Annotated in this window: 112 protein-coding genes (2 of these 112 cut by a window edge); 66 read left to right on the forward strand and 46 right to left on the reverse strand. The window is 63.6% G+C overall.

Features of this window, described 5'->3' with window-relative positions:
* Positions 1 to 935, reverse strand: the 5' portion of a protein-coding gene (locus tag ACZ1JM_RS11735) for a Y-family DNA polymerase (RefSeq protein WP_465134979.1). Its footprint begins 589 nt before the window's first position; the window shows 935 of its 1,524 coding nt (coding positions 1-935); the start codon lies at positions 933 to 935; its stop codon lies off the left edge, out of view.
* Positions 841 to 1,512, reverse strand: coding sequence for an ImuA family protein (locus tag ACZ1JM_RS11740; RefSeq protein WP_465134980.1), 672 nt, complete (start codon positions 1,510 to 1,512; stop codon positions 841 to 843). Before ACZ1JM_RS11740 ends, ACZ1JM_RS11735 begins: the two co-directional genes overlap by 95 nt.
* Positions 1,513 to 1,772: 260 nt before the next feature.
* On the opposite strand from ACZ1JM_RS11740, the gene ACZ1JM_RS11745 reads away from it, so the two are divergent.
* Together ACZ1JM_RS11745 and asnB are read left to right on the forward strand one after the other, a co-directional pair.
* Positions 1,773 to 2,897, forward strand: a complete 1,125-nt coding sequence (locus ACZ1JM_RS11745; RefSeq protein WP_465134981.1) for a hypothetical protein — start codon at positions 1,773 to 1,775, stop codon at positions 2,895 to 2,897.
* Between the two features lie 81 nt (positions 2,898 to 2,978).
* Complete coding sequence (gene asnB / locus ACZ1JM_RS11750) at positions 2,979 to 4,871, forward strand: asparagine synthase (glutamine-hydrolyzing) (protein WP_465134982.1); 1,893 nt, start codon at positions 2,979 to 2,981, stop codon at positions 4,869 to 4,871.
* 4 nt (positions 4,872 to 4,875) lie between these two features.
* Here the strand turns inward: asnB and ACZ1JM_RS11755 are convergent, their stop codons facing one another.
* The gene (locus tag ACZ1JM_RS11755; RefSeq protein WP_465134983.1) at positions 4,876 to 7,317 is read right to left on the reverse strand and encodes a putative bifunctional diguanylate cyclase/phosphodiesterase; all 2,442 of its coding nucleotides are present in this window, start codon (positions 7,315 to 7,317) and stop codon (positions 4,876 to 4,878) included.
* 260 nt (positions 7,318 to 7,577) lie between these two features.
* Here ACZ1JM_RS11755 and ACZ1JM_RS11760 point away from each other — a divergent pair, with 260 nt between their 5' ends.
* From ACZ1JM_RS11760 to ACZ1JM_RS11780, 5 genes are all read left to right on the forward strand, one after another.
* On the forward strand, positions 7,578 to 10,124 hold the full coding sequence (locus ACZ1JM_RS11760) for an HWE histidine kinase domain-containing protein (RefSeq protein ID WP_465134984.1): 2,547 nt from the start codon (positions 7,578 to 7,580) through the stop codon (positions 10,122 to 10,124).
* A 103-nt stretch (positions 10,125 to 10,227) separates the two neighbouring features.
* Positions 10,228 to 11,715 (forward strand): helicase HerA domain-containing protein, encoded by a 1,488-nt coding sequence (locus ACZ1JM_RS11765; protein ID WP_465134985.1) that lies wholly within the window; start codon positions 10,228 to 10,230, stop codon positions 11,713 to 11,715.
* Between the two features lie 86 nt (positions 11,716 to 11,801).
* Entirely contained in the window at positions 11,802 to 11,987 is a 186-nt protein-coding gene (locus ACZ1JM_RS11770; RefSeq protein ID WP_465132591.1) for a DUF4169 family protein, read from the forward strand.
* Positions 11,987 to 12,190 carry a hypothetical protein gene (locus tag ACZ1JM_RS11775; protein ID WP_465132592.1) on the forward strand — a complete coding sequence of 68 codons (204 nt, stop codon included), beginning with the start codon at positions 11,987 to 11,989 and terminating at the stop codon, positions 12,188 to 12,190. Before ACZ1JM_RS11770 ends, ACZ1JM_RS11775 begins: the two co-directional genes overlap by 1 nt.
* 121 nt (positions 12,191 to 12,311) lie before the next feature.
* A complete protein-coding gene (locus tag ACZ1JM_RS11780; RefSeq protein ID WP_465132593.1) occupies positions 12,312 to 13,436 on the forward strand; it encodes an acyltransferase family protein in 1,125 nt (374 codons plus the stop codon).
* Between the two features lie 15 nt (positions 13,437 to 13,451).
* Here ACZ1JM_RS11780 and ACZ1JM_RS11785 read toward each other — a convergent pair whose 3' ends face one another.
* Positions 13,452 to 13,949, reverse strand: coding sequence for a hypothetical protein (locus ACZ1JM_RS11785; protein WP_465132594.1), 498 nt, complete (start codon positions 13,947 to 13,949; stop codon positions 13,452 to 13,454).
* A 108-nt stretch (positions 13,950 to 14,057) separates the two neighbouring features.
* Positions 14,058 to 15,101, reverse strand: coding sequence for a L,D-transpeptidase family protein (locus ACZ1JM_RS11790; RefSeq protein ID WP_465132595.1), 1,044 nt, complete (start codon positions 15,099 to 15,101; stop codon positions 14,058 to 14,060).
* A 172-nt stretch (positions 15,102 to 15,273) separates the two neighbouring features.
* On the opposite strand from ACZ1JM_RS11790, the gene bioF reads away from it, so the two are divergent.
* Genes bioF through ACZ1JM_RS11815 form a run of 5 tightly spaced genes read left to right on the forward strand, consistent with a single transcriptional unit; the run spans position 15,274 to position 19,728 of the window.
* Positions 15,274 to 16,449 carry an 8-amino-7-oxononanoate synthase gene (gene bioF, locus ACZ1JM_RS11795; protein WP_465132596.1) on the forward strand — a complete coding sequence of 392 codons (1,176 nt, stop codon included), beginning with the start codon at positions 15,274 to 15,276 and terminating at the stop codon, positions 16,447 to 16,449.
* Complete coding sequence (locus tag ACZ1JM_RS11800) at positions 16,446 to 17,063, forward strand: alpha/beta fold hydrolase (RefSeq protein WP_465132597.1); 618 nt, start codon at positions 16,446 to 16,448, stop codon at positions 17,061 to 17,063. The genes bioF and ACZ1JM_RS11800 overlap by 4 nt, the downstream gene beginning before the upstream one ends.
* Positions 17,060 to 17,821, forward strand: coding sequence for a methyltransferase domain-containing protein (locus tag ACZ1JM_RS11805; RefSeq protein ID WP_465132598.1), 762 nt, complete (start codon positions 17,060 to 17,062; stop codon positions 17,819 to 17,821). Before ACZ1JM_RS11800 ends, ACZ1JM_RS11805 begins: the two co-directional genes overlap by 4 nt.
* Positions 17,822 to 17,827: 6 nt before the next feature.
* Entirely contained in the window at positions 17,828 to 18,463 is a 636-nt protein-coding gene (gene bioD / locus ACZ1JM_RS11810) for a dethiobiotin synthase (RefSeq protein WP_465132599.1), read from the forward strand.
* Complete coding sequence (locus ACZ1JM_RS11815; RefSeq protein ID WP_465132600.1) at positions 18,460 to 19,728, forward strand: adenosylmethionine--8-amino-7-oxononanoate transaminase; 1,269 nt, start codon at positions 18,460 to 18,462, stop codon at positions 19,726 to 19,728. The genes bioD and ACZ1JM_RS11815 overlap by 4 nt, the downstream gene beginning before the upstream one ends.
* A 27-nt stretch (positions 19,729 to 19,755) precedes the next feature.
* On the opposite strand, the gene map is transcribed toward ACZ1JM_RS11815, so the two are convergent.
* The 3 genes from map to ACZ1JM_RS11830 all read right to left on the reverse strand — a co-directional run bounded on the left by map (position 19,756) and on the right by ACZ1JM_RS11830 (position 22,240).
* Entirely contained in the window at positions 19,756 to 20,586 is an 831-nt protein-coding gene (gene map / locus ACZ1JM_RS11820; RefSeq protein ID WP_465132601.1) for a type I methionyl aminopeptidase, read from the reverse strand.
* 115 nt (positions 20,587 to 20,701) lie between these two features.
* Positions 20,702 to 21,340, reverse strand: coding sequence for a hypothetical protein (locus ACZ1JM_RS11825; protein WP_465132602.1), 639 nt, complete (start codon positions 21,338 to 21,340; stop codon positions 20,702 to 20,704).
* Positions 21,341 to 21,412: 72 nt separating this feature from the next.
* Positions 21,413 to 22,240 carry a DUF4163 domain-containing protein gene (locus tag ACZ1JM_RS11830; protein WP_465132603.1) on the reverse strand — a complete coding sequence of 276 codons (828 nt, stop codon included), beginning with the start codon at positions 22,238 to 22,240 and terminating at the stop codon, positions 21,413 to 21,415.
* Positions 22,241 to 22,289: 49 nt separating this feature from the next.
* Here ACZ1JM_RS11830 and ACZ1JM_RS11835 point away from each other — a divergent pair, with 49 nt between their 5' ends.
* The 6 genes from ACZ1JM_RS11835 (at position 22,290) to ACZ1JM_RS11860 (ending at position 27,923) form a co-directional block, all read left to right on the forward strand.
* Positions 22,290 to 23,684, forward strand: a complete 1,395-nt coding sequence (locus ACZ1JM_RS11835; protein WP_465132604.1) for a leucyl aminopeptidase family protein — start codon at positions 22,290 to 22,292, stop codon at positions 23,682 to 23,684.
* 117 nt (positions 23,685 to 23,801) lie between these two features.
* Positions 23,802 to 24,116: an SH3 domain-containing protein gene (locus ACZ1JM_RS11840; protein ID WP_465132605.1), complete on the forward strand. Its 315-nt coding sequence runs from the start codon at positions 23,802 to 23,804 to the stop codon at positions 24,114 to 24,116.
* Positions 24,116 to 25,039 carry an N-acetyl-gamma-glutamyl-phosphate reductase gene (argC, locus tag ACZ1JM_RS11845; protein ID WP_465132606.1) on the forward strand — a complete coding sequence of 308 codons (924 nt, stop codon included), beginning with the start codon at positions 24,116 to 24,118 and terminating at the stop codon, positions 25,037 to 25,039. The genes ACZ1JM_RS11840 and argC overlap by 1 nt, the downstream gene beginning before the upstream one ends.
* A 261-nt stretch (positions 25,040 to 25,300) precedes the next feature.
* A complete protein-coding gene (locus ACZ1JM_RS11850) occupies positions 25,301 to 25,639 on the forward strand; it encodes a P-II family nitrogen regulator (RefSeq protein ID WP_007685114.1) in 339 nt (112 codons plus the stop codon).
* A 104-nt stretch (positions 25,640 to 25,743) separates the two neighbouring features.
* The gene (glnA, locus tag ACZ1JM_RS11855) at positions 25,744 to 27,153 is read left to right on the forward strand and encodes a type I glutamate--ammonia ligase (RefSeq protein WP_465132607.1); all 1,410 of its coding nucleotides are present in this window, start codon (positions 25,744 to 25,746) and stop codon (positions 27,151 to 27,153) included.
* Positions 27,154 to 27,332: 179 nt separating this feature from the next.
* Positions 27,333 to 27,923, forward strand: coding sequence for a lysozyme (locus ACZ1JM_RS11860; RefSeq protein WP_465132608.1), 591 nt, complete (start codon positions 27,333 to 27,335; stop codon positions 27,921 to 27,923).
* A 12-nt stretch (positions 27,924 to 27,935) separates the two neighbouring features.
* Here ACZ1JM_RS11860 and ACZ1JM_RS11865 read toward each other — a convergent pair whose 3' ends face one another.
* A complete protein-coding gene (locus tag ACZ1JM_RS11865) occupies positions 27,936 to 28,769 on the reverse strand; it encodes an arginyltransferase (RefSeq protein ID WP_465132609.1) in 834 nt (277 codons plus the stop codon).
* A gap of 238 nt (positions 28,770 to 29,007) precedes the next feature.
* Entirely contained in the window at positions 29,008 to 30,264 is a 1,257-nt protein-coding gene (locus tag ACZ1JM_RS11870; protein ID WP_465135050.1) for a threonine ammonia-lyase, read from the reverse strand.
* Positions 30,265 to 30,367: 103 nt separating this feature from the next.
* On the opposite strand from ACZ1JM_RS11870, the gene ACZ1JM_RS11875 reads away from it, so the two are divergent.
* Together ACZ1JM_RS11875 and ACZ1JM_RS11880 are read left to right on the forward strand one after the other, a co-directional pair.
* On the forward strand, positions 30,368 to 31,276 hold the full coding sequence (locus tag ACZ1JM_RS11875) for an NAD(P)-dependent oxidoreductase (RefSeq protein ID WP_465132610.1): 909 nt from the start codon (positions 30,368 to 30,370) through the stop codon (positions 31,274 to 31,276).
* Positions 31,273 to 32,979, forward strand: a complete 1,707-nt coding sequence (locus ACZ1JM_RS11880; protein ID WP_465132611.1) for an amidohydrolase — start codon at positions 31,273 to 31,275, stop codon at positions 32,977 to 32,979. Before ACZ1JM_RS11875 ends, ACZ1JM_RS11880 begins: the two co-directional genes overlap by 4 nt.
* A 50-nt stretch (positions 32,980 to 33,029) precedes the next feature.
* Here the strand turns inward: ACZ1JM_RS11880 and tatC are convergent, their stop codons facing one another.
* The 6 genes from tatC to nagZ form a co-directional block, all read right to left on the reverse strand.
* Positions 33,030 to 33,860 carry a twin-arginine translocase subunit TatC gene (gene tatC / locus ACZ1JM_RS11885; RefSeq protein WP_465132612.1) on the reverse strand — a complete coding sequence of 277 codons (831 nt, stop codon included), beginning with the start codon at positions 33,858 to 33,860 and terminating at the stop codon, positions 33,030 to 33,032.
* A 21-nt stretch (positions 33,861 to 33,881) separates the two neighbouring features.
* Entirely contained in the window at positions 33,882 to 34,298 is a 417-nt protein-coding gene (tatB, locus tag ACZ1JM_RS11890) for a Sec-independent protein translocase protein TatB (RefSeq protein ID WP_465132613.1), read from the reverse strand.
* A 20-nt stretch (positions 34,299 to 34,318) separates the two neighbouring features.
* Entirely contained in the window at positions 34,319 to 34,612 is a 294-nt protein-coding gene (locus ACZ1JM_RS11895) for a twin-arginine translocase TatA/TatE family subunit (protein ID WP_465132614.1), read from the reverse strand.
* A 118-nt stretch (positions 34,613 to 34,730) separates the two neighbouring features.
* A complete protein-coding gene (scpB, locus tag ACZ1JM_RS11900; protein WP_465135051.1) occupies positions 34,731 to 35,318 on the reverse strand; it encodes an SMC-Scp complex subunit ScpB in 588 nt (195 codons plus the stop codon).
* 17 nt (positions 35,319 to 35,335) lie between these two features.
* The gene (locus tag ACZ1JM_RS11905) at positions 35,336 to 36,130 is read right to left on the reverse strand and encodes a segregation and condensation protein A (RefSeq protein WP_465132615.1); all 795 of its coding nucleotides are present in this window, start codon (positions 36,128 to 36,130) and stop codon (positions 35,336 to 35,338) included.
* A 3-nt stretch (positions 36,131 to 36,133) separates the two neighbouring features.
* A complete protein-coding gene (gene nagZ, locus ACZ1JM_RS11910) occupies positions 36,134 to 37,144 on the reverse strand; it encodes a beta-N-acetylhexosaminidase (RefSeq protein WP_465132616.1) in 1,011 nt (336 codons plus the stop codon).
* Between the two features lie 102 nt (positions 37,145 to 37,246).
* Between nagZ and ACZ1JM_RS11915 the strand changes: the two genes are divergently transcribed.
* A complete protein-coding gene (locus tag ACZ1JM_RS11915) occupies positions 37,247 to 37,648 on the forward strand; it encodes a metallopeptidase family protein (RefSeq protein WP_465132617.1) in 402 nt (133 codons plus the stop codon).
* Between the two features lie 62 nt (positions 37,649 to 37,710).
* The gene (locus ACZ1JM_RS11920; RefSeq protein WP_465132618.1) at positions 37,711 to 39,492 is read left to right on the forward strand and encodes a bifunctional metallophosphatase/5'-nucleotidase; all 1,782 of its coding nucleotides are present in this window, start codon (positions 37,711 to 37,713) and stop codon (positions 39,490 to 39,492) included.
* 4 nt (positions 39,493 to 39,496) lie between these two features.
* Here ACZ1JM_RS11920 and ACZ1JM_RS11925 read toward each other — a convergent pair whose 3' ends face one another.
* The 3 genes from ACZ1JM_RS11925 to lgt are packed head-to-tail and all read right to left on the reverse strand — an operon-like array spanning position 39,497 to position 41,969.
* Positions 39,497 to 40,021 carry a DUF2306 domain-containing protein gene (locus ACZ1JM_RS11925; protein WP_465132619.1) on the reverse strand — a complete coding sequence of 175 codons (525 nt, stop codon included), beginning with the start codon at positions 40,019 to 40,021 and terminating at the stop codon, positions 39,497 to 39,499.
* A complete protein-coding gene (locus tag ACZ1JM_RS11930; protein WP_465132620.1) occupies positions 39,997 to 41,061 on the reverse strand; it encodes a class I SAM-dependent methyltransferase in 1,065 nt (354 codons plus the stop codon). The genes ACZ1JM_RS11925 and ACZ1JM_RS11930 overlap by 25 nt, the downstream gene beginning before the upstream one ends.
* Before the next feature lie 8 nt (positions 41,062 to 41,069).
* Positions 41,070 to 41,969, reverse strand: coding sequence for a prolipoprotein diacylglyceryl transferase (lgt, locus tag ACZ1JM_RS11935; RefSeq protein WP_465135052.1), 900 nt, complete (start codon positions 41,967 to 41,969; stop codon positions 41,070 to 41,072).
* Positions 41,970 to 42,168: 199 nt separating this feature from the next.
* Between lgt and ACZ1JM_RS11940 the strand changes: the two genes are divergently transcribed.
* The 3 genes from ACZ1JM_RS11940 (at position 42,169) to ACZ1JM_RS11950 (ending at position 46,923) form a co-directional block, all read left to right on the forward strand.
* A complete protein-coding gene (locus tag ACZ1JM_RS11940; protein ID WP_465132621.1) occupies positions 42,169 to 44,922 on the forward strand; it encodes a [protein-PII] uridylyltransferase in 2,754 nt (917 codons plus the stop codon).
* 70 nt (positions 44,923 to 44,992) lie between these two features.
* Positions 44,993 to 46,147 (forward strand): patatin-like phospholipase family protein, encoded by a 1,155-nt coding sequence (locus ACZ1JM_RS11945; RefSeq protein WP_465132622.1) that lies wholly within the window; start codon positions 44,993 to 44,995, stop codon positions 46,145 to 46,147.
* Positions 46,144 to 46,923, forward strand: a complete 780-nt coding sequence (locus ACZ1JM_RS11950; protein WP_465132623.1) for a 3-hydroxybutyrate dehydrogenase — start codon at positions 46,144 to 46,146, stop codon at positions 46,921 to 46,923. Before ACZ1JM_RS11945 ends, ACZ1JM_RS11950 begins: the two co-directional genes overlap by 4 nt.
* Before the next feature lie 45 nt (positions 46,924 to 46,968).
* Here the strand turns inward: ACZ1JM_RS11950 and ACZ1JM_RS11955 are convergent, their stop codons facing one another.
* Together ACZ1JM_RS11955 and gltX are read right to left on the reverse strand one after the other, a co-directional pair.
* Positions 46,969 to 47,997, reverse strand: a complete 1,029-nt coding sequence (locus ACZ1JM_RS11955; RefSeq protein ID WP_465132624.1) for an aspartate-semialdehyde dehydrogenase — start codon at positions 47,995 to 47,997, stop codon at positions 46,969 to 46,971.
* Positions 47,998 to 48,237: 240 nt separating this feature from the next.
* The gene (gene gltX, locus ACZ1JM_RS11960) at positions 48,238 to 49,569 is read right to left on the reverse strand and encodes a glutamate--tRNA ligase (protein WP_465132625.1); all 1,332 of its coding nucleotides are present in this window, start codon (positions 49,567 to 49,569) and stop codon (positions 48,238 to 48,240) included.
* Between the two features lie 236 nt (positions 49,570 to 49,805).
* Between gltX and ACZ1JM_RS11965 the strand changes: the two genes are divergently transcribed.
* Together ACZ1JM_RS11965 and ACZ1JM_RS11970 are read left to right on the forward strand one after the other, a co-directional pair.
* Positions 49,806 to 50,018: a hypothetical protein gene (locus ACZ1JM_RS11965; protein WP_465132626.1), complete on the forward strand. Its 213-nt coding sequence runs from the start codon at positions 49,806 to 49,808 to the stop codon at positions 50,016 to 50,018.
* Positions 50,019 to 50,081: 63 nt separating this feature from the next.
* Positions 50,082 to 50,216 carry a hypothetical protein gene (locus ACZ1JM_RS11970; RefSeq protein WP_465132627.1) on the forward strand — a complete coding sequence of 45 codons (135 nt, stop codon included), beginning with the start codon at positions 50,082 to 50,084 and terminating at the stop codon, positions 50,214 to 50,216.
* A 149-nt stretch (positions 50,217 to 50,365) separates the two neighbouring features.
* On the opposite strand, the gene ACZ1JM_RS11975 is transcribed toward ACZ1JM_RS11970, so the two are convergent.
* Positions 50,366 to 50,536, reverse strand: a complete 171-nt coding sequence (locus tag ACZ1JM_RS11975; RefSeq protein ID WP_465132628.1) for a hypothetical protein — start codon at positions 50,534 to 50,536, stop codon at positions 50,366 to 50,368.
* 166 nt (positions 50,537 to 50,702) lie between these two features.
* Here ACZ1JM_RS11975 and ACZ1JM_RS11980 point away from each other — a divergent pair, with 166 nt between their 5' ends.
* The 6 genes from ACZ1JM_RS11980 (at position 50,703) to recQ (ending at position 58,792) form a co-directional block, all read left to right on the forward strand.
* A complete protein-coding gene (locus ACZ1JM_RS11980; protein ID WP_465132629.1) occupies positions 50,703 to 51,689 on the forward strand; it encodes an ArsR/SmtB family transcription factor in 987 nt (328 codons plus the stop codon).
* Positions 51,686 to 52,591 carry a methylenetetrahydrofolate reductase [NAD(P)H] gene (metF, locus tag ACZ1JM_RS11985; protein ID WP_465132630.1) on the forward strand — a complete coding sequence of 302 codons (906 nt, stop codon included), beginning with the start codon at positions 51,686 to 51,688 and terminating at the stop codon, positions 52,589 to 52,591. The genes ACZ1JM_RS11980 and metF overlap by 4 nt, the downstream gene beginning before the upstream one ends.
* Entirely contained in the window at positions 52,588 to 53,634 is a 1,047-nt protein-coding gene (locus tag ACZ1JM_RS11990) for a homocysteine S-methyltransferase family protein (RefSeq protein ID WP_465132631.1), read from the forward strand. Before metF ends, ACZ1JM_RS11990 begins: the two co-directional genes overlap by 4 nt.
* Before the next feature lie 11 nt (positions 53,635 to 53,645).
* Positions 53,646 to 54,182 carry an N-acetyltransferase family protein gene (locus tag ACZ1JM_RS11995; RefSeq protein ID WP_465132632.1) on the forward strand — a complete coding sequence of 179 codons (537 nt, stop codon included), beginning with the start codon at positions 53,646 to 53,648 and terminating at the stop codon, positions 54,180 to 54,182.
* A 16-nt stretch (positions 54,183 to 54,198) separates the two neighbouring features.
* On the forward strand, positions 54,199 to 56,826 hold the full coding sequence (gene metH / locus ACZ1JM_RS12000; RefSeq protein WP_465132633.1) for a methionine synthase: 2,628 nt from the start codon (positions 54,199 to 54,201) through the stop codon (positions 56,824 to 56,826).
* Between the two features lie 85 nt (positions 56,827 to 56,911).
* A complete protein-coding gene (gene recQ / locus ACZ1JM_RS12005; protein WP_465132634.1) occupies positions 56,912 to 58,792 on the forward strand; it encodes a DNA helicase RecQ in 1,881 nt (626 codons plus the stop codon).
* A gap of 39 nt (positions 58,793 to 58,831) precedes the next feature.
* On the opposite strand, the gene ACZ1JM_RS12010 is transcribed toward recQ, so the two are convergent.
* Positions 58,832 to 60,253, reverse strand: a complete 1,422-nt coding sequence (locus ACZ1JM_RS12010; protein WP_465132635.1) for a L,D-transpeptidase family protein — start codon at positions 60,251 to 60,253, stop codon at positions 58,832 to 58,834.
* A 269-nt stretch (positions 60,254 to 60,522) separates the two neighbouring features.
* Between ACZ1JM_RS12010 and ACZ1JM_RS12015 the strand changes: the two genes are divergently transcribed.
* The 3 genes from ACZ1JM_RS12015 (at position 60,523) to ACZ1JM_RS12025 (ending at position 64,986) form a co-directional block, all read left to right on the forward strand.
* Positions 60,523 to 61,353, forward strand: a complete 831-nt coding sequence (locus tag ACZ1JM_RS12015; protein WP_465132636.1) for a DMT family transporter — start codon at positions 60,523 to 60,525, stop codon at positions 61,351 to 61,353.
* Between the two features lie 119 nt (positions 61,354 to 61,472).
* A complete protein-coding gene (gene acnA, locus ACZ1JM_RS12020) occupies positions 61,473 to 64,145 on the forward strand; it encodes an aconitate hydratase AcnA (protein WP_465132637.1) in 2,673 nt (890 codons plus the stop codon).
* Between the two features lie 271 nt (positions 64,146 to 64,416).
* Positions 64,417 to 64,986: a hypothetical protein gene (locus ACZ1JM_RS12025; RefSeq protein ID WP_465132638.1), complete on the forward strand. Its 570-nt coding sequence runs from the start codon at positions 64,417 to 64,419 to the stop codon at positions 64,984 to 64,986.
* A 537-nt stretch (positions 64,987 to 65,523) separates the two neighbouring features.
* Here ACZ1JM_RS12025 and ruvB read toward each other — a convergent pair.
* The 4 genes from ruvB to pyk all read right to left on the reverse strand — a co-directional run bounded on the left by ruvB (position 65,524) and on the right by pyk (position 69,253).
* Positions 65,524 to 66,552 carry a Holliday junction branch migration DNA helicase RuvB gene (ruvB, locus tag ACZ1JM_RS12030; protein ID WP_465132639.1) on the reverse strand — a complete coding sequence of 343 codons (1,029 nt, stop codon included), beginning with the start codon at positions 66,550 to 66,552 and terminating at the stop codon, positions 65,524 to 65,526.
* Positions 66,553 to 66,556: 4 nt separating this feature from the next.
* Positions 66,557 to 67,162: a Holliday junction branch migration protein RuvA gene (gene ruvA / locus ACZ1JM_RS12035; protein ID WP_465132640.1), complete on the reverse strand. Its 606-nt coding sequence runs from the start codon at positions 67,160 to 67,162 to the stop codon at positions 66,557 to 66,559.
* 59 nt (positions 67,163 to 67,221) lie between these two features.
* On the reverse strand, positions 67,222 to 67,716 hold the full coding sequence (locus ACZ1JM_RS12040; RefSeq protein ID WP_465132641.1) for a nucleoside deaminase: 495 nt from the start codon (positions 67,714 to 67,716) through the stop codon (positions 67,222 to 67,224).
* 64 nt (positions 67,717 to 67,780) lie between these two features.
* Positions 67,781 to 69,253 carry a pyruvate kinase gene (gene pyk, locus ACZ1JM_RS12045; RefSeq protein ID WP_465135053.1) on the reverse strand — a complete coding sequence of 491 codons (1,473 nt, stop codon included), beginning with the start codon at positions 69,251 to 69,253 and terminating at the stop codon, positions 67,781 to 67,783.
* A 104-nt stretch (positions 69,254 to 69,357) separates the two neighbouring features.
* On the opposite strand from pyk, the gene ACZ1JM_RS12050 reads away from it, so the two are divergent.
* On the forward strand, positions 69,358 to 69,669 hold the full coding sequence (locus ACZ1JM_RS12050; protein ID WP_465135054.1) for a DUF1244 domain-containing protein: 312 nt from the start codon (positions 69,358 to 69,360) through the stop codon (positions 69,667 to 69,669).
* Positions 69,670 to 69,702: 33 nt separating this feature from the next.
* On the opposite strand, the gene sugE is transcribed toward ACZ1JM_RS12050, so the two are convergent.
* Positions 69,703 to 70,020, reverse strand: coding sequence for a quaternary ammonium compound efflux SMR transporter SugE (gene sugE / locus ACZ1JM_RS12055; protein ID WP_465135055.1), 318 nt, complete (start codon positions 70,018 to 70,020; stop codon positions 69,703 to 69,705).
* A 377-nt stretch (positions 70,021 to 70,397) separates the two neighbouring features.
* Between sugE and ACZ1JM_RS12060 the strand changes: the two genes are divergently transcribed.
* Together ACZ1JM_RS12060 and ACZ1JM_RS12065 are read left to right on the forward strand one after the other, a co-directional pair.
* Positions 70,398 to 70,634, forward strand: coding sequence for a DUF2312 domain-containing protein (locus ACZ1JM_RS12060; protein WP_086492369.1), 237 nt, complete (start codon positions 70,398 to 70,400; stop codon positions 70,632 to 70,634).
* Positions 70,635 to 70,878: 244 nt separating this feature from the next.
* The gene (locus ACZ1JM_RS12065) at positions 70,879 to 71,229 is read left to right on the forward strand and encodes a hypothetical protein (protein ID WP_465132642.1); all 351 of its coding nucleotides are present in this window, start codon (positions 70,879 to 70,881) and stop codon (positions 71,227 to 71,229) included.
* 41 nt (positions 71,230 to 71,270) lie between these two features.
* Here the strand turns inward: ACZ1JM_RS12065 and ACZ1JM_RS12070 are convergent, their stop codons facing one another.
* Positions 71,271 to 72,020 carry a CPBP family intramembrane glutamate endopeptidase gene (locus ACZ1JM_RS12070; protein WP_465132643.1) on the reverse strand — a complete coding sequence of 250 codons (750 nt, stop codon included), beginning with the start codon at positions 72,018 to 72,020 and terminating at the stop codon, positions 71,271 to 71,273.
* 277 nt (positions 72,021 to 72,297) lie between these two features.
* Here ACZ1JM_RS12070 and ACZ1JM_RS12075 point away from each other — a divergent pair, with 277 nt between their 5' ends.
* The 4 genes from ACZ1JM_RS12075 (at position 72,298) to ruvC (ending at position 74,350) form a co-directional block, all read left to right on the forward strand.
* The gene (locus tag ACZ1JM_RS12075) at positions 72,298 to 72,615 is read left to right on the forward strand and encodes a heavy metal-binding domain-containing protein (protein WP_465132644.1); all 318 of its coding nucleotides are present in this window, start codon (positions 72,298 to 72,300) and stop codon (positions 72,613 to 72,615) included.
* Positions 72,616 to 72,759: 144 nt separating this feature from the next.
* Entirely contained in the window at positions 72,760 to 73,524 is a 765-nt protein-coding gene (locus tag ACZ1JM_RS12080) for a YebC/PmpR family DNA-binding transcriptional regulator (RefSeq protein WP_465132645.1), read from the forward strand.
* Between the two features lie 2 nt (positions 73,525 to 73,526).
* Positions 73,527 to 73,877, forward strand: coding sequence for a DUF3147 family protein (locus ACZ1JM_RS12085; protein ID WP_465132646.1), 351 nt, complete (start codon positions 73,527 to 73,529; stop codon positions 73,875 to 73,877).
* Positions 73,874 to 74,350, forward strand: a complete 477-nt coding sequence (gene ruvC, locus ACZ1JM_RS12090) for a crossover junction endodeoxyribonuclease RuvC (protein WP_465132647.1) — start codon at positions 73,874 to 73,876, stop codon at positions 74,348 to 74,350. Before ACZ1JM_RS12085 ends, ruvC begins: the two co-directional genes overlap by 4 nt.
* Before the next feature lie 26 nt (positions 74,351 to 74,376).
* On the opposite strand, the gene ACZ1JM_RS12095 is transcribed toward ruvC, so the two are convergent.
* Together ACZ1JM_RS12095 and ACZ1JM_RS12100 are read right to left on the reverse strand one after the other, a co-directional pair.
* Positions 74,377 to 74,928 carry a sugar O-acetyltransferase gene (locus ACZ1JM_RS12095; protein ID WP_465132648.1) on the reverse strand — a complete coding sequence of 184 codons (552 nt, stop codon included), beginning with the start codon at positions 74,926 to 74,928 and terminating at the stop codon, positions 74,377 to 74,379.
* 4 nt (positions 74,929 to 74,932) lie between these two features.
* A complete protein-coding gene (locus ACZ1JM_RS12100) occupies positions 74,933 to 75,583 on the reverse strand; it encodes a YggS family pyridoxal phosphate-dependent enzyme (RefSeq protein ID WP_465132649.1) in 651 nt (216 codons plus the stop codon).
* Positions 75,584 to 75,605: 22 nt separating this feature from the next.
* Between ACZ1JM_RS12100 and ACZ1JM_RS12105 the strand changes: the two genes are divergently transcribed.
* The 6 genes from ACZ1JM_RS12105 (at position 75,606) to ACZ1JM_RS12130 (ending at position 82,203) form a co-directional block, all read left to right on the forward strand.
* A complete protein-coding gene (locus ACZ1JM_RS12105; RefSeq protein ID WP_465132650.1) occupies positions 75,606 to 76,157 on the forward strand; it encodes a thiamine phosphate synthase in 552 nt (183 codons plus the stop codon).
* Between the two features lie 116 nt (positions 76,158 to 76,273).
* Positions 76,274 to 78,670 carry a DNA translocase FtsK gene (locus tag ACZ1JM_RS12110; protein WP_465132651.1) on the forward strand — a complete coding sequence of 799 codons (2,397 nt, stop codon included), beginning with the start codon at positions 76,274 to 76,276 and terminating at the stop codon, positions 78,668 to 78,670.
* 2 nt (positions 78,671 to 78,672) lie between these two features.
* Positions 78,673 to 79,104 carry a hypothetical protein gene (locus ACZ1JM_RS12115; protein WP_465135056.1) on the forward strand — a complete coding sequence of 144 codons (432 nt, stop codon included), beginning with the start codon at positions 78,673 to 78,675 and terminating at the stop codon, positions 79,102 to 79,104.
* A gap of 73 nt (positions 79,105 to 79,177) precedes the next feature.
* Positions 79,178 to 79,729 (forward strand): hypothetical protein, encoded by a 552-nt coding sequence (locus ACZ1JM_RS12120; RefSeq protein ID WP_465132652.1) that lies wholly within the window; start codon positions 79,178 to 79,180, stop codon positions 79,727 to 79,729.
* On the forward strand, positions 79,729 to 80,319 hold the full coding sequence (locus tag ACZ1JM_RS12125) for an OmpA family protein (protein WP_465132653.1): 591 nt from the start codon (positions 79,729 to 79,731) through the stop codon (positions 80,317 to 80,319). The genes ACZ1JM_RS12120 and ACZ1JM_RS12125 overlap by 1 nt, the downstream gene beginning before the upstream one ends.
* Before the next feature lie 123 nt (positions 80,320 to 80,442).
* Positions 80,443 to 82,203 carry a cation:proton antiporter domain-containing protein gene (locus ACZ1JM_RS12130; RefSeq protein WP_465132654.1) on the forward strand — a complete coding sequence of 587 codons (1,761 nt, stop codon included), beginning with the start codon at positions 80,443 to 80,445 and terminating at the stop codon, positions 82,201 to 82,203.
* A gap of 7 nt (positions 82,204 to 82,210) precedes the next feature.
* Here ACZ1JM_RS12130 and ACZ1JM_RS12135 read toward each other — a convergent pair whose 3' ends face one another.
* Positions 82,211 to 82,552, reverse strand: coding sequence for an acyl-CoA thioesterase (locus ACZ1JM_RS12135; protein WP_465135057.1), 342 nt, complete (start codon positions 82,550 to 82,552; stop codon positions 82,211 to 82,213).
* 64 nt (positions 82,553 to 82,616) lie between these two features.
* Positions 82,617 to 84,719 carry a S9 family peptidase gene (locus tag ACZ1JM_RS12140; protein ID WP_465132655.1) on the reverse strand — a complete coding sequence of 701 codons (2,103 nt, stop codon included), beginning with the start codon at positions 84,717 to 84,719 and terminating at the stop codon, positions 82,617 to 82,619.
* A gap of 47 nt (positions 84,720 to 84,766) precedes the next feature.
* On the opposite strand from ACZ1JM_RS12140, the gene ACZ1JM_RS12145 reads away from it, so the two are divergent.
* The 5 genes from ACZ1JM_RS12145 (at position 84,767) to ACZ1JM_RS12165 (ending at position 90,085) form a co-directional block, all read left to right on the forward strand.
* Positions 84,767 to 86,581: an aminopeptidase P family protein gene (locus ACZ1JM_RS12145; protein WP_465135058.1), complete on the forward strand. Its 1,815-nt coding sequence runs from the start codon at positions 84,767 to 84,769 to the stop codon at positions 86,579 to 86,581.
* A 29-nt stretch (positions 86,582 to 86,610) separates the two neighbouring features.
* Positions 86,611 to 87,009: a cupin domain-containing protein gene (locus ACZ1JM_RS12150; protein ID WP_465132656.1), complete on the forward strand. Its 399-nt coding sequence runs from the start codon at positions 86,611 to 86,613 to the stop codon at positions 87,007 to 87,009.
* A gap of 196 nt (positions 87,010 to 87,205) precedes the next feature.
* Positions 87,206 to 87,811 carry an EF-hand domain-containing protein gene (locus ACZ1JM_RS12155; protein WP_465132657.1) on the forward strand — a complete coding sequence of 202 codons (606 nt, stop codon included), beginning with the start codon at positions 87,206 to 87,208 and terminating at the stop codon, positions 87,809 to 87,811.
* Positions 87,812 to 87,842: 31 nt separating this feature from the next.
* Entirely contained in the window at positions 87,843 to 88,604 is a 762-nt protein-coding gene (locus ACZ1JM_RS12160; RefSeq protein WP_465132658.1) for a response regulator, read from the forward strand.
* Positions 88,604 to 90,085, forward strand: a complete 1,482-nt coding sequence (locus tag ACZ1JM_RS12165; RefSeq protein ID WP_465132659.1) for a sensor histidine kinase — start codon at positions 88,604 to 88,606, stop codon at positions 90,083 to 90,085. Before ACZ1JM_RS12160 ends, ACZ1JM_RS12165 begins: the two co-directional genes overlap by 1 nt.
* 23 nt (positions 90,086 to 90,108) lie before the next feature.
* Here the strand turns inward: ACZ1JM_RS12165 and ACZ1JM_RS12170 are convergent, their stop codons facing one another.
* On the reverse strand, positions 90,109 to 91,707 hold the full coding sequence (locus ACZ1JM_RS12170; protein WP_465132660.1) for a helicase HerA-like domain-containing protein: 1,599 nt from the start codon (positions 91,705 to 91,707) through the stop codon (positions 90,109 to 90,111).
* A gap of 117 nt (positions 91,708 to 91,824) precedes the next feature.
* Between ACZ1JM_RS12170 and pabB the strand changes: the two genes are divergently transcribed.
* From pabB to arfB, 4 genes are all read left to right on the forward strand, one after another.
* Positions 91,825 to 93,660: an aminodeoxychorismate synthase component I gene (gene pabB / locus ACZ1JM_RS12175; protein ID WP_465132661.1), complete on the forward strand. Its 1,836-nt coding sequence runs from the start codon at positions 91,825 to 91,827 to the stop codon at positions 93,658 to 93,660.
* Positions 93,660 to 94,826, forward strand: coding sequence for a pyridoxal phosphate-dependent aminotransferase (locus tag ACZ1JM_RS12180; protein WP_465132662.1), 1,167 nt, complete (start codon positions 93,660 to 93,662; stop codon positions 94,824 to 94,826). Before pabB ends, ACZ1JM_RS12180 begins: the two co-directional genes overlap by 1 nt.
* A gap of 92 nt (positions 94,827 to 94,918) precedes the next feature.
* Complete coding sequence (locus ACZ1JM_RS12185; RefSeq protein ID WP_465132663.1) at positions 94,919 to 95,641, forward strand: RluA family pseudouridine synthase; 723 nt, start codon at positions 94,919 to 94,921, stop codon at positions 95,639 to 95,641.
* Positions 95,634 to 96,041, forward strand: coding sequence for an alternative ribosome rescue aminoacyl-tRNA hydrolase ArfB (gene arfB / locus ACZ1JM_RS12190; RefSeq protein ID WP_465132664.1), 408 nt, complete (start codon positions 95,634 to 95,636; stop codon positions 96,039 to 96,041). Before ACZ1JM_RS12185 ends, arfB begins: the two co-directional genes overlap by 8 nt.
* Here the strand turns inward: arfB and ACZ1JM_RS12195 are convergent.
* The 5 genes from ACZ1JM_RS12195 to dksA form a co-directional block, all read right to left on the reverse strand.
* On the reverse strand, positions 96,028 to 96,270 hold the full coding sequence (locus tag ACZ1JM_RS12195) for a hypothetical protein (protein ID WP_465132665.1): 243 nt from the start codon (positions 96,268 to 96,270) through the stop codon (positions 96,028 to 96,030). The two genes, arfB and ACZ1JM_RS12195, sit on opposite strands and share 14 nt — an antisense overlap.
* The gene (locus ACZ1JM_RS12200; protein ID WP_465135059.1) at positions 96,270 to 96,659 is read right to left on the reverse strand and encodes a DUF4112 domain-containing protein; all 390 of its coding nucleotides are present in this window, start codon (positions 96,657 to 96,659) and stop codon (positions 96,270 to 96,272) included. The genes ACZ1JM_RS12195 and ACZ1JM_RS12200 overlap by 1 nt, the downstream gene beginning before the upstream one ends.
* A gap of 86 nt (positions 96,660 to 96,745) precedes the next feature.
* The gene (locus tag ACZ1JM_RS12205) at positions 96,746 to 98,281 is read right to left on the reverse strand and encodes an ABC transporter substrate-binding protein (protein ID WP_465132666.1); all 1,536 of its coding nucleotides are present in this window, start codon (positions 98,279 to 98,281) and stop codon (positions 96,746 to 96,748) included.
* 71 nt (positions 98,282 to 98,352) lie between these two features.
* Complete coding sequence (locus ACZ1JM_RS12210; RefSeq protein ID WP_465132667.1) at positions 98,353 to 98,739, reverse strand: PilZ domain-containing protein; 387 nt, start codon at positions 98,737 to 98,739, stop codon at positions 98,353 to 98,355.
* A 150-nt stretch (positions 98,740 to 98,889) separates the two neighbouring features.
* Positions 98,890 to 99,348 carry an RNA polymerase-binding protein DksA gene (dksA, locus tag ACZ1JM_RS12215; RefSeq protein ID WP_465132668.1) on the reverse strand — a complete coding sequence of 153 codons (459 nt, stop codon included), beginning with the start codon at positions 99,346 to 99,348 and terminating at the stop codon, positions 98,890 to 98,892.
* A gap of 300 nt (positions 99,349 to 99,648) precedes the next feature.
* Here dksA and ACZ1JM_RS12220 point away from each other — a divergent pair, with 300 nt between their 5' ends.
* On the forward strand, positions 99,649 to 99,987 hold the full coding sequence (locus ACZ1JM_RS12220) for an SEL1-like repeat protein (RefSeq protein WP_465132669.1): 339 nt from the start codon (positions 99,649 to 99,651) through the stop codon (positions 99,985 to 99,987).
* A 4-nt stretch (positions 99,988 to 99,991) separates the two neighbouring features.
* Here the strand turns inward: ACZ1JM_RS12220 and ACZ1JM_RS12225 are convergent, their stop codons facing one another.
* The 5 genes from ACZ1JM_RS12225 to ACZ1JM_RS12245 are packed head-to-tail and all read right to left on the reverse strand — an operon-like array spanning position 99,992 to position 103,273.
* Complete coding sequence (locus ACZ1JM_RS12225) at positions 99,992 to 101,134, reverse strand: GNAT family N-acetyltransferase (RefSeq protein ID WP_465132670.1); 1,143 nt, start codon at positions 101,132 to 101,134, stop codon at positions 99,992 to 99,994.
* Positions 101,131 to 101,916: a glycerophosphodiester phosphodiesterase family protein gene (locus ACZ1JM_RS12230; RefSeq protein WP_465132671.1), complete on the reverse strand. Its 786-nt coding sequence runs from the start codon at positions 101,914 to 101,916 to the stop codon at positions 101,131 to 101,133. The genes ACZ1JM_RS12225 and ACZ1JM_RS12230 overlap by 4 nt, the downstream gene beginning before the upstream one ends.
* Positions 101,888 to 102,352 (reverse strand): RidA family protein, encoded by a 465-nt coding sequence (locus ACZ1JM_RS12235; protein WP_465132672.1) that lies wholly within the window; start codon positions 102,350 to 102,352, stop codon positions 101,888 to 101,890. Before ACZ1JM_RS12235 ends, ACZ1JM_RS12230 begins: the two co-directional genes overlap by 29 nt.
* Positions 102,345 to 102,986 carry an HAD family hydrolase gene (locus tag ACZ1JM_RS12240; RefSeq protein WP_465132673.1) on the reverse strand — a complete coding sequence of 214 codons (642 nt, stop codon included), beginning with the start codon at positions 102,984 to 102,986 and terminating at the stop codon, positions 102,345 to 102,347. Before ACZ1JM_RS12240 ends, ACZ1JM_RS12235 begins: the two co-directional genes overlap by 8 nt.
* Positions 102,983 to 103,273 (reverse strand): DUF3572 domain-containing protein, encoded by a 291-nt coding sequence (locus tag ACZ1JM_RS12245; RefSeq protein WP_465132674.1) that lies wholly within the window; start codon positions 103,271 to 103,273, stop codon positions 102,983 to 102,985. The genes ACZ1JM_RS12240 and ACZ1JM_RS12245 overlap by 4 nt, the downstream gene beginning before the upstream one ends.
* A 70-nt stretch (positions 103,274 to 103,343) precedes the next feature.
* Between ACZ1JM_RS12245 and ACZ1JM_RS12250 the strand changes: the two genes are divergently transcribed.
* The 3 genes from ACZ1JM_RS12250 (at position 103,344) to spt (ending at position 105,337) form a co-directional block, all read left to right on the forward strand.
* Positions 103,344 to 103,706: a response regulator gene (locus ACZ1JM_RS12250; protein ID WP_465132675.1), complete on the forward strand. Its 363-nt coding sequence runs from the start codon at positions 103,344 to 103,346 to the stop codon at positions 103,704 to 103,706.
* Positions 103,707 to 103,839: 133 nt separating this feature from the next.
* Positions 103,840 to 104,079, forward strand: coding sequence for an acyl carrier protein (locus ACZ1JM_RS12255; RefSeq protein ID WP_465132676.1), 240 nt, complete (start codon positions 103,840 to 103,842; stop codon positions 104,077 to 104,079).
* Between the two features lie 4 nt (positions 104,080 to 104,083).
* On the forward strand, positions 104,084 to 105,337 hold the full coding sequence (gene spt, locus ACZ1JM_RS12260; protein ID WP_465132677.1) for a serine palmitoyltransferase: 1,254 nt from the start codon (positions 104,084 to 104,086) through the stop codon (positions 105,335 to 105,337).
* A gap of 61 nt (positions 105,338 to 105,398) precedes the next feature.
* Here the strand turns inward: spt and ACZ1JM_RS12265 are convergent, their stop codons facing one another.
* Positions 105,399 to 105,953, reverse strand: coding sequence for an NADPH-dependent FMN reductase (locus ACZ1JM_RS12265; protein WP_465132678.1), 555 nt, complete (start codon positions 105,951 to 105,953; stop codon positions 105,399 to 105,401).
* A gap of 71 nt (positions 105,954 to 106,024) precedes the next feature.
* Between ACZ1JM_RS12265 and ACZ1JM_RS12270 the strand changes: the two genes are divergently transcribed.
* Positions 106,025 to 106,396, forward strand: a complete 372-nt coding sequence (locus tag ACZ1JM_RS12270; RefSeq protein ID WP_465132679.1) for a hypothetical protein — start codon at positions 106,025 to 106,027, stop codon at positions 106,394 to 106,396.
* Positions 106,397 to 106,435: 39 nt separating this feature from the next.
* Here the strand turns inward: ACZ1JM_RS12270 and ACZ1JM_RS12275 are convergent, their stop codons facing one another.
* Positions 106,436 to 107,074 carry a YqaA family protein gene (locus ACZ1JM_RS12275; protein ID WP_465132680.1) on the reverse strand — a complete coding sequence of 213 codons (639 nt, stop codon included), beginning with the start codon at positions 107,072 to 107,074 and terminating at the stop codon, positions 106,436 to 106,438.
* A gap of 187 nt (positions 107,075 to 107,261) precedes the next feature.
* Between ACZ1JM_RS12275 and ACZ1JM_RS12280 the strand changes: the two genes are divergently transcribed.
* The 3 genes in view from ACZ1JM_RS12280 to ACZ1JM_RS12290 are tightly spaced (at most 36 nt apart) and all read left to right on the forward strand, a layout consistent with a single transcriptional unit that may run on beyond the window.
* Positions 107,262 to 107,771, forward strand: a complete 510-nt coding sequence (locus ACZ1JM_RS12280; protein WP_465132681.1) for a hypothetical protein — start codon at positions 107,262 to 107,264, stop codon at positions 107,769 to 107,771.
* Positions 107,764 to 109,098: a DNA-packaging protein gene (locus ACZ1JM_RS12285; protein ID WP_465132682.1), complete on the forward strand. Its 1,335-nt coding sequence runs from the start codon at positions 107,764 to 107,766 to the stop codon at positions 109,096 to 109,098. Before ACZ1JM_RS12280 ends, ACZ1JM_RS12285 begins: the two co-directional genes overlap by 8 nt.
* Positions 109,099 to 109,134: 36 nt before the next feature.
* Positions 109,135 to 109,159 carry the 5' end (the start) of a phage portal protein gene (locus ACZ1JM_RS12290; protein ID WP_465132683.1) on the forward strand. 1,139 nt of this gene lie beyond the right edge of the window, so 25 of the gene's 1,164 nt are visible here — the first part of the coding sequence; its start codon is at positions 109,135 to 109,137; its stop codon lies beyond the right edge, outside the window.

The following is a 109,159-nucleotide window of genomic DNA, read 5'->3' on the forward strand; positions in this document are numbered from 1 at the left end:
TCGATCCTCTCGCGCAGCAGGCGCATGACCGCAGCGGGATCGCGCACCGGTTGCCCGGTTTCAACGGTCAGGCGCGGACGCATAGTGTCGGTACGGTGAAGCACCACCATGAAGCGCCTCCCGCCAAGGTGCCGCTGCTCCATGATCCGGCAAGCCTGCGCCAACAGGTCTTCCACCACGTCCAGGGCATCATCCGTACGCGCAAGAGGCTCGGGAAAGCGTGTTTCCAATCGGATCGGTTCTACCGGTCGCAAAGGAGTGATGGGGCTGCCCATCTCCCCCAGAATGGCGCGAAGACGCATGACCGCTGTTTCCCCGAAGCGCGCCGCCAGCCCCGCCATGGGCCGCCTGGCAAGGTCGCCCAGGGTCTTCAACCCGGCGCGGCGCAAGCCTTCCAGTCCGCCCGCTTCAAGTTCCAGGGCTGCGACGGGAAGCGCCAGAACGTCGTTGCCTCCATAGCGAGCAAGCGCACGCGCCGCAGCGGCATTGCCTGCCAGTGCGTGCCGGGCCGTATATCTTGTGGAAGCAAGCACGCGGGCGACCAGTTCTTCCTCACCGCCCAGCAGATGAGCGCACCCCGTAATGTCCAGCACCAAACAATCCGGCGGGTCCGGCGCCACCAAAGGCGTAAACGCGATCATCGCCTGTGCCAGTCGATCCAGTTCGCGAACGTCAGCCTGCGGATCGTGCGTAAGCGTCGCAAGCTCAGGGCAACGCGCCCGCGCATCGGCAAGCGTCATGCCTGCCGACAATCCCAGGCCATGCGCGGAAACGCTGACTGCCGCCAGCCGCAGCGCCTGACCGTCGCGCCTCACCAAGGCATAGGGAACATCGCCTGCATCAGGCTGCGCGCGTTCGCATGGCAGCCAGGGAAACCACAGCGCCAGATAGCGGCGGGACACGACGCTGGTCGTTTTCGATTTCAAATGGCGCATCGTCGATGAGTCGTTCGTTGAAAGCACCATGCTCTTCGTTCCATTCCAACCGCCAGCGCAGGCCACCCGGCCCACCGCGCCTTCGGAGAAGTTCGACAAGTAATGCCGGAGGGCCCGGAGCCAGCACTTCGCGGGGAGAGGACGGGGCGCTCGACACCGCCCAGCGTGTATGCGCCGCACTAGACCGAGGCTCCGCGTCTCCGCGCAGGATAACGATCGGAATGCGCGAAGCCTCTGCCGCTAGGATAAGGCGGCGACTGGCGACCAGATCGTATTCACGCAATCGCCCCCAACTTTCCATGAGAACCGCCGCCGATCCGGGACAGCGCGCTGCATCCAGCCCCGCACGCAAAAGGCCCGCATCATCAGATGCATCGACGACAACCAGCCGCGAAGGATCAAGACCAAGCGGCGCCCAGCCTTCCCCATAAGGCTCCATCCTCATGTCACCGCTTCGATGCCGGCTCTTGCGTACCCGCAGCAGCAGAATGGGCAGTTCGGGGGCAGCCTCCGCCATGGACAGGCTGAAAACCATCCCTGCCGCCCAATCGTCTGCGGCGGCATGGACTTCGTGCAACTGCCCCCGCAACAACCTCGGGATTGAATCATTGCAAAGAGGCAGAGGAGGATCGGCGCTGGATAGCGAGTCTAACATTGTACGGAATGCCTCGAATCAGAGATATGTTCCTATTATGTTCTAATCCGTCTTGCGGTGTCCACACTGTTTGAGATGAGCCGGGGAAATGTCTTTTGATCTCAGCCAGGCTTTTCGCGCCAGCAGGACCAGATGACTAGCGCGACTATCCGCCTTGAGTGTAAGTCCCCGCCATGCAACCCTTGGCTCGTATCGTATTCCTGTTCATCGGCGGCCCTCAGCATATCTATCACCTGGCGCCGGTGGCGGCCGAGATAAGCCGCCGAAACATCGACTTTGCCGTCGAATGCCTCTGTGTCGATCCGGAATCAGAAAGTGCTCTCCAGGAAGTGGCAGCACGAATGTCTGCCCCCACGATGGCTATCACCCGGATCCGACCACCTTGGTTTGCCCGGTTTGCTGCACGCATTTCCGGTCGGCAATCAGCCATCAAGATACCGGTTCTGGCGACCATTCGATATCGAACGCGGCATGCGAGCGCCATTGTCGTGCCGGAAAGGACATCGGCCGCGTTGAGGAAAATGGGCTGGCGGCGTCCACTGATCCATTTTCGACATGGCGCCGGCGATCGGGCTCCCTCGTCCGAAAAGCGGCTTGCGGCCTTCGATCTTATCGTCGTGCCAGGCGAAAAGGACATCGCAAGGGCTGTCTCGCAGGGCATCGAGCCTTCGCGCCTGGCCATAGGCGGCTACGTGAAGCTAGACTATCTGCGATACGCCCCCCCGGCAAGCGATCGCCTGTTTAACAACGACAGGCCGACCGTGGTCTATAATCCGCATTTCGATCCTGACATATCCTCGCTTGGCATGGCCAGAGACGTGATCGTGCTTTTCCGTGAACAAGATCGCTACAACCTTGTATTCGCCCCTCATATCCGCGCTGTGGGGGCGATGTCGGCGTTGGAGAAGCACGACTTTCTTTCCCTTGCCGCGCCCGATCATGTTATCATCGACCTTGGATCGCCCAACCTTTTCAACATGCGCTACACGCAGGCGGCCGACATCTATCTCGGTGACATGTCGAGCCAGTTGTACGAGTTCATTGCCCGCCCGAGACCGGTGGCATTCATCAATGCCCACGCCGTTTCATGGGCCGATGACTCCCGTTACGCCGGGTGGCATCTTGGCGAAGTCGCAAACACTCTGGATACAATAATTCCCGCCATTGATCGGGCATACGATGTTCAGGCCAAACGAATCGCTGCTCAGGAAGAGGCTGTCGCTTTCGCGTTCGGTGCTTTTGAAGGCGCGATCGGCAGAGCCGCGGATATCCTGGTCGAGTTTCTAGGAAAACCACGCCCCGGCTGAGCTGCGCCCTTGTGACACTCGCCCGGTTGAGGCATCTGCCCCGGGTCGCCACGGTGGCGCTCCATCGCAAAGGACGTTCGAATGTGTGGCATTGTGGGATGGTATCGGCGTGACGGCGGCATCGTCCCCCCCGCCATCATCAAGGCGCAATGTGACACCATCCTGCATCGAGGCCCTGACGACGAAGGTATTCTGGTCGATGGCGATTTCGGCATGGGAATGCGCCGCCTGAGCATCATCGATGTTGCCGAGGGTCATCAGCCGATCGAAAGCCCCGATCAACGGCATGTCATCGTGTTCAATGGGGAAATCTACAATCACCTCGATCTGCGGCAATCGCTGGAAGCGCATGGCCATACTTTCAGGACCCATAGCGACACCGAAACCATCCTGGCAGCCTATCGCCAATGGGGTGACGGAGCATGGACGCGTCTTGAAGGCATGTTCGCAGTAGCCATCTGGGATCGACGCGATCGCTATCTTACCCTCGCCCGTGATCCCATCGGCATCAAGCCGCTGTATCTGACGGAACAAGGTGGTGGCATCGCCTTTGCATCCGAACTGCCCGCGCTGGAACTGCTGCCCGGGCACTCTTTCGACGTGTCTCACAGAGCCATCCATGATTTCTTCAGCTTCGGTCACATACGGACCCCGCGTTCGATCTATGATCAGGTTCACAGCCTGCGCCCAGGCCATTTTCTGAAGATCGGACCTGAAGGTACGGCAACGGAAACGGCTTTCTGGCAACCGCGTTATCATACGTCCGAAAATCGTTCCGAAGACGAGTGGATCGAACTCTTTCGACAGCGGTGGCTTAAGACCGTCGAAAGACACATGCTGAGCGACGTCGAAGTGGGCGCGTTTCTATCGGGAGGGATAGATTCAGCGGCCGTTGTTGCGGCGATGAGAAAGATAAGCGATGCACCGGTGCGAACTTTCACGATTGGTTTTCCGATAGAGCGCTTTAACGAGGCTCCTGCGGCAGAGAATGTCGCCCATCACCTTGGCTGTCAGCACACGACGCGGATCATCGATCTGAAACATGCCCGCGACATTCTTCCAGCCGTTCAGCGCTCCTATGGTGAGCCGTTTGCCGATCCCTCCGCCATTCCGACATGGTATGTTTCGCAGATCGCCCGAGAGCAGGTAAAAGTCGTGCTGTCGGGCGATGGCGGTGACGAACTATTCATGGGGTACAAGCGTCATCGCACTGAGCAGCGCATCGGCCGCATGCCGGCGTTCGCCCGCCATTTCGCGCAAACAATATCTCATTTGCCCTCAACGCCTATCAAGGCACTGAATCCTGCCCTGCATCGAGTCCAGCGCGCCTTGGGTAGCGCTGCCCTGCCTGACGGTGTCAGCCGGTTCTTCGCACGAACGCAGATCACATCCCCGGCGATGCGGGCGAGGGTCTACGACCCAGCCTTTCTTGCCGAAGTGAAGAATGCACGCCCGTTCGAACGCCTGCGGGATGAATACTTTCCGGATCCGGATCGCACCATCTCTCCCAATGCACTTGAGCAATTCGTACATGCAGATCTGGCGCTCAACTTGCCTTCTGCGATGCTCACCAAAGTTGATCGCGCCAGCATGGCGCATTCGTTGGAAGTGCGTGTGCCAATGCTCGGCGCAAGCTTCGTGGATTGGGCGCTGACTGTTCCCACCGACATGAAAATGAAAGGGAAAGTCGGAAAGTATATCGTCAAGAAGGCGGTCGAGCCATGGTTGCCGGAAGGCTACATTAACAGGCCAAAGCGAGGCTTTGCCATTCCGCTGAACGATTGGTTTGCAGGGGAATTCAGCCAGTACGCGTTGGAGTTGTGGCGCGACAGTGGATTTCGCGAGGCTGGCTTTCTGTCGCCCAGCGCTGTCGAAAACGTGTTTGACGAACACCGCACCGGTGTCCGGGATCACGGACGTTTCCTCTATGCCTTGACTATCTTCTGCCTGTGGTGGGCAGGCCGGCGGCGCTGACTATTCATGCTGCGTGAGGTGCCTGCAATCTGGTCGCCAACGTTTCGATCGCCACTGGTCTGGCGAAAAGGTATCCTTGACCTAGATGGCAGCCCATTTCGACCAGCCGCTTGCGCTGGGCCTGTGTCTCGACGCCCTCCGCCACCACCTGCTTGCGAAGACCATGCCCCAAGCCGACGATAGCGCGGATGATCTCTTCGCTCTGCCCACCGTCGTCGAAGAGGCTGAGCGTGAACGACTTGTCGATCTTGAGAATGTCGAAAGGCAGCAATTTCAGGTGGATGAGAGAGGCATAGCCGGTTCCAAAATCATCGAGAGCCACCGTCACGCCCGCATCATGCAGAACGCCGAGAGCCTTGGCTGTCACATCGATTGACCGGTCCAGCACGAAGTCTTCGGTCACCTCGATGCATAGCCGATCAGGAGAAATGCCCTCGTCGCGAATTCGATCGAGCATTCGGGCGGCCGCATGTGGACCATCAAGCTGTGCAGCGATGAGATTAACCGATATTCGGGGAAGAATTTCAGGATGATCGCGCAAGGCAGTCAATGCCAGATCCAGCACATGCTGCTGCACTGACAGACCGGTGCGGCGGTCGTTGAGCATTGCACCAAAAATGGCGGGGGTCATCGTGCCATGCACCGGATGCCGCCAACGCAGTAGCGCCTCGTATGATCCGGTGAGGCCGGTCTGGAGATCGACAATAGGTTGATAATGAAGCGAAAATTCGCCCCTCTCGATGCTGTTGGAGGCCTCCTCACCGAATACTCGCTGGCGATCGATTTGGGCGCGCAAAGGCGGCTCATACCGCAGCATGCGCCGTCTCCCGGTCTGCTTCGCTTGATAGAGCGCCAGGTCCGCATTCTTTACCAGCACGTCGGCATCCCCGGCATCTTCGGGGAAACGCGCAAGGCCGATGCTCAGGGAAAGCGACCAGGAACGGCCAGCGTGATGCAATTGCGTGCCCTGCAATGCCTCAAGTGCCTGCTCTATGGATTGCTGGGAGGCCCGTCCACCGGGCAGCAGGATGGCAAATTCATCGCCGCCGATACGGGACACATGACCGTGATCTGCCGCTTTCAGCAATCCCTTGCCAACACTGGCCAGGATGAAATCACCGCCATCATGGCCCAGCCGATCATTGACTTCCTTAAGGTAATCTACGTCGATCAGCAGAAGCGTGAAGGGTTCTGCCGCATCGCACATCTTTCGCAGCGTTGCCTGAAAATGGGCTCGGTTACCAAGGCCAGTCAGAAAGTCCGTATGGGCGGCGCGGCGGAATGTCTCGCTTTCCGCTTGCATGACCTTACGTGACTGTTCAGCCAGATCGCGCTCCTTGCCCAGTCGGCGAAAGCGGTCGGCGCTCCCCAGCGAGAATGCGACGGCCTCGAATGCCAAGGCCGCGAACGTCGCCATGTCGATGGTATCATCTTGAATTAACAGGCCAAAATTCCGGCCGAGACGTAAACTGAATACGACCAGAACAGGCGTCCATCCCGTGAGGTAAAACGCAACTACTCGGCTGCGCTTGCGGATCGCAATCACGACACCGCATCCGACGCATAGGGCGTTGGCAACGAAGATAAGGTTCAGCACTCTATCCAGTATGCCGGGGTCACCGAACCAGCGGCCAACCACAAGCCCGCCGAAAATAACGGAAATTGTCGCCAGCGCCTTGCTTGCGCGGACGAGCCAGCGCGGCAGTATGCCGTCTTCAATCAGAGCCAGAAAGAAGATGTTTGCAGCGGCAACCAGCGCCGAAATAAGCAGGTAATCCGCCGAAACCGCCAGAGGTCCGGCAAACCCCGGAATGACGAATGCCAGCGCGTTGGTCCAGGATAAACCATAGGCGAGGGCGAGGCCGGACCAGATGAGATACCAGCGCTGAAAAACCAGCCTCTGTCCGGTGTGGATCAGCAGATTGTAGGCGAAAGCAGACAGGATCGCACCGGCAAAAACGCCCATCAGCGCCAGCCATATCTGGTCCTGCCGATTGGCATCTGCTGGGGCCTGCGCCGAAATCTTGCGCATCGTTGCCAGACTGTCGAGCCGTTCGAACCCGATGTAGATCGCTTGAATTTCCTGGCCCGGTCGCGCGACGGTGAAGCGCAAAACGCCCCCCGGCGCCCAGTTTTTCCCAATGTTTTCAGGCGTCACACTGAACGACTGTACGCTGCCATCTGCCGCGACGACCTGAATGTTCAAGCGATCGAAACGCGCCTGATCAACCAGCAATTGCCAGTCATCGGGCATCGCTTTCAACGAGCCGATGTCGCGCACTTTAAGCCACACCCAGCCCTCGCTATACTCATCATATCGAGGGATCCGACTGCACTGGAATGGCAGGTTTTGGACGGCATCGGCTGGCAAGGCGGCTGGTGCAGTGGCGTGACATACGCTCGGCCGTAGAACGACGGTGGCCGCCTTCGCGGGGGCAGCCCACATGTGGGCACATAATAGCCCAAACAGCATTGAAAAGATTACACGAATAGGCATCCCAGCCCCCACAGCTGCCCTGACCCTACTACGCGACATTACTATAATTAGTTAACATTTCCGCGCAAAAACCCACCCTCCGAAGTCGGAAACTTACCCGCGAAATTAACGGCACCTATAATGACATGAGAACCACCTAAAACGGAACCAAGGCGACAGCGGGGGTTTGCACTTGATCGAGCCCCGGCTGCGCTGGCACAAGGACTTATGTGAGCGATTTCAATCTTTCGAACTGCGATCGAGAACCGATACATTTGCTCGGCTCCATCCAGCCGGTCGGCTTTCTGATTGCGGTGAGCACGGACTGGATCGTGGCGCGCACGTCTGCCAACGTATCGTCGTTCCTACCGTTCGAGCCGGACCTGATGATCGGCAATCCGCTCGCCGATTTCCTGCCGCCCAAACTGATGCACGATCTGCGCAACCGCATGGCCTACCTTGTCGCGCCCGACACGGTGGAGCGCCTGTTCGGTTGCCTGGTCAATGACCACGACGAGCCATTCGATTTCGCCATCCATATGTCGGGTGGCCAGATCGTGATCGAGGCGGAACCCGGCACGTTGGACCATGGGGACGCCAGCAACGCCGTCCGTTCGATGATGGCGCGTCTGGACAATCAGCCCGACATGGCCGCCTTCTATCGCGAAGGCGCGCGCCAGGTTCGCGCCCTGCTGGGATACGACCGGGTCATGGTCTACCAGTTCTCGCCGGGCGGAGCGGGCGAGGTCGTGGCTGAGGCCGCAAAATCCGGCATCGGATCGTTCAAGGGGCTGCACTACCCCGCTACCGACATTCCCCAGCAGGCCCGCGCGCTCTACAAGCGCAACCTCCTGCGCGTGATCCATGACGTGGATGCGCGCGCCGTCGGCATCACACCGGAACTGGACGAGCATCGCCGACCGCTCGATCTCTCGCTGTCGGTGCTGCGCTCGGTGTCACCGATCCACCTTGAGTATCTGAAGAACATGGGCGTGCGCGCCTCGCTCTCCATCTCGATCATCGTCGATGACGAGCTGTGGGGCCTGTTCGCCTGCCATCACTATTCGCCCCGCTCCCCCACGTTCGAGCGGCGATCGGTCACCGAACTGTTTGCGCAAATGTTTTCCATGCGCCTCGAAAGCCGCGAACGCCGGGCGCTGATCGAATACGAGCGCCGCGCCCGCGACATCTCCGACCAATTGCTCGGCGCCGTCGCTTCCGACGAAACACTGCTCAACGATCCCGACTGGCTGGCCGACATTCTGACCAGCACGATCCCCGCCGACGGCGTTGGCGTGTGGGTCAACGGCAACTACGCGTTTTCCGGCGTGACCCCGCCCACGGACGATTTTCGCCGCATCGTGCGCGCCCTCAACGGCACGGCGGCGGGCAAGGTCTTCGCCACCGATCACATCGGTTCCCTGATCGACCGCGCGGCCCCTTTCGCCAAAGAGGCGTCTGGGCTGCTCGCCATCCCGATTTCCCGATCCCCGCGCGATTACGTCGTCCTGTTCCGATCCGAACTGCGCGAATCGGTGCGGTGGGCGGGCGATCCGCACAAGCCGGTGGAATATGGCCCCAACGGACCCCGGCTTACCCCGCGAGAGAGTTTTGCCGAGTGGCTGGAGACGGTGGAAGGCCGGTCGCGCCCCTTCACTCCGTCGGAGATTCGCGTCGCCGAAACGCTGCGCGCGACCCTGATCGAAGTGGTCCTGCGCCTGGCCGACGAAGCCGCCGCCCAGCGGCACCAGACCAACGCCCGGCAGGAACTGCTGATTGCGGAGCTGAATCACCGGGTTCGCAACATCCTTGGCGTCATTCGCGGTCTGATCCGCCAGTCTCAGCCTGACGAGGAGGCGGTTCGCGAATTCGTGAAAGTGGTGGACGGGCGCATTCATTCGCTTGCCCGCGCGCACAACCAGATCACCGACGATCACTGGGGTCCTGCTCCTTTTCAGGCCCTGATCGAGGCGGAAACGGCGGCCTTCGCGGCGAACAAGGAAAGCGCGATTTCGTCTGAAGGGCCGCCGGTCCTGCTCAATCCGCAGGCCTATTCGACAATGGCTCTCGTCGTTCACGAACTGGTGACCAACTCCACCAAGTACGGCAGCCTTTCGGGTGAGGGAGAAGTTCATATCTCCTGGCACCGCAACAATGTCGAAGACCTTGTGATCGACTGGGAGGAAAGCGGCGGCCCCACGGTGCAGCCTCCCAGCCGCAAGGGTTTCGGCACCACGATCGTCGAACGCTCGGTGCCATACGATCTTGGCGGGTCGGCGGAGATTTACTACGAACCGGCTGGCGTGCGGGCGCAGTTCCGCATCCCGGCCCGCCACGTTTCAGAGCGGCGGAACTTCAAGGGGCCGGAAATCACCCTGCCTCACGCGAAGAACCCTCATCACGCGCCGGTCCGGCCGGACCTGCTGGACGGCCAGACCGTGCTGCTGGTGGAAGACAGCCTGATCATCGCGCTGGATGCCGAGGATATTCTCACCCGCTTCGGCGCCACGCTGAACACGGCATCGACCACCGAAGCCGCTCACGATCTGCTGGACGAAGGCGCACCGGATTTCGCGATCCTCGACATCAATCTAGGCGATCAGACCAGCTTCGGCATTGCCGATCGCCTGCGCGACATGGGCGTGCCGTTCTTCTTCGCGTCCGGGTATGGCGAGCAGGCGAAGCTGCCCGACGAGCACCGGGCGCGCGTGGTCGTGCAAAAGCCCTACACAACGCACAATCTGGCGCGAGCGGCCGAGGAACTGCTGGGCCTGTAGGCGGCCGTGCTGGCTTGGCGGGGCGTGCCACCGGTCGATGATCTCTGGATAAAGGGACCTGGGCACCTTGCGCCTTTACCCTGCGCTTTGGCAGGAGCACGCCGTGAGCGCGAACATCATCATTGGCCAGACGCCGCAGGGCCAGCCGATCGAAATCGACATCAAGGAACTCCTTGCCACCCGCCTGCTGGTGCAGGGCAATTCCGGGTCGGGAAAATCGCATCTGCTGCGCCGCATCCTTGAAGAAAGCGCCACCATCGTCCAGCAGGTGGTCATCGATCCCGAAGGCGATTTCGTGTCGCTGGCAGAGGAATTCGGCCACGTCGTGATCGACGGGTCCGCCTATGGAGAGGCGGAAATCGCCCGCCTCGCCGCGCGCATCCGCCAGCATCGCGCATCGGTGGTGCTGGCGCTGGACGAGCTGGAAATAGACCAGCAGATGAAATGCGCCGCGCAGTTCCTCAACGCCCTGTTCGATGCGCCGCGTGAACAATGGTATCCGGCGCTGGTGGTGGTCGACGAAGCGCAGATGTTCGCGCCCGCCGCCGCCGGCGAAGTATCGGAAGAGGCACGTCGAGTCAGTCTGGCGGCGATGACCAACCTGATGTGCCGGGGTCGCAAGCGCGGTCTTGCAGGGGTGATCGCCACGCAGCGGCTGGCCAAGCTGGCCAAGAACGTCGCGGCGGAAGCGAGCAACTTCCTGATGGGGCGCACGTTCCTCGACATCGATATGATTCGCGCCGCCGATCTGCTGGGCATGGAGCGGCGGCAGGCCGAGCAGATCCGCGATCTGGCGCGCGGTCAGTTTCTGGGCCTTGGCCCGGCGATCTCGCGCCGTCCGGTGCCCGTGAACGTGGGGTCGGTGCGGACGGGGGCCAAGTCGGTCACGCCCGGTCTTGCGCCCCTGCCCACCGCGACCACCGCTGAACTGCGCGAACTGCTTCACGAAAACCTGCACGTCGAGCCCGAACGCGCGGAGTTCCACCGCCCCGCCCCGAAGACCGAGGATGCGGAGACGCTCGCTCGCCGGATCGCCGCGAACGAGCTGCTGGAGCCGACGAGCGCACAAGCGCGCGAGCGGGAGCGCGAACGCCAGCGCGCCGAACCGGAGGCGGAAGAAAGCCGCGCCGCGATGATCGAGATCATGAACGCGATGGCGCAGGAAGAGGACTGCACGTTCCAGTCATCCACCACGCTGTTCCAGGATTTCACGATCCGCTGCCGGATGAAAGGCATCTCCGTTCGCGGCCTGGATGCGACGATGTTCCGCCGGGGCTTCGCCGCCGCGCTGGCGGGGATCGCTGATCCGGACGACGAGCGGTGGAGCGACCTCATCAACTTGTCCAAGCATGTGCCAGACGATGCGCTGGCCACGTTCTACGTCATCGCCCGCGCCGCGCTGGACGGGAAGCCGTGCCCGGACGACATGGATTTGGCGCGCATCTATGGCACCAGCAGTCCGCGCCGAGTGCAGCGCCTGCTCGATTACCTGGAGAAGGACGGCCTCATCGTGGTGCGCACCGATTTTTCGGGCAAGCGATCGGTCGGCCTGCCCGATCTGGGCGTCACGACCGCTCCGGTGGAAGCCTGATCGCGCTTTCGGCCCAGAAAGGTTGAAAACGGAGCTAGTTGCTCCGGCCCTTTTCCGATCCATCAAAGCGCGGTAGAACGCGGCCCATGGCAGACATCATCAACCTGCGGCAGGCGCGCAAGGCCAAGGCGCGATCGGCGGACCAGGCCACTGCCGACCAGAACCGCGCGCGCCATGGCCAAACCAAGGCGCAGCGCAACGCCACTGCCGCTGATCGTGACAGGATCGAGCGCACGCTCGACGGTGCGCGACGTGATCGGGACCAAACCTGATGCGCTCCACCTACGAAGAAGCGTCGGTCCGCCTCTACCATCTGGACGGCGGGACCGAAGGTGGAGCGGCCAATACCCTGTTCTACGGCCCGCTGTCCGAAGCGATGCGGATCGCGGATCGTCAACCCGAAGACGTGCAGGACGGCCTGTTCATCGCCACCGACAACGACGTGGTGGCCTATCTCGACCTGCTGGGCGAATAGCCCCCCCCCACAAGACTGCTCCACGCCGGACCTAAGCGTCCCCCGCCCTAGGTGAGGGCATGCTACTCGCTGCCGACGGCGATGCATTGCGATCCGCTTTGCCGTCCGCCCAGGAAGCGCCATGAAACGCGGCATCAGCCAGACCACGTCGAACACCATCGCCATAGCCCGCGTGCTCTGCATCCTTTGCGTGATGTACGTTCATGTGCCGCCTTATAATGCGGAGGTGCCGCAAGCGCTGTTCAGCACCGATGCGGCGATCCGGGTGGTCCGGGAAATGCTGGGCCGCTCCAGCGTACCGCTCCTCAGCATCGTGTCGGGCTATCTGGTGGCGCGCACCGCCTTGGGGGGACCCTTCCGCGCGACGCTGGGCAAGAAAGTGATGACGCTGCTGGTCCCGCTGGTCCTGTGGAACCTGATCGCGCTGGGAAAGGACGCAGTTCTGTCGCTGGGAGCCGACCTGCCCGATCCCGCGATGCTCCCCCGCCTGATTCTGGCCGTGGACGCCCGCCCCCGGCTGACGCCGCTCTATTTCCTGCGCGACATTTTCCTGTGCAGCCTGGCCGTGCCGATCCTTGTCGCCGGATTGCGCTCGATTCCGTATCTGCTGATGGCTGCGCTGCTGATCAACATGCTGTGGAACCTCGACGGCGAAATCGTCCTGTCGAGCAGCATACCCTTGTTCTATACGCTCGGACTGGGACTAGGTCTGGGGCGCTGGCAGGTTCCGGCGATCCTGATCCGGCGGCCCCGTCCGATGCTGGCGATAGGCGCGCTGACGCTGTTGGCCCTTGCATTGGCGCCCCTGATGTTTCCGAACCACGCATTCGTCTGGACCACCCGGCCCTTGGCCTCATCCTTGCTCATTCTGCAGCGATCAGCGGGGGCGGTTACGTTCTGGCTGATCGCCAACGCCATTGCCCGTCATCCGTGGTCATCGACGGTGTTTCGCAGGCTTGAGCAGGGGATCTTCTTCGTGTTCTGCTGCCATCCGCTGGTGATCGGCCTGCTGTGGCTGCTGTTCCGCCCGGTCACAGCGCAGGGCGGTGACGGCGCGGTGCTGGCGGCCTTCCTGATCACCCCGTTCATCGTCCTCGCCGTTGCGATCGCGGCCATCGGCGCGATGCGAAAGATCATGCCACGCGTGCTGCAAGTGCTGATGGCTGGCCGGATCATCAGCGATCGGCAGATGGAGGGACTGGCACGCCCCTTCCCTCCCCTGCTCAATCGACCGGCAAAAGTCTGAGCCGAAGGGGGCGGTTCAGAACTTCGCCTGCAACCCCGCCGCCAGATAATGGTCGCCGATGTTGCCCTTCACGCTGACGAACGGCGCAAGCGGCATCGCCACGGTGCCGTAGGCGCGCAGGTCATTACCGATGAACCGCGCGCCCGCGCCGACGGTAAAGGACAGCGGCAGAGTATAGGTGGCCTCGACCTTCCCGAACAGCTTGGTGCCGGAGTTATCGCACCGCCCGCCGGAAACCTGTTCGTTGTCAGAACGGCGGAAGCACTGCGAATTGTCTTCGTAATAGCCGTCATGGTCGCGCTTGTGGAAGAACGCGCCGACCCCCGGCGTGATCGCAAAGCCGCCATCCTGGATCACCGGCACGCCGACCGCCACTTCGCCGCCCCACGACCCTTCGGACCGAGCCACGTTGGCCTCTGCGGTGACGGTAGCCGCCATGGCAGGCTGGGCCATCGCCAGCGCGCCGATGCCGCCCAGCAACCCTGCCTGGGCAAGACGATGTGCAATCTTCATGGTGTTATCCCTTGAACCTTCAGAACCCCGACGGGCTAGGTTCATGGCGCTGCAGGAACAAGGGCCGCAGGATCGGCCCGTCCTGAAACGGACGCGCCCTGCCGTTCGTCACGCTTCGAAGACGACTTCGGTTCCGGTATGGACCATCTGGGCAAGGCGGGCCGCATCCCAGTTGGTCAGCCGCACACAGCCATGGCTTTCGGCGCGACCGATCGTTGCCGGTTCGGGGGTGCCGTGGATACCGTAGTGATCCTTGGACAGGTCGATCCACACCACGCCGACGGGGCCATTTGGACCGGGAGCCAGCTTCTTCGCCTTGTCATTGGGATTGGCGTCCCAGAACAGATCCGGGTCGTACTGGTAATCGGGATTGCGTGACTTGCCCTTGATCTTCCAGGTGCCGAGCGGCAGCGGATCTCGTTCGCTTCCGGTGGTGACGGGAAATTGCGCGATCAGCTTGTCCTGCTTGTCATAGACCCGCAGCGTGCCTTCCGATTTGTCGACCACGATGCGCTCTGCATCGGGTTGCTCGGCCGCTACGCCGAGCTTCTGCAACGTCTGCGCCCAGCCGCGTTCGTCGCCTTCGATCGTTGCCAGCGGCACGTTGGCGATTGCCGGGACACGGATGGTCCGCCCCCCGGCCAGCATCGTGTTCGGCCCGTTGAGGGCGACCAGCGTATCGGGGGTGGTATGGAAGCGCTCGGCCAGCGCTTCGGTCATCGAGCGATAGCCAAGGAAATCATACCCGGCCTGCTGTGAGGTACGGCTGGGCAGATCGCGAACGAAGGGGCCTTTGGCAAAAGCTGCGGGTATCACGACGTGGCGAGTGGCCGCCGTGCCATTTGCCGGAAACAGCGCCTGTTGCGTCGCCGGATCGAGCGTGCCGGTTTCCGGCAGGCCGCGCGCCTGCTGGAAACCGGCAAGCGCCAGTTTGTAGGATTGGCCTTCCTTGCCATCGATCACGCCCGGAGAGAACGCCGCCTGATCCAGCGCGACCTGAGCACGCATGATCAGGCTGTCCGCCGCCTCGGTTTCGCCGCCGCCGGGGGCGTCTGCAAACGCCAGGGTGTCGCCCGCGACTGCTTTTTCCGCGACGTCCTTGGGCGCAGGAGCCGGCTGGTCGTCGCGCGATCCGCATGCAGCGACGGTCATCAGGAAGGGGAGGCAAAGGGCAATGCGTTTCAAAGGGCACCCGACTTTCTTGTTATCGTAAGAGAACAACGCCCGGTCGCGCTTAAAGGTCCTGCGCCCGATGTTCACACCCTGATCGGCCGCTGCGTTCCGGCCATTGTGCCCGGGCGCGCCATGCCATACCGCACGCGCGATGAGTAGGCTCGATTCCCTTCTTGCAACGGCGTTGTCCCGGATCGAGGGCGCGGGCCAGCGCCGCATTCTGCGGCCCAGCGCCCTGTTGCCCGGCGGACTGGTGGAACGCGACGGTCGAGAGTTACTCGATTTTTCGAGCAACGATTATCTCGGCCTGGCGCGCCATCCGTTGCTGACGGAGCGAGCAGGCGCATGGGCCGCGCGGTACGGGGCCGGATCAGGCTCGTCGCGGCTGGTGACGGGTACCAGTGGGGCGCATCTTGCGCTCGAGGCGCGCATTGCCGAATTCAAGCACTGCGAGGCGGCGCTGATCTTTGCCAGCGGGTGGCAGGCGAACGCTGCCGTGATCCCCGCCCTGCTGGCCGCTATGCCCGGTGCCGCCCTGTTCACCGACCGCCTGATCCACGCCAGCATGCACGCAGGTATCGCCATGTCCGGTGTCCGCCAGCACCGGTTCCGTCATAACGACCTGGACCATCTGGAGGGACTGCTGGCAGCGAAAGGGGCGGACGCCCCGGCCCGCCTAATCCTGACCGAAAGCGTCTTTTCGATGGACGGCGACCGCGTCGACATGGAGCGGCTGGCGGCGATCGCCGAACGTCACGACGCAGCTCTCTTCGTGGACGAGGCCCACGCGACGGGCGTTCTCGGCGCCGAAGGTCGCGGCTTGACGGCGTTGACGCCCGGCCGCGTCGATCTGGTCATGGGCACGTTCAGCAAGGCGCTCGGCGGCTTCGGCGCGTATGTCGCGGGATCGCGGGTGCTGATCGATTACCTGACGAACGCGGCCAGCGGCTTCATCTTCACCACCGCGCCGCCGCCCGCCGTTCTCGGCGCCATCGACGCGGCGCTGGACCTCGTGCCCACGATGGAAGCGGAGCGCGCGCATCTGGCCGCATTGGGCGATCACCTGCGGGCGGGGCTGTCACGGCTCGGCATCGATCACGGGGCGTCTTCAACGCAGATCGTGCCCGCCATCATCGGGGCGGAACAGGACGCGATGGCGTTATCATCAGCGCTGGAAACCCACGGCTTCCTCGCTTCCGCCATCCGTCCGCCAACGGTTCCGCCGGGAACCAGCCGGCTGCGGCTGGCCTTGCGTGCCGGGCATTCGCGGGACGATATTGACCGGTTGCTGGCCATGATCGCGGCGATCGGACGCGCTGGCGCATGAAGCTGCTGTTCGCGCACGGCTGGGGGTTCGATCGTCATTTCTGGCAGCCGCTGGCCGCGCTGCTGAGCGAATGGCCGCAAGTGATCGACGATCGCGGCTACTTCGGCCCGCCCGCCTCCCCCATCGTGGAGGGACCATGCGTGGCCGTCACCCATTCCTTCGGGACCATGCGGGTCCTGGCGGCGCCCCCGGCCGGGCTGGTGGGCATCGTGGCGATCAACGGCTTCGACCGCTTTGTGGCCAACGAAGGCAAGCCCGGTGTGCCGCAGCGCGTGCTCGACCGGATGGTGCTCCGCTTCGAAACGCAGCCCGAAAAGGTGCTGTCGGACTTCCGGCGCCTGTGCGGTTGCGAGGAACCGTTCCGCACCATCGACGCCGCTCCGCTCAAGTCCGACCTCCTGCGTCTGCGCGCGACCGATCTTTCCCCCACCAGCGTTCCGATCGTCACCCTGCACGGCGGGCGTGATCCGCTGCTGCCCACCGACATGCGGGCTGCCACTCTTCCCCGCGCCGACCGCATCGAGCTGCCCGACTGCGGCCACCTGCTCCCGGTCGAGAACCCGCACGCCTGTGCCGCTGCGGTTCGCGACATGATGGCGGCACTCTCCCGATGAACCAGCGCGACCGCGTCCGGCGGGCCTTCGCGACCGCGCCCGACTACGATGGCCATGCCCGCATCCAGCGCGAGGTTGCGGCAATGCTGGCCCAACGCATCGCCGCGCTCGATCTGCCTGCGATGCCGCGCGTTCTGGAGATCGGCTGCGGGACGGGGTTTCTCACCACCTCACTGATCGAGGCCGGCATTGATGGGGATTGGCTCATCACCGATATCGCCCCCGAAATGGTGGATCGCTGCCGCACGCGGCTAGAGGGTCTCAGGCAGGGCCGGAACACCACCTTCGCCGTTCTGGACGGGGAACGCGGCGTGCCGGAAGGTGGACCGTTCGATCTGATTGGCTCAAGCCTTGCCGTGCAGTGGTTCGACGATGCTCCCGCCGCTCTTGCCCGCATGGCGCGATGGCTGGCACCTGGCGGCCATCTGGTCGTCACCACGCTGGCGCCCGGCAGCTTCTCGCAATGGCGGGCAGCGCATGAGGCGGAAGGCATCGTGCCCGGCACCCCCCGGTTTGCCCCTGTGGCGGCGTTCGAAACGCTCGCGCCCCAATCGCTGACGGTCGAGGATCATGTCGAGCGGCATGCCGATCCGCGCGCGTTCGTTCGTGCCCTCAAGGCGATAGGAGCAGGCACATCGCACCCCGGCCACCGTCCGCTGTCACCCGGTCAGATGCGCCGGGTCATGGATCGTTTTGCCCAAAGCGGATGCGAAGTCACGTACCGGGTGGTGACCTGCCACCTGCGCCGCGCTAGGTGACGGCGCATGACATCGCCGCGCTCCATCATCGTCACCGGAACCGACACCGGCATTGGCAAGACCGTATTCGCCGCCGGGCTGGTGGGGGCGCTGCAAGGCCATTATTGGAAGCCGGTGCAGGCCGGGATCGATGATGACGGGACCGACGCGCAGCGCGTCGCTTTCCTCTCCGGCCTGACCTCCTCGCGCATTTTGCCTGAGGCGTATCGGCTTGCCACGCCCTGCTCCCCACATCGCGCGGCGGAGCTGGATAACGTCGCGATCGACCCGGCACGGCTGGCGCTGCCGACGATCGACGGGCCGCTGGTGGTCGAAGGTGCAGGCGGCGTGCTGGTGCCGATTTCCCGGTCTGAGACCTACGCCGATCAGTTCGCACGGTGGTCCGCGCCGGTAGTGCTGGTTGCGCGAACCCAGCTTGGGACCATCAACCACACGCTGCTGTCGATCGAGGCGCTGCGGGCGCGCTCCGTCCCGATCATCGGCGTGGCATTCGTGGGGGACGAGGTGGAAGATAGCGAAGCCACGATCTGCGCGATGGGCGGCGTCCAGCGATTGGGCCGCTTGCCCCGCCTTGATCCGCTGACGCCCGACACGCTGCGCAACGCGTTCGCCGCTGCGTTCCGGCTGGAGGATTTTGCGTGACCCTGCCCCCTGCCGCATCGCCGATCTGGCACCCCTTCACCCAGCATGGTCTGGGAGAACCGATCCCGCTCGTCACCCATGCCCAGGGCGCGCTGCTGCATACGGCGGACGGGCGACGGGTCATCGATGCCATATCGTCGTGGTGGGTCACCACGCACGGCCACTGCCACCCGCGCATCATGGACGCCATTGCCGGGCAGACGCGGCACCTCGATCAGATCATCTTTGCGGGATGGACGCATGAACCGGCGGAACGGGTCGCCGCCGGGCTGACGGCCATCATGCCGCCGGAACTGACGCGGGTGTTCTTTTCCGATTCCGGCTCCACCAGCATCGAAGTCGCGCTGAAAATGGCGCTGGGATACTGGCATGCCCGCGGGGAGCAGCGGCACCGCATCATCGTGATGGAGCATTCCTACCACGGGGACACCATCGGCGCGATGTCGGTCGGCGCGCGCGGCGTGTTCAATCAGGCGTATGAGCCGCTGCTGTTCGATGTGGGGCGCATCCCTTTCCCAGCTGCCGGGGCGGAACAGGAGACGCTCGACGCGCTCGACGCCCTGTGTCGGCAAAGCGACACCGCCGCGCTGATCGTCGAGCCGCTGGTGCTCGGCGCAGGCGGCATGCTGATGTACGGGGCGACCACATTGAAAGCGATGCGCGACATCTGCGCGCGGCACGGCGTCCTGTTCATTGCTGACGAGGTGATGACCGGATGGGGCCGCACCGGCACCCTGCTGGCGTGCGAGCAGGCCGGGATTGTCCCGGATATCCTGTGCCTGTCCAAAGGGCTGACCGGCGGCGCGATGCCGCTGGCGGTGACGATGGCCACCGAACCGATATTCGCCGCGCACTGGTCCAGCGACCGGGCGCGCATGTTCTTCCACTCGTCCAGCTACACCGCCAATCCGGTGGCCTGCGCGGCGGCGGCGGCAAATCTGGACATCTGGCGCGAGGAGCCGGTCATGGAATGCGTGGCCGACCTTGCATCACGACAGGCGGCGTGGCTGGAAAAACTCGCCCGCTTCTGCCATTTCGACAACCCGCGCGCGATGGGCACGATCGCCGCCATCGATCTCAAGACCCTGGGCAGCGGGGGCTACATGGACAACCTTGCGCCGGAGTTGATGGCCTTCTTCCGCGAGCGCGACATCCTGCTGCGCCCGCTGGGCAACACCGTTTATGTAATGCCGCCCTATTGCATCACGGACGATCAGCTGGACGAGATATGGAATGCCATCGGCGAGGCGGTGATCTCTTTCTGAAGATCCGGCGCTCGCCCCGATGGAGCCTCAGACGTAAGGCGGCTTGTGCAGGCCCTTGGGGCTGGTGGTGAAGATCTCGCACCCATCCTCGGTGATGCCGATGGAGTGTTCGAACTGTGCCGACAGGGACTTATCGCGCGTTACTGCCGTCCAGCCATCGGCCAGCATCTTCACCGGCGGCTTGCCAAGGTTGATCATCGGCTCGATCGTCATGAACATACCCGGCTTCAGCAATGGACCGGTGCCCGGACGCCCGGCGTGCACCACTTCGGGAGCGTCGTGGAACAGGCGGCCCAGGCCATGCCCGCAGAATTCGCGGACAACGCCGTAGCGGTTCGCCTCTGCATATTCCTGGATCGCCGCGCCAATGTCGCCCACCCGGTTACCCGGCTTGGCCTGCGCGATGCCGATCATCAGGCATTCGTAGGTCACTTCCACCAGGCGGCGAGCCTTCAGCGGCACATCGCCGACCAGATACATGCGGCTGGAATCACCGTGCCAGCCGTCCAGCAGCGGCGTCACATCGATATTGACGATGTCCCCGTCCTTGAGCGTCTTTTCCGATGGAATGCCGTGGCACACCACATGGTTGATCGAAATGCAGCACGAATGCGCATAGCCACGATAACCAAGCGTCGCCGGAACCGCCTCGCCATCCAGCGTCAACTCACGAACCTTGTCGTCAATCGCCGCCGTGGTGACGCCCGGCTGCACCATCGGCGCAATCTCATCAAGGATGCGCGCCGCCAGCTGCCCGGCACGCCGCATACCTTCAAAACCATCCGGGCCATGCAGCTTGATAGTGCCATCGCGCAGCAGCGTTTCCTGCCCGGGTTCAACGATCTGGTATTCTGTCATGGTGCCAACATAGCGCATTGAATCACGAATTGCGAGATCGGGACGGACGCCGTCTTGGTCGTGCGGACAGACTGAGGGGTTAAGTGGGGTCGCAAGAATTGGTGAGAAGCGTACCCTAAGTGAAGGAGCAGCGATAATAATCACCCCAGAGATGGCTACAATCTACCAAGTCGCCGTCAAAAAGCTTGGTTACTCTGTCTGGGGCAAGGAATTTCCCGGTTACAGGGTTGAAGCCATCTGCAAGCATCACATCACCTGTCGGGTCGTAAATGATGCCTGACCAGTTATCGAGGAAGCCTGCGGGATTGAAAGCCACCCGAACCGGCGGTCCGACATCCACCGAGTAAGTGACGCCGTCGTCAACTGCATACCAAGCCGCTTTTTTGCGAACTTTCACGCTTGCAACTATTTGCTCGTAATGGCTGTAGTTCAAGAATAAACGTGACATAGTGCCCAAATACTGACCGGAAAATAACGATGGCCATAATAAAACTATAGTACACAGGAGAAGTACCGGCGTCGCAAAAATCACAACCACCCTGCCCCCTAATACTTCTATTTCTTTTGAAAATGTAATACCGCGTACGAACCAGATAATTGATCCGAATATGAGGGTCAACGGAAGTAGCGGTATTGCGAAAAGGAATAGAATAAAACCCAAAGCTTCCTGCCAAGCGCTAACAAAACTAACGCTGAACGGCAGACTGGCTAGCAGACCAAAGAACCTTAAGGCACGCTTGAGGAAGTCACTCACGCGCAGGGATTGCCTGCAATTACAAAGGTCCGCAATACGGCGGAACCCGGCGATTGGATTTGCCCTCGCCACCTATGGCTGGGTGCTGAACGCCGTGCGATACTGCGGTTTCAGCGCCGCCATCACTCGGCCCGTTACCGGCAGGGTCACTTCATAGCTGCCTTCCGCGTAGGGCCCAGCTTCATACGGGGCGACGAGGATGCCGATGCGGTCGAATGTGCGCCCGTTCGTCGATCCCAGGATCAATGTCTGCGCGGCAGGGTCGATGCATTCCGTGAACATCTGGCCGCTTCCCGGTTGCACCGGTGCGCCGCGCTTCTTGGCCCGCTCCCGGTCCAGCGCGGCGCAGAAGGGCTGCTGGATCGCCGTGCGCAGCGCCGCTGCCCCGGTGAACATGTCCATCGGCTTGCGAGCGGTATCGGCGCGCCGGTCCCAGACCAGCGAATCGCTGGTGGTCATGCCGTGCGCCCCGCCGGAAAATTCGTAGAACTGGGATGAGAGGGACAGCCAGTCAGGCAGATCGGCAACAACCTTCCATTCCGTCTGGCGGGCGTAGGCGTGATAGGGAAAATCGCTTTTCTTCGCTTCTTCCTGCCCGCTGCGGGCCGACGAGACCAAGTCGGCCTTCGCCGCGTTCAAACGGCGGTCGAGCATGGTCTTCAAGGCCGGGATGGCCGCTGCGGCGTCGGGGTAGGAATAGGCGAACTGGTAGAGGTCGTTCTCGTCCTTTTCCGAACGACCCTGCGCGGGCGGAGCGACCTCGGTGGGTGCTTCGGAAGGTACGTCGTCTGCTTCCTCTACCGCCACCGCGCTTTGCACCGGCTGCGGTGTCGGGTCGTCCGAACTGCCGCATCCCGCCAGCGTCATCGCCAGAACTGCAACCCAACCGCCGTACCGCATTAAAATTCCTCTCGCACTCAGGCTCATGGGAAGGCTAGAGATTCGCGGCATGAGCGACAAGAACGCATTGATCCAGCCCGATCGTGGCCAAAAGGCCATTTCCCTCCACCTGATCAGCAAAGGTGACGCGGGTGACGGGCTTGAGAAATTCCTCAAGGGACTGAACGCCTCCCAGCGCGCCGCCCTTACCGCGCAGCGCTTTACCGGCGATGCCGGTCAGCTGGCGATCATTGCCGATGGCGATGAATGGAGCGCGGCGGCGGGCGTGTCTGACATCGCGTCCTTATCGACCTGGTGCCTCGCCAAAGTCGCCGAGGGCCTCCCGCCCGGCACATATCGCTGTGTAGGCGGCGAGCCCGGCCCCGCCCTACTGGGCTGGATCCTGGGCCAGTACAGCTTCGATCGCTACAAGTCGGATGCCTCCGACACCGGACCCCGCGTGCTCCTGACCACCGAGGCAAAAGCCATCGACGTCATCTGCGCGGAAGCAGAAGCGGTGATGCTGGTGCGCGATCTGGTCAATACGCCTGCCGAAGACATGGGGCCTGCCCAGCTGGAAGCCGAAGCGGAAAGCCTGCACACGGCGTTCCGCGCCGACATCCGCGTGACCCGTGCCGACATGCTGGAAAGCGAATTTCCCATGGTCCACGCCGTGGGCCGGGCGGCGGGCCGCTCCCACGCGCCGCGCATGATCGAACTGGAATGGGGTGACCCCAAGCATCCGCGCATCGCCATCGTCGGCAAAGGCGTCTGCTTTGATTCGGGTGGCCTCGACATCAAGCCCGGGTCCGGGATGCTGCTTATGAAAAAGGACATGGGCGGCGCCGCTCATGCCCTGGCCCTGGGTCGCCTGATCATGAGCCAAGGGCTGAAAGTGCGCCTGCACCTGCTGATCCCGGCAGTCGAAAATGCCATCGCGGGCAATGCCTTTCGCCCCGGCGACGTGCTGCGCAGCCGAGCGGGCATTTCGGTGGAAATCGGCAATACCGACGCGGAAGGCCGCCTCATCCTGGGCGATGCGCTGACCCGCGCGGGCGAGAACGATCCCGAACTCGTCATCGATTTCGCAACCCTCACCGGTGCGGCGCGCGTGGCGGTGGGGCCGGACCTTCCCGCTCTGTTCGCCCGGACCGACGCCACCGCCGAGGCGCTGCTCGCCGCCGGATTGGCGGTGGACGATCCGTGCTGGCGCCTGCCGCTCTACGAAGGGTATCGCGAATATCTGAAGTCCGACATCGCAGACATCAACAACGCCGGTTCCAGCGGATTTGCTGGCGCGAGCACCGCCGCGCTGTTCCTCGACCGGTTCGTGCCCAAGGGACTGGACTGGGCGCATTTCGATACGTTCGCCTGGCGGCCAGCCGGCAAGCCCGGACGCCCCAAGGGCGGCGACGCTTTGGGACTGCGCGCGGCCTGGCATATGCTCAAGGCCCGCTATGCCTGAACTTGCGATCCCATCGTGACTCCGCTAGGCGCGCGCATCTTTGCCTTTGGAGACGTACCGACGTTGAGCCTCGTGGATTCGTATACTCGCCCTTCCCGGACCGAAGGCATGCTTGCCATGACCGGGCCGAGCGTGCGCGCGGATCCTGGATGCCTGCCGGTCCGTGGTGACCTGGCTCACATCAAGTTGGCCGGCCTCTATTTCGTGCCGCACTACGCCGCGCCGATGCCGCGCCTGGTGCGTGGTAACGCGGTCCTGCGCGCCAATGGTCGCGACGATGCGCCCGCCATTCAGGACCTGCCCGCCAACGCCGTGTTCAACGTGCTCGACATTTCGGGCCAATGGGCCTGGGGCCAGCTGGAAGAGGACGGCCCGGTGGGGTATGTCGCCCTGTCCCAACTGACTGCCGCCGATACCGAGGGGCAAGCCTGATGACCCAATCTGTATTCATCGATGGTGCCGCCGGGACGACCGGCCTGGAAATCGCCGAGCGTCTTGCCGATCGCAGCGAATTCGATCTCGTGATCCTGAGCGATGATCGCCGCAAGGACGACGCCGCTCGTGCCGAAGCGCTGAATGACGCCGATTTCGTGATCCTGTGCTTGCCGGACGACGCTGCAAAGTCCGCGGTCGGTATGATCCGCAGCGAGAAGACCCGCGTGATCGACGCATCGTCCGCCTTTCGCACCGCGGCTGACTGGACCTATGGCTTCCCCGAAGTGATCGGCCATGATGCCGTCGCGTCGGCCAAACGGGTCAGCAATCCTGGCTGCTACCCCAGCGGCTTCATCGCGCTGCTGGCACCGCTCGTGCGCGCAGGCCTGCTGCCGGCCGATTGGCCTTATGTCTGCCATGCCGTCTCCGGCTATTCCGGCGGCGGCAAGGCCCTGATCGCCCGTTACGAGGAAGACGCGGACATCGCCTTCCGCGCTTATGGGCTGGCGCTGGGCCACAAGCACGTCCCCGAAATGCAGGTTCACGTCGGCCTCGCGCACGCGCCGATCTTTGCGCCCGCCGTCGTGCCTGCGCATCGCGGCATGCTGGTGGAAGTGCCGCTGCACCTTTCCATGATGCCCGCCGCCGGACGCCCCGACGACCTGCGCGCCGCTCTGAACGATTTTTATGCCGGCAGCACGATCGTAAAGGTCATCGACGACCAGCCCGATGAATTGCTGCTGCGCGCATCGATGGAACCCACCGATACGCTGACGCTGCGCGTCATGGCCGCGAAGGACGGCAGCCAGGCGCGCCTCGTCGCCATGCTCGACAACCTCGGCAAGGGTGCGAGCGGCGCTGCGGTGCAGAACCTCAACATTATGGCCGGGGTCGAAGAAACCGCAGGATTGCGTCTTTAAGGCTGCTGCACATTTTTCAGGCAGTGGTTGCCTGAAGTTTGAACAAAACTTGCTTACCGTTTGACTAACGCTTTGCAACGGCCCGTCGCGACACGGTGAATTGGCGCGATTCCGGTCTTTCCGCAGGCGCGTGGTTGGCCTAGGACACCGCCAATCGCATTGGCACGATTCTTGATGGAATTCGCGCGCGAGGCATTCGGTTCCCGGACTGGACGTCTCTTCGACAAGCAGTCCGGGTTAGATGCAGGGGTTCAGTCAGGCGTGAAGAAGATCGAAGCCATCATCAAGCCGTTCAAGCTGGACGAAGTGAAGGAAGCCCTTCACGAAGTTGGCGTGTCCGGGATCACCGTCACGGAAGCGAAAGGCTTCGGCCGCCAGAAGGGCCACACCGAACTCTATCGCGGCGCCGAGTATGTCGTCGATTTCCTGCCCAAGGTGAAACTTGAGGTGGTGGTGCCCGATGCCTTGGCCGACCGCGTCGTGGAAGCGATCGCCGACGCCGCGCAGACCGGCCGGATCGGCGATGGCAAGATCTTCGTCGTGCCCGTGGAAACCGCAGTGCGGATTCGCACTGGCGAACGGGACGACGACGCACTCTGAACCCTGATAGCAACCAGGCCGAACCAATTTCGACCGGTAATTCCTGATCAATCACCCTTTATCCTCTTTCGGGATCGGAAGAGTTACGCTGGAGAACCAAGACAATGGCTAGTGCAAAGGACGTCCTGAAAAAGATCAAGGACGAGGAAATCGAGTGGGTAGACCTGCGTTTCACCGACCCCAAGGGCAAGTGGCAGCACCTGACCATGGTTTCGTCGGTTCTTGGCGAGGATGAGCTGGAAGACGGCCTCATGTTCGACGGTTCGTCGATCGAAGGCTGGAAGGCCATCAACGAATCCGACATGATCCTGAAGCCCGACCTGGACGCGGTCTACACCGATCCGTTCTCGGCCACGCCGATGCTGATCCTGTTCTGCGACATCGTCGAGCCCTCGACCGGTGAACTCTACGCCCGCGATCCCCGCTCGACCGCCAAGCGCGCCGAAGCGTTCGTCAAGTCGGCCGGCTTCGGCGACACCGTGTATGTCGGCCCCGAGGCCGAATTCTTCATGTTCGATGACGTGAAGTTCTACGACGGCTACGACGGCAACGGCTTCAAGATCGACGACATCGAACTGCCGGGCAACACCGACAAGTCGTACGACACCGGCAACCTGGGCCACCGCCCGCGCGCCAAGGGCGGCTATTTTCCCGTCGCTCCGGTCGATTCGGCTACCGACATCCGCGCCGAGATGGTCACCACCATGCTCGAAATGGGCCTGCCGTGCGACAAGCACCACCACGAAGTGGCTGCTGCACAGCACGAACTCGGCCTGACGTTCGGCACCCTGGTGCAGACCGCCGACCGCATGCAGATCTACAAGTACGTCGTGTGGATGGTCGCGCAGGCATACGGCAAGACCGCCACGTTCATGCCCAAGCCGATCATGAAGGACAACGGTTCCGGCATGCACACGCACATCTCGATCTGGGATGGCGGCAAGCCCCTGTTCGCCGGTAACGGCTATGCTGGCCTGTCCGACATGTGCCTGTACTTCATCGGCGGCGTCATCAAGCACGCCAAGGCCCTCAACGCCTTCACCAACCCGACCACCAACAGCTACAAGCGCCTGGTACCGGGTTACGAAGCGCCGGTTCTGCTCGCCTACTCGGCGCGCAACCGTTCCGCTTCGTGCCGTATCCCTTACGGTGCCGGTGAAAAGGCGAAGCGCGTCGAATTCCGCTTCCCGGACGCGATGGCCAACCCGTACCTGTGCTACGCCGCGCTGCTGATGGCTGGCCTCGACGGCATCAAGAACAAGATCCATCCGGGCGAAGCGATGGACAAGAACCTGTACGATCTGCCGCCCGCTGAACTCGCCGAAGTGCCGACCGTCTGCGGTTCGCTGCGCGAAGCTCTGGACAGCCTTCAGGCCGACCATGCCTTCCTTCTCGAAGGCGGCGTGTTCACCGAAGACCAGATCGAAGCCTACCTCGAACTCAAGTGGCCCGAAGTGCTGCGCTGGGAAACCACGCCGTCGGCCGTCGAGTTCGACATGTACTACAGCCTCTGATCCGTCAGAGACTGGCGACCAGTTCGCCGAGAGGGGCGTCCGGAGCAATCCGGGCGCCCTTTCGTTTGCGGCAAGGCTACCAATGAACCAAATAGGTTTCCTACAACGTATGGGCTGGATATTTTGCAGTGGCGCGGACGCCGTTCCGCCATCGTCATCCAACCAGCACAGGAGCCTTCATGAACCGCAAGCCGATCTTCGACGCCGTGCGCGGGATGCTGGGCCGCCCGTTCGATCAGACAGAAGTCGATACGCTCGACCGGGCGATTGATCTCAGTCTCCCGCTCTCCTCCAACGACCAGCCGGCACCGCTTCGACTAGGCGGTGCCGGGATGGCGCTTATCAAGAAGTGGGAGGGGTGCGCCAAGCGGCGTCCCGACGGTCGGTTCGACGCCTACCCTGATCCCGGTAGCCAAGATGGCACGCCATGGACGATCGGCTGGGGATCCACCGGGCCGGACATACGCGAAGGACTGGTGTGGACGCAGGAGCAGTGCGACGCCCGCTTTGCCGCGGACGTGGAACGATATGTGCAGGAGGTCGCGCGCTTCCTGAATGGCGCAGCAGCGACGCCGAACCAGTTCGATGCGCTGGTTTCATTTCACTACAACACCGGCGCTGTCGCCCAATCGAGCCTAGGTCGATTGCACAAGCAGGGGCAGTTCGCCGCGGCTGAGAGGGAATTTGCGCGCTGGATCTACAACGACGGCAAACCGATGAACGGCTTGCGATCCCGCCGCGCGGAGGAAGCTAAACTATACGCCGCCTGAGATGCGGTGAAATCAGCCCTTGGCGATGGCTGACATACCGTCCTTCGTACCGGACGCGTCATCTGGACCACGCGGGGTCGCGACGGCGGCGGCGATCAGTCGATCCTGATCCGCCGGGCCAATCCGCTCCCAGCCCGAACGTCCGAGCTTTTCCATGGGGCGATAGCGCACCTTGTACTGCATGCGCGGCGACCCTTCGACCCAGTAGCCAAGGTAGACGTAGGTCAATCCCATCTCGTTGGCGCGGCGGATGTGATCGAGGATGATGTAGTTGCCCAGGCCCTGCCGATCCTCATGATGGGGATCGTAGAACGAGTAGATCATCGACAATCCATCGCACTGCCGATCGGTCAGGCATGCGCCGACGAGGCGGCCGGGCGTATCCCCCCGTGACGGTTCGCGATACTCGATCACGTAACTCGTCACCGGGGTGTGTTCGACCATGTCGGCGAAATCAACCTCGTCCATCGTCGTCATCCCACCTTCGGGATGGCGGACGGAGAGGTATCGTTGCAGCAGATCGAACTGCTCGCTGGTGGACCACGGACGGCACACGGTGGCGACCAGATCCGAATGGCTTTTCAGCGTACGCTTCTGTGTGGAAGACGCGACGAATTCATTGGCAACGACGCGGACCGAAACGCAGGCATTACAATCCAGGCAGGACGGCCGATACGCAACCGTCTGGCTGCGGCGGAAGCCGATCCGCCCAAGGGCATCGTTCAGCGAATCCGCATGAGGGCCCTTGAGCTCGGTGAACACCTTGCGCTCGCTCCGTCCAGGCAGATACGGACACGGCGCCGGGCTCGTTACGAAAAATCGTGGAAATCGAACCGGAGCCGTCACGGCGCTTAGTCTTCCTTTTTGCGTTGTGTCCGGCGCTCAGTCCGTCGCTGTCCCGAAATATGCATGGCGACACCCCATCGCGCCAGCCAATTAAGCACAATATCCGATCGACCCGCAGCGAATTCGCGTCAGATCGGCGGCAACCGCACTGGCCTGTGCCAATCCGGGTCGCAGAGGCAGTCGAAGTGTTACCTTTTGCGCTAGCCTAAGGCGTCCCACCAAAGCAACGCCCGATAGCTTACTCGGTTTCGACCTGCTTCACTTCGTAACCTTCGCGCCGCAGTGCCGAAACCAAAGCAGCGAGTTGCGCCTTGTCCCGCGCTTCGCACTCGATCTCCGTCACCAGGCCCTTTGCCGGCAAATGCGTAAAGATGCGCTGGTGGAAGACCTCGATGATGTTGACGTTGTGCTCGTGGAACACCTTGGCGACCTTGAACAACGCCCCCGCACGATCCTGCAGACCGATCCGCAGCCGCGCCAACCGACCCGACCGGGCGAGGTCACGCAGCAGGACATTCGCCAGCAGCCGGGTGTCGATGTTGCCGCCACACAGCACCAGGCCGACCTTGCGCCCGACGAACAGCTCACGGTTGGCGATCACGGCGGCGAGGCCGGTCGCGCCTGCCCCTTCGACCAGTGTCTTTTCGATCTGCAGCAGCAGGGCCAGCGCGCTTTCGATCTGCGGCTCGCTCACCAGGAGGAACTCGTCCAGCAGCGAACGCAGCACCTTGGAGGTCATCAGACCCGGGGCGATCACGGCGATGCCTTCGGCCAGCGTGTCCCCGCCGATCGGCAGGTTGGTGCCCTTGAGCAGATTGTACATCGACGGGTAAAGCTGCGCTTCCACGCCCACCAGCCGGATGTCAGGATTGATATCCCGCGCCACGGTGCCCATGCCCGACGACAGCCCGCCGCCGCCAACCGGGAGCACCAGCGTATCCAGCTGAGGCACGTCCTCGAGCATTTCCAGCGCCACGGTACCCTGCCCGGCGGCGACATGCGGATCGTCGAACGGATGGACGAAGGTCAGCCCCCGCTCCACCTCCAGCTTGCGGGCGTGGGCATAGGCTTCATCGAAGCTTTCCCCTTCCAGCACGACATTGCCGCCCACGCTTTCGGTCTGCATCACCTTGATGGTAGGCGTGGTCTTGGGCATTACGATCGTGACGGGCACGCCAAGCCGCGTGCCGTGATAGCTCAACCCCTGCGCGTGGTTGCCGGCCGATGCGGCGATCACGCCGCGCGCCTTGCGCTCTTCCGGAAGCAGCAACAGCGCATTGAGGGCGCCGCGTTCCTTGTAGGCGGCGGTGAACTGCAGGTTTTCGAACTTGAGCCAGATATCCGCGCCAGTGATCGAACTCAGCGTGGAGCTGTAGAGCGTGGGGGTGCGCACCACTTTGCCCGAAATTCGCTCCGCCGCCGCGCGAACGTCGGCTGCGGTCAACGGGACATCTTCAAGAGCCCCGGGAGCGATGTTGCGCAAAGTCTGTTCCATAACCGGCGCGCCTACCGGAAAAGGGGACGAAATGAAAGTGTGGTCACCCATCGGAACGTGCCTGAACGGTTTGCTTTTGACCAAAAGGCGCTAGAAAGCTCGCATGAACGACAGCACGACAGAACGGCGCAAGGTCTCCTTCCTTGGCTTGGGCACGATGGGCGGCGCGATCGCGCGGCACATCGCCGAAGCCGGGCACGAGCTGACCATATACAATCGCTCGCCCGAACGTGCGCGCAAGTGGCGGGACGACAATCCGGGCCTCGCCCATCGCATCGCTGCCAACCCGGCGCACGCGGCGCAGGATGCCGACATCGTGATCACCTGCGTGGGCAACGACGATGATCTGGCCGACGTGGTGCTCGGGCCCAACGGCGTCTTCCGCATGCTCAAGAAGGGCGGCGTCTTCATCGATCACACTACCGTATCGGCGCGGATCGCCCGCCAGATCTCGGTGGAAGCGCGCGACCTCAAGATCCATTGCGTCGACGCGCCGATGACTGGATCGCAGATCGGCGCCGAAAAGGGCACGCTGACCCTGATGTGCGGCGGTCGCGACGACGCGATCGAAGCGGCGCGGCCCATCATGGAGGCCTATTCCAGCCGCATCGTCCATGTCGGCAAGCCCGGCTCCGGCCAGATCGCCAAGATGGCCAACCAGATCTGCATCGCCGGCAACGTGGCGGCGCTGGCGGAAGCGGTGCGCTTTGCCCAGGCGTCGCATCTGGACATGGGCAAGGTCTACGAAGCGATATCCGGCGGCGCGGCGCAGTCCTGGCAGATGGACAATCGCTGGACGTCGATGGACGCCGACGAATTCGACTTCGGCTTTGCGATCGACTGGATGCGCAAGGATCTTGGCCTCAGCCTGGAAGAAGGACGCGGCCTTGGCGTGTCCTTGCCTGTGGCGGCGCTCGTCGATCAATTTTTTTCCGAAGTACAGGCACAGGGCGGCGGCCGCCTGGATACCAGCGCGATCATCAAGCGCCTCCCGAAGAAGGGCAAGAAGTGAAGCATACCATTGCGGCAGCCATCGCGCTGCTGACCGGCACGGCTCTGACCGCGCCCGCGCTCGCCGACGTGCTTGTCGATAACGTGGAGGGCCTCACCCCCGATGGTCGGGGCGGGGTGGAGCGGTTCGACGGCTTCCTGATCGCGCCCGACGGCACCGTGCTGCAGGTTTTCCATCGCGGTGAGAAGCGGCCAAAGAAGGTCGATTATCAGGTGGACGGCAAGGGCCGCATCGTCGTGCCCGGCATGATCGATGCCCATGCGCATGTGATGGCCACCGGGTTCGCCAAGATGACCCTGGACCTGTCGCCCGCCAAATCCCTGAACGAAGCGCTGTCACGCGTGGCCGCGTGGGTCGCCGCGCATCCGGACGCGCCGTGGGTGCTGGGCACTGGATGGAACCAGGCGCAGTGGGGGATGGACCGCATGCCCACCGCCGCCGAACTGGATCAGGTGACGGGGGGCAAGCCTGCCTGGCTCATGCGGGTGGACGGCCACTCAGGCTGGGCGAACTCTGCCGCCATCTCCACCGCAGGCGTCACGGCGGCCACGCCTGATCCTGCGGGCGGGGTCATCATCAGGGGTCCGGGGAAAGCACCCGCCGGCGTATTCGTCGATGCTGCGACGTCGCTGATCGAATCGAAAATGCCGCAGCCCCGTCCCGAGGATCGCGACACGGCGCTGGGCGAGGCGCAACTGGCGCTGCTTGCCTCCGGCGTCACGACCGTGGCGGACATGGGCACCACGATCGAGGATTGGCAATCGTTCCGCCGCGCTGCCGATGGCGGAGGTCTGCGCGTTCGCATCGTGTCGTACGCGGCGGGTATCGACGCGATGAACCTGATCGGCGGGCCGCGTCCGTCTCCCTGGCTCTACGACGATCGCCTGAAGATGAATGGGGTCAAGCTGTACCTCGACGGTGCGCTGGGATCGCGCGGTGCCTGGCTGAAGGCACCCTATGCCGATGATCCCAAGGCCAAGGGCCTGCCGCGCATGAACCAGACGCAACTCGGCAACCTGATGAGCCGGGCCGCGATCGACAATTTTCAGGTTGCCGTCCACGCCATCGGCGACGAAGCGAACGCGACCGTTCTCGATGCGATCGAGGAACTGTCGGCGACCTACAAAGGCGATCGGCGCTGGCGGATCGAACATGCCCAGGTCGTCGATCCGGCCGACATCCCCCGCTTCGCGCGGCACGGTGTGATCGCATCGATGCAGCCGCAGCATGAAGCGTCCGATCGCACGATGGCAGAGGCGCGGCTGGGGCCGACGCGGCTTGCCGGGGCTTATGCCTGGAAGTCCATCGCCGCGACCGGAGCGACTCTTGCATTCGGTTCGGATTCGCCGGTCGAACCCACGCGGCCCTTCGTGGGGATGGCGGTGGCGATCAGTCGCCAAGGCGCAGATGGGCAGCCCGTTGGCGGGTGGCAGCCGCAGGAAGTGCTGACGCGGGAGGCGGCGCTATCCGCCTATACCACCGGGGCCGCCTATTCCCTGTTCGCGGAAAACCGGCTGGGCCGCATCGCCAAAGGCTATCGCGCCGATTTTCTGTTTGTTGACACCGATCCGATGATGGCCAACCCTGACCAACTGCGCGCAACGCGGGTGCTGGAAACGTGGATTGGCGGCAAGCTGGCGTGGTCGGCGGCGCAGGATGGCGGCAAGGCCGGCGTTCGGCGGGACGCTCCAGCCAGTCGCTGATCAAGGTTTGCGCAGTGTCTGCCGACGGGCGGTGAAGCTGCGCAACCTGTCTACTCCGCCGCGGCGTGCCCGGCGGCTTCGGCGTTCTTCTCGATCGCCTTTTCTTCAGCCGCACGCTCCTTGGCGTCGCGGCGTTCGGTGAACCACATCAACAGCAGCGTGCCTTCGAACAGCATCAACAGCGGGATCGCCAAGAGAAGCTGTGAAATCACGTCGGGCGGCGTTGCAACCGCCGCGATTATGAAGATACCGACGATCGCGTAACGCCGCGCCGCAACGCACTGGGCGCGCGTTACCATCCCTGCGCGGTTGAGCAGCATCAGCAGCACCGGCAGGAGGAAGCTGATGCCGAATGCCAGGATGAACTGCATCACCAGCCCAAGGTAGTCACCGGTACCGGGCAGCGCTTCCAACTTAAGTCCGCCCTTCTGCCCTTCAAAACTGAGAAAGAAGTGGAAGGCGGTAGGCATCACCACGTAATAGGCCAACGCCGCGCCCATGGTGAACAACACCGGGGTGGCGATCAGGAACGGCAGAAACGCCTTCTTTTCCTTGGCATAGAGGCCCGGCGCAACGAACGCCCAGATTTGGTTGGCGATCACTGGAAAGCTGACGAAGAAAGCCGCGAACATGGCGATCTTCACTTCGACGAAGAAGGCCTCGTACAACTTGGTGTAGATCAGCTTGCCCTGGCCCGGTGGAAACGCAGCGGTCAGGGGGCGCACGAGAAACGAGAAAATGTCGCCCGCGAAGTAGAAGCAAACGGCGAACGCAACCGCGAAAGCCAGAAAAGCCCGCAGCAGACGACCGCGAAGCTCGATCAGGTGATCGAGCAGCGGCGCCTGGCTTTCATCGATATCGGCTATGCGGAACGGCTGCATGGCGGTGGCCTCAGAATGGCATCAAGGTGGTGGAGGCGGGAGGTGCAGCTCAGCCTGCCGGGAATCTTCGCGAGGCGCTTCGCGCATGGTGCCATCGGTCGATCGGGAGTCCGCCGATTCCCCAGCATCGGGCAGCGCGACCATGTTCTCGTTCGTCTTCGGCGCCTGCATGTCGTCAGCGGTGGGGTGCATGCTGGGCAGTTGCGGGCTGGCGTTCATGATCGCCTCGTTCTGCTCCCGCCACTTCCGCTCCATTTCTTCAAGCTCGGCCTCGCGCACCATGGCGTCAAGGCCGGACCGGAAATGGTTGGACATCTTGCGCATCTTGCCGATCCAGCGACCAGCCGTGCGCAAGGCCATCGGCATATCCTTGGGACCGATGACAACGACCGCCACGATGACGATCAGGAAGAGTTCGGATGCGCCGACGTCGAACATTGCGGCTCAGCCCTGTCCGCTCAGACCTGTTCGTTCTTGGTTTCAGTCGCCGTGGGAGCCGGCGTCGGCGTGGCCTGCGGTGCTGGGGTCGCCGGAGGAGCGACATCGGCCTGCTGGGCCGGGATCTGCGCCGGTGGCGGGGGCGGCGTGGAAGCAGCAGCGGCCTTCTTCGCCTCTTCCTCGTTCATGCCATCCTTGAAGCTTTTGATGCCCTTGCCAAAATCGCCCATGATTTCCGACACGCGGCCGCGTCCGAACAGCACGAGCACGATCACCAGAACGATCAGCCAGTGCCAGATCGAGAAGCTACCCATAACCTCAACTCCAAAAAGCACGGTCGATTCCAACCGTCACGGCCCCCATCTAGGCGCTTTGACCGTAACTTGCCAGCCCGTCATGGTTCTGACCTTCCCCCGTCATACCATCGTCAGGTTAAGATTTCAGGTCCTCCGATGGGCGGACATTCCGGTCGGAAAGTGCCGCCTCCAGTTGGTCCTCATCGACCGGATCAAGCAGGCCCGCCGCCCGCAGATCATCCACCCCGGGCAAATCTCTGAGCGACTGCAGTCCGAAATGATCGAGAAATTCCGGCGTCGTCGCATAGATGACGGGGCGACCTGGAACTTCCCGGCGACCAGCGGCGCGCACCCACCCCGCCTCCATCAGCACATCGAGCGTTCCGCGCGCTGTCTGGACGCCCCGAATCGCTTCGATCTCCGCGCGACTGACCGGTTCGTGGTACGCCACGATCGCCATCACTTCCGTCGCGGCGCGGCTGAGGCGGCGCAGCTCTTCTTTTTCCCGGCGGAGGAGATGGGCAAGGTCAGGCGCCGTCTGGAAGTGCCAACGCCCGCCCCGCTCGACCAGATGTACACCGCGACCGGCGTAGTGTTGCTGCAGATCGGACAGCGCCCGGCTGACGTCCCTGGCAGCCGTATCGGCCAGCGCGAGATGGACGGCTATCTGGCGCGCATCCATTGGCTGCTCCGCTGCGAAGACGGTCGCTTCCACGGCGCGCATCAGATCGTCAGGCGCCGTCAAGGTCGCGCTGCCCGCATCAGCAAGGGGCCATAGGCGACGTCCTGCGCGATCTCCGCCTTGCCGATGCGGGCCAGTTCCAGCGCGGCCACGAAACTCGACGCCAAGGCGGACCGGCGAAGGCGAGGGTCGGCCCAGGCATCGTGCGCGGGCGGCAGGAAAGCGCGCAGTTCGGTCCACTCGATCGTGACGCCCAGCATCGATGAGACGCGCTGGATCGCGCTGTCGAGCGTCATGACCATGCGTTCGCGCACCATGTGGACAACGGGTTCCGCGCGGATTTTCACGTCTCCGTATGCACGGATCAGGTCGAACCAGTCGCCATGCCATCGGGATTTCCGATCGATGCGAAGCCCCTCCGGGGCGCCACGAGCAAACACATCCCGGCCAAGTCGATCGCGCGCCATCAGCCGCGCCGCCGCTTCCCGCATTGCGCCCAGTCGCTGGAGACGCAGTTGCAGGCGGAGCGCCATTTCCTCGGGGCTTGGGTCCTCCTGCTCCTCGCGCGGGAGAAGCAATGCCGACTTCAGATAGGCCAGCCACGCCGCCATCACCAGATAATCGGCTGCTAGTTCCAGCCGCAGAGCCTCCGCTTCCTCTATATAGGTGAGATAGGCGTCGACCAGTTCTAGGATGGAGATGCCCAGCAAATCCACTTTTTGCCGCCGGGCGAGATCGAGCAGCAGGTCCAGTGGGCCTTCCCAGCCATCAATGTCGAGGTAGAGCGCATCATCCTGAGCCTGCGGCTGGCCATCATTGGTCCAGCCAGCGAAGAGATCGGGATCGGGCGGCATCCCTCAGGCGTCTCTCAACGCCAGCAGGGCATCGCGCTTGGCAAGAAGCGCCGCGTGGTCCGGCGTGTCTTCCGCAGCTGGAACAGCAAGCGCCCTTTCAAGACGTGCCGCCGTGGCCGGGGTCATGCCGGGGAGCACATCGGCGATGCCGACCATGTCGTCCATCTTCGCCCAGCAGTTGAGCGCGATATCGCACCCTGCGGCAATAGCGCGGGCGGCACGGTCGGGTACCGAACCGGACAGCGCCTCCATATCCAGATCGTCGGTCAGCAGCAGGCCCTCGAACCCGATCCGGCGGCGGATCACCTCGCCCACCACGAAGGGGGAAAGAGTGCCTGCGTTGTCCTTGTCCCACGCGGTGTACCGAACATGCGCGGTCAGGCCGATCGGCGTATGGGCCAGCGCCTTGAACGGCGCGAGGTCCAGTTCCAGTTCCTCCTCGGAGGCGTCGACGGCGGGCAGTTCCTTGTGACTGTCGGCCATGGCGCGCCCGTGGCCAGGCATGTGCTTGATGCACCCGGCGATCCCCGCCCGGGCAAAACCATCGAGGATCGACCGACCGAGTGCCGCGATCCGCATCGGGTCGGAGCCGAGCGCGCGGTCTCCCACGATGTCATGCGCGCCGGGCTGCCGGACATCGAGCATCGGGTGAAGATCGACCGTGATGCCTGCTTCGGCAAGGTCCATCCCAAGTGCCTGCGCATTGACCCGCGCTGCTTCCATGGCGCTGGCGGGCGCCAGATCGTAAAGCCGGTCGAACGCTTCACCGGCGGGATATTTGGGCCAGACCGGGGGCTTCATGCGCGTGACACGGCCACCTTCCTGATCCACCGAAATGAACAGCCGATCACGCCCGTGAATGCTGCGGAGTTCGTCGGTGAGGGCTCGCACCTGCTCGCGCGTCTCCGCGTTGCGCGCGAAGAGGATATAGCCAGCCGGGTCCGCGTCATGGAAAAACGCGCGCTCGTCTGCGGTCAGGGTCAGGCCGGAAAGGCCGAAAATCGCCGGTGTCATGCCTTGTTTGGTCGCAGAATTGCGCCATCCGCGCAAGAAAGGTCGGCAAGTCGATGTGGAATGCAGGTTACCGGCAATGCGCGATGGTGGCATGACGGCGGCATGAGCAGCCGTTTTGGAAAACCACCCTCACCAGCGGAGTTCGAGGCTCTCGCCCACGCCGCCTTCGCGCGAATCCCGGCGCCCTTCGCCGAGCATCTCGACGGGATCACCGTCCACGTTGAGGAGTTCGCGAACGCTGAAACGCTGAGAACTATGGAGATCGACGATCCGTTTGCCCTGACAGGGCTATACCATGGCCGTTCGATGGACACCGAATCGGTGTGGCTCTCCGGCGAATTCCGCCCGCGCATCATGCTCTATCGGCAGCCGTTGCTTGCAGAGTGGTGCGAGACCGAAGTCACGCTGGAGGACCTGGTGACCCATGTCGTAATCCACGAAGTCGGCCATCATTTCGGGCTATCGGACGACGATATGCATGCGTTGGAGGATCAGGTGCGCTGATCGCAAAGGTACGGCTGCATTGGTCGTTTGATCGTCATATGCCCCTGCGATAGAGCGCTACCATGACAGATCGTCCCACTTCCGGCCTACGCCTTCGCCTCGCACTATCGCTCCCCCTGATGACGGCGCTTGCCGCCTGCGCCACGCCCCCTGGTGCCACGAACGGACCCGTCGCAGCGTCCGCACCGCGCACTGTCGAGGTGGGCATCATCGCCATCAACGATTTCCACGGCGCTCTGGAGCCGCCCAAGGCATCGGTGATGGCGCCGGGAGCGGATGGCAAGGCGATCCCGGTTCCCTCAGGCGGCGGGGCATGGCTTGCGTCGGCAGTCGATTCCATCAAGGCCCTGCACTCCAATCACGTCGTGGTGGCGGCGGGCGACCTGACGAGCGCATCGCAACTGGCATCGTCCCTCCATCTGGACGAACCGGCGGTCGGCGTGATGAATCGCATCGGCCTTGAATTCAATGCGGTTGGCAATCATGAGTTCGACCGCGGGTGGAAGGAACTGCAACGCCTGCAGAACGGCGGGTGTGAAAAGAACGCCCGGTTGCAGCCTTGCCAATTGGAGCAGTTCAAGGGCGCAAGCTACAAGTACCTTTCGGCCGGCACGTTCAACGCGGACGGGTCCACCCTGTTTCCGGCGACCGGGCTAAAAACCTTTGGCCAAGGCGCGAGCAAGGTCACCATCGGTTTCGTCGGACTTTCGCTCAAGTCGGTGCCGACGCTTGTCGCTCCCGCCGCGCTTGCCGGGCTGACCTTCGGGGACGAGGCGGAGGCGATCAACAAGGCGATCCCTGCGCTGAAAGCGCAAGGGGCCGATGCCGTGGTCGTCCTGATCCACCAGGGTGGTAAGACGACCGCCGAGGACCCCAATTCCTGCGAAGGACTGACCGGGGAAATCCAGCCCATCCTCGACCGCCTCAACCCGGGCGTCGATCTGGTGGTATCCGGGCATACGCACTGGCAATACGTATGCAATTACGGGCAAAGTGGCGACGGCTCGCCGATCCTGCTGACCAGCGCCGGCGTCTACGGCAAGCTGGTGACCGACATTACCCTCACCATCGATCCGGTTGCGCACAAGGTCGTCGCCAAGAAGGCGCACAACGTGATCGTGCAGTCTGTGGCCTATACCAGCGGCCGGGGTGATGCGCCGAATACGTCGCTATACCCGCAGTTTCAGCCGAGGGCCGACGTGGCGCAATATGTGGCCGGATATGTTGCGGATGCAGCTGGCCTGATCGCCCGGCCGGTAGGCAAAATCTCAGGCCCCGCAGCCAAAAACTCAACCGAAAGCAGCACGGGCGGCACGCTGGGCAATCTGATCGCGGATTCCCAGTTGGCGGCGAGCAAGGAGGCCGGGGCGCAGATTGCCTTTACCAACCCGTTCGGCATCCGCGCGCCGATCGACCCGGCCGCCGATGGTTCGGTCAATTTCGGGCAAGTCTATGCCGTCCAGCCATTCAACAACGAACTGGTGACGATGACGCTCACCAGCGCGCAAGTGCGTGCGGTGATCGAGGAAGGGCTGGACGATACGGGCGACATGCAGGCTTTGGCCCCCTCCACAGGCTTCACATTCAGCTACGACATGCGCCGGCCTTCAGGTGCCCGTGTCGTGTCGGTGACGCTTGACGGCAAGCCGATCGACCCGGCGGCAGACTATCGCGTCACGGTGGTGAACTTCCTGGCGGAAGGCGGCGATGGCTTCGCGACGTTCAAGCAGGGCCGCGACCCTGTGCGCGGGATGATCGACAACGAAGCGTTCCAGCAATGGATCGCCGCCGTGCCGGTCCGTCAGGTGCCGAAAGAGGAACGCGCCGTTCGGATCGGCGGTTAGCGGATCAGCTGAACAGCCAGTGTCCGAGCAGGCGGTCGAACGGGAAGGTAAAGAATCCCGCGATCAGCAATGCCCCGATGATCAGCCCGCGAACCGTGCGCCGATGCTGGTCGACCCTGTGCTTTCGCGCGTTGATCACAAGGACGGGGACCAGCACAATCGTCAGCACCGACAGGGCGTGGATCGGGCTGAAGTGTCCGGGCCTGCTGGTAGTGACGAACAGGCTGTCGATTGCCGTCAGCAGCATCGCCGCCGACCAGATGTAGCCGATCTGACGATGCGCCGGCGTTCCTCGCGCTCGCCACAGCAGAACCGGCGTAAGCACCAGGGCGAGCATGATCGTTGCGAGATGGAGCCACACGACGCCGGGTATTTTCGGCCAGTCCGCGATCCCCTTCGTCAGCGCGGCAACGATGAACGCCAGCATGACAAGGGCCAGACCGCCCATAACCTTTTCCAGCCGGTCCGGCACGGTAGCAGCTATCGCCGGTCGCTGTGCAATGGTCAAAATCCTGCTCCGGCTGGCCATGAGGGGGCGGCAAGGCCCATCACCTTGAAGAGATCGCCCATCTGATCGTCATCCACCAGCCTGTCGCGAGCAGCTTTTATCGATGGCGCCTGCGAAGGGGAGCCAGCGGCAAGTTGCTCGGCGCGCATATCGATGCCCAGAGCGCGCAGGAACAGCCCTTGCGTGGTGGTGCCAAGATGCCGGGCTCCATTCGCCTGTGCCACTTCCACCATCGTCGCGAAATCGACGAGGCAGGTAAGGTCCGCCTCTCCGGGAAATGCGAAAGGATCGACTTTCGTATGATCCTTGATCGCCTGCAGCGTCGAGCCGGTGCGCCTTTCGGCATATCCATAGTCGATCAACAGCGCCGCGCCGCCCTGAACGGCCATCCTGCCCGCTATTTCATCCACGACGGTCGCGGCGCCGGGGCATGTCTCGACGATCGTCTGTTCGGGACTGTCGATCCAATCGTCCGGAACGGCGGCATCCATGGGGCGATCGCCCGCGACCGGCACGAAACGCGGTGGACCATCGTCGACGGGGCGGAAATCCACGACGCGCTCCCGCCAGCCTTGGTCCGTCTTGACCAACTGGCGCACCGGCAACGCATCGAGGAATTCGTTACCGACGATCAGCAGCGGAGCATCGGTGGGAACAGTCGCCAGATCATCATGCCATGACGCGTCCGGCACCGCGTCCCGCTGAAGCTTTCGCAACGCTTGCGATCCCTCCACGAAATGGACCTTCGGAGTCAGGCCCTGCCGCTTCATGACCCGCAAGGCATCGCGGGCGAGCGTCCCCCGCCCCGGTCCCAACTCAACGTAGTGGACTGTGGCCGGACCGCCTGCCCGGGTCCAGATATCGGTCAGCCACAGACCGATCAGTTCGCCGAACATCTGGCTGATTTCCGGCGCGGTGATGAAGTCACCCCCACCACCCAAAGGATCTTTGCCCGCGTAATATCGGGCATTCGATTCGCCCATGAACTGCTGAAGCGTGATCGGCCCGAAGTTGGCGATCAGTCGCTGGAACGATGCAGCGAGCGACTCTTGGGCATCCATCGCGACGCTCAGGTGATCTCGATCGGGCGACGGGTGGAAAGGGCAGGCCGGACAAGCGCGCGACCAACCAGCAACAGCCCCAGAAGGATCAGCGGAATGGTCAGCCATTGCCCCATCGACAGACCGGTCGCCTGTGCGAACTGCTGCAGCTGGGCATCGGGTTCACGGAAGAATTCGACGGTGAAGCGTGCTGCGGCGATACCGGCAGTGAACACGCCGACCAGCAGCCCCGGGCGGAACCGCGCTTTGGTTTTCCAGAACAGCGCCAGCATGATCACGATCATCAGCAGGCCTTCCAACGCCGCTTCGTAAAGCTGGCTTGGGTGGCGCGGCAGTGGCCCGGCGTCTGGGAATACCATCGCCCAAGGCAGATTGGGATTGGTCACCACCCTGCCCCACAGCTCTCCATTGATGAAGTTCGCCAGCCGCCCAAACAGCATGCCGAACGGCACGCAGACCGCGATGTAATCGGCGACGCGCAGGAAGTTCAGCTTGTTTCGCCAGGAAACCCACGACAGCGCGAGCAAAACCCCGATCAGTCCGCCGTGGAAGCTCATCCCTCCGTGCCACAGCTTCAGCAGTTCGCTGGGATGCGCCCAAAGGCTGGGAATATTCGAGCTACCACCGGTATAAAACGTGGCGTACCCTAACCGGCCCCCCAGGATGATGCCCAGCGTGCAGTAGAAGAACAGATCGTCTGCATGGCGCTGGGCCAGCGGGGCGCCCGGCGCCTTGATCATCCGGCCAAGGTGCCAGTACCCCAGCAGGATGCCCGCCAGATAGGCGAGCGAATACCAGCGCAGTTCGAAGCTGCCGATGCGGAACAGATAGTTTTTGAGACCCAGGTTCACCCAGTAAATGGGTTCGGGCGCTTCTGCCGCGGCGGCGGCAAGCAGTGTCAGCGACAAGTGTTGGACCTCGTGTGCTTCATGTCCGGATGGGCTGGTCCAGCGAGCAGAACCGCTCGCCTTCGATCGTCGGCCTTCTGGCATAGCCCGGTGCGCGATGGTAGCCAGCAATTCATATCTGCCTGCCATAATCGACAACGAGGCATCGAATATGCCTCCCGGCTTTCCCTTGGGGCCGGCAATCTCTAGATGCAGGACCATGAGCAGCGTGATCCGTATCCCTTCCCCGCGTTCCGTGATCGATCGGCGCGAACTGACCACCGTCATCGACAAGCTGGTGGAGGCATACGGCCCTTCCAAAGGCCGACAATTCATTGTCGAAGCCTTGCGCGATGCGCTGGCGCGGGGGCGGGAGGAAATCGCCCGGCGCCTGATCGACAAACCCTCTGCCGGGCACGAAGTCGCCGAGGCGCAGGCGTTCCTCGTGGACCAGCTTATCCGGGTGATGCACGATCACGTCACCACCAACGTCTACCCCGCCGGCAACCGGTCGAAGGGGGAGCGGCTGACGATCGTGGCGGTCGGCGGATATGGTCGCGGAGAAATGGCCCCGCACTCCGACGTCGATATCGCGTTCCTCACCCCGATCAAGCAGACGCCGTGGTGCGAGCAGGTGATCGAGGCGATGCTGTATTTCATGTGGGATCTGGCGCTGAAGGTCGGCCACTCCAGCCGGTCGCTGGATGACATGGTCCGCATGTCGAAATCGGACCTGACGATCCGCACCGCCATGCTCGAAGGCCGCTACGTCTGGGGCGATCAGGAATTGTACGAGGAAGCGCGCACCCGCTTCTTCAAGGACGTGGTTTCCGGGACCGAGCGCCAGTTCGTGGTCGAAAAACTGGCCGAGCGGGAAGAACGCCACAAGCGCATGGGGGACAGCCGCTATGTGGTCGAACCGAACATCAAGGAAGGCAAGGGCGGCCTGCGCGATCTGCACACCCTCTACTGGATCGGCAAATATATCCACAAGGTGCGCGACCCGTCCGAACTGGTCGCAGTGGGGCTGCTGACCCACAAGGAGTACCGTGCTTTCCGCCGCGCCGAGAGCTTCTTCTGGGCGGTGCGCTGCCACCTGCACACGATCACGCGCCGCGCCGAGGACCGGCTGACCTTCGATATGCAGCGCGAAGTGGCGAGCCGCATGAATTTCTCGGACCGCCCCGGCAAGAGCGCCGTCGAGCGGTTCATGCAGATGTTCTTCCTGCAGGCGAAGATCGTCGGCAATCTGACCGGTGTGTTCCTGGCGCAGCTGGATGATCAGTTCGCCAAGCGGCAACCGCGCGGCCTGCTGGCGGGTTTCCGTGCCAAGGAGCGGATGCTCAAGGGATACAAGGTTTTCGGCGGACGGCTGAAGGCACCGTCGGACGACTGGTTCGCCGCCGATCCGATCCGCCTGATAGAAATCTTCGTGCTGGCGGACCGCGAGCACCTGGAAATCCACCCCGGCACGATGCGCCTGATCGCTCGCGACGCCGTGCTCATCAAGGATGACTTGCGCAACGACAAGCGCGCCAACGACCTGTTCATGGAACTGCTGACCAGCCGCAATGGCCCGGAAGTTGCGCTGCGCAACTTCAACGAGGCCGGCGTCTTCGGCCGCTTCGTAACCGAGTTCGGCCGCGTGAACGCGCAGATGCAATTCGACATGTATCACCACTACACGGTGGACGAGCACACCATCCGGGCGATCGGCCTGCTGGCCCGGATCGAGAAAGGCGAGCTGAAACAGGACCACCCCCTCTCGCACGAGATCATCCACAAGCTACGCTCACGCCGCGCGCTCTACGTCGCGACTTTGTTGCATGACATCGCCAAAGGCCGTCGCGGCGACCATTCGGTTCTGGGCGCGGACATCGCGCTGAAACTGTGTCCGCGTTTCGGCTTGAATGAGGAAGAGACCGAGCTGGTTTCCTGGATGGTGCGCCACCACCTGCTGATGTCAGCCACCGCCTTCAAGCGCGACCTTTCGGATGCCAAGACGATCTCCAACTTCGTGGAAGTCGTCCAGTCAGTGGATCGCCTGAGGCAGCTTACCATCCTGACCATCGTCGATATTCGCGCTGTCGGTCCGGGCACCTGGAATTCCTGGAAGCGCCAGTTGATTGCGACGCTGTACGGCGCATCCGAAGAGCGCCTGCGGCTGGGCCATGCCGAGTTCGGACGGAGCCAGAGGGTCGAGGCCAAAAAGGCCGCAGTCGCGGAACAGGGATTGCAATACCCGGCGCTGATCGACGAAGTTGGCCCCATGCTGAGCGATGCCTACTGGATCGCCGAGCCGGAAGACGTCATCGCCAAGAACCTTGCGGGGCTTGCTGTGGCCGAAGATCGCCCGCTGTCGATCTTCACCGAATATTACCCGGCTCGCGGCGCCACGCTGGTGACCGTGATCGCATCGGACCACCCCGGCCTGTTCTACCGCATCGCGGGCGGCATCCATCTGGCCGGCGGCAACATTATCGACGCGCGCATCCACACCACCCGCACCGGCAGGGCCGTCGACAACTTTCTTATTCAAGACCCGCTCGGCCGCCCCTTTATGGAAGAAACCCAGCTCGAGCGGCTACGCTTGGCGATCGAAAATGCGCTGGCCAATCGCATCCAGATCCTGCCGCAGCTGGTGGCCAAGCCCGACGCCCGTCCGCGTGCCGACGCTTTCGATGTTCGGCCCCGTGTCCTGTTCGACAACAAGGCCTCCAATCGCTTCACGGTCGTCGAGGTCAATTCGCGCGATCGCCCCGCCTTGCTCAATCGGCTGGCGCACGCCTTGTTCGAATCGAAGCTGATGGTCCACTCCGCCCATATCGCCACCTATGGGGAACGGGCGGCGGACACGTTCTACGTCACGGATCTCCTGGGCGAAAAACTGACTGCACCGCAGCGCCTCAAGGCGCTGGAGCGCAATCTGCTGGACGCGGCGAGCGAGCAGACGGCGGACCTGACCCCTGCGTGACGGTGAAAATGGAACCACTCCCAGCGACCAGTTGTTGCACTGCAGCATTCACTCCGATCGAGGCAAATTCATGAAATCCCCGATTACCGAACCCCATACAGTGCTGGTTCTTCAAGGCGGTGGGGCTTTGGGCGCGTATCAGGCCGGTGTCTACGAAGCCCTGGCCGATGCGAACGTGGAGCCCGACTGGGTGGCAGGAATCTCCATCGGTGCGATCAACGCCGCCATCATCGCCGGCAATGCCCCTGAAGATCGGCTTCCGGCCCTTCACCGTTTCTGGAACATGGTATCGCGGGAATTGCCGTACCGTCTTGCCGAGCCGATCGGCTTTGCGCGCCGCGCGATGAACGAAGTTTCGGCGCAGTACACCGCCATGTTCGGCTCCCCCGGGTTCTTTACCCCACGCCTGCCCACACCGCTGCCGGAGTGGCCCGCCAACCTCGATCGCCTGAGCTATTACGACACCACGCCGCTGCGCGCGACATTGCTCGATCTGGTCGATTTCGACCGGCTGAACCGGGCGGAAATGCGATTCAGCGTGGGCGCGGTGAACATGCTCAACGGCAACTTCGCCTATTTCGACAATACCGAACGCACGATCATTCCCGAGCACATCATGGCCAGCGGCGCCTTGCCACCGGGCTTTCCGCCGGTCGAGATCGACGGAGAATGGTACTGGGACGGCGGCCTCGTCTCGAACACCCCGCTGCAGTACGTGCTCGACAATCGCAGCCCCGATGAAATGACGATCTACCAGGTCGATCTGTTCAGTTCGCGCGGGATCGTGCCGCAAACGATGGCCGACATCGCCCAGCGCGAAAAGGACATCCGCTATTCCAGCCGCACCCGGTTAAATACCGATATGTCCAAGGCCCTGCAGAAGATGCGCGCTGCAGCCAAGCGCCTCGCGCGCAAGCTGCCGGAAGGGTTCGCCGATGATCCGGACCTTGCCCGTCTTCTCGATTGCCAGCCCGCCGGGGCGGTCGCCGTGATGCATCTGATCAATCGTGCGCATGGCTACGAAAGCAACTCCAAGGACTACGAATTTTCCCGCCAGACGGTGGACGAACACTGGGGCTGCGGCCATTTCGATGCCGTGCAATCCCTGCATCACCCGGATTGGGTCAACCGCAGCCTTAGCCCGGATGAGATCGTGACGTTCGATCTGGCCGGTGACCGCGTAAACAACCCGATAGCATCACATGCCAACGGAGAAGCTGCATGAAGCTCAAGGATAAAGTCTGCATCATCACCGGCGCTGCCAGCGGCATCGGCAAGTCGATCGCGGATCGCTACGCGGCGGAAGGAGCGAAAGTGGTCATCGCCGACCTTAATCTTGAGGCGGCGCAGAAAGCCGCTGACGATATATCAGGATCGGGCGGCACCGCGATGGCCGTGGCCATGGACGTGACCGACGAAGATCAGGTCAATGCCGGTGTCGCGCAAGTTGTAGAGGCTTGGCGCACGGTCGACGTGCTCGTCTCCAACGCGGGCATCCAGATCGTCAATCCGGTCGAGAAGTACGAATACAGCGACTGGAAAAAGATGCTGGCGATCCATCTCGACGGCGCGTTCCTGACGTCCAAGGCGGTCCTGCCGCACATGTATGCGCAAGGCTCGGGATCGGTGATCTTCATGGGATCGGTCCACTCCAAGGAAGCCAGCCCGCTGAAAAGCGCCTACGTCACTGCCAAGCATGGGTTGCTGGGTCTGTCGCGCGTGATCGCCAAGGAGGGCGGCAAGAAAGGCGTGCGCACCAACGTGATCTGCCCCGGCTTCGTACGCACGCCGCTGGTGGACAAACAGATTCCCGAACAGGCCAAGGAGCTGAACATCTCCGAAGAGGAGGTGGTGCAGCGGGTGATGCTGGGCCAGACGGTGGACGGCGAATTCACGACCGTCGAGGACATCGCCGAAGTCGCTCTGTTCTTCGCCGCGTTCCCCACCAATGCCTTGACCGGGCAGGCGCTCGTCGCCAGCCACGGCTGGTTCCTGGAGTAAGGCAGGCATGGCGAGCGGCCCGCCTCAGGCCGCTCGCCCACCGCATCAGCCCAGCAGGACTTCGGCGATCTGCACCGCGTTCAGCGCGGCGCCCTTGCGCAGATTATCGTTCGAGAGGAACAGCGCGAGACCGTGCTCCACCGTAGGGTCGCGGCGCACGCGGCCTACGAACACCGGGTCCTTGCCGGTGGCATCCAGCGGGTTGGGCACTTCCGTGACGACGACGCCGACAGTCGAACCCAGCAGTTCCAAAGCACGCTCGGGGCTGATCGCCCGATCGAATTCCGCGTTGATCGACAGCGAATGGCCCGTGAACACGGGCACGCGCACGCAAGTGCCGGACACCGGGAGGCCAGGGATTTCAAGGATCTTGCGGCTTTCGTCGCGCAGCTTGATCTCTTCCTCGGTGTAGCCGTCCTCGGCATAGACGTAGTTCAGCGGCACCACGTTGTTGGCGATCGGCACTGCCCATTTTTCAGCCGCAGGCAGCAGACCCGCAGCATCGCCGCTGGCCAAGTCACGGCTCTTGCCGCCGACATGATCGATCTGGCTGGCGAGGACTTCGATCCCTTCCAGGCCACCGCCCGATACCGCCTGATACGTGGAGACCACCAGCTTCTTGAGGCCCGCTTCCTCGTGCAGAGGGCGAAGGACCGGCATGGCGGCCATCGTCGTGCAGTTAGGGTTGGCGACGATACCCTTAGGCAGGTTCGCCAGTGCGTGCGGGTTCACTTCCGCCACGACCAGCGGCACTTCGGGGTCCGAACGCCACGCCGAGCTGTTGTCGATCACGATGGCGCCCGCCGCAGCGGCCTTGGGTGCCAGCGCCTTCGACGTCGATCCGCCGGCCGAGAACAGCACGACGTCCAGCCCCGAAAAGTCAGCGGTTGCAGCGTCTTCCACGACCACGCCGTCCAGTTCCTTGCCCGCCGAGCGAGCGGACGCGAACAGGCGCAGGCTGGCGAGCGGGAAATTGCGTTCGGCAAGGATCTCGCGGATCATCGAACCGACTAGGCCGGTCGCGCCGACGACGCCGACATTGAGCTTCTGACCGGGGGCAAACTTTTGAACCATGGCTATGCGTCTCCTATCTGGGGAGCAGTGCGAGGTTCGTGTCTTTCAAGTTGAAGATCCCCGCCTGCCGTAATGCGGGGTCGATGTCCGGGTGTGGCTTTAGATCATGCACACCACCGACACCGACCGCGCAATAACGGTCGGTTTCGGGGTAATAATAATGATCGGCTTGGCGAACATGGCCGCGCCACTAGCGACAAGCGGTAGCGGTGTAAACCACAATTTTATTGCGCAAGATGATCAGGCGACTGACTGCAATCGCTCCCGCGCCTTGTCTTGACCGATCAACGGCAAGAGCGCGCCCATGTCCGGGCCGTGATCCATGCCGGTGAGAGCCTGGCGCAATGGCAGGAACAGCGCCTTGCCCTTGCGGCCGGTTTTTTCTTTCAACGCGTTGGTCAGCGTTTTCCAGACGCCGTCATCCCACGCCACGGATGACACGACCTCGGCAGCCTGCACGCAAAAGGCGCGGTCCTCGTCGCTCATCGCTGGTATGGTGACCGGACCAGTGACGACCTGCCACCAATCCCCGGCATCCTCGACCCGCGTCAGGTTGGGGCGTATCGCTTCCCACGCCGCGTCGTCCATACCGCCGGGCAGGCGATCGCGTACAGCGTCGAACGACAACCCATGGACGACAGCCGCGTTGACCCGTTCCAGTTCGGCTTCATCGAACCGGGCCGGTGCGCGCCCGAAGCGCGACAGGTCGATACTAGCCGCCAGCCCCTCAAGCCCGAGCGCCGGATCGACCGGATCGCTTGTGCCCAACCGGCCCAGCAAAGCCACCAGAGCCTGCGGCTCGACGCCGATCTCGCGGAAGTGCGCCACGCCCAGGGACCCGAGGCGCTTCGACAGCTTGCCTTCCGTACCGACCAGCAGCGCCTCATGCGCGAAGGCCGGGATCGGGGCGCCGAGCGCGGTGAACATCTGCAATTGGGTGGCTGTGTTGGACACGTGATCTTCGCCGCGCAGGATCTGCGTGACGCCCATCGCAGCATCGTCGATCACGGATGGCAGCATATAAAGCCATGACCCATCCGCGCGGCGGATCACCGGGTCGCTCATCTGGGCAGGATCGAATTTCTGAGGTCCGCGAATGCCATCATCCCACTCGATCGCCTCATCCCGGTTCAGCAGGAAGCGCCAGTGCGGAAGGTCTCCGGCAGCGATCCTCGCAGCCTTCTCCTCCTCACTCAGCGACAGGGCGGCACGATCGTAGATCGGCGGCAACCCACGCCCGAGCAGGACCTTGCGCTTCAGCTCCAGTTCCTGCGGGCTTTCCCAGCACGGATAAACCCTGCCTTCGGCCCGAAGGCGATCAAACGCGTCTTCGTAGATCGCGAAGCGGGAAGACTGGCGTTCCTCGCCATCGATAGTAAGGCCGAGCCAGGCGAGGTCGGTCCTGATCGCGTCGACATATTCCTCTTTGGAACGCGCCGCATCGGTATCGTCTATGCGCAGCAGGAACCGCCCGCCGGCCTTGTGGGCCAGCAACCAGTTATGGAGCGCGGCGCGGATATTGCCGACATGGAGCGTGCCGGTAGGCGACGGGGCGAAACGAGTGACTGTCATACCGGCGCGTTACGGGCCTGCGTGCGGCAGGTCAATTTCGCTGAGCGCGCCGCAGTGGTCGCTTGCTTATAGGCGCTGTGACGCCCATATCAGTCCTATCGTGGACATTGACGCCGTAGGCAGTCCCGACTGAGAGCCATCATGCTCCCGCTTACGCAGTGGAGCTTGCCGATGGACGCAACGATCCCCCTTTCGCACTCGCTTTACGCGCTGGTTTTCAACCAGTGAGCCGGGCGATGAACGTGAGTTTGCCGGAGGCAGACGTGGCCGCCATGTGCGCCAAGCTGGGCGTGTCGGTCAGCGCGATCGAATCCCTGCCATCGGGCGGAACGCACCTGGTCTGCACCAGGGAGGAAGGGGCGGAAACCATGCGCCTCAAGCTCAAGAGCCATCTGGTGGAAGGCGTGGTGAAGCGCTTTCCCTTCTATCGCGCCCGAGGGCCATGGTGACATCGGCTCTGCCGAAAGATGCCCCTCATCTGACTGATATCCTACAAACCGTGGAGACCACCAATGGCCAAGTCCCAGAAGCGCAGTAATCGCGAAGTGCGCAAGCCCAAGACATCGAAGGCCAAGCCTTCGGCCCCGGTCGGCATTGCCGCTTCGTCGCAAGTGATAGCCGCCGTCCGCAAGACGCAGGACAAATAGCGCGACGCTCAGGCCCTTTATGGAAACAAAAAACCCTCCCGATCGGGAGGGTTTCTGTCCATCCTGGGACGGACTTTCCGCAGGTTCCGAAGAACGGCAGAAAGCGGTGGGGCCGGCCGGCCATAAAGGCTGGCGCAACCCTCAGCCGATTACATGGCCTCGGACGCTGCCTCGGTCGGTACGTCGGTGGCGTCACCGGTCATCAGCTCTTCAGGAGTGGTTTCAACCGACTCGGTGGCTTCAGGAGCCGGCGTGCCGCCACAGGCAGCGAGCGACAGAGCGGCAACCGACGCGAACGCCGCGAAAGCAATCTTCTTCATGTGAATCCCCTTGCATTGTTTGGCCCATAGGCCAACGCGTGCAGGCAAGCCTGCAGCGCCGTTCTTAGACGAGAGCATGGTGCAACGCAAATACCAATGAATATGGCGCAAACCCGCCGTTTTCGTGGGCTTGCGAACATATAAAGATATCTTTATATGACCGGTCATGCAGATCGACCCCCTCCTTCGTGCTCTGTCAGAGCCGACGCGCCTGCGCATCATGCGCCTGCTCGCGCACATGGAGCTGGCGGTCGGCGAACTGGCGCAAGTGCTGGATCAAAGCCAGCCCCGCGTCTCGCGCCACATCCGCATTCTGTGCGACGCTGGCCTTGCCGAGCGGCGCAAGGAAGGCAGCTGGGTCTTCCTGCGCAGCGCGGTGAGCGAGGACGGCGCACCGACCATGGGCACTGCCGCCGCCCGGCTGCTGCGCATCGCCGAACGCGACGACGCGGAGTTTTCCGAACGCTGCGCCGAAGATCGCCGCCAGCTTGCCGCCATTCGCGATGCGCGGGAAGCCAGCGCGCAGGCGTATTTCGCCCGCCATGCGGTGGAGTGGGACACGCTTCGGCAATTGCACGGCGCGGATGAGCCGGTGGAGGCCGCCCTTCTCGCCTCTCTGGAAGCACGACCGCTGGGGGCCTTGCTGGACGTCGGCACCGGCACCGGGCGCATGGCCGAAGTCCTGTCCGCTCAGGCGGGCCGCGTCACCGCGCTGGACAAGAGCCCGGAAATGCTACGGATCGCACGCGCCCGGCTGCAATCGTTGCCGGCGGAGAAAGTCGATCTGGTCCAGGGTGATTTTCTGAACCTGCCCTTCGCCGCCGACGCGTTCGACACCGTGCTGTTCCATCAGGTGCTGCACTACGCGCAGGACCCCGGCGCCGTGCTGACCGAGGCCGCCCGCGTCCTGCGCCATGACGGACGCATCGCGGTGGTGGACCTTGCCGCGCATGAGCGGGAGGAACTGCGTGAACGCCACGCCCACGCCCGCCTTGGCTTTTCCGACGACCAGATGCTGACCCTGCTGAGTACTGCAGGCCTGCAACCGTCCGCCCCGGTCACTCTTCCCGGCGATCCGCTGACGGTGAAGATCTGGACCGCCCGCCGCTCATCCGACACCGACATCGCCAGCCGAGAGACCATCCTGACATGACCGCTGCCCAACGCCCCGCAGAAGCACCCTTGTTCGGTGGCCTGCCGGGCGACATTTCCGTGTCCTTCGAATTCTTCCCGCCCAAGTCGCCAAAGATGGAAGAACAGCTATGGGACGCGATCACGCAGTTGGCCCCGCTCGACCCCAGCTTCGTGTCGGTGACCTATGGCGCGGGCGGCTCCACCCGCGAACGTACGCATTCCACCGTCTCGCGTATCGTGCGCGAAACGGCGCTGGTGCCCGCTGCCCACCTTACGTGCGTCGCAGCCAGCAAGGACGAGATCGCCGAGGTCGCGGATCAGTATTGGGAAGCGGGCGTGCGCCACATCGTTGCCCTGCGCGGTGATCCGCCGCCAGCCGACGGCGGGCGCTTCACGCCCCATCCAGACGGCTATTCCAGTGCGGCTGCGCTGGTCGAAGGGCTGAAATCGCGCCATGATTTCGAGATTTCGGTGGCAGCCTACCCGGAGATGCACCCGGAGGCCGTAAGCGCCGAGGACGATCTGGACAACCTGAAGCGCAAGCTGGACGCGGGCGCGAACCGCGCGATCACGCAGTTCTTCTTTTCAACCGACGCCTACTTCCGGTTTCTGGACAAGGCGCTGGCCGCGGGCATCACCGCGCCGATCCTGCCGGGCATCATGCCGGTGACGAGTTTCGCCGCAATCCGGCGCATGAGCGGCAACACGCTCGTGCCCGATTGGCTGGAAACGATGTTCGCCGGGCTGGATGATCGCCCCGGCCCCCGCGCGCTCGTCGCGGCGGTGGCGGCAGCAGACTTGTGCAAGCGTCTCTATGAAGGCGGCGTGCGCGATTTCCATTTCTACACGCTCAACCGGGCGGAGCAGACCTATGCGATCTGCCAGCTGCTCGGCCTGCGACCCAAGGAGACGGCGGCATGAACGCGCGCGACACATTCCTCGCCGAAGCGGCCAAGCGTATTCTCATCACCGATGGCGCGTTTGGCACCGAGATCCAGAACTGGAAGCTGTCCGAAGCCGATTATGCCGGTACGCTCGGGCTGACGCACGACCAGAAGGGCAACAACGACATTCTGGCGCTGACCAAGCCCGAAGTGCCGGAGGCAATCCACCGCGCCTATTTCGAGGCAGGGGCAGACATTGCCGAAACCAACACCTTTTCCGCCAATCGCATCAGCCAGGCCGATTACGGCGCCGAACATCTGGTGCGCGAAATCAACGTCGAATCCGCGCGCCTCGCTCGCCGTCTTGCCAATGAATTTCAGGCGAAGGACGGCCGCCCCCGCTTCGTCGCCGGTGCCATCGGACCCACGAACAAGACCCTGTCGCTCAGCCCCGACGTCAACGATCCGGGCTATCGGGAGATCGACTGGGATACGCTGGTCGATGTCTACAAGGAGCAGGCCGCGGCGCTGGTCGAAGGCGGGGCCGACTTCATCCTGATCGAAACCGTGTTCGATACGCTCAACGCCAAGGCCGGGATCATGGCCGTCCGCCTGCTGGAACAGGAACTTGGCCGCGACGTGCCGATCATGCTGTCGATGACGCTGACCGACCTGTCAGGCCGCAATCTGTCTGGCCACACGGTAGAGGCGTTCTGGCATGCCGTGCGTCACGCAAAGCCGGTCACCATCGGCCTCAATTGCTCGTTCGGAGCCACTCAGTTGCGGCCGCACGTCAAGACGCTGTCGGAAACCGCCGACACGCTGATCATGATCTATCCCAATGCCGGATTGCCCAATGAACTGGGCGAATATGACGAGATGCCTGACACCACCGCAGGCTTCGTCGGTGAATGGGCGGTCGCCGGTCAGGTCAACGTGCTGGGCGGATGCTGTGGTTCGACCCCGGCCCACATCGCGGCGATTGCCCGCAAAGTGGCGGGAATGCCCGCGCGCCCGTTGCCAACGCTGGAGCCGATCACCCGCCTCGCCGGGCTGGAACCGTTCCTGATGGCTTCCTGATCGATCGCCGCATGACCGACGCTCCCCTCTGGCGTATCCGCCCGGCTGGCCCGGATGATGCGGAGACCCTGGCGCTGATCGGCGCCGCGACGTTTCTAGAGACGTTCGCGGGGCTGATCGACGGCGCCGGGATCGTGGCGCATTGCCTTCACAAGAACTCGGCCGACAGCTACCGGTCCTATCTCGCCAACGGGGCCAGGGCCTGGCTGGTTGAAATCGAGCCAGGCAACGCGCCCGTTGGCTATGCGCTCACTTGCCCGCCGGAACTGGACCTGGCGCGCCCGGGCGATCTTGAGCTAAAGCGCATTTACCTGCTTTCGCGCTTTCAGGGCCACTCCATTGCTGGGGCGCTCCTGCACCATGCCGTCACCGAAGCAGGCGATGCCGAACGGCTGCTGCTCGGCGTCAAGGCGGACAACATGCGCGCCATTGCGTTCTACGAAAAGAACGGCTTCGAAAAGATCGGCACCCGCCGCTTCGACGTTGGCGGCAAGACATACGACGATTTCGTGCTGGCCCGGCCCTTGCGCCGCGCACAGACCCTCTGATCCATAGAGAATGACAATGACTTCGACAGCATCCTCCGGCGCGCGTTTCGTCAATATCGGTGAGCGGACCAACGTCACCGGCTCGGCCAGGTTCAAGAAGCTGGTCATGGCGGGCGACTATCCCGCGGCAATCGAGGTCGCGCGCCAGCAGGTCGAAAACGGCGCGCAAGTCATCGACGTCAACATGGACGAGGGCCTGCTCGACGCGGTCGAGGCCATGACCACCTACCTCAAGCTGATCGCCGCCGAGCCGGACATCGCGCGCGTGCCGATCATGATCGACAGCTCCAAATGGGACGTGATCGAGGCGGGCCTGAAATGCGTGTCCGGCAAGCCGATCGTCAACTCCATCTCCATGAAGGAGGGCGAGGAGCCATTCCTCGACGCCGCGCGCAAGTGCATGGATTACGGCGCCGCCGTGGTCGTCATGGCCTTCGACGAGACGGGCCAGGCTGATACCAAGGAGCGCAAGATCGAAATCTGCAAGCGCGCCTATGCGCTGCTGACCGGAATCGGCTTTCCGCCCGAAGACATCATCTTCGATCCTAACGTGTTCGCCGTCGCCACCGGGATCGAGGAGCATGACCGCTACGGTCTGGACTTCATCGAAGCGGTGGCCGAAATTCGCGCCGCCTGCCCGCACGTCCACTTCTCGGGCGGGCTATCGAACCTGTCGTTCAGCTTCCGTGGCAACGAGATCGTCCGCCGGGCGATGCACTCGGTATTCCTTTACCACGCGATCCCGGTCGGGCTGGACATGGCGATCGTCAACGCCGGTCAGCTTGACGTCTACGACCAGATCGACCCGGTCCTGCGCGATGCGTGCGAGGATGTGATCCTCATGCGTCGCCCCGGCGTGGGCGAAGACGGCAAGACCGCGACCGAACGGCTGATCGACCTTGCCGAAAGCTACAAGGGCAAGGACACCGTCGCCGAAAAGGCCGCCGAGGAATGGCGCGGATGGGACGTGGTGAAGCGCCTCGAACACGCCTTGGTCAAGGGCATCGACGCCTACGTGGTCGAGGATACCGAGGAAGCGCGCGCGATGATCGACGCTGCCGGAGGCCGCCCGATCGAGGTTATCGAAGGGCCGCTCATGGGCGGCATGAACGTCGTCGGCGATCTGTTCGGCAGCGGGAAGATGTTCCTGCCGCAGGTCGTGAAATCCGCGCGCGTCATGAAAAAGGCCGTGGCGCATCTCATCCCCTTCATCGAGGCATCGAAGGAAGCCGGAGCCAAGGCCAAGGGCCGCATCATCATGGCGACGGTGAAGGGCGATGTGCACGACATCGGCAAGAACATCGTCGGCGTGGTCCTGCAGTGCAACGGCTACGAAGTGATCGACCTTGGCGTGATGGTGCCTTGGCCCAGGATTCTGGAAGCGGCGAACGAGAATCAGGCGGACATCATCGGTCTTTCAGGGCTCATCACCCCGTCGCTGGACGAAATGGTCACCGTGGCCGAGGAAATGCAGCGTGCGGAAATGACGATCCCGCTGCTGATCGGCGGGGCGACCACCTCCAAGGTCCACACCGCGCTGCGCATCGATCCGGCCTACACCGGCCCCGTCATCCACGTCCTCGACGCCAGCCGCGCGGTTGGCGTCGCCTCGCAGTTGCTTTCGGACACGCAGGCAGACGGCTTCAAGTCGTCGGTTTCTATAGACTACGCCAAAGTGCGCGAGGCCCGCGAAGGCAAAGGGCAGAACGATCTGCTCCCCCTGGCAGACGCGCGCGCGAACGCTTTTCCCGCCGACTTCACCCTCAAACCGGCGGCTCCCGTGCAGCCCGGCCTGCATGTGTTTGATCAATGGAACCTCGCGGACCTTGCCGAAACGTTCGACTGGACGCCCTTTTTCCGCGCCTGGGAACTGGCCGGAAACTATCCGAAGATTCTGGAGGACGAAGTCGTCGGCGAAAGCGCGACAAACCTCTTCGCCGATGCTCAGGCGATGCTCCGCAAGATCATCGATGAAAATTGGCTGACCGCCCGTGGTGTCTGCGCCTTCTGGCCGGTCCGCGCTGAGGGCGACGACGTGGTGCTCGACAATGGGACGCGGCTGCCGTTCCTGCGCCAGCAGGTCAAGAAATCCCGCGGCCGCGCCAACTTCTGCCTTAGCGACTTCATTGACCCGGCTGGCGACTGGATGGGCGGTTTCGCCGTCGCCATACACGGCATCGAGCCGCATCTCGCCCGGTTCCAGGCCGCTCACGACGATTACTCGGACATTCTGCTGAAAGCGCTGGCGGACCGTTTTGCGGAGGCTTTTGCCGAGCGCCTCCACGCCCACGTCCGTACGCAGCTATGGGGCTATGCCCCGGACGAACAGTTCACCAACGAAGCCCTGATCCGAGAGGAATATCGCGGCATTCGGCCCGCGCCGGGATACCCCGCCTGCCCGGACCATTCGCTCAAGCCTATCCTGTTCGATCTGCTGCGCGCGCAGGATAACGCAGGGATCGTACTGACCGAAAGCCAGGCGATGCTGCCTACTGCCGCCGTGTCCGGTTTCTATTTCGGCCACCCGGACAGCCAGTACTTCGGCGTGGCGCGCATTGGGCGCGATCAGGTTGAGGATTATGCCGTGCGTCGCGGCGTCGATCTGCCCATCGCCGAAAGGTGGCTCCGCCCCAATCTGGACTGATACTTTCGGTCGCCATACCGCGAAAGCGGAGGATAGCGCCGCAGGATGGTTTCCCTGCGGGGGTAGGCTCTGCCATAGAGGCGGCGTGAACGAAGACGACTGGCCTTTCGAAACGACTTTCTACGGTGAACCCGACCCCGACATGGTCGACACCTACGCCGCTGATGTCGACTGGACACCCGCCCCGCCCCCGAATGCCGAGGCGGTATCCAGCGCCCTACATGACGTCTTCGGTTTCTCCGGGTTTCGCGGCGTACAGGATCAGGTCGTCGATCGGGTTCTGAATGGCCGGTCCACTCTTGCGATCATGCCGACCGGCGCGGGCAAATCGTTGACCTATCAGTTGCCGGCGGTTCTGTTGCCGGGCACCTGCGTCGTCGTCTCGCCTCTCATCGCTTTGATGCATGACCAGTTGCGATCTGCCCGGGCCAACGGCATCCGCGCCGCTACGCTGACCAGCGCGGACAATGACCGGGGGCAGACGCTGGATGCGTTCAGAGCCGGTGAGCTCGACCTGCTATATATCGCCCCCGAACGTGCCAGCCAGCCGTATTTCCGTGACCTGCTGACGAGCGCACGCGTCGGCTTGTTCGCAATCGACGAAGCCCACTGCGTTTCGGAATGGGGCCACGATTTCCGTCCCGACTATCGCCTGCTGCGCCCCCTTCTGGACGCGTTCCCGCACGTGCCGCGTCTGGCGCTGACGGCCACAGCCGATCCGCATACGCGCAGCGACATCCTGACCCAGCTCGGGATTCCCGAGGAAGGCCTGATCGTCGCTGGGTTTGATCGGCCCAACATCCGCTATACGATTAGACCGCGTGAAAACGCTCTGCGGCAGATCAAGGCGGTCGTGGAGGAAAACCCCGGCCCCGGCATCGTCTACGCGCCAACACGCGCCCGGGTAGAGCAACTCGCCGAAAGTCTCGCTGCGGCCACAGGACGGCGGGTGCTGCCTTACCACGCAGGTCTGGACGCTGACGTACGAGCCCGCAACCAAGCGGCTTTTGTTGCTTCCGAAGACATGGTGATGGTCGCCACCGTCGCCTTCGGCATGGGGATCGACAAGCCCGACGTAAGGTTTGTCGCGCATGCCGGCATCCCGAAATCCATCGAAGCGTATTATCAGGAAACAGGGCGCGCCGGTCGTGACGGTGACCCGTCAGTCGCCGTCATGCTATGGGGTGCCGACGATTTTGCGCGGGCGCGTCAACGCCTGTCAGAGATCGAGCCGCATCGCCAGCAGAGCGAACGCCAGAGGCTGGACGCGCTGGCGGGGCTGGTCGAAACGGCGGCGTGTCGCCGGGCCGTACTGCTGCGCCATTTCGGTGAGGACCCACCCCCGACGTGCGGCAACTGCGACAACTGCATCAACCCGGTTGGCGTCGTCGAAGTCACCGACCTTGCCCGCAAGCTGCTGTCGGCCGTCTATCGTACCGGGCAATCCTATGGGCTTGGTCATCTGGAGAAAGTCCTGGGCGGCATTGCCGATGATCGCGTTCTGCAGCGGGGCCACGATCAACTGTCCGTTTTCGGCATCCTGACCGACGAAGACAGGCCGCTATTGAAGCCATTGGCACGGGCGCTGCAAGCCCGCGGCAGCCTGGTGCCCACGGAGCATGGCGGACTTGCGCTGTCCGGCGATGCCCGAGCGATCCTGAAAGGTGAAGCCGCCGTTGCTATCGTCATCCCTCCGAAGACCGAGCGCAAACGGCGCGGGCGCGGTGGCGATCAGGTTGCCAATCCCATCGATGATCCGCTGTTCGATGCCCTACGCGAATTGCGTCGATCTCTGGCTCAGGATGCCGGTGTCCCACCGTACGTCGTATTTCACGACTCAACGCTGCGGGAAATGGCCAGCACGCGCCCTGCCTCGCTATCCGAGTTGGGACGGATCGGCGGCGTCGGCACACGCAAGCTGGATGCGTATGGCGATGCCTTCCTAAATGTCATCCGAGGCTTCTGAACCAGCGCGCTGCTCATCGCAGCGCGCTGGTTCAGATCGTCAGAGGGGATTATCCAGCTTGATGATTGCTTCTTCGCTGGCGCGCTGAGTGGTCTTCAGTTCGCGCGCCGACTGGAAGCTGGCCAATACCGGCGTATCCCGCCCGTAAATGTCGTTGAAGGACTGCAACGTACCGTCGATGGAACGGGCGAAAGTGAAGTAGGTAAGATAGACCGGGAACGTCCGCGTCATCTCCACTTTCTTGTATTCGCCTGCGCGAGACAGTTCCGCCGCATCGGCCGCCGGCATCTGCGCGCCCAGGATCGCCATCGTCATTCCCAGTTCGACCGCCCGCTCGGTACGAATGCAGCCATGGCTGAACGCGCGTACGTCTGAATTGAAATACTGCTTTGACGGGGTGTCATGCAGGTAAATCGCATGCGGGTTGGGCATGTCGATCTTCATCAGGCCAAGCGCATTGTTCGGCCCCGGCTGCTGGACGACGGTGATCGTACCGTCGGCGTTCTTACGCCCCTTATAGTTGTTGGCCGCTGCCCACCGCGGATTGTTCAGGACTTTGGCGCCCAGCCCTTCACCTTTGACGATCGATTGCGGCACGGTCCATGTCGGGTTGAAGACTACCGCGCTTACCGTTTCAGCCAATTGCGGCGTCGCGGTCCGGCCGGGCTTGCCGACAACGGTCTTGTACGTGCGCAGAATTTTGTTTTTCACGACGAGGCGCAGCTGAAATTCAGGCACATTGGTCATCAGATAGACCGGCCCGAGATCGCGAGCGAGCCACCGCCACCGGTCCATGTTCGCCTGAATCAGCGCGCGGCGCGCTTTCGATGCTGTCGGCGTCGCATTGTATTCGGCCTTCAACGCCGCGTAATCGGGGTTGGTGGGGGCCAGCATGTCCACGACGCCGGGTACGTTGTGATCAGCAAGCGCCTGCGTCATGACCTGAGCGGTGGGCATCACGTCCTGATCCGGGTCAATCGCGAACCACTGGACACGCGCTTCCATAGGGGTCCGGCCATCGCGAAGGTCTTCAATCAACCACCCGAACACCCGGCTCGCGAGGACGTTCAACGCATCGCCCTCACCGGAAGCGATCGCCGCCTTGAGAGCGCTGGGCTGGTAATCGGCGGGCCGGAGCCCTTCCTTTCCGATGTAGTCGATGGTCTTCAACAGCGCCTGCGCATCGGCCAGCGTCCATGCCATCACCGGTTCGGTCACGACCACGTCCTGCACGACCGGGGTGGAGGTCGCAGCCGGTAGCGCGGCGCCGTTTACGCCGGGAGAAACCGGCGCAGGTGTGCGCGACGGAACGGGTGCCGGCGGTGCGCTCGGAACGGGCCTGGGCAAAAGGTCCTCCGGCATCTCGGTCTTGATCTTTTGCGCCTGGGCAGTTTGCACGCCCAGAGACATGATCGTTATCGCCGAGATGACACCAGGAGCAAACCGCTTGAAACTCACCATATTTCCTTGAAACCTGCCGATTGGATGCCGAGGACCCTGCTTGATGCCCTTGGGATTTTTCGCAGCCGGCATACGAAGGTGCTGGCGCGAACATGATGTGCCCTTTTAGCGTATGATCTTCAAGGATGCGACCTGTCGCTGCGATGAATTGCTTGCGCACAACCTGGGCACGGCGACATGGTTCCGACATGCTTCGTATTTCCCGCCCTTCTGTTGCGCTATCGATGCCAGTGCTTTCGGTACTCGCTGGCATCGCATGCTTCAGCGTGATGGACGCGACCATAAAGTCAGCGGCGCTCGCCGTTGGCGTGGGCACGGCTTTGCTGCTGCGCAATGTTTTCGCAACCGTCATGACGGTCCCGCTATGGCTCGCAGCGGGTCGGCCATGGCCTGTCCGCAGCGTTGCGCGGCTGCATCTGCAACGCTCGGCGGTGACCTCGTTAATGGCGGTGCTGTTCTTTTATGGCCTAGTCCGTATTCCGTTGGCGGAAGGCATGGCGATCTCCTTCTTCGCGCCCATCATTGCTTTGTATTTCGCGGCATTGATCCTGGGCGAAAAGATTCGTCCGCGCGCTGTTTGGGCCGCAGTGCTCGGATTATCCGGGATGATCGTGATCAGCGCAGACCGTTTCGGCTCAGGTGGATATGGGCACGAAGCGATAGGGGGAACGGTGGCAATTATGCTGTCTTCCGTGCTCTACGCATTGAATCTGGTGTTACAGCGCAAGCAGGCATTGCTGGCGGGGCCGATCGAAATCGCCCTGTTTCAAAACATGAACGTAGCCGTCATTTTCCTCGTCGCTTCGCCATTTTATTGGACTGTCCCCGACACGATCAGTGTCTACTGGATCTTGGCCGGAGCATCGCTGGCGACGGCCGCGCTGCTTTTTTTATCGTGGGGCTATGCGCGTGCCGAAGCGCAAATCTTGGTCCCGATCGAATACACCGGCTTCGTGTGGGCGGCATTGATGGGTTGGCTCATATTTGATGAGCAACTGGGTCCAGGTGTTGTCGCGGGTGCAGGATTGATCGTGCTCGGTTGCTGGATCGGCACTCGACCTGCCAAAAAGGACACCTCGACCCGCCCCCCTGCCCCTTGACCTTACCGCCCGTAGCGCGCATCGGCGGGCCGACGAATCCGCTTGTCGCACTGCAGCACGGTTCAGGAGCGCCGCGTGGCAGCAAGGGCAGGCTTCACACGAAGGGAAAAACGCCCACTATGACCCAGGTCGGACAGGACACGCTCGGCACTCGCAGCACCATGACCGTCGGCGGCAAGAACGTCGCTTACTATTCGCTCAAGAAAGCGTCCGAGAAAATTGGCGACGTAAGCCGCCTGCCGTTCTCGATGAAGGTCCTGCTGGAAAACCTCCTTCGTTTCGAAGACAACGGATTCACCGTTTCGACCGATCATATCAAGGCGATCGTCGACTGGCAGCAGAACCCCAAGACGGGAGCGGAAATTCAGTACCGCCCGGCCCGCGTGCTGCTGCAAGATTTCACCGGCGTGCCCTGCGTGGTCGACCTTGCCGCCATGCGCGATGCCATCGCCAAGCTTGGCGGCGACACCAGCAAGATCAATCCGCTGGTTCCCGTGAACCTCGTCATCGACCACTCGGTGATGGTTGACGAATTCGGCCACCCCAAGGCTGCCGAGCAGAACGTCGAGATCGAATATCAGCGTAACATGGAGCGCTATGACTTCCTCAAGTGGGGGTCCAAGTCGCTCGATAATTTCTATGCCGTTCCCCCGGGCACCGGCATTTGCCACCAGGTGAACCTGGAAAACATCGCCAAGGCCGTATGGTCCAGCGAAGACCAGAACGGCGATCTGGTCGCCTACCCTGACACCTGCGTCGGCACCGACAGCCACACCACGATGGTCAACGGCCTGGGCGTGCTGGGTTGGGGCGTCGGCGGCATCGAAGCTGAGGCCGCGATGCTTGGCCAGCCCGTGTCAATGCTCATCCCCGAAGTCGTGGGCTTCAAGCTGACCGGCGAACTGAAAGAAGGCGTAACCGCCACCGACCTCGTGCTCACCGCCACCTCGATGCTGCGCAAGCACGGCGTCGTGGGTCGTTTCGTCGAATACTTCGGCCCCGGCCTCGCCTCGCTGTCGCTGGCAGACCGTGCGACGCTCGCCAACATGGCGCCGGAATACGGTGCGACCTGCGGCTTCTTCGGCATCGACGACAAGACGCTGGACTACCTGCGCCTGACTGGCCGCGAGGAAGAGCAGATCGCCCTCGTGGAAGCCTACGCCAAGGAGCAGGGTTTCTGGATCGAACCCAACGCGGCCGACCCGATCTTCACCAGCACGCTCGAACTCGACATGGCCACTGTCGTGCCGTCGCTCGCCGGTCCGAAGCGTCCGCAGGACTGGGTATCGCTTCCCGAAGTCGATGACGTGTTCAATGCCGACATGGCCAACACCTACAAGAAGGCCCCGCAGCGCGTTGCCGTCGAAGGCAAGGACTTCGACATCGGCGACGGCGACGTCATGATCGCTGCCATCACCAGCTGCACCAATACCTCGAACCCGGGCGTGCTGGTTGCTGCCGGCCTTGTCGCCAAGAAGGCGGACGAGCTTGGCCTTAAGCCCAAGCCTTGGGTCAAGACCTCGCTCGCTCCCGGATCGCAGGTCGTCACCGACTACCTGAACCGCGCCGGCCTGCAGTCGCACCTCGACAACATTGGCTTCAACCTCGTCGGTTACGGCTGCACCACCTGCATCGGCAACTCCGGCCCGCTGGCTGAACCGATCAGCAAGGCGATCAACGAGAACGGCCTGGTCGCCAGCGCCGTGATCTCGGGCAACCGCAACTTCGAAGGCCGCGTGTCACCTGACGTGCGTGCAAACTTCCTTGCTTCGCCTCCGCTCGTGGTTGCCTACGCGCTCAAGGGCACGGTGGTGGAAGACTTCGTCACCACCCCGATCGGCAAGAGCAAGGATGGCGTCGACGTCTTCCTGAAGGACATCTGGCCAACCAACCTGGAAGTCGCCGAAACGATGGCTGGCTGCATGGATCGCGCCATGTTCCAAGCCCGCTATGCCGACGTCTACAAGGGTGATGCGCACTGGCAGGCCATCAACGTCGTGGGTTCGGAGACTTATTCGTGGCGCGCCGGATCGACTTACGTCGCCAACCCGCCGTACTTCGAAGGCATGGAAATGACCCCGGCCCCCGTTGCCGACATCATCGAAGCCAAGCCGCTCCTGATCCTGGGCGATTCGATCACCACCGACCACATCTCCCCTGCAGGCTCGATCAAGGCCGACAGCCCCGCGGGCAAGTGGCTGATGGAGCATCAGGTCGCCAAGGCCGACTTCAACTCCTACGGCGCCCGCCGTGGCCACCATGACGTGATGATGCGCGGCACGTTCGCCAACATCCGCATCCGCAACGAAATGGTCCCCGGCGTTGAAGGCGGCATGAGTCGTTACGGCACGGAAGTCGGCGCGGTCTACGATGTGGCGCAGAAGCACAAGGCTGATGGCACGCCGACGGTTGTGATTGCCGGCAAGGAATACGGCACCGGCTCCTCGCGTGACTGGGCCGCCAAGGGCACCAACCTGCTCGGCGTGCGCGCCGTCATCGTCGAAAGCTTCGAGCGTATCCACCGCTCGAACCTCGTCGGCATGGGTGTGCTGCCGTTGCAGTTCAAGGACGGCGAAAGCCGCCATACTTTGGCCCTCAACGGCGATTGCAGCTTCACGATCAAGGGCGTTGCCGATCTGAAGCCGCAGCAGGATGTGGAAGTCGAAGTTACTCGCGCCGATGGCACGACCTTCACCTTCACGGCACTGTGCCGCATCGATACCGCCAACGAAGTCGAGTACTTCATGAACGGCGGCATCCTGCAGTACGTGCTGCGCAAGCTGGCTGCCTGATACTTTTCAGACAAAGCTGAAACTGAACCCCGTCCGGCGCGCGCCGGGCGGGGTTTTTCTTTGGTGCCGCGCCATCAAGGCACGATGGAGCAACGAAAAAGGGCGGCGCAAGCGCCGCCCTCCCAGATCAGGCGCCGCCCCCCGCGACGCCTGCCCCCTGTATCGTTAAGCCGCCTTGGCCCGCGCCAGGCGCCGGCGACCGACAATCGTGGCCGCTGCGGCGCCAAAAAGGATCAGCATTGGCGGAGCGGGAACATCCGTTCCGCCGGTCGTGGTCGACGTGGACGTACCGCCTGAGGTCGACGAACTGGTCGACGACGATGTTGAACTGGACGTGGATGACGATGTGCTGCTCGACGTCGACGAGGATGTGGACGAACTCGAAGAGGTGCTGGAGCTGGTCGACACGTTGCCCGACGTGCTGGTCGTCGATGTCACATTGCCCGACGTGCTCGTTGTCGAGGTGACGTTCCCGGACGTAGTTGATGAGACGTTGCCGGAGGTGCTGGTCGACACATTCCCCGACGTGGACGTCGACACGTTGCCTGAGGTCGTGGAAGACACGTTGCCGGATGTGGACGTCGAGACATTGCCCGAAGTCGTGGACGAAACGTTACCCGAGGTCGACGTGGAAACGTTCCCCGACGTCGTGGAACTCGACGTGGTGGAGCTTACGTTGCCGTTGGACGTCGATCCGCCGGTAGTCGTGGATGTAATGACCACGCTCCCGCCGCTGCTACCCCCGCCACCGCCGAAGAAACCACCGAAGAAGCCGCCACCGAACCCGCCCAGGGATCCGCCACCGATGACCACGGGCGCACCGCCGCTACCGCCTGAATAGACTGGCGGCGCTGGCGGGATGTACGGCGGGGGCAGCGGCACCATCGCCATCTGCTGATCGCAGCAGGTCCGCTTGATGATCTTGCGCACGCGCTTGGTCGTGTGCGGCACTTCCCGGCGGACGATCCGCTTGGCGGGGCGCACCGGCTGGGCCGCCTTGGCCATCTTGACCTTGCGGTACTCCGTCTTTGCCGATTGCGTTTCCGCCACATGGACGGCTCCGCCGCCAATAATAGCGCAGCCTGCCGCGCAGGCAGACAGTTTCGCAAGGGCCATCCGAACGGACATAAGCGTTTGCTCTCTTTGTTTCCCTAGGGCGACTGCGCCGCTTGGAACGCCGCTGACAACCCGTCTGCCAGAAAGAACGCAGAGACCGGTTAACAGGACAACGGCGTTAACCGCAAATACATAGTCCCGCACGGGGAAAAATGGTTAATTTATCATTGTCACACTGACTGTGTGTCGAAACGGGACCATTCAAAGTGTGGTATGTAAACTAACCCGACGGTTTTTTCGCACCTGGAGCGGGCAAACGCCACTACCCTTCCGAATCGAAAAGGCCGGTCTGCGACGAGACAGGCGGGCTCATCCCGAGGTGCTGCCATCCCAGATCGTTCAGGCAGCGACCGCGAGCGGTGCGTGCTACCAGACCCAACTGGATCAGATATGGCTCGATCACTTCCTCGATCGTGTCGCGCGGTTCGGAGAGGCCGGCCGCGAGGGTCTCCACCCCTACCGGACCGCCTTTGTAGATCCCTGCAATCATGCGCAGATACCGCCGGTCCTGCGCATCAAGGCCCAGCGTGTCTACTTCCAGCCGGGTTAGCGCATCGTCAGCGATCGCGCAGGTGATCACGTCCGATCCGGCGACATGGGCAAAATCGCGAACCCGTCGCATCAGCCTTCCCGCGACACGCGGCGTGCCTCGTGCTCGCCGGGCGATCTCGGTCGCGCCGCCCTTATCCATTCCGATCCCGAGCAACCCTGCGCCGCGGGTGACGACCTTCTCCAGTTCCTCCACGCTGTAGAACTGCAGACGTACCGGAATGCCGAAACGATCGCGCAGCGGAGTCTGCAGCAACCCCTGTCGGGTGGTCGCCCCTACCAGCGTGAAGGGCGGCAGATCGATCCGCACCGACCGCGCCGATGGCCCTTCCCCAATGATCAGATCGAGCGCGCGGTCCTCCATCGCGGGGTAGAGCACTTCTTCGACCACCGGATTGAGGCGATGGATCTCGTCGATGAATAGGACATCGCCGTGTTCCAGATTAGTCAGCAGCGCCGCCAGATCGCCCGCCTTCGCAATCACCGGCCCACTGGTAGCGCGAAAGCCGACGCCAAGCTCCCGCGCCACAATCTGCGCCAGCGTGGTCTTGCCCAGACCTGGCGGGCCGAAGAACAGGACGTGATCCATCGCTTCGCGCCGGGATTTAGCGCTTTCGATGAAGACGCTCAGGTTGTCCTTCGCCCCCGCCTGACCGACGAATTCGGACAGCGTCTTGGGGCGCAGCGCCGCGTCTGCATCTTCCGGCTGGCGCGTGGGAGTGAGGATGGGATTGTCAGTCATCGATCTATCCCGCCGCCCGCTTCAACGCCACGCGTACCAGATCATTCAAGCCTGCATCCTCGCCCAGTTCTTCCACTGCCTTGCCCACCGCCATGCTTGCCGTCAGCGGCTTGAACCCCAGGTTCTGCAAGGCGGACACCGCATCGGCGCTGGCATTGCCGGGCGGCATGATCGCCGCCGCTCCCGGCACTCCAGCCGCCACAGCCAGCCCTCCGGCCTTGTCCTTCAACTCGTTCACGATCCGGCTCGCTAATTTAGGGCCAACCCCATTGGCTCGTGCCACCATGGCGCTGTCCCCACCGGCGCAGGCACGCTGCAGTTCCTCGGTCGTCAGCGCCGACAATATCGCCAGCGCCACTTTGGAGCCGACACCCTGGATCGCGGTAAGGAGTCGAAACCAGTTGCGCTCGGCTCCGCTGGCGAACCCGATCAGGCGTTGATCGGTTTCCGAAACCTGCATCTCGGTATGCACCACCACCCGGTCGCCCCGGATGCCGAGATGATCCAGCGTGCGTGCCGAGCAATGGACTAGATAGCCCACGCCATTCACGTCGATTATCGCCCAGTCGGGGCCGGTGTCGTCTAGCAGACCTGTGAGCTTGGCGATCATGGTTTGTTCCTATGGCAGGAACCGATTTGCCCCGCTAGCCCCTATTCGCCAGTCTCTATTCAGTCGTTACCCTGCAGCTCTTCAGGGACATCGTCATCCGGCCCGAAGTACAGTCGTGCACACTCCTTTGCGAGTATGCCGCCGTCCAGTTTCAGATCGTCCTTGTAGGCATCCGCCACAAAATCGAGGGTGGAGAGGTGCCGATCTTCGAAGTACATTTCATGGACGTCGTTGCGTCCTGCTCCGTAGACGATCCGCGAGACGCCTGCCCAGATCGACGCCATTGTACACATCCCGCAGGGTTGCAGCGTGGAATAGAGCGTCGCACCTTCTATCCGCATGTCGCCAACCGCCTTCCCGGCAGCGCGCAGCGTCTCGATTTCAGCGTGCGCGGTGGCGTCGCAATGCTCGGCCGTGCGGTTGACGCCCGATGTGACCAGCTTGCCATCGCGCACGATTAGCGCGGCGATCGGGGTGTTGGCGGGGTCAGTACCCTTCTGATCGATGGCGAGGTTCAGGGCTTCGCGCATCCAGTCATCGTCGGTCTTTTTCATGTGGCGGGCAAAGCGCGGGACGGGCCACATGTTCCGCGCTTTGCCCTCTAATTCCTGACCGCGCTTATTTGGGCGTATCCAGTTCATTCCCTGTCAGCGTGACAATGTGCAGCAGATTGGTCGAACCCGGCACACCGAACGGCACGCCTGCTAGTGTCACCAACCTGGACCCCGCCGCGCCGAAACCATGGCGAAGGGCCATGCGCTTGCCCTTGGCGATCATCTCTTCGAAACTGCCGATGTCCTTCGTGGTCACGCAGTGCGTGCCCCACAGCAGGGCGAGGCGGCGGGCCGTCTTCTGCTTGGGCGTCAGCACCAGCATCGGCGCGGCAGGCCGCTCCCGCGCCACGCGGCGTGCCGAGATGCCCGATCCGGTGAAGACGATAATCCCCTCGATCGTCAGGGTATCGGCGATCTGCGCGCAAGCTTCGGACAGAGCGTCGGCACTAGTCGCATCGGGCGGCGTCTGCGCGATGTGGATACGCTCCCGGTAGGTGAAGTCCGCCTCGACCCGAATGGCGATGCGATCCATGATCGTCACCGCCTCGACCGGCCATTGCCCCGCCGCCGTTTCGGCTGAAAGCATGACGGCATCGGCGCCATCGTAGACCGCGTTCGCCACGTCCGACACTTCGGCGCGGGTCGGCGACGGGCTGGTGATCATCGATTCGAGCATTTGCGTCGCGACGACCACCGGCTTGCCCTGAGCACGCGTCTTTTCGATGATGTGCTTCTGGATCGGCGGCACTTCTTCAGGCAGCAATTCGACGCCGAGATCACCGCGGGCGACCATGATGCCGTCCGATAGTTCAATGATTTCTTCCAGGCTCTCGACCGCGGCGGGCTTTTCGATCTTGGCCATGATCGCGCCGTGGCCGCCCGACAGTCGCCGCGCTTCGGCTACGTCCTCGGGTCGCTGGACGAACGAAAGGCCGATCCAGTCCGCGCCCTGCTCCACCGCGAAGGCAAGGTCACGCCGGTCCTTGTCGGTCAGCGCGGGAACCGGGACGATGGCATCGGGAATGTTGACGCCCTTGCGGTCCGAGATCGGACCGCCGACTTCGGCACTGCACAGGATCGAATCCGGCTCGGCACGGATGACGACCAGCCGCAGCTTGCCATCGTCGATCAGCAGGCGCTGACCTTTCTGCAGGATGCCGAACAGTTCGGGATGCGGCAGGCAGACCCGCTCATCATTGCCCGGCGTCGGATCGCGGTCGAGCGTGAAGTGGGCGCTGTGGCGGATGAAGGCCTTGCCGCCTTCGAAAGTGCCGACGCGCAGCTTGGGGCCCTGCAGATCGCACAAGATCGCCACCGGCCGGGCAAGATCCTTTTCCACCGCGCGGATGTTGGCGATGGTTTCACGGTGGGTATCGTGATCGCCGTGGCTCATGTTGACGCGGAAGGCATCGGCCCCGGCCCTCAGCAGGCGGGAGATGGTTTCCTTGTCCCGGCTGGCCGGACCCAGCGTCGCCAGGATCTTCACCTTGCGCTGGCGCTTGATGCCGCGATGATGCGGCGAACGGCGATAAGGAATGGGAGACGGGGGGACGATGCTGGCCAAGATGCTGTCTGCCTCTTTCAGGAACGGGGGGTCATATGGCAAAGGCGGCATTACAAACCAAGGACGATTGGCAGATTATGAACGACAGTGACCGTATCGACGCGCTCGACGATGCCGTGGCGGCGGCGGCCTTCCGGCGGCTGGTGCGCCATTTGCAGCATCGCCACGACGCCCAGAACATCGAATTGATGGGCCTGGCGGGCTTTTGCCGCAACTGCCTGGCCGATTGGATCCGCGATGCCGGCTATCCCGGCGACAAGGCGGAGGCCCGGGAACTGATCCATGGCATGCCCGCCGGTGAGTGGAAGGCAAAGCACCAGACCGACGCCACCCCGGAACAGATCGCCCGGATGGACGAGAGCGTGAAGAAGAACGCGCCCGGGCACTGAAGCCGGGCCACTAACGCCGGGCCGCCCCGTCGATCAGGGCGTGGCGACCTTCATCAGCACGATGCCCGAAAGAATCAGCCCGGCGGCCAGCAAGCGCGCCGGGCTGGCCGCTTCGCCCAGAAAGAACAGGCCGACCAGGAACGCGCCCAGCGCGCCGATCCCGGTCCAGACTGCGTAGGCGGTACCCAGCGGCAGGCTGCGCATCGCGCTGGCCAGCAGGGCAAAGCTGGCGATCATCGCCACGATGGTGATGACCGAAGGCCATAGACGGCTGAAACCGTGCGACTGCTTCATCGCCGAAGCCCAGACGACTTCCAGCACGCCGGCGATGAACAGAAAAATCCAGGACAGGGAAAAAGACATAACGAACCGCTCCACCATTTTCGGTGCCGGGCCGTCCCGGTCTTGAAGCTCCGTCGGAGGCGCGAACGTGGTCGGCGCAGCGACCCGGTACTATAGCGCCAACCGGCAAGCAACCGCTCGTCTCCGGCGCGCAAGTTGATGAAGTACATGCGGCCAAGTGCTTGTACGAGGGGCAAGGGGATCGACGATGGAAAGAGCCGCCGGCATCCTAACAGCTTGGCGGCATGTAGGAAAATGCCCGCCGCCGCGCTGGAATAATCGCCCCTCCACATGATTTCCACAGACGGGTGCTTTGCCCTGACCTTCGCGGATGGCTATCAGCGCCGCCAACCGATTCACGCCTTACCACCGGAGCACCTGACCCCATGGCCGAAACCACCGACGATCGCCTGCGCCTGCTGATCGAGCGCGTCGAGCGCCTCGAAGAGGAAAAGAAGGGCATCTCGGACGATATCCGCGACGTTTACAATGAGGCGAAAGCGGTCGGCTACGACGTGAAGATCATGCGCCAGATCGTGCGCATCCGTAAGATGAAGCCCGACGACCGCCGCGAAATGGACATGCTGCTCGACACCTACAAAACCGCACTCGGCATCGACTGAGGACGCCCGGCAACCGGCGTGACAGAACGTCACGCCGGGGGTGTAGCGGAGCGCGCTAGTGGACAGGTAGTGCCTGAGATCCCCCAATAGCCGTCATTCCTGATGCAAATAGACTGCGGTTATGAGAGCCAGATCATTTGCCGCGGTCGCAATCATCGCGCTCATATCCGCAGCTGCCACCGGGTAGGGGATCAAACAGGAAGGTGGGCTGTTCTTTATGCATCACAATGCAAGAGTGGCCTTGATGAAATCCTACCGCACCATGTTTGCCGGCATGATGGCCCTGTCTTTATCGGGTGCCGCAATAGCGCAGGACCACAACCATGTTCCCGGGTGGGCCAATACCTATAATCACCGTTACAAGGGCAACCGATCGGGTGAGTGGGCGGCCAAGACGGAGCTGTTCAAAAAACTGTCCTCCGCCGGGCCGGAGGCTCGTTGCACGCTCAAGAACCTGCCCGAGCCGGACGGCAACGTGATCGTAAATCGCTATCGCAGTCTAACGCGCAAGACGAATGAAGCTGCTGCGCTACGCTGGGCGCAAGGGCAAGTGGCAATGCATCATCGTCAGATGAAGAGCGCGGGAAAGTGTTGAGCGGCGTCAGCCCCTAATGCGTGGGTAAGGTCCCCCAGACCCTAACCCCCCATCTGCGCGAGCAGCATCGCCGCGCTGTTGGCGACGGCGTGCTGGAGGATGGCGGCGTGCAGGCCGATGCGCTGGCGGGTGAAGCCCAGCAGGATCGCGGCCCATAGCTGCGGCAGGACCATCGGCAGGGCGAGGAAAGTGGTCGCCGGATAGTTCAGCAGGTGCAGCGCCGCGAAGGCGAACACCACGACCCAGTAGATCCCCGGATAGGCTGCACGATACCACTGCGGCGCGCCGGTCAGCCGCCGCAGACGCCACCACCCCGCGACGGCAATGACGGCCAGCGCCGCCAGTATCCCCAGCAGGGTCGGTACATGGACCGGCCGGGCATACGTCAGCGCCAGGACCAGCGCGACGAAACAGCCCAGCAGCCAGAACGCGCGGGGACGCCCGGTCTGCCACCCGCGAAAGATCATCTCCTCCAGGATCGGCGCCAGCAGCAGCGTGATCGGCAGCAGCCAGTCCGACGGCACTTTGCCGAACGCATCGGGCATCGGCTGGGCGAAATGCGCCTGCCAGCGGCTGATCAGCGGCAGGATCACCAGCAGCATGACTGCCACTTGCACCAGCGCCATCACCCCCAGGGCTGCCCATGCCCCGTGCGTGCGCAGGCCAGCCGGCACCAGCACGGTCGGCCGCTTGAGGAAAGCGAACAGCTCGCCCATCACGGATCGCGCGGAAGGCTGGTTCGTATCGAGGGGTATCGCCATGTGCCCTTGCGCCAGAGAATCGAGGTCCATCGAACGTCGTGGCCCCGAACTTGTTTCAGGGACTGTCGCTTCTATTGCGCGGCGGCTCTGAACGAAATGCAAACGACGGAAGGAAGACGGCCATTTTCGACCTGCGTGCCGAGGGCCGCATGTCGGCGGGCTACAGCAACCCATCCCCGCATCGCCCGAATTAGAGGCACTTGCCGCCAAAACCGATGCATCGGCATCGCCGACGCGCGATTTCGGCTTGCCTTTCGGGCGCCGTTTGGGTGTCTTGCGCGCCGAACGCACTTAGTTGGGATACAGTATGATCGTCACCACCACCCCTACCGTCGAAGGCAAGCCGATCCGCGAGTATCGTGGTATCGTGACCGGCGAGGTGATCGTCGGCGCCAACCTGTTTCGCGACTTGTTCGCCGCCGTGACGGACATCGTCGGAGGCCGCTCCGGCAAGTATGAACGCGTGCTGCAGCGCGCCCGCACCGAAGCGATCGACGAACTGAAGGCGGAAGCCACGCGGCTGGGCGCCAATGCGGTCGTCGGGATAGACCTTGATTACGAAGTGCTCGGCTCCAACGGGTCGATGCTGATGGTCAGCTGCTCCGGCACTGCGGTGGTGATCTAGCGGGGGAAGCAGGCTGCACCGCGTCCCTGGGCGGTTGCCCTTGGGGCGGTGGGTGTTGTAAGGGCCGCGCCACTTCATTCATCGAAACCCGCCGCCGCCCGCCGAAGGGCCGACCGGCGGGCAGTCAGCGGGTAGACAGCGGACATGGCAGGCCATTCCAAATTCAAGAACATCATGCACCGCAAGGGCGCGCAGGATAAGAAGCGCTCTGCGATGTTCTCCAAGCTTTCGCGCGAAATAACCGTCGCGGCCAAGATGGGCATGCCCGATCCGGACATGAACCCGCGCCTGCGCGCCGCCGTCAACGCCGCCAAGGCGCAGTCGATGCCCAAGGACAACATCCAGCGCGCGATCGACAAGGCCAGCAAGGGCGATGCCGAGAATTACGAGGAAGTGCGCTACGAAGGCTACGGCCCGGGCGGCATCGCCATCATCGTCGAGGCGCTGACCGACAACCGCAACCGCACCGCCACCAACGTGCGCACCGCGTTCTCCAAGAACGGCGGCAATCTCGGCGCAAGCGGCGCGGTTTCGCACGGGTTCGAACGCCTTGGCCTGATCGAATACCCCGGTTCGGTGGGGGACGAGGAAAAAGTCCTCGAAGCCGCGATCGAGGCTGGCGCGGATGACGTGCAGAGCGACATGGGCGATGGCGACGAAAATCCCGGCGGCCACCAGATCTGGGTTTCGGTCGATGCCTTGCACGAAGTTGCACGCGAACTCGAAAAGGTCCTGGGCGAAGCCGAAGGCGTGAAGCTGGCGTGGAAGCCCAACCTCAGCGTCGATGTCGATGCCGATACCGCGGGCACTCTGATGAAGCTGGTGGACACGCTGGAAGAGGATGACGACGTCCAGACCGTGTGGGGCAACTACGAAATCTCCGACGAAGTGATGGAAAAGCTGGGCTGACGATGGTCGCGCTGATCGCCCGCGCGCTGCTATCCGGCGCGATGATCGTGGCGATCGCCGAGATCGGAAAACGCCTGCCGGCCATGGGCGCGCTCGTCGCGTCTTTGCCGCTGGTTTCGGTGCTGGGCATGATCCTGCTGTGGCATGCCCGGCCCGACACGGAAAACATGGCGATCCATGCGCAGGCGACGTTCTGGTATGTGCTGCCTTCACTGCCGATGTTCCTGTTGATCCCCTTCCTGCTGCGCCATGGCGCCGGGTTCTGGCTTGCGCTGGGTCTGGGCTGCGCGCTCACGGTGGGGCTCTATCTGCTGATGCTGCAGATCGGCCAGCGGCTGGGCCTGCACCTGTGATCATCATCGGGCTGGACCCCGGCCTCACCTGCACCGGCTGGGGCATCGTCGCCAAGAGCGGCAGCCGCCTGTCTCACGTCGCCAACGGCCAGATCCGCACCGACGCCAAAGCGGGCATGGCCGATCGGCTGGTGGAACTGGACGCAGGGCTGACCGACGTGATCCTGCACCACCGGCCCGACGCCGGAGCGGTGGAGGAAGTGTTCGTCAACGTGAACCCGCAATCGACGTTGAAACTGGGCCAGGCGCGCGGCGTGGCGATGCTCAGCCTGGCGCGCCACGGCATGGGGGTGGCCGAGTATTCGACCAAGGTCATCAAGAAGGCGCTGGTCGGCACCGGCGGCGCGGACAAGAAGCAGATTCAGGCCATGCTGAAGGTGCTGCTCCCCGGCGTGAAGCTGGCGGGCGAGGACGCTGCCGATGCGCTGGCCGTGGCGATCACCCACGCCAACATGCTGGGCAGCCACCGCTAGCAGCCGCTGCGCCAGGTGCAGAAGCGTCAGGTCTGGCGGGGCCTGGCGGGGTTGCCCACGACGGTCACGCCCGCCGGAACGTCCCGCGTCACCACGCTGCCCGCCCCGATCAATGCATCATCGCCGATGGTGACACCCGGCATGATCAGCGCCCCCGCGCCGATCCAGGCATTGCGCCCGATGCGGATCGGGCGGCCCCACTCAGCGCCGGTCGCCCGCTCGACGGGATCGCGCGGATGGTCCGCCGTCAGGATCTGCACGCCGGAGCCGATCTGCGTGCCATCGCCGATCACGACCTCGACCACGTCAAGGATCACGCAGTTGAAATTGAGGAACACGCCTGCGCCAAGGCTGATGTTGAACCCGTAGTCGCAGTGGAAAGGCGGGCGGATCGTCGCGCCCTCACCCACACGGGCGAAGCGTTCGCGTAGAAGCGCCGCACGCTCACCGGACTCGACCGTGGCATTGAACCGCGCCATCCACAGCGCGGCGGCGTACTGGTCGGCGATGATTTCGGGATCGTTCGCGTGGTACGGATCGCCCGCGAGCATCCGCTGCTTCTGGCTGCGCTGGTCCATGCGCTTACCCGCGAGCGCCGAACAAGGCGCTGCCGACGCGAACATGCGTCGCGCCCAGCAGGACGGCGGTTTCGAAATCCTCGCTCATGCCCATGCTCAACCGATCGAGGCCATTGTCCGCCGCGATCTTTGCCAGCAGCGCGAAGAACGGTGCGGCCTCGACCCCCTGAGGCGGCACGCACATCAGGCCGATAACCGGAATGCCCGCTTCCCGTGCCGAGGCCAGCAGCGCCGGGACTTCCGCGATGGGGCAGCCGCCCTTCTGGTCCTCCTCACCGATGTCGACCTGGATGAAGCACGGCACGGCGCGCCCGGCCTTTGCCATCGCCTTGCCCAGCGCCGCCACGAGCGAGAGCCGGTCCAGCGAGTGAATGCAATCGAACAGCGCAACCGCATCGTCCGCCTTGTTGGATTGCAGCTGGCCCACCAGATGCAGCGCCACATCGGGGTAGTTTTCCCGCAGCGCAGGCCACTTGCCTTGCGCTTCCTGTACGCGGTTTTCCCCGAACGCGCGCTGTCCGGCGGCGAGCAGTGGTTCGATCGCCTCGGCCGGGTGAGTCTTGGAAATCGCGATGAGTTCGATGGCGTCGGCATCGCGCCCGGCGATGCGCGCGGCCCCGGCGATGCGGGCGCGGATGTCTTCTAGCTGATCCATGGCGCGCTGCTATAGCGTCTCGATGCAGAACCGCCAGCCGTCCCGTCCCACACCGCTGCCACGGGTCTGGCTCGTCAGCGATGCGCGCAACGATGCGGTGCTGGAGCAGGTGATGGCCCGCCTGCCGCGCGGGTCCGGACTGATCTTCCGCCACTATCACCTGCCGCCGGATCAGCGTCTTGCCCGGTTGGCAAACCTGCGCCGCGTCGCTCGACGCCGGGGGCACGTCCTGATCCTGTCCGGCTCCGCCAGCGAGTCCCTGCGTCGGGGGGCCGATGGCGCGTATGGAGCGGCGCGCCTGCTCGCACGGGGGCCGGATGCGCTGCGCCTGATCACCGTCCATTCCCTCCACGAACTGCGACTGGCCCACGCGGCGCGGGCGGACGCGGTGCTGATCTCGCCCGTCTTCGCCACCGCGTCCCATCCCGGCGCAGACGCCCTGGGGCTAGTGAAGCTGCGGCTGTTGGCAGCGCGCGCACGCGTGCCGGTCATCGCGCTGGGCGGCATGACGGGGCATCGGGCCGCGCGCCACAGCATCGCCCGCTGGGCGGCGATCGACGGACTGTCTCGTTAGGACCAAGACGTTAGGGCCACGCGGACCCGTCCACCCACAGGCGTGTTCCCGATCCATTCTTGACGCGCAGGCCACGCCCGCCGCATAAATGCGCGCGAACCCCAGAGGGAATTGAAATGGCTACCCGCCCCATCGCGCCTGGACGGCGAATCGCCAAGCCGGACTGGCGCGCCGTCCTGAAGCGCTCGCTGCGCCGTGCCGGAGAGCTTTCCGGCTCCATTGCGCTGTTCGCAGGCATGCTGTTCCTGGCGCTGTCGCTGGTCAGCTACCACCAGACCGACCCCTCCACGTCGACGGCGGCGGGCGGGGACGTGCAGAACTGGATGGGGACGACGGGCGCGTGGACGGCAGAACGGGCGCTGTTCCTGTTCGGCCCGGTGTCCGCGCTGCTGGTGCCATTGCTTTACGTCTTCGCCCGTAAGCTGTGGCTACTGGTCGAGGAGGACGATGGAGAGATCGAGCATTCGAACCAGCGCTGGTGGATGCCGTTCGGCGTGCTCGCCCTGGCGATGCTGCTGATCTCCACGGTCCTTTCGCTGTGGTTCACCCAGCCGGGCGGATCGCTGCCCGCCTCAATGGGCGGCATATCCGGCCTGCTGGGTGCGAAGGCCGTGGGCGCGGTATCGCAGCTTGCGCCGGAGCCGGTGCAGAACTGGATCAAGCTGGCGATCGCTATCGCCTGCCTTGGCCTTGGCGTCATGCTGGCGGGCCGGGTGTTCGCGCTGGACTGGGTCCGCTTGCTCACCCTGCCCGGCCGCATCGGCAGCCTGCCGCGTGGCAATGCCGCGTCCGACGATGCACCTGCTCGCCAGCCGCGCGAGAAGGAAGCCGTCCGCCCCGAAGCGGCCCCCCGCATCGCCGAGCGGATCGCCGACGCTGCTCCTGCCCCCGCCTTGTCGGGCGACAAGCCGCGCAAGGCGCCCGAGATTTCTGACCCCAAGACGTCGCCCACGCCCGCGCAGTTCGGCACCGCCAGCCGCCAGAAGGACATGTTCGACAAGTACGAACTGCCCGGACTGGAACTGCTGGCCGATCCCCCGCCAAATTCGCAGCCCAAGATCGACAAGCTGAGCCTTGAGCGCAACGCTCGCCTGCTTGAAACCGTGCTCGACGATTTCAACGTCAAGGGTGAGATTACCGCCGTGCGCACCGGGCCGGTCGTCACCATGTACGAGCTGGAACCCGCACCCGGCATCAAGGCCAGCCGCGTGATCGGCCTGGCCGACGACATCGCCCGCAACATGAGTGCGATCTCGGCCCGCGTATCCTCCATTCCCGGCCGCACGGTGATGGGCATCGAACTGCCGAACGCCGACCGCCAGATGGTGTCGTTCAAGGAAATGGTCGCATCCGAGGCGTTCGCTCATCACAAGGGCATGCTTCCGATCATCCTGGGCAAGGACAACGCCGGGGCGCCGGTCGTCGCTGACCTTGCGACGATGCCGCACTTGCTGGTCGCGGGTACGACGGGATCGGGCAAGTCGGTCGGCCTCAACGCCATCCTGCTGTCGCTGCTCTATCGCCTGACACCCGCGCAGTGTCGCCTGATCCTGGTCGATCCGAAAGTGCTCGAACTCAAGAGCTACGACGATATTCCCCACTTGCTGTCCCCCGTGGTGACGGAGCCACCCAAGGCGATCCGTGCGCTGAAGTGGGCGGTCGAGGAAATGGAGCGCCGCTATCGCCAGATGAGCGAGATTTCGGTGCGCAACCTTGCCAGCTTCAACGAAAAGGTCCGCGCCGCTGCCGCCAAGGGCAAGCCGCTGGGCCGCCGCATCCAGATCGGTTTCGATCCCGACACGGGCGAGGAACTCTATGAAGATCGCCAGCTTGATTACGAGGCGCTGCCACAGATCGTCCTCATCGTCGACGAGCTGGCCGACCTCATGGTCACCGTCGGCAAGGAGATCGAGGTGCTGATCCAGCGTCTCTCGCAAAAGAGTCGCGCGGCAGGCATCCACCTGATCATGGCGACGCAGCGCCCGTCGGTGGACGTCATCACCGGCGTGATCAAGGCCAACCTGCCGACCCGCGTCTCGTTCGCCGTGACCAGCCGGATCGACAGCCGCACGATCCTTGGCGAACAGGGCGCCGAACAGCTGCTGGGCAAGGGCGACATGCTCTACAAGCCCAGTTCCGACCCGATCAAGCGCGTCCATGGTCCGTTCGTCTCTGACGAGGAAGTGGAGCAGGTCGCCACGTTCTGGCGCGGACAGGGCAAGCCCGATTATATCGACGCGGTGACAGAGGAGCCCGAAGAAGGCAGCTTCGGGTTCGACGATCTCGACGCCACCGCGTCCGACGCGCCGGAAGAACGCAAGTACCGTCAGGTCTGCCATCTGGTGTTCGAAAACCAGAAAGTGTCGGTATCCTGGCTGCAGCGGCAGATGGGCGTCGGCTACAACACCGCCGCCAAATGGGTGGAGCGTATGGAGAACGACGGGTTTGTCGGCCCCGCCAACCACGTCGGCCGCCGCGACATCTATCGCGACGAGAACGGCAACCCGCTTTGACCATGCGCACCAAAAGGTTCGCGCTGGCACTCGCCGGTCTGGCAGCGCTGCCGGCTGTCGCCGCGACCGACAATCTCACCTCAGGCGCGGGGCAGTGGGTCAGCGTCTTTGCCGTGCCCGTAGAACATTCGATGGGCGCCAGCATGCGCGTGGACCGGGCGAGCTTCGCCAACACCGGACTGGGGCGCACGTTCCGGCAGGCACAGATCTTGCTCGCGCCGCGCGGCCAGTATGCGCGCGGTACCACCGTGTTCTCGCGCCGCAGCGTGGACTGCGCGGGCGGGCGCATGGTGACGACGCAATGGCGCGTCCTGGGCCCCACCGGCGCGACGCTGGCCAGCTCCACCGGCCCCAGCCCGATCGCGCCTATCGTCTGGAACTCGTTCGACGGCCGGGTGCTGCATTACGTCTGCAACGGGGCGCTGTCTCGGTAAGCGGGCATGGACACTAATCGCAACCCTTCCGCCGCCGAAGCGTATTATCCCGACATGGATCAAGGAGGACGTGATGGAAGGTAAGATCAGGTATACCGCTTTGGCCTGCATCGGCACCGTGCTGCTGGCTGGGTGCAACAGTGGAACCCCGACCGCCCAACCCTCCGACACCGCCGCTACTGCGACCCCTGCGACGGTCACGCGCGAAACGCCAACGCCCGAAGCGTCAGGTCCGGCCGTCACCCCCATGGCGGCGCAGCAGGTCATCCAGAGCCAGCCCGGCCCTGACGGATCGCAAGTAGACCTGATGAAAGTTGCCGTCACGGGCGACATCCTGACCGTCACCATGCGCTGTTCGAGCCAGGACAAGATCAACACGGAAAGCTTCCGCGTTTCCAACATCAGCGTGATCGACGATGCCACCTCACAGCGGATCGCGGTCCTGAAGGATAACGAAGGCAACTGGCTGGCGTCCAAAGTCGCCGGCGAATCGATCATGGCCGATTGCGAGATCAAGCCCGGTGTGATCTGGGCGAAGTTCGCCGCGCCGTCAGCCGAGAGCAAGACCGTCTCGATCAACTTCCCGGGTGTGGCTCCGTTCGACGGTGTGCCGGTTACCCACTGATGCGCGGTCTGGCACTGACGCTGGCGGCTCTTGCGCTGGGCGCCTGCTCCGGTGAACCGCAACCCGATGCCGTAAAGGGGGACGCACCATCGGCAGGTACTGGCGCGCCTTCAGGCGCCCCCTCGGCACAGGCTCCGTCAGCGCGCCCGTCCGGTGGTCTGACCGGGCAGGTAAGTCCGCTCAACAGCAACGTGAGCGGCCTGAACGTCCGGGTGACCGACATGGGCACTATCATTGATCTGCCAACCGACGCGCTGTTCGCGTTCGATAGCGCCGACCTGAACCCGGACGCCACCAAGCAACTGGAAGCATCTGCCCAGATGATCCGCGCCGCGCCCGCCGGCCCGATCAAGATCATCGGTCACACCGACAGCAAGGGCGACGATGCCTATAACCAAAAGCTGTCCGAAGCCCGTGCGAAGGCCGTTGCAGAGTGGTTCGGCCAACAGGCCGGCGTTCGTCAGCGAACGTTCGATGTTAGCGGTCAAGGCGAAAAATCGCCCATAGCCGCCAACGAGACACCGACTGGCAAGGACGATCCGGAAGGACGTGCCCGCAATCGACGGGTGGAGCTGATCCTGCCAAAGTAGCGCCGCCACCTCTCCGATCACACACCAACTTCATCCCTACCCTCGATTTAAGTGGCGGTCCGGCTCATCCGTTTTTAGGAGAGACGCCAGCCAGCCACGAAGCAGCAATCTCGAAGGGTATCGATGGAAGAACATGCACAGGCATTCCTGCTGCGGGACGGGTGCCTGCTGTTGGGGACCGCGCTCGTCTTCGTGCTGGTCTTTCGTCGGCTCGGGCTGGGTGCCACTTTGGGCTTCCTGCTCTCGGGCGCGGTGCTGGGGCCATATGTCCTTGACCTGAGCGGCGATGCGCAGAGCAAGATGAGCATTGCCGAGCTGGGCATTACCCTGCTGCTGTTCATCGTCGGACTGGAACTGGCGCCCCCGCGCCTGTGGCGCATGCGGCACGAAATCTTTGGGCTTGGCCTGTTGCAGGTGGTGCTGTGCGGGCTGGCGGTTTCAGGGATCATCTATTATTTCGCGGGCTTCAGCGTTCAGGCCTCGCTTGCACTGGGGCTGCCGCTGGGCCTGTCCTCCACAGCGCAGGTCCTGCCGATGCTGCAGAGCGCCGGGCGGCTCCATACCCCGTTCGGTGAGCGGTCTTTCGCCGTCCTGCTGTTTCAGGACCTGTCGATCATCCCGCTGATCACGATCATCGCCGCGATGAACCGCAACCCCGCCCTGCCCGAAGGCCCTCCCGGCTGGGTGCTGGCGCTGGAGACAGCGGCGGCGATCGTTGGCCTGATCCTGGCAGGCCGCTTCGTGATCCGCCCGCTGTTCCGCCTGATCGGCAATCTTGGCGAGCGGGAAATGTTCGTCTTCGCCGCCCTGTTCACGGTGATCGCCGCCGCCGCGCTGATGCAGGCGCTTGGGCTATCTACGGCGCTAGGCGCTTTCATCGCGGGGGTCATGCTGGCAGACAGCCCCTATCGCCACGAGCTGGAGGCGGACGTCGAGCCGTTCCGCTCGATCCTGCTGGGGCTGTTCTTCGTATCGGTGGGCATGTTGCTGGACCTGTCGGCCATCGCTGACCGCCCGCTGTTCGTGCTGATGATGGCTCTGGCGCTGATCGCGGTGAAATCGACGATCATCTTCCTTCTGGGGCTGGCCTTCCGCATGGAATGGCGCAGCGCGCTGGCGCTTGGCCTGCTGCTCAGTCAGGGTGGCGAATTCGCGTTCGTGCTGTTCGCGCAGGCGAGCAACGCCCTGCTTGTCACGCCCGAGGCGACCAGCCTGTTCAGCGCCATCGTCACCCTCTCGATGGTGACCACGCCGTTCCTGATGATGGCGACGCGGGGCATCCGCGAACGCCCGGCCAGCACCGAACAGCGTGACGAGCCGCAGGACGATGGCGCCAATGCCCTGGTCGTCGGCTATGGTCGTTTCGGCCAGACCGTGGCGCAGATGCTGATCGCCGCCGACATCGAAGTGACGTTGATCGACACCGATATCGAGATGATCGACGTCGCCGAGGGGTTCGGCGCGAAAGTCTGGTTCGGTGACGGCACCCGCATCGACCTCTTGCGTCAGGCGGGCGCTGCCGAGGCGGAACTGATCGTCTTTTGCATCGACGGCGATCAGTTGACCGAAGCGTTTCTCCACGCCGTGCACGATGCCTTCCCGAACGCGGAACTTCACGCCCGCGTGTTCGATCGCCGCGCGCTGCTGCGTCTGAAGGATTCGCCGGTCAAATCGGTGGCGCGCGAAGTGCGCGAATCAGCGGTGATGCTGGCCCGCAACGCGTTGGAAGGGCTGGGCATCTCGCGTGAGGAAATCCTGCGCGCGGAAGACACCTATCGCAAACGCGACAAGGAACGCCTGTCCGCCCAGTACGAATCCGGCGATCTGCGCACCGGCCGCGACCGCATCATCACCCAGCGCACCCGCGAACCACGCGGGGCGTGAGCGGAACCTAATTTACAAACGCAGCCGCCACTTCCGGCGGCACGCGCATCAGGCGGCCGGAGGAGATGTCGATCATCGCCCAGGTGGTGCGGGCAGAGACGATCACTCTGCCCTCGGCATTGCGAAAGTCCACGCGGCGATCGAAGCGGGCGCCCGATGGGCCATCGGGGATGAACGTCTCCCCGGTCACGCTCTCGCCTTCGCGGATGTTGCCGCGATAGTCGATCTCGTGCCGGGTGACGAGCCAGGCGTATTTCGCCTGATGTTCGGGCGGCGCGAGCGCGGCCCAGTGCGCGCCCGCCATCGCTTCCATCCACTGCACCCAGACCGCGTTGTTGACGTGGCCCATGATGTCGATGTCCTGACCCTGCGCGGTGAACGTCAGGGTGAAGCGGTTCTCCGTCACCAGCGGATCAGCCTTCGACGCCCAGCTGCCACAGGATGAAGGCGAATTCCTCCGCCGTTTCCTTCAGGCTTTCGAACCGGCCGGACTTGCCGCCGTGGCCTGCCCCCATATTGGTCTTGAGGATCAGTTCGTTATCGTCGGTCTTCACCTCGCGCAGCCGGGCAACCCACTTGGCGGGTTCCCAGTACGTCACTCGCGGATCGTTGAGGCCGGCGGTGACCATCAGCGGGGGATAGTCCTGCGCTTTCACCTGATCGTAGGGGCTGTAGCTGCGGATCAGTTCGAACGCGGCCTGGTCCTCGATCGGGTTGCCCCATTCGGGCCATTCCCCCGGCGTCAGCGGCAGGGTATCGTCCAGCATCGTGCTCAGCACGTCCACAAAAGGAACGTGGGCCACGACCGCGCCGAACAGGTGGGGATCGGAATTGATCACCGCGCCCATCAGCTCGCCACCAGCGGACCCGCCCGAAATGCTGATCTTGCCCGCCGTGGTGAAGCCGCGTTCGATCAGGCCGTTGGCGACGTCCACGAAATCGTTGAACGTGTTGGTGCGCCGCTCCAGCTTGCCCGCCTTGTACCAGGCGCGGCCCATATCGTCACCGCCGCGAATATGCGCGATGGCATAGGCGAAACCGCGATCGACCAGGCTGAGGCGCGTGGTCGAAAATCCCGGATCGATGCTGATGCCATAGGCGCCGTAGCCATAGAGATGCAGAGGCCCCGCCGCGTTGCCCTTGTCCGCCCGGTCCCGGCGATAGACGATGGAGACGGGGATCGCGGTGCCATCGCGCGCGGTGATTTCCAGTCGCTCAGTCGCATAGAGCGACGCGTCGTAGCCCGAGGGGATTTCCTGCACCTTCAGTGTCTGCAGGCCCTTTGTCGCCACGTCGTAGTCCAGCACCGAGGCCGGGGCGACCATCGATTCGTAGCTAAGCCGCAGCGTGGTCACATGCCATTCGGGATTGTTGGACAGGCCCGCCGAATAGCTCGCTTCGGGGAAGGTGATCGGCTCCACGCGCGCTGGATCGTCATAATACCGCACTTCGATCTGATCGAGCCCGGCGCGCCGCCCCTCGATCACGTAGAAGTCGCGGAACAGGTCCGCGCCGGTGAGGTAGAACTCGTCCGTCCCTTCGATCAGCGTGGTCCATTCGCCAGGATTGTCGAGCGAGGCGGTGGCGAGGCGGAAGTTCTCGTGCGTGTCGTTGGTGTGGATATAGAGCACGCCCTCGCGCTCATCGACGTCGTATTCCACCCCCTTGGCGCGCGGCTTGACCAGGATTTGCGGGCCGAGTGGATCGTCGGCGAGGACCATCCGCGTCTCGCTCGTCTCGTGATCGCTCGACCCGATCAGCAGCCATTTTTCGTTGGCCGACAGGGACGATCCGACGCGGAACCCCTCGTCATCCTCATGGTACAGTTCGACATCGCTTTCCACCGGCTGACCCAGCCAATGGAGGCGGGCATTGTCCGTCCGCCACTGTTCGTTGGCCAGCGAATAGACCAGCGCCTTGTCCTGCGCGACCCAGACGAGGCCGGACAGCGTGCCCGGAATCTCGTCCACCAGCAGTTCGCCGGTTTCCAGGTTCTTGATGCGCGCGGTGAAACGTTCGGAGCCGTTATCGTCGATGGCGTAGGCCAGCAGCTTGCCGTTGGCGCTGGTGGAGATCGCGCCGAGGCGGAAGTATTCCTTGCCCTCGGCCAGCGCCACTTCGTCAAGGATCAGTTCGTCGGCCGAGCCATCGTCAGGCGTGGACACGGGGCGGCGCCACCACTTCTTGTATTCCGCGCCTTCCTCGAACTCGATCCAGTAGAGATAGTCGCCGTCCTTTTGCGGAACGGACTTGTCGGCTTCCTTGATGCGGGCGCGCATTTCGGTGAACAGCCCGTCGATCCGCCCCTGATGCTGGCCCATCCGCGCTTCGAACCAGCGGTTTTCCGCTTCGAGGTGGGCGAGCACTTCCTTGTCGGTCACTTCGGGATAACCGGCGTCGCGCAGCCATGCGTAATCGTCGATTACGGTGACACCGTGGTGGGTGAAGGAATGCGACTTCTTCGCCGCCTGCGGAGGACCTTTAAGGGTCTGGGTGGAATCTGCCATGCGTTGCATCTATGTTCGGTTCATGACCCCCGCAAGCCGGATACCGTGACATGCTGATGAATACCCACGAAGCTCGCCTCGACGCATTGCGCAAGGAACTGAAAAAGCGCGGCCTGGACGGCTTCGTAATCCCCATCTCCGACGAACACATGAGCGAATACGTCGGCGCCTATGCCCAGCGGCTGGAATGGCTGACCGGATTCGGCGGCTCGGCCGGAACCGCCGTGGTGTTGACCGATGCGTCTGCTGCCCCCGCCGCTGCGATGTTCGTGGACGGGCGCTACACCCTGCAGGTTCGCGATCAGGTGGACGGGCGTCTCTATGCCTACGAAAGCGTGCCGCAAACCACGATCGCGGGATGGCTGGCCGAGCATGCGCCGCAGGGCGCGAAGATCGGTTACGATGCCTGGTTGCACGGATCGAAGTGGGCGCAAAGCGTGGAAAAGGCGCTGGCGGCCAAGGACGGCGCGCTCGTGGCAGTGGACGGCAACCCGGTCGATGCGGTGTGGGCAGACCAGCCCGCCCCCTCTCCCGCGCCCGCCGTGGTCCACCCGGACAAGTTCACCGGCGAGACGAGCGAGGCCAAGCGCGCCGCGATCTCCGAATGGCTGACCGCGCAGGGTCTGGACGCCACGGTTGTCACCGCGCTTGATTCGGTGGCATGGCTGCTCAACATTCGCGGGACGGACGTGTCGCGCACCCCAGTGGCGCTGTCCTATGTGATCGCGCGTCGGAACGGCACGGCGGATCTGTATATCGCGCCTGAGAAGGTGACGGACGATCTGCGCCGCCACCTTGGCAACGCCGTCAGCATCAAGCCGCGCGACCAGTTCATCGCGGGCCTTCGCGAACTGGCGGGCAAGCGCGTCGCGGTGGATCCGGAGCGTGCCGTCAGCGCCATTTTCCATGAACTGGGCGAAGCGGGCGCGGTGGTGATCGAGGAACGCGATCCCGCTGTCCTCGCAAAAGCAATCAAGAACCCGGTTGAGCAAGCCGGTCACCGCGCGGCACAGGCCCGTGACGGTGCGGCGGTGTCGCGCTTCCTGCACTGGCTGGCGGTGGAAGCCCCCAAGGGCGAGGTCACCGAAATGTCCGCTGCCGACAAGCTGCAGGCCTGCCGCCAGGAGGCGGGCGACTTGCGGGACCTGTCGTTCGACACGATTTCCGGCGCCGGTCCGAACGGCGCGGTGGTCCACTACCGCGTGTCGGAGGAAACCAACCGGACCTTGCAGCCCAATTCAGTCTATCTGGTCGATTCGGGAGGTCAGTATCCTGATGGCACGACCGACATAACCCGCACCGTCTGGATCGGCCCCGGTGAAGCGAGCGCGGAAGTACGCGATCGCTTTACCCGCGTGCTGAAGGGGCACATCGCCCTTGCTTCCGCCGTGTTCCCCGCAGGGACCGCCGGTAGCCAGCTGGACGTTCTGGCGCGCCATGCCCTGTGGCAGGCCGGGCTGGACTACGCCCACGGCACCGGCCACGGCGTGGGCAGCTTCCTGTCAGTCCACGAAGGACCTCAGCGCATCGCCAAGTCGTTGGGCGGGCAGGCCGGGACGGATCAGGCGCTGCTTCCGGGCATGTTTCTTTCGAACGAGCCTGGCTATTACAAGACCGGCGAATACGGCATCCGCATCGAGAACCTGATTCTGGTCGAACCACGCTCCATCCCCGGGGCGGAGGGCCAGTACCTTGGGTTCGAAACACTCACGTTCGCGCCAATCGAGCGTCATCTGGTCGACACCGCGCTGCTGACGCGGGCGGAAGTGGCGTGGTGGAACGCCTACCATGCCAAAGTGCTGCACGTGGTCGGCCCGCAGCTGGAAGGGGCTGCCAAGGCATGGCTCGAGGCTCAATGCGCGCCGCTTTGATGGGCGCTTTCTGACGCGAGGGACCTGACATGAGCGAGGCGCGCGACATTCGCACCCACCCCGTCCACCTAGGCCTTGGCGCGACTGCGGTGGCGCAGGACGCGTTCACCGGGGCCGACTGGTACGAAGCCTATGGAGCGAGCACCGCCAGCGACGGCGCCGAAGGCCGCCTTGTCAGCGTCCACGATTTCAGCTCCAGCTGGGATATGTGGGAAATGCACCCCGCCGGGGACGAACTGGTGCTGTGCCTGTCGGGTGACATCACCCTGATCCAGGAGAGGCCGGACGGCAGCCTCCATGCCGAGACCATCGGGGCGGGCCAGTACATCGTCAACCGTGCCGGGGTCTGGCACACGGCAGATGTAGCGGGGGCGGCAAGCGCGTTGTTCATCACCGCCGGACAGGGGACCGAGCATCGCCCGCGCTGAATGCCTGTTCATCGGCTTTGCGCTGGCATGAACGATGTCTCCAACGCGTGACAATTGGCGACAATATACCTGCCAGCGGGCACAACTGCGCGACAAAACGTTTGTAGAACAATCATCAGAGGGCCGCACGGCAGCTGTTCCTCCCTCCCTTCCCGCCGTGCGGCCCTCATCCATTTTCGATGAAACGGGACACACGATGATCACCACCTTGAAAAAACTGACCCTTGGCCTCTCGGTCGTGACCCTTACCGTCGGCGGCGTCGCCTGCGCGCAAGCGCTGGCCAATCCGCCGGGCCGCGAACGCCCGCGCATGGACGCCGATGGCGACGGCACCATTACCCGCGCCGAGGCTCAGGCCCGCGGGCAGGCGATGTTCGCCCGGATGGACGTCAACAAGGACGGCAAGCTTGACCGGACCGACCGGCAGCTTGGCCGCCAGCAGAAGCGCGAACAGATGTTCGACCGCCTGGACACCAACAAGGACGGCTCGATCTCCAAAGCCGAATTCACCGCCGAGCGTGACCCGAAAGCAGGGCGCCACGGCATGCGCCATCGCGGCGGCATGAAAGGCTGGGGCCTCCATGGTCGCGGTGGCATGGGTCGCGGCGCCGATGCCAACAAGGATCGCGTCATCACCCAGGCGGAATTCATGGACGCCACGATGAAGCGCTTCGACATGCAGGATGCCAACAAGGACGGCACCGTGACCAAGGAAGAGCGCGCTGCCGCTCACCAGGCGATGCGCGCCAAGTGGCAGGCCCGCAAGGCCGACAAGATGGCTGACAAGAACGCCTCAAACTGACAGGACGGCGCGGCAAGCACGAGGATTACCGATGAACGACGCCGCGCAATCCCCCGCAGTGCCCGCCAGACTGCTGCTCGTCGATGACGAAGCGGCCCTGCGCGAACCCCTGGGCGAGTATCTTTCGCGCCAGGGGTTTTCCGTGGTGCAATGCTCCAGCGCGGCAGAGGCGCGCACCCGCCTGCGCGATGCACCGAGCGACGCGCGCTTCGATCTGGTACTGCTAGACATCATGATGCCGGGCGAAGACGGCCTGTCTCTCTGCCGCCATCTGGTCGAGACGCAGGACCTGCCGGTCATTTTCCTGACCGCGCGGGGCGAAGCGACCGACCGGATCGTGGGGCTGGAGATCGGTGCGGACGATTACGTCGTCAAGCCGTTCGAACCGCGCGAACTGGTCGCCCGCATCCGCAGCGTCCTGCGCCGCGCCCTGCGCAGCTCTGGCAGCGGCGAGGTGGACAACGAAGCGTTCGAGTTCGAAGGCTGGCGGCTCGATACCCTAAAGCGCAGGCTGATCGACATCGAAGGCGCGATAGTGGCGATCTCCTCGGTGGAATTCCGGTTGCTGATGGCCTTTCTCGAACATCCCCGGCAGGTGCTCAACCGCGATCGCCTGCTCGACATGGTGCAGGGGCGCGAGGCGCATCTGTTCGACCGCGCGGTGGACAATCAGGTCAGTCGCCTGCGCCGCAAGATCGAGGTCGACAGCCGCAACCCGCAGCTGATCCAGACCGTGTGGGGCGGCGGCTACATGCTCGCCGCCGACGTGCGCCGCGTGCCGTTGGCCGACTGATGGCCCCACCCCTTACGGTTCCACGCCCGCGCAGTCTGATGGGCCAGATGCTGCTGGCCGTGGCGGTGGCGCTCCTGCTGGTGCAGGGGATCGGCGCGTTCCTGATCTATCGGGCGCAGCGGGAAAGCTATGAAGTCGGCATGGTCAACGCCGCTGCTTTCCGACTGCTGGCCGAAACGCGCAGTCCCGGCCTGCTCCGCCGCCTGGAACGCCATCCGCGCGGGCCTTTCGACGGACCGGCGCCGCGCCGCTTTCCGGTGAAATCAAGTGCCACGTCGCCAGCCGGGCCGAACGAAGTGCGCGACCGGCGGGCCGAAGAGCGGCTGCAGAAAATCTTTCAGGAGCAGGAGTTCCCGGTCGCCGACATCGTCGTGGTGCACCGCACGGTCGAGGGCGATCCGGTCGCCAGCGCGTCGATGCTCCGGCGCGCGCAGCGCCGCGCCATGGACGAGGATCATGTCGCCGACCTGATGGACGACAACCTGCTGGTCGTCGGCGTGCGGCAAATTTCGTCTGCCAAGGTGGGGCAACCGACGGTCGCATCGACAGAGAGCGATCTGCGCAAGGACGGCGATTGGCTGATCGCCCGCATCCGTTCCCCGCGTGCGATGAACCTGCTGCTCCAGCCGCTGATCATGCAGACCGTGATCATCTATCTGGTGCTGATGTGCGTGGTGGCGCTGATCCTGCGGCGCATCACGCGTCCGCTTGCCGCACTGACCCGCCGGGTCGAGCAGTTCGCGATCGCCCCCGGTTCCATCGGCCAGCTTGAACCCAGCGGGCCGGACGACATGCAGCGGCTGGTCGTCGCCCACAACGCGATGGAAGCGCGCATCGTCGCCATGCTGGACGAAAAGGACGTGATGCTCGGCGCCATCGGGCATGACCTGAAAACGCCGCTCGCCGCGTTGCGGGTCCGCATCGAGTCGGTGGAGAATGATGCCGAACGCGCGCGCATGGCAGGCACGATCGAGGATATCGTGCGGACCCTGGACGACATCCTGTCGCTTGCCCGCGTCGGCCGCCCGAGCGATCCGCGCGAACGCACCGAACTGTCCGCGCTCGTCGCCTCCGTAGTGGAGGAGTACGAGGACATGGGCGATCCGGTGGAACTGGGCGACACCCAGCGCATCGTGCTGGAGTTGCGCTCCACATGGCTTCGGCGAGCGATGCGCAACCTGATCGACAATGCCCTGCGCTATGGTCGGGAAGCGCGCGTGACGCTGGCGCGCGAGGGCAACCGCGCGGTGATCCGCATCGAGGATGATGGTCCCGGCATCCCGGACGGCACCATCGACGATATGATGAACGCCTTCGTGCGCGGCGATCCGTCGCGCAATTCGACCACCGGCGGCGCGGGGCTTGGCCTCGCCCTCGCCCGCGCCATCGCCGACCAGCACGGCGGGGCGCTCGTGCTGGAAAACCGCATGGGGGGCGGCGAAGTAAAAGGGCTTACCGCGAGGCTGGAACTGCCGGTCTGAAGTGTGGGTGGGGTGGTCCACCCCTACCGCATCAACCCACCGATAAGATTGCGCGCGAAGCGGCCCAGCCCCGGGAAACCGATGGCCTTGCCCAGCGCATCACCGACCGTACCCGCCGCCGCGCTGGCGGCCGACGCCTTGGGACTGGCGCGGCTTTTCTTGCCTTGCATCGTCTGCGCCAGGATCGCCCCGGCGCTGCCGGCCGCCGCGCCTGCTGCCGCCTTCGCGACCTTGCCGCCCAAACCGTCCCACAGTCCCGGGCTCTTTCGCTCCTGACGACCGACTTCTTCACGTCCCTTCGTTTCGACTTCCTGCGCCGTGGCAGCGGCGTCAGCGGCTTTGGCGGCGAGCACTTCCTCGGCGCTCTCGCGATCGACACGGGTATCGTATTTGCCATCGACCGGGCTGATCGATTGGACGATGGCGCGCTCCTTCGGCGTGACCGGCCCCAGCCGTGAGCGGGGCGGCGCCACCAGCGTGCGCTGAACGATGCTGGGCGACCCGTCGTCGTTCAGGGTCGAAACCAGCGCCTCGCCCACCTTCAGTTCGGTGATCGCGGTTTCCACGTCGAGGTCGGGGTTGATGCGGAAGGTATCAGCCGCCGCCTTGATCGCCTTTTTGTCACGCGGAGTGAAGGCGCGCAAAGCGTGCTGGACCCGATTGCCAAGCTGGCCCGCGATCTCCTCCGGGATGTCGATCGGGTTCTGGCTGATGAAATAGACGCCCACTCCCTTGGAGCGGACCAGCCGCACCACCTGCTCGACCTTGTCGGTCAGCGCCTTGGGCGCATCGTCGAACAGCAAGTGCGCCTCGTCGAAGAAGAACACCAGCTTCGGCTTTTCGGGGTCTCCGACCTCGGGCAGCGCCTCGAACAGTTCGGACAGCAGCCACAGCAGGAACGTGGCGTACAGCTTGGGGCTGCGGATCAGCTTGTCGGCGGCGAGCACGTTGATGTACCCGCGCCCCTGATCGTCGCAGCGAATGAAGTCAGCGATTTCCAGCGCCGGTTCGCCGAAGAATTGCGCTGCGCCCTGGCTGTCGAGCGCGAGCAATTGGCGCTGGATCGTGCCGACGCTGGCCTTGGTCACGTTGCCGTATCTGGTCGATAGTTCGGACGCATGCTCGGCGGTGTAGGACAGCATCGCCTGCAGATCCTCGAGGTCCAGCAACAGCAGCCCCTGCTCATCGGCAAAGCGGAAGACGATGTTGAGCACGCCTTCCTGCGTTTCGTTCAGGTCCATCAGCCGCGCCAGCAGCAGCGGCCCCATTTCCGATATGGTAGTGCGAACCGGATGGCCCTGCTCACCATAGATGTCCCAGAAGATTGCGGGATTGTCGGCATAGGCATAGTCGGCGATGCCCAGTTCCTTTGCCCGCGATTCCAGCGCCGCCGCGTTCTTGAACTGCGGGCTGCCAGCCATGGAGATGCCGGACAGGTCGCCTTTCACGTCGGCCAGGAACACCGGCACCCCGGCGGCGGAGAACTGTTCGGCGATGGTCTGGAGCGTCACGGTCTTTCCGGTGCCGGTCGCCCCGGCGATCAGGCCATGGCGATTGGCCCGTCCCAGGCGCAATACCTGCCGTTCACCGGTCGCCCCAAGTCCCAGAAAGATCTCGCTCATCCGGTGTCTCCACGTCTATCGTCTGCGCTATCGCAGGCACTGGTGTAGTGCCGCTCCCGCCCCGGCGCGAGAGGGATTTTGCCAGCGGCGAATGCAGTCGCTAAAGGCGGGGCGACCATGGCCGATCCCTTCGTTCTTCTGGATGACGCGCGCACCGATACGCTTGCCGATGCGCGCCTCTATCGCAACCCGGTGGAGACGATCGTCGCCTTGCGCGGTGACGACGTGGCTGCCTCGCTGGAACGGATCGATGCGCTGTCCAAAACCGGCGTGTACCTTGCCGGGTACATCGCTTATGAGGCGGGATTGGCGCTGGAACCACGCCTCGCGCCCCTGCTGCCGGGGCGTGAAGGCGCAGCGGCGCCCCTGATCTGGTTCGGCGCGTTCGCGGGGTACGAGACGATCCCGGCCTCTCAGGTTCCGCAGTGGCTGGCCGATGCGGCCGCCCCCGGTCGCCCCCGGATCGGCCCGCTTGAACCGCAGATCGACTTTGCCGAGTACTGCCGCGCCTTCGAAAGGCTTCATGCCGCGATCGAGGCGGGGGACATCTATCAGGCTAACCTGACCTTCCCGCTCGCCGGAAGCTGGCACGGCGATCCGCTGGCGCTCTATGCCGCGCTACGCCCGCTTGCCGCCGCCGGGCACGGCGGGGTGGTGCATGACGGCGCGCACTGGCATCTCAGCTTTTCGCCCGAGCTGTTTTTCGCGATCGAGGGCGGCACGATCCGCGTCAAGCCGATGAAGGGCACCCGACCGCGGGGACGAGACACCGCGCAGGATGAGGAAATGCGCGCCGAACTCGCCGCCAATCCCAAGGATCGTGCTGAAAACCTGATGATCCTGGATCTGATGCGCAACGATCTGTCACGGGTGGCGCAGGCGGGCAGCGTGCGCGCGCATGATCCATTCGCGATCGAGACATATCCCACCGTCCACCAGATGGTCTCCACGGTGGAAGCCGCGATGATCCCCGATATGGGCCCGGTGGATGTGCTGCGCGCGCTGTTTCCTTGCGGATCGATCACCGGCGCTCCCAAGATCAGGGCAATGGAATTGATCGCCGATGTCGAGGATTGGCCGCGCGGACCATACTGCGGATCGATCGGGTGCATCGAACCCTCTGGCGATGCCGCTTTCAATGTGGCAATCCGCACCCTGCGACTTGTGCCAGATCGAAACGGCACCGGTCCTTCCGCCGGCGGGCGTGCGATCCTGGGGGTGGGATCGGCGATCGTGGCGGATTCGCAAGCGCTTCCCGAATGGCGGGAGTGTCTGGTCAAAGGGGGTTTCGTGCGAGAGTCTGGGATCCGAGCAGCCGGAGGGGTGGATTCGCCCGCCAGCTTTGATCTGGTCGAGACGATGCGCTTCACGCCCGAAGATGGCATCGCCCTTCTCGAACTGCATCTTCAGCGCATCGGCGCCAGCGCGGCAGCGCTTGGCTTTTCGTTCGATCGCCACGCCGTGCGCAATGCCATCCAGGCCCTGTGCTTCGATGCTGATGCGCCCGCGCGCTTGCGCCTCGTCGTCGGCCGCACCGGGGCCTACTCGCTTGAGTTGGGACAGGTGCCGCCCGCCTTGCCGAATAGCGCGCAGGTGGCAGTGTTGCGGATGCCGGTCGATACCGGCGACTGGCGGCTTGCCCACAAGACCACCGATCGCTGGTTTTACGACAGGGGCCTTGAACTTGCCCGCAACGCCGGAGCCCACGAAGCCGTGCTGCTGCGCGACGATGGCCTTGTCACCGAAGGCTGCTTTACCAACGTCTTCGTGCAGCGCGGCGATGCCCTTTTGACGCCGCCGGCCCATCTTGGCCTGCTGCCGGGCGTCCTCCGCCGATCGCTGATGGAATCTGGCCGCGCGACCGAAGCGGACCTGACGCTGGACGATCTGGCGGACGGGTTTCTGATCGGCAATGCCCTGCGCGGCCTCATGCCCGCCCGGTTACTCACCTGATGCACATCTCCACCGCCCTCTCCCGCATCGCCCCCTCGCAGACTACGGCGATGACCGATCGCGCAACCCAGCTTCGCGAGGCTGGGCGCGACATCATCTCCCTCTCGGTGGGCGAACCTGATTTCGCGACCCCGCCCCACGTCCTTGATGCAGCCAAAGCGGCGCTGGACGATGGCCAGACCAAATACACTCCGGTGGGCGGCACGTCCCGGCTGAAACAGGCGGTCGCCCTGCATTTCGCGCGCGATCTCGGGATCGAGGTTCCGACTTCGCAAGTGACGGTCAGCGCCGGGGGCAAGCAGGCGATCTTCCACGCCATGCTCGCCACCATCAGCGATGGCGATGAAGTGATCGTGCCCGCGCCGTGGTGGGTCAGCTATCCCGAGATCGTGCGCTTCGCTGGCGGGAAGGTCGTGCCGCTGCACACCCATGCGAAGGACAATTTCCGCTTCACGCCTGCCGATCTTGAAGCGCAGATCGGACCGAATACGCTGTGGCTGCTTCTCAACAGCCCTGGCAACCCGACCGGTGCGTGTCTTCCGGCGGAAACCCTGCTGGGCATCGGCGAAGTGCTGCGCCACCACCCGCGCATCATGGTGCTGTCCGACGATATCTACGCACCGATCAACTACACCGGTGCGCGCCATGCCACGCTGGCGAACCTGTGCCCGGACCTTGCCGACCGCATCCTGACCATCTCGGGCGTTTCGAAAAGCCACGCGATGACCGGGTTTCGCATCGGCGTGGCCGCCGGGCCGGAATGGCTGATCCGGGCCATGGAGCGGTTGCAGTCCCACTCGTCCGGCAATCCGTGCTCGATCAGCCAGGCCGCCGCCGTCGCCGCGTTCGAAGGACCGCAGGATTTCCTGACCGATTGGTGCGACCGTTTCCGCGCTCGCCGCGATCTGGTCGTCGGCGCGATCAACGCGATTCCGGGCCTTTCCACTCCGACGCCCGACGGCGCATTTTATTGCATGGTCGATGCCGCGCCGCTGATGGACCAGTTTGGCGACGATGCCGCGCTGGCGTTGCACCTGCTCGACCATGGCGTCGCCATCGTCCCCGCCTCTGCCTTCGGGGGGCGTGACGGTTTCCGCATCAGCTTCGCGGCGGACGAAGCCAAACTAGTCGAGGCTTGCCGCCGCATTGCCGAGGCGGTGGCCTAGTTCACGTCAATCGGCCATTTGTGCAGCCGGTCGACTGCGCTTAAGGAACGGCGGCGGTCACGGCTGTCGCCGGGACGACGAAAGAGAGTATCATGGAACTGGAAATCCTCTTCGAGGACGGCGAGGCATTGGTCATCGACAAGCCGGGCGGCCTGCCGTTGGATCGCCCGCGCGCTGGCGGTCCCAGCCTTGAAGACCGGCTGGACGAGCTGAAACTGGGCTTCCAGCGTGAGCCGTTTCCGGTTCATCGGCTCGACCGCGATACGTCCGGCTGCCTCCTGCTCGCCCGCAATCCGAAGGCGCTCAAGCGCTTCTCCGCCGCTTTCGAAGAGCGTGTGGTCGGCAAAGTCTATCTTGGCATCGTCGCTGGCGAGATCGCCGATGATGCCGGAACCATTGAGCTTTCGCTGTCGAAAGTCAGCACCGTGAAAGACGGCTGGCGCATGATCCCTGCGCGCAAGGGAAAGCCCGCCGTCACGCACTGGCGCAAGCTGGAACTGCGCGATGGGCTGACGCTGGTGGAGTTTCGCCCTGAAACCGGGCGCACCCACCAGATCCGCGTTCATGCTGCATCAGGCCTTGGCATCGCGCTGCTGGGCGATCCGATCTACGGCAGCCAAGGCAATGCGCGGCGAACCATGCTCCATGCCTCGGCGCTGACGGTGCCGCGCAGAGAGAAGCCGCCCGTCGTCGCCTTTGCACCTATGCCAGCCGACTTTCGGGCGCTGGGTTTCGAAACGCCGGATATGCAGACCGAGGACGGCTTGCAGGATGATGCGCCCCCCGGCACGGGTGCCCAAAACGACAATGACTGACATCGTCGAGCGCGCCCAGGCGCTCGCGAGCGAAAGCTTCATCGCGTCCGCCGGGCCGGGTGGCCAGAACGTCAACAAAGTTGCGACAGCAGTGCAGTTGCGCCTCGATTGCTATGCCCTGCGGCTCAGCCCACCGGTGTTCGCCCGGCTGCGCGAGCTGGCGGGCAGCCGCATGACGACCCGCGGCGAACTGGTGCTGACCGCCCGCCGGTTCCGCACGCAGGAAGCCAACCGCTCCGACGCGCGGGAACGGCTGGCCGAATTGCTGACGGAAGCACAGAAGCTGCCCGAAAAGCGGGCCAAGAGCCGCCTCAACCGGGTGGGGAAGGAACAGCGCATCAAAGGCAAGAAACTGCGCGGCACGGTCAAGGCCGGGCGCGGCAAAGTCAGTTTCGATTGACGGCACCTTCTGTCGCGGTCCCGCCGGGATCGGACTGAGCACCATGCGCCTGCGACGGCTGCAACGCCTCCGCTGGCGGCTGCCGGGCATCGAGCATCTCCGCTGCGTCGTCCAGAGCGCGCGCCTCGCCCATCGTCACGCCGCCGGGGCCGGGCGCAGTATCGGACTGCGAACAACCGCCCAGCGCTGCCGCCACCGCCAGCACGCCTGATGGAATAGCCAGGCGCATCAAACGTCGATGACTTTCGTATGCGGGTGGTGCTTGTCCAGATGCTTGCGGATGATCTTAAGGTTGCGGGTGTTCGACCGAAACAGGAAATCGAACACATCGCCCGCCAGCGGCACGGCGCCCACCAGCGTATCGAACCCGACATTCGCGGTCATCCGCGCCAGTTGCCATTTGGGCATGCCGAGATTGCGCGCTTCCCACACAAGGTACATGCCCAGCGCACCGGCAATCAGGTCTCCCGCAACGGGGACAAGCCCGACGATCGAATCCAGCCCCACCGGTCGATTGATGCCGGGAAGGACAAAGGCGCGCTCCAGAATGCGCTCCAGCGCTTCCACGCGGCGGCGGACAGAGGCGGGGTCGTTACCCAGCGGAACGTCGAAATCCATGCGCCGCGCCTTGCGAGGTTCGGCGGCATCCAGAGGCGTAACCAAGGGCGTGCCTTTCAACGAATACGGCATTGGCGCCGCAGCCCTTATCTGGGGAGCCAGGACAAGGGCATCAAGGGATGCCAACCCCAAGCGTTGGTCGCGAACCCGTCCACGCTGCCACGTACCAAAGACCAGCGGATCGGCGTGCCGAAAGGGATGTAGATGTTGGTGGCGGTGAGTTTGTTCTCGGCGTCGGTCAGCATGGCCGCCCGCTGCTCGGGATTGACGGCACTGGCGGCCTCCGCCACCCGGGCATCGGCTTCCGGATCGCACAGGCCGCGTTTCGCGAGGCAGGACAGATGGTTGAGGAACCAGGCGGCGCGTGGGTAACGGGCAACCTCGTCCACTAGGGTCAGATCGGCGGAACCAGCGTCCTGCACGCGGTCCAGCCGCACGCCAATCGTGGCGAAATCGGCGACCAAGCGGCTGAATAGCGTTTGCGAGCCACCTCCCGCAGGGAGCCAGATCGTCACGCGGACCGACTGCATCGCGGCCGGTGATGGCGGCGGAGCGCCTGCCTCTTGGGCAACAGACGATACGCGCCACGCTTGCACGCGCGCCGCCGCCGTGGCGCGGCGGACGTCGAGCGACTGATCGGCCCACCGCTCTCCGATGACGCCCAGATCGCCATCGAGGCTTGGCGTGACGATCCGCGTGGTGGGCGACCATCCGCCCAGACCAAACGGCGCGATGAGGCCCGGCCGGTCGATCGCCATGGCCAGCGCCTCCCGGTTGGCGGGACCGGCGAGGAACCCCTTGTCGTTCATCACCTGCAGCCCGAACAGCCCGACGACAGGGTCCACCTGGATGGTTCCGCGCAGCAGGCCGACCGATCGGGTCAGCGTGAAATCCTGGATCCGGCCGCCCAGCACCAGATCCACGCCGCCATCGTTGAACGTCTGCACCGCCGCCGGGGCGGCCAGCGAATGGAGGCGGACCACACGCGTGCGTCGCGACCAGTTTTCGATTGCCGGCAAGCCCAGTTTGGACGGTTCTATACGAGCAAGAGTGGCGATATCCTTCTGCCGGGTCATCGCCATAGGACCGGAACCGGACCCATCATGATCGACCCCGAGCTCCGGCTGCGCGAGCAATTGCAGCAGATAGGGCATGGGCCGCACCAGCCGGATCTCGATCACCCGGCCCGCCATGGCGCGCACTTCATCGATCCCGGCAAGGTCCAGCCCCATCGGCCTGTTTCGCAGCGATTTCAGCGTGGCGTTGATGGCCTTGCGCGCCGAATTGGCGGTGATCGGATCGCCATTGACCCAGTTACCTTCGCGCAGCCGGAAGATATAGCTTTGCCCATCATCGGTGATGATCCACCGGTCCGCCAACGCGGGCACCACGCGTCCAGCTTCGTCAAAGGCGACCAGCCCCTCGGTCGTCGCAGCCCGCACCAGGTTGCCTGACGTTCCATCGGACCCTTCCTTGCGGAATGGATCGTCGGCTTGGTCAACCGCCGCGACATTGAGCGCGGAATTATCGGAAGACCCGCAAGCGGGGATCGACAGTAAGGCCAGCCCGACCAAGACCTGGGATATGAGGCGCCTTGATACCATGCCGACCGAGTAGTCCATTTCATCCCGGACGCAAATGGCGGGGCAGCGGGAGTGTCTGAAAACTCCGGTTAGCGCGGTGGTAACCCGGGTCAGATCTTGCGCAGCACTTTGCCCGAACCGTCCGGCTTCGTGGCGGAAGTCATCTTTGCATCATGTTTGCGCATGTAGTCGGGGATGTTCTCGTTTCCGTCGTTGACGGTGGCTCGCGCCAGACGCGGATCGATGTCTTCGGCGAAGGCAACGCCGAACCGGCTTTCCTGCACCCACGCGATCGACCCGGTGACCCAGCCGATATTACGGATATTCACCTGGATTACGGTTCCGCGCACGACCCGCACCGTGCCCTCCCCCATCATGCCGCCGGGGGAAAGATTGCGTACTTTGATGCGAAAATCGCCGTCCAGGCCATCCACGCGCATGTCAGCCATCAGGAAGAGGCTGTCCCGCGCTATCTGCCGATTTTCACCTTCGTTCATGCGCTCCATCCGGCGTTAGAACCTGCACGCGCTTTTGCCATCATGCGATGGGACGAAAGAGTAGCGTGTCTTAGCCCCCATTCCTACCGCGCAATGGCAAACAAAGACTTAATGGCCCGGTCAGACCGCGATCTACCGGGCCGAAATCCATCAATCGTCGCGAGACACTTTCTCACGCCTTTCATGGGCTTCCTGCGCTTCCACCGTCATCGTGGCGATCGGGCGTGCTTCCAGTCGGCCAAGACCGATCGGCTCACCGGTGACTTCGCAATAGCCGTATTCACCTTCTTCGATGCGGCGCAGTGCCGAATCGATCTTGGCGATCAGCTTGCGCTGACGGTCACGCGTGCGCAGTTCGATACCCCAGTCCGTCTCGCTCGACGCGCGATCGTTGAGATCGGGTTCGCGGATCGGGCCATCCTGAAGCTGCTGGAGCGTTCCCGCAGCCGCATCGAGAATTGATCGCTTCCAGGCGAGCAGCAGCTTGCGGAAATAATCCTGCTGCGACTCGTTCATGTATTCTTCGTTGGGTTCAGAACTATACGCGCCGCCAATCGCACGCTTGGCTTTCGCCAGAACATCGATTTCGTCAGAAAGGGTCGTTGCCATCCAGAGAAACTCCGCAGGTGCCCAAGGACCGCCAACGCCCTGCAGCCCCGGGTTTTCCCGATGACCGAACAACGATCCAAGGTTCGGAGGCGCCTATAGGTCCGGCGGATTCCGCACACAAGCGGTTAAGCAGGGCCGTCCCCAAAAATCTTGGCACTGGTTCCGAGCCGGGACAGGGAGAAAATTCGCTTGAAAGATGCGACCAGCTTTCGGCGTTAACTATATCTTTCCTCGAATCGCCGAAAACGATGTCATCGATTGCAGCATGGTGCATCGATTGAAACGAATCAGAGGTTCACGATGGACACTTCCTGGATCAAGCAAATCGACGTCACGCCTGCCAACGCGAACGAATTCGCCAGCGGCGACATGCTGGTTGCACAGGCGCTTGCAGCAGCGGCGCAGGGTGATTTCACCGCCTATTTCGACCTTGGCGTCGCCTACTCCACCGGCAGCAACGGCGTATCGTGCGATCTGATCGAAGCGCACAAGTGGTTCAATCTGGCCGCCGTTGCCGGGCACGAAGATGCGCCTACCTGCCGCGCCGAAGTGGCCGACGACATGACTGCCCGCGAAATCGCCGAAGCCCAGCGCCGCGCGCGCCAATGGCTGGCCGCATCGAGCCGCCGCGCCGCCTGACCGTTCAGCCCTCGCCCTTGCGGAAGGGCGAGCGTCCGCCGAGCCAGATCTGGTCTTGCGCAGTGCCGGCCCGTTCCTGGCGCAAATAGTCGGCGATGGCATCCCGGAAGGAATCATTCACGATGTAGTGGGCAGACACGGTGCGCACCGGTTCATAGCCCCGTGCCAGCTTGTGTCCGCCTTGCGCCCCCGCCTCTACGCGCTGCAGGCCGAAGCGGATCGCCGCATCGATCGCCTGATAATAGCATAGCTCGAAGTGCAGGAACGGCTTGTCCACCCTCGCGCCCCAGTACCGGCCGTAGAGCGCTTCGCCGCCTATGAAATTAAGCGCCCCTGCGATCGGTTCGCCGTCTTCGAACGCGAGGACGAGAAGGATACGGTCGGCCATCGTCTGGCCCAGCAAGCTGAACGCTGCGCGGGTCAGGTAGGGACGACCCCACTTGCGAGCGCCGGTATCCTGATAGAATTCCCAGAACGCATCCCAGTGCGCCTCTGTGATGTCCGACCCGCTCAAGCTGCGGATTTCGACGCCTTCCTGTGCCTTGGCGCGTTCCTTGCGCAAGTCCTTGCGTTTGCGCGACGATAACGCGCCGAGGAAATCATCAAAGCTGGCATATCCGCGATTTTCCCAGTGGAACTGGATATCCTCTCGCATCAACCAGCCAGCCGCCTCGAACGCTGGCACTTGTGCCGGTTCGATGAAGGTGGCGTGAGCAGATGACAGGTCATTGTCCCGGCACAGGGTCTCCGCGGCGCGGATCAGCGGCAGCGCCAGTTCGGGGTGGGGTGTCAACAGGCGTGGGCCAGTCGCCGGCGTAAACGGAGCGGCGATCTGGAGCTTGGGATAATAAGACCCGCCCGCCCGGTGCCAGGCATCGGCCCAGGCATGATCGAACACATATTCGCCCTGTGAATGCTGCTTGAGGTACGCGGGCAGCGCCGCAGCAAGTTTGCCGTCCGGCCCGTCGATGACGATCGGTACCGGGGTCCAGCCGCTTCTGCCGCCGACGCTATTCGACCGCTCCATCGCCGCGAGAAAGGCGTGGGAGACGAAGGGATTTGCGCCGCCCGTCAGCGCATCCCATTGATCTTCGGGTGCTTCGTCCACCCCGCCAAGGATGCGTGCGGTGAAAGTGCCATCGCTCACGATTGCGCGCTGCTCCCGCCTCTGACCTCGAAAATCGGCGCGTCTGCATACGCGTCGGCGCGTTCTTCGTCCTCAGGGTCGCGGACCGTCCAGGTCGCCACCGGCAGTCCACGTCTGCGCTGCGCGGCGGCGAACCGACTAGGTAAGTCGCGCACGTCATAGGCCAGGAAATCGGGCCGCCCATGCCACAAGGAAAGATGGCGGCGGATCATGCCCGACAGTGCACCATGCTCGCGTTCGGTCATCACCACCCCTCGAACGGTGTGGGGCGAATGACGCCAGTACCACCGCGACACACGCGGGTCGAAACTCATCACCGCGTGCGGCCCGGTGTAGCCTTCGAGCACCCGGCGGACCGCCAGGCAGCGCGCCGCGATCTGCGTCTTGCGATCGGACTTCACCTCGATCAGCACCGGCACCCGGCCTGCCACCTGATCCAGCACCTGCCGGAGCGAGGGTATCGTCTCACTGCTTCCGGTCAGCGTGATCGCGCCGAGTTGAGCGGCGCTATGCCGAACCACCGGACCAAATTCGGTGGTGAGCCTGTCCAAAGCATCATCGTGAAACACTACAGGATGACCATCGCCAGCGCGCTGAACATCCAGCTCGATGCCGTATCCTTGGGTCACCGCCTTGCCGAAAGCGGCGCGCGAATTTTCGGGGACACCGCCCCCGTGCAGCCCGCGATGGGCAAAATCCCACTCGCCGATCCACGCGACCTTGCGTGGATCGGGAGCGGGCGAAATCCAGTTATCAAGCAGGCCGAACGGCAACGATGGCATCCACTTCGACAGCGGCGCCCAGTGGCAGGACGGGAACGCCAACCGCGCTGCGGGCATGCTTTCCGGCGTCGCCAAATACCGCGACCATCAATTCCGACGCGCCATTGGCGACTTTCGGCTGATCGGTAAAATCGCCGGCGGAATTGATGAACACGCCCAGCTTCACGATTCGCTCGATGCGGTCGAGCGAACCGAGCGCCGCCTTCAACTGCGCCAGAACCATGACTGCGCAAGCTTGAGCCGCTTCGGTGCCCGCCTCGATCGAGACGTCTTCGCCCAGCCGGCCAGTCACCAGCTTGCCCTCTACAAACGGAAGCTGCCCCGATACATGGGCAAGCCCCCCGGCGACCACTACCGGTACGTAGGCCGCGACCGGCGCGGCGGCTTGGGGCAGGGTCAGGCCAAGTTCGGCCAGGCGGGCGTCGATATCACTCATGAACTTTTTCCTCCTCGCGGGTCAGGCTGTCCAGCAGCCATGGAAGCGCGCCCGCCCAATCGTCGATGCGTGCGTGCGCATGGCCGAGTTGAAGAGCACACTTGATGTTGGCCGCTATTTGCGGCTCGCCGCACAGATGCAGGCGGCGCACGGTTGGCGCAACCTCGAAAACGGAGCCGTGATGCTGGGACAGGTCATCAATGAAAACGGCGCGCGACGGTTGGTATTCGTCAAGAATCGCCTGCAGCGCCGGGCCCTTCGGACCCTGATTGGTGAACACCCGCAAGTTCATCCCGTGCGCTGCCAGTTGCGCCTCGCGCGCCTCGCGGCGAAAGTCCATCAAGTTGGTCAGGACCACGACATCGGCATGCTCGCGAATGGCCGCGATGGACTCCACCGCGCCATCGATGGGGGTCTGACGGTCCATCTGGGTATCGAAGAACCGGTTGAGCAGCGCCCACATTTCCTCCTGTTCCAGCGGTGTCTCGCTGCCGACGCGGCGCATCGAACGGAAAAACTCACCGCCCGCCAGATCGAACTGAACGCCCTCGTCCTCGGCCAGCCAGTCCCGGAAGTGCTTGATCATGTGCAATAGCACTTCATCACAGTCGGTAATCAACAGCGGTTTGTTCATGCATTCAGCCTTTCCCGCGCACCGGCGAGCACTTGCGGAGCGACGCCGAGCGCCTCGGCCGCACCGATCAGGTCCGGCTCGTGCGAACACAGGAAATCGAGCACGGCGGTCAGAGTTGCAGGCTCGCCAAGGGAAGCGCGAAGTTCTTCAGGGGTCAGTCCCGTCAACGACAGGAACCGGTCTGCGCGCGAATCTTCGCCCAGAACCCAGCCAAGGGCATTGAGGGCCAGTGCCTGCGGATCGGAAGCGGATGGGGATGGCGTCTCTCGAAGAATTGTCAGCCTCACTCTCGTGGAATAGACGGGACACAAGAACCCATTCGGGTTTCTTCCCACCAGATGGTGATCAGGGCGTCGAATGGCAAAGCGAATCCTCGTTGTCGAGGACAACGATCTTAACCGAAAGCTCTTTTGCGATGTGCTCCGGAGCCAGGGGTACGTCGTGGAACCGTGTGCCGACGGGCTGGACGCGCTGGAACGGGCGCGCCAGTTCGTGCCCAACCTGGTGATCATGGACATTCAGCTTCCCAACGTCTCCGGGCTGGACTTGATAGAAGCGGCCAAAAAGGACCCGGTGCTGCGCACGATCCCGATCCTTGCCGTCACCGCCTATGCCGGAAAAGGCGACGAGGAACGTATTCGCGAAGGCGGGGCGGAAGGGTATCTGGCCAAGCCGGTTTCCATCGGCCCGTTCATGCAGGCCGTGCGGGCGCTGGTGTAAACAGGCGCCAACGCCCCTCCCCCGTGTCTTCGCGTCGCAAATCGGCTACAGACTGCTTGACATGATACCCCTGCGCCGCTTTTGCGCCGCAATTCCCGGCCACAGCGCCGACCGACTTATTCGGAGACAATCCATGGACCGCGAACAGACCTCGGCCCGCATCGCTGCCCTGATCGAACCTTTCAACAAGAAGGGCGTCGCCATCACCGATGAGACCCGGTTTACCGACGATCTGGAGTTTGACAGCCTGACGGTGATGGATTTCGTCGCCGCCATCGAGGACGAATTCGACATCATCATTTCGATGAACGCCCAGGCCGAGATCGAGAATTACGGCCAGCTTGTCGACGCCGTGGTCAAGCTGCAGGGCTGAACCGATGACCGAAGCCGTAAGCCAGCCCGACCAGCCGCAGACCATGGAGGGGGGAAACAGCGATCTGTTCAGCAAGTTCGACCCGCTGATCCAGATGCGCACCGACCTGCTTTCCACCGGTGTGACCGACCCGTTCAGCATGGTGATGGAAAAGGTCATCTCTCCGACCGTGGCGATGTGCAACGGGCGGGAGACGATCCTTCTGGGCACCTATAACTACATGGGCATGACGTTCGACCCGGACGTGATCGAAGCCGGCAAGAAAGCGCTGGAAAACTTCGGTTCGGGCACCACCGGCAGCCGGGTGCTCAACGGAACCTACGCTGGCCACCGCGAAGTCGAACAGGCGCTGTGTGAATTTTATGCCATGGATCATGCCATGGTGTTCTCCACCGGCTATCAGGCGAACCTGGGGATCATCTCCACCATCGCCGGCAAAGGCGACTACATCGTCCTCGACATCGACAGCCATGCGTCCATCTGGGACGGCTGCAAGATGGGCGACGCCGAGGTCGTGCCGTTCAAGCACAATGACATCGAAGCGATGGAAAAGCGCCTCCGCCGTATTCCCGAAGGTGCGGGCAAGCTGGTGATCTTGGAAGGCGTCTACTCCATGATGGGCGATATCGCCCCGCTCAAGGAAATGATCGCCGTCGCCAAGAAATACGGCGCGATGGTCCTGGTGGACGAAGCGCATTCGATGGGCTTCATCGGACCCAATGGGCGCGGCGTAGCGGAGGACCAGGGCTGTCTGGACGATGTCGACTTCGTGATCGGCACGTTCTCCAAATCGGTCGGCACCGTGGGCGGCTTTTGCGTTTCCAACCATCCCAAGTTCGAGATCATGCGCCTGGTCTGCCGTCCCTACGTGTTCACCGCCAGCCTGCCGCCGAGCGTGGTCGCCACGGCCGCCACGTCGATCCGCAAGCTGATGACGGCGGGCGACAAGCGCGCGCACCTTTGGGAAAATTCCCGCACGCTGCACAAGGGGCTGCGCGATGCCGGTTTCCAGCTTGGCACCGAAACCCCGCAAAGCGCGATCATATCGGTCATCATGCCGGATCTGGAACGGGGCGCGGGGATGTGGGAAGCGTTGCTGCACGAAGGGCTGTACGTGAACCTTGCCCGCCCACCCGCAACGCCGGCGAACATGACGCTGCTGCGCTGTTCGCTGTGCGCCGAACATTCCGCCGAGCAGGTCCAGCAGATCATCGGTATGTTTACGCGTGCCGGCAACGCCGTAGGTATTCTCGGCTGATCGCCATACCGCGCTGACAAAAAACAACGCCGCGCTTTCGGCGCGGCGTTGTTTCTTTCTATCACTCGCCGGTAGAGTGGACCGCTACGTAATTCAGGTAGGCCTTGAGCCAGCCATTGACGAAATCAGCGGACGCTTCGCCGATCGTTCCATCCTGCGTGATCAGGCCATCCTTCCACTGGATGAACGCCTCGGGCGCGCCGAGCGTCGGCATGTCGAGATAGGCAAGCACATTGCGCAAGTGCTGCTGCGCCAGCGCCGTACCCGCCGCACCGATGGATACGCCGATCACACCGGCTGGCTTCCCCGCCCACGCGCTTTGGCCATAGGGCCGCGAGGCATGGTCGATGGCGTTCTTGAGGACGCCGGGCATGGAGCGATTGTATTCCGGGGTAACGAAAATGACGCCGTCCGAAGCGGCAATCTGTCCCTTCAGCGCCGTGACGCTTTCAGCCGGGCTATCGTCATGATCCTGGTTATAGAGCGGCAACGAACCGATATCGGCGAACGTGAACTGATGGCCCTGCGCGGCGGGCAACTTGGTCAGCGCCTGGGCGAATGTGCGATTGAAGGATTCGGCGCGAATGCTGCCGACGACGATCACGATGTTGGACATGACGAGACTTTCCCCTCGGAACAAGATGAGGACCTGACCGGCCCGGATGCATCTTACGAGGAATGAATGTCATGCCGAAGGGTTGCGCACTTTTGCACGAACCGTTTGCTGGCCGCGATCGAACGGAACGGCGGCGAGCAAGCCCAATTCGGCCAGCCCTTTATGTCACGCCGATGACGGCGCGATCAGTGGCCGTACGTCTTGATACCGCGTCGGCGCAGCTGCCGTCGCTTATGCCGACGCCACGCAATTGCCGACCACGTCGAAACCCCAATGAACGAAACGCCAATAAGCAAATAGGCGATCATTTCCTGCTCGATATTCAAAGTCGCCCCTTCCGTTGCTGGCTTGATGTTAACGGAAAACCGAAATCGGGGTCAATGATTTGCATCGCCGCATCGGATGCGTCTGCGGCGATCAGGGTTAATTTCGGCACGGATTGATGCCGCTTTGGACCTAATTTCAACGATGTGGAGTAAATTTCAGACCGCGTTTGCCGCCACGGCGGAGGCGCATTTTTCGCTCGTCTGTTTGCTGCCGCCGCCCAGCAGCGTCACCGCCAGGAACCCGGCCAGCACCAGCACCACGAAGGCGGCGGTCACTTTGCCCAAGTGCTTGTCGATCACTGCCTTGATCGGCGCGCCGAACATGCGGAACAGAACGCCCACGATCATGAAGCTGATCGAGCGGGACACCACGGAGGCGGCGATGAACACGCCTAGGTTCATGCCGATGAACCCGGCGGTGATGGTCAGCAGCTTAAAGGGGATCGGCGTCGCCCCCTTCACGATGATGATTTCCGCGCCATAGTCCCGCAAGTAGCAGGCCGCCTTGGGGAAACTGTCGGCCAGGCCCAGCGCCCGCAGCATCGCCTCGCCGAACGCGGCATAGGCGAAGTGGCCGATCGCATAGCCGAGCAGACCGCCGACCACCGATGCCAGCGTTGCGATCACAGCGAATCGGATCGCCCGCTTCGGTTCGGCAAGGCACATCAGCCCCAGCATCGGGTGCGGCGGGACGGGGAAGAAACTGGCTTCCATGAAAGCAAAAGCGGCCAGCCAGCGCTCTGCATGGCGGTGAGCGGCCTTGGCCATGGTCCAGTCGTAAAGGCGACGAAGCATCAATTACCCCCAAGGCCTCCAGGCCCGATCGCCGCCTGCTTAGTGGCGTGGTCCAATCCCGACAAGCATGAAGCACCATTGCATTTTAACCGTATGGGTTATTTCTCTTGACTTCTCAAAGTCGTTTTGGTACAAATCAAGAACAAGGCGATCACCGCCCCTTCCCATCACTCACAGGATCGCACTCATGGCCAGGCCCAAGAAGGCTCTGCTAGGCCCTGCGCCCAGCAAACGCCGGATCAAGATCAGCGCCAAGCTCGCGGCGACGGAGGCCAAGTCCAACCGTCACTGGCGCGCCGCATTTCTGGCGGCGCTGGCAGAGACATCCAACGTCACCGCCGCCTGCGCCGCGGCCGGGGTCCATCCCAGCCGCCCTTACAAGGTGCGCCGCGCCGAACCGGACTTTGCCCGCCAGTGGCGCACGGCGCTTCTCGAAGGATACGAAAACCTTGAGATGGAGGTTCTCCAGCGCTTGCGCTTCGGCGAACCGAAAGAGGCCGCCGTCAAGTTCGACAACGCCACCGCGCTGCGCCTGCTGGGCCTGCATCGCGAAACCGTGGCCCGCGAGCGCGCCCGGCGCGAGGATGACGATCTGGAACTGGTGCGCGCCGCGATCCAGCGCAAGCTGGAGCAGCTGCGCCTGCACGTCGCAGCCCGTCAGGACGCCGAAGCGGCAAAGGCGATCGAGCATGGCTGAAGACGATCCCCTCCGATGGATGGCCTGCGTAGGCGATCGCGACGTGGACATGTTCATGACCACGCTGAACGAAGACGAGCGCCGCGAATTTCCGTGGGACTGGCGCTTTCTGGCCCGCCCTTCCCAAATCGCCCCTGAAGGCGACTGGCGAGTGTGGCTGGTGATGGCGGGGCGCGGCTTTGGCAAGACGCGGTGCGGCGCCGAATGGGTCCATGCCATCGCTCGCGCCCATCCGGACGCGCGCATCGCGCTGGTCGCCGCCAATCTGGTGGAGGCACGCTCGATCATGGTGGAGGGCGAGAGCGGCCTGCTCTCCGTCGGCAACCCTGATCGCCGCCCGAGCTTCGAGCCGTCCCTGCGGCGAGTGACCTGGCGGAACGGCGCGCAGGCGGTGCTCTACTCCGCCGCCGAGCCGGAATCGCTGCGCGGCCCGCAGCACAGCCACGCCTGGTGTGACGAGATCGCCAAGTGGGACAACGCCGCGATGCGCGCCACCTCCAGCTGGGACAATCTGATGATGGGCCTGCGCCTGGGCAAGCACCCGCGCATCGTCGCCACCACCACCCCGCGCAGCGTGCCGCTGGTGATGCGGCTGGTTTCGCAAGGCCCCGAGGGTGAGAACGAAGTGGTCATCACCCGGGGCAACACCTTCGACAATGCCGCGAACCTGCCCGAGCAGTTCCTCGACACCATGCGCCGCAGTTTTGGTGGATCGCTGCTGGGGCGGCAGGAGATCGACGGAGAGCTGATCGCCGAGATCGAAGGCGCGCTGTGGACACGCGCGCTGCTGGAAGCCTGCCGTGCGGACGGGACGATAGAGATGACCCGCGTGGTCGTCGGCGTTGATCCTCCGGCTTCGGCGGGAGGCGATGCCTGCGGGATCATCGTCGCTGGACTGGCCCCGGACGGCAGCGCCCAGGTGATGGCCGATGCCTCGATCGAAAAGGCCGGGCCGGAACGCTGGGCGCGGGCAGTGGCCCGGGCGGCAGAGACCTGGAACGCCGATCGCGTGATCGCCGAAGCCAACCAGGGAGGCGAGATGGTCGCCTCGGTGCTGCGCGCCGCCGAACTGTCGCTGCCGCTGCGGCTGGTCCATGCCTCGCGCGGGAAAGTGGCGCGGGCCGAGCCGGTCGCCGCGCTCTACGAAGCGGGCCGCGTCCGCCACGCCGGGACCTTTCCCCGACTGGAGGACGAGCTTTGCGGCCTGATCGCAGGGGGGTCGTACCAAGGCCCCGGCCGCTCACCCGACCGTGCCGACGCTCTGGTCTGGGCCTTGAGCGACCTGATGCTGAACAAGTCCCCCGTCCCGCGCGTGCGGATGGCCTGATCCCATACCGCATTTCCCTATCCCGAAAGGAACCCCATGTCCTTCATCGACACCCTCGTCG

The organism is Novosphingobium sp. BL-S-24 (genome assembly GCF_055521575.1).

What these genes read in the sequence shown, in the direction of transcription:
- asnB (WP_465134982.1), top strand. Translation starts at nt 2,979, where the DNA reads ATGTGTGGCATTGTGGGATGGTATCGGCGTGACGGCGGCATCGTCCCC.
- ACZ1JM_RS11755 (WP_465134983.1), bottom strand. Translation starts at nt 7,317, where the DNA reads ATGTGGGCTGCCCCCGCGAAGGCGGCCACCGTCGTTCTACGGCCGAGC.
- ACZ1JM_RS11770 (WP_465132591.1), top strand. Translation starts at nt 11,802, where the DNA reads ATGGCAGACATCATCAACCTGCGGCAGGCGCGCAAGGCCAAGGCGCGA.
- ACZ1JM_RS11775 (WP_465132592.1), top strand. Translation starts at nt 11,987, where the DNA reads ATGCGCTCCACCTACGAAGAAGCGTCGGTCCGCCTCTACCATCTGGAC.
- ACZ1JM_RS11780 (WP_465132593.1), top strand. Translation starts at nt 12,312, where the DNA reads ATGAAACGCGGCATCAGCCAGACCACGTCGAACACCATCGCCATAGCC.
- ACZ1JM_RS11785 (WP_465132594.1), bottom strand. Translation starts at nt 13,949, where the DNA reads ATGAAGATTGCACATCGTCTTGCCCAGGCAGGGTTGCTGGGCGGCATC.
- ACZ1JM_RS11790 (WP_465132595.1), bottom strand. Translation starts at nt 15,101, where the DNA reads ATGACCGTCGCTGCATGCGGATCGCGCGACGACCAGCCGGCTCCTGCG.
- bioF (WP_465132596.1), top strand. Translation starts at nt 15,274, where the DNA reads ATGAGTAGGCTCGATTCCCTTCTTGCAACGGCGTTGTCCCGGATCGAG.
- ACZ1JM_RS11800 (WP_465132597.1), top strand. Translation starts at nt 16,446, where the DNA reads ATGAAGCTGCTGTTCGCGCACGGCTGGGGGTTCGATCGTCATTTCTGG.
- ACZ1JM_RS11805 (WP_465132598.1), top strand. Translation starts at nt 17,060, where the DNA reads ATGAACCAGCGCGACCGCGTCCGGCGGGCCTTCGCGACCGCGCCCGAC.
- bioD (WP_465132599.1), top strand. Translation starts at nt 17,828, where the DNA reads ATGACATCGCCGCGCTCCATCATCGTCACCGGAACCGACACCGGCATT.
- map (WP_465132601.1), bottom strand. Translation starts at nt 20,586, where the DNA reads ATGACAGAATACCAGATCGTTGAACCCGGGCAGGAAACGCTGCTGCGC.
- ACZ1JM_RS11830 (WP_465132603.1), bottom strand. Translation starts at nt 22,240, where the DNA reads ATGCGGTACGGCGGTTGGGTTGCAGTTCTGGCGATGACGCTGGCGGGA.
- ACZ1JM_RS11835 (WP_465132604.1), top strand. Translation starts at nt 22,290, where the DNA reads ATGAGCGACAAGAACGCATTGATCCAGCCCGATCGTGGCCAAAAGGCC.
- ACZ1JM_RS11840 (WP_465132605.1), top strand. Translation starts at nt 23,802, where the DNA reads ATGACCGGGCCGAGCGTGCGCGCGGATCCTGGATGCCTGCCGGTCCGT.
- argC (WP_465132606.1), top strand. Translation starts at nt 24,116, where the DNA reads ATGACCCAATCTGTATTCATCGATGGTGCCGCCGGGACGACCGGCCTG.
- glnA (WP_465132607.1), top strand. Translation starts at nt 25,744, where the DNA reads ATGGCTAGTGCAAAGGACGTCCTGAAAAAGATCAAGGACGAGGAAATC.
- ACZ1JM_RS11860 (WP_465132608.1), top strand. Translation starts at nt 27,333, where the DNA reads ATGAACCGCAAGCCGATCTTCGACGCCGTGCGCGGGATGCTGGGCCGC.
- ACZ1JM_RS11870 (WP_465135050.1), bottom strand. Translation starts at nt 30,264, where the DNA reads ATGGAACAGACTTTGCGCAACATCGCTCCCGGGGCTCTTGAAGATGTC.
- ACZ1JM_RS11875 (WP_465132610.1), top strand. Translation starts at nt 30,368, where the DNA reads ATGAACGACAGCACGACAGAACGGCGCAAGGTCTCCTTCCTTGGCTTG.
- tatC (WP_465132612.1), bottom strand. Translation starts at nt 33,860, where the DNA reads ATGCAGCCGTTCCGCATAGCCGATATCGATGAAAGCCAGGCGCCGCTG.
- tatB (WP_465132613.1), bottom strand. Translation starts at nt 34,298, where the DNA reads ATGTTCGACGTCGGCGCATCCGAACTCTTCCTGATCGTCATCGTGGCG.
- ACZ1JM_RS11895 (WP_465132614.1), bottom strand. Translation starts at nt 34,612, where the DNA reads ATGGGTAGCTTCTCGATCTGGCACTGGCTGATCGTTCTGGTGATCGTG.
- scpB (WP_465135051.1), bottom strand. Translation starts at nt 35,318, where the DNA reads ATGCGCGCCGTGGAAGCGACCGTCTTCGCAGCGGAGCAGCCAATGGAT.
- ACZ1JM_RS11905 (WP_465132615.1), bottom strand. Translation starts at nt 36,130, where the DNA reads ATGCCGCCCGATCCCGATCTCTTCGCTGGCTGGACCAATGATGGCCAG.
- nagZ (WP_465132616.1), bottom strand. Translation starts at nt 37,144, where the DNA reads ATGACACCGGCGATTTTCGGCCTTTCCGGCCTGACCCTGACCGCAGAC.
- ACZ1JM_RS11915 (WP_465132617.1), top strand. Translation starts at nt 37,247, where the DNA reads ATGAGCAGCCGTTTTGGAAAACCACCCTCACCAGCGGAGTTCGAGGCT.
- ACZ1JM_RS11920 (WP_465132618.1), top strand. Translation starts at nt 37,711, where the DNA reads ATGACAGATCGTCCCACTTCCGGCCTACGCCTTCGCCTCGCACTATCG.
- ACZ1JM_RS11925 (WP_465132619.1), bottom strand. Translation starts at nt 40,021, where the DNA reads ATGGCCAGCCGGAGCAGGATTTTGACCATTGCACAGCGACCGGCGATA.
- ACZ1JM_RS11930 (WP_465132620.1), bottom strand. Translation starts at nt 41,061, where the DNA reads ATGGATGCCCAAGAGTCGCTCGCTGCATCGTTCCAGCGACTGATCGCC.
- ACZ1JM_RS11940 (WP_465132621.1), top strand. Translation starts at nt 42,169, where the DNA reads ATGAGCAGCGTGATCCGTATCCCTTCCCCGCGTTCCGTGATCGATCGG.
- ACZ1JM_RS11945 (WP_465132622.1), top strand. Translation starts at nt 44,993, where the DNA reads ATGAAATCCCCGATTACCGAACCCCATACAGTGCTGGTTCTTCAAGGC.
- ACZ1JM_RS11950 (WP_465132623.1), top strand. Translation starts at nt 46,144, where the DNA reads ATGAAGCTCAAGGATAAAGTCTGCATCATCACCGGCGCTGCCAGCGGC.
- ACZ1JM_RS11955 (WP_465132624.1), bottom strand. Translation starts at nt 47,997, where the DNA reads ATGGTTCAAAAGTTTGCCCCCGGTCAGAAGCTCAATGTCGGCGTCGTC.
- gltX (WP_465132625.1), bottom strand. Translation starts at nt 49,569, where the DNA reads ATGACAGTCACTCGTTTCGCCCCGTCGCCTACCGGCACGCTCCATGTC.
- ACZ1JM_RS11965 (WP_465132626.1), top strand. Translation starts at nt 49,806, where the DNA reads ATGAACGTGAGTTTGCCGGAGGCAGACGTGGCCGCCATGTGCGCCAAG.
- ACZ1JM_RS11970 (WP_465132627.1), top strand. Translation starts at nt 50,082, where the DNA reads ATGGCCAAGTCCCAGAAGCGCAGTAATCGCGAAGTGCGCAAGCCCAAG.
- ACZ1JM_RS11975 (WP_465132628.1), bottom strand. Translation starts at nt 50,536, where the DNA reads ATGAAGAAGATTGCTTTCGCGGCGTTCGCGTCGGTTGCCGCTCTGTCG.
- ACZ1JM_RS11980 (WP_465132629.1), top strand. Translation starts at nt 50,703, where the DNA reads ATGCAGATCGACCCCCTCCTTCGTGCTCTGTCAGAGCCGACGCGCCTG.
- metF (WP_465132630.1), top strand. Translation starts at nt 51,686, where the DNA reads ATGACCGCTGCCCAACGCCCCGCAGAAGCACCCTTGTTCGGTGGCCTG.
- ACZ1JM_RS11990 (WP_465132631.1), top strand. Translation starts at nt 52,588, where the DNA reads ATGAACGCGCGCGACACATTCCTCGCCGAAGCGGCCAAGCGTATTCTC.
- ACZ1JM_RS11995 (WP_465132632.1), top strand. Translation starts at nt 53,646, where the DNA reads ATGACCGACGCTCCCCTCTGGCGTATCCGCCCGGCTGGCCCGGATGAT.
- metH (WP_465132633.1), top strand. Translation starts at nt 54,199, where the DNA reads ATGACTTCGACAGCATCCTCCGGCGCGCGTTTCGTCAATATCGGTGAG.
- ACZ1JM_RS12010 (WP_465132635.1), bottom strand. Translation starts at nt 60,253, where the DNA reads ATGGTGAGTTTCAAGCGGTTTGCTCCTGGTGTCATCTCGGCGATAACG.
- ACZ1JM_RS12015 (WP_465132636.1), top strand. Translation starts at nt 60,523, where the DNA reads ATGGACGCGACCATAAAGTCAGCGGCGCTCGCCGTTGGCGTGGGCACG.
- acnA (WP_465132637.1), top strand. Translation starts at nt 61,473, where the DNA reads ATGACCCAGGTCGGACAGGACACGCTCGGCACTCGCAGCACCATGACC.
- ruvB (WP_465132639.1), bottom strand. Translation starts at nt 66,552, where the DNA reads ATGACTGACAATCCCATCCTCACTCCCACGCGCCAGCCGGAAGATGCA.
- ruvA (WP_465132640.1), bottom strand. Translation starts at nt 67,162, where the DNA reads ATGATCGCCAAGCTCACAGGTCTGCTAGACGACACCGGCCCCGACTGG.
- ACZ1JM_RS12040 (WP_465132641.1), bottom strand. Translation starts at nt 67,716, where the DNA reads ATGAAAAAGACCGACGATGACTGGATGCGCGAAGCCCTGAACCTCGCC.
- ACZ1JM_RS12050 (WP_465135054.1), top strand. Translation starts at nt 69,358, where the DNA reads ATGAACGACAGTGACCGTATCGACGCGCTCGACGATGCCGTGGCGGCG.
- ACZ1JM_RS12060 (WP_086492369.1), top strand. Translation starts at nt 70,398, where the DNA reads ATGGCCGAAACCACCGACGATCGCCTGCGCCTGCTGATCGAGCGCGTC.
- ACZ1JM_RS12065 (WP_465132642.1), top strand. Translation starts at nt 70,879, where the DNA reads ATGAAATCCTACCGCACCATGTTTGCCGGCATGATGGCCCTGTCTTTA.
- ACZ1JM_RS12070 (WP_465132643.1), bottom strand. Translation starts at nt 72,020, where the DNA reads ATGGACCTCGATTCTCTGGCGCAAGGGCACATGGCGATACCCCTCGAT.
- ACZ1JM_RS12075 (WP_465132644.1), top strand. Translation starts at nt 72,298, where the DNA reads ATGATCGTCACCACCACCCCTACCGTCGAAGGCAAGCCGATCCGCGAG.
- ACZ1JM_RS12080 (WP_465132645.1), top strand. Translation starts at nt 72,760, where the DNA reads ATGGCAGGCCATTCCAAATTCAAGAACATCATGCACCGCAAGGGCGCG.
- ACZ1JM_RS12085 (WP_465132646.1), top strand. Translation starts at nt 73,527, where the DNA reads ATGGTCGCGCTGATCGCCCGCGCGCTGCTATCCGGCGCGATGATCGTG.
- ACZ1JM_RS12095 (WP_465132648.1), bottom strand. Translation starts at nt 74,928, where the DNA reads ATGGACCAGCGCAGCCAGAAGCAGCGGATGCTCGCGGGCGATCCGTAC.
- ACZ1JM_RS12100 (WP_465132649.1), bottom strand. Translation starts at nt 75,583, where the DNA reads ATGGATCAGCTAGAAGACATCCGCGCCCGCATCGCCGGGGCCGCGCGC.
- ACZ1JM_RS12105 (WP_465132650.1), top strand. Translation starts at nt 75,606, where the DNA reads ATGCAGAACCGCCAGCCGTCCCGTCCCACACCGCTGCCACGGGTCTGG.
- ACZ1JM_RS12110 (WP_465132651.1), top strand. Translation starts at nt 76,274, where the DNA reads ATGGCTACCCGCCCCATCGCGCCTGGACGGCGAATCGCCAAGCCGGAC.
- ACZ1JM_RS12115 (WP_465135056.1), top strand. Translation starts at nt 78,673, where the DNA reads ATGCGCACCAAAAGGTTCGCGCTGGCACTCGCCGGTCTGGCAGCGCTG.
- ACZ1JM_RS12120 (WP_465132652.1), top strand. Translation starts at nt 79,178, where the DNA reads ATGGAAGGTAAGATCAGGTATACCGCTTTGGCCTGCATCGGCACCGTG.
- ACZ1JM_RS12125 (WP_465132653.1), top strand. Translation starts at nt 79,729, where the DNA reads ATGCGCGGTCTGGCACTGACGCTGGCGGCTCTTGCGCTGGGCGCCTGC.
- ACZ1JM_RS12130 (WP_465132654.1), top strand. Translation starts at nt 80,443, where the DNA reads ATGGAAGAACATGCACAGGCATTCCTGCTGCGGGACGGGTGCCTGCTG.
- ACZ1JM_RS12135 (WP_465135057.1), bottom strand. Translation starts at nt 82,552, where the DNA reads ATGGGCCACGTCAACAACGCGGTCTGGGTGCAGTGGATGGAAGCGATG.
- ACZ1JM_RS12140 (WP_465132655.1), bottom strand. Translation starts at nt 84,719, where the DNA reads ATGCAACGCATGGCAGATTCCACCCAGACCCTTAAAGGTCCTCCGCAG.
- ACZ1JM_RS12145 (WP_465135058.1), top strand. Translation starts at nt 84,767, where the DNA reads ATGAATACCCACGAAGCTCGCCTCGACGCATTGCGCAAGGAACTGAAA.
- ACZ1JM_RS12150 (WP_465132656.1), top strand. Translation starts at nt 86,611, where the DNA reads ATGAGCGAGGCGCGCGACATTCGCACCCACCCCGTCCACCTAGGCCTT.
- ACZ1JM_RS12155 (WP_465132657.1), top strand. Translation starts at nt 87,206, where the DNA reads ATGATCACCACCTTGAAAAAACTGACCCTTGGCCTCTCGGTCGTGACC.
- ACZ1JM_RS12160 (WP_465132658.1), top strand. Translation starts at nt 87,843, where the DNA reads ATGAACGACGCCGCGCAATCCCCCGCAGTGCCCGCCAGACTGCTGCTC.
- ACZ1JM_RS12165 (WP_465132659.1), top strand. Translation starts at nt 88,604, where the DNA reads ATGGCCCCACCCCTTACGGTTCCACGCCCGCGCAGTCTGATGGGCCAG.
- ACZ1JM_RS12170 (WP_465132660.1), bottom strand. Translation starts at nt 91,707, where the DNA reads ATGAGCGAGATCTTTCTGGGACTTGGGGCGACCGGTGAACGGCAGGTA.
- pabB (WP_465132661.1), top strand. Translation starts at nt 91,825, where the DNA reads ATGGCCGATCCCTTCGTTCTTCTGGATGACGCGCGCACCGATACGCTT.
- ACZ1JM_RS12180 (WP_465132662.1), top strand. Translation starts at nt 93,660, where the DNA reads ATGCACATCTCCACCGCCCTCTCCCGCATCGCCCCCTCGCAGACTACG.
- ACZ1JM_RS12185 (WP_465132663.1), top strand. Translation starts at nt 94,919, where the DNA reads ATGGAACTGGAAATCCTCTTCGAGGACGGCGAGGCATTGGTCATCGAC.
- arfB (WP_465132664.1), top strand. Translation starts at nt 95,634, where the DNA reads ATGACTGACATCGTCGAGCGCGCCCAGGCGCTCGCGAGCGAAAGCTTC.
- ACZ1JM_RS12195 (WP_465132665.1), bottom strand. Translation starts at nt 96,270, where the DNA reads ATGCGCCTGGCTATTCCATCAGGCGTGCTGGCGGTGGCGGCAGCGCTG.
- ACZ1JM_RS12200 (WP_465135059.1), bottom strand. Translation starts at nt 96,659, where the DNA reads ATGGATTTCGACGTTCCGCTGGGTAACGACCCCGCCTCTGTCCGCCGC.
- ACZ1JM_RS12205 (WP_465132666.1), bottom strand. Translation starts at nt 98,281, where the DNA reads ATGGACTACTCGGTCGGCATGGTATCAAGGCGCCTCATATCCCAGGTC.
- ACZ1JM_RS12210 (WP_465132667.1), bottom strand. Translation starts at nt 98,739, where the DNA reads ATGAACGAAGGTGAAAATCGGCAGATAGCGCGGGACAGCCTCTTCCTG.
- dksA (WP_465132668.1), bottom strand. Translation starts at nt 99,348, where the DNA reads ATGGCAACGACCCTTTCTGACGAAATCGATGTTCTGGCGAAAGCCAAG.
- ACZ1JM_RS12220 (WP_465132669.1), top strand. Translation starts at nt 99,649, where the DNA reads ATGGACACTTCCTGGATCAAGCAAATCGACGTCACGCCTGCCAACGCG.
- ACZ1JM_RS12230 (WP_465132671.1), bottom strand. Translation starts at nt 101,916, where the DNA reads ATGCCATCGTTGCCGTTCGGCCTGCTTGATAACTGGATTTCGCCCGCT.
- ACZ1JM_RS12235 (WP_465132672.1), bottom strand. Translation starts at nt 102,352, where the DNA reads ATGAGTGATATCGACGCCCGCCTGGCCGAACTTGGCCTGACCCTGCCC.
- ACZ1JM_RS12240 (WP_465132673.1), bottom strand. Translation starts at nt 102,986, where the DNA reads ATGAACAAACCGCTGTTGATTACCGACTGTGATGAAGTGCTATTGCAC.
- ACZ1JM_RS12250 (WP_465132675.1), top strand. Translation starts at nt 103,344, where the DNA reads ATGGCAAAGCGAATCCTCGTTGTCGAGGACAACGATCTTAACCGAAAG.
- ACZ1JM_RS12255 (WP_465132676.1), top strand. Translation starts at nt 103,840, where the DNA reads ATGGACCGCGAACAGACCTCGGCCCGCATCGCTGCCCTGATCGAACCT.
- spt (WP_465132677.1), top strand. Translation starts at nt 104,084, where the DNA reads ATGACCGAAGCCGTAAGCCAGCCCGACCAGCCGCAGACCATGGAGGGG.
- ACZ1JM_RS12265 (WP_465132678.1), bottom strand. Translation starts at nt 105,953, where the DNA reads ATGTCCAACATCGTGATCGTCGTCGGCAGCATTCGCGCCGAATCCTTC.
- ACZ1JM_RS12270 (WP_465132679.1), top strand. Translation starts at nt 106,025, where the DNA reads ATGCCGAAGGGTTGCGCACTTTTGCACGAACCGTTTGCTGGCCGCGAT.
- ACZ1JM_RS12275 (WP_465132680.1), bottom strand. Translation starts at nt 107,074, where the DNA reads ATGCTTCGTCGCCTTTACGACTGGACCATGGCCAAGGCCGCTCACCGC.
- ACZ1JM_RS12280 (WP_465132681.1), top strand. Translation starts at nt 107,262, where the DNA reads ATGGCCAGGCCCAAGAAGGCTCTGCTAGGCCCTGCGCCCAGCAAACGC.
- ACZ1JM_RS12285 (WP_465132682.1), top strand. Translation starts at nt 107,764, where the DNA reads ATGGCTGAAGACGATCCCCTCCGATGGATGGCCTGCGTAGGCGATCGC.